95 protein-coding genes and 2 pseudogenes (2 of these 97 only partly in view) are annotated in these 115,343 nt (G+C 70.0%); 45 read left to right on the plus strand and 52 right to left on the minus strand.

Going from position 1 to position 115,343, the window contains the following annotated elements; all coding sequences use genetic code 11:
* A protein-coding gene (locus ACFORO_RS12880) for a putative Ig domain-containing protein (protein WP_377869909.1) crosses the window boundary here: on the minus strand, positions 1-402 show its start. Its footprint begins 1,491 nt before the window's first position; only the first 402 of its 1,893 coding nucleotides appear in the window; it begins with the start codon at positions 400-402; the stop codon falls past the left edge of the window.
* A 168-nt stretch (positions 403-570) separates the two neighbouring features.
* Between ACFORO_RS12880 and ACFORO_RS12885 the strand changes: the two genes are divergently transcribed.
* Positions 571-1,581, plus strand: a complete 1,011-nt coding sequence (locus tag ACFORO_RS12885; protein ID WP_377869908.1) for a helix-turn-helix transcriptional regulator — start codon at positions 571-573, stop codon at positions 1,579-1,581.
* A 336-nt stretch (positions 1,582-1,917) separates the two neighbouring features.
* Here ACFORO_RS12885 and ACFORO_RS12890 read toward each other — a convergent pair whose 3' ends face one another.
* The 3 genes from ACFORO_RS12890 to ACFORO_RS12900 all read right to left on the minus strand — a co-directional run bounded on the left by ACFORO_RS12890 (position 1,918) and on the right by ACFORO_RS12900 (position 14,867).
* Complete coding sequence (locus ACFORO_RS12890; protein ID WP_377869907.1) at positions 1,918-3,033, minus strand: hypothetical protein; 1,116 nt, start codon at positions 3,031-3,033, stop codon at positions 1,918-1,920.
* Positions 3,034-3,367: 334 nt separating this feature from the next.
* Entirely contained in the window at positions 3,368-3,889 is a 522-nt protein-coding gene (locus tag ACFORO_RS12895) for a type VII secretion system-associated protein (RefSeq protein WP_377869906.1), read from the minus strand.
* A 43-nt stretch (positions 3,890-3,932) separates the two neighbouring features.
* On the minus strand, positions 3,933-14,867 hold the full coding sequence (locus ACFORO_RS12900) for a TcdA/TcdB catalytic glycosyltransferase domain-containing protein (protein ID WP_377869905.1): 10,935 nt from the start codon (positions 14,865-14,867) through the stop codon (positions 3,933-3,935).
* Positions 14,868-15,585: 718 nt separating this feature from the next.
* On the opposite strand from ACFORO_RS12900, the gene ACFORO_RS12905 reads away from it, so the two are divergent.
* The 3 genes from ACFORO_RS12905 to ACFORO_RS12915 all read left to right on the plus strand — a co-directional run bounded on the left by ACFORO_RS12905 (position 15,586) and on the right by ACFORO_RS12915 (position 17,235).
* Positions 15,586-15,912 carry a hypothetical protein gene (locus ACFORO_RS12905; RefSeq protein WP_377869904.1) on the plus strand — a complete coding sequence of 109 codons (327 nt, stop codon included), beginning with the start codon at positions 15,586-15,588 and terminating at the stop codon, positions 15,910-15,912.
* Positions 15,913-16,056: 144 nt separating this feature from the next.
* On the plus strand, positions 16,057-16,332 hold the full coding sequence (locus tag ACFORO_RS12910; protein WP_377869903.1) for a hypothetical protein: 276 nt from the start codon (positions 16,057-16,059) through the stop codon (positions 16,330-16,332).
* Positions 16,333-17,235: a hypothetical protein gene (locus ACFORO_RS12915; protein ID WP_377869902.1), complete on the plus strand. Its 903-nt coding sequence runs from the start codon at positions 16,333-16,335 to the stop codon at positions 17,233-17,235.
* Positions 17,236-18,074: 839 nt separating this feature from the next.
* Here the strand turns inward: ACFORO_RS12915 and ACFORO_RS46670 are convergent.
* The 15 genes and pseudogenes from ACFORO_RS46670 to ACFORO_RS12985 all read right to left on the minus strand — a co-directional run.
* Positions 18,075-18,401 (minus strand): annotated as a pseudogene (locus ACFORO_RS46670) (WXG100-like domain-containing protein); the annotation flags it as partial.
* Between the two features lie 32 nt (positions 18,402-18,433).
* On the minus strand, positions 18,434-19,213 hold the full coding sequence (locus ACFORO_RS12920) for a hypothetical protein (RefSeq protein ID WP_377869901.1): 780 nt from the start codon (positions 19,211-19,213) through the stop codon (positions 18,434-18,436).
* Positions 19,210-19,608, minus strand: coding sequence for a YbaB/EbfC family nucleoid-associated protein (locus tag ACFORO_RS12925; RefSeq protein WP_377869900.1), 399 nt, complete (start codon positions 19,606-19,608; stop codon positions 19,210-19,212). Before ACFORO_RS12925 ends, ACFORO_RS12920 begins: the two co-directional genes overlap by 4 nt.
* A 16-nt stretch (positions 19,609-19,624) precedes the next feature.
* The gene (locus ACFORO_RS12930; protein WP_377869899.1) at positions 19,625-22,909 is read right to left on the minus strand and encodes a right-handed parallel beta-helix repeat-containing protein; all 3,285 of its coding nucleotides are present in this window, start codon (positions 22,907-22,909) and stop codon (positions 19,625-19,627) included.
* Between the two features lie 19 nt (positions 22,910-22,928).
* Positions 22,929-25,394 carry a hypothetical protein gene (locus ACFORO_RS12935; RefSeq protein ID WP_377869898.1) on the minus strand — a complete coding sequence of 822 codons (2,466 nt, stop codon included), beginning with the start codon at positions 25,392-25,394 and terminating at the stop codon, positions 22,929-22,931.
* Positions 25,395-25,407: 13 nt separating this feature from the next.
* Positions 25,408-25,638 (minus strand): type VII secretion protein EccB, encoded by a 231-nt coding sequence (locus ACFORO_RS12940; RefSeq protein ID WP_063631965.1) that lies wholly within the window; start codon positions 25,636-25,638, stop codon positions 25,408-25,410.
* A 16-nt stretch (positions 25,639-25,654) separates the two neighbouring features.
* Positions 25,655-27,040 carry a type VII secretion integral membrane protein EccD gene (gene eccD / locus ACFORO_RS12945; RefSeq protein ID WP_377869897.1) on the minus strand — a complete coding sequence of 462 codons (1,386 nt, stop codon included), beginning with the start codon at positions 27,038-27,040 and terminating at the stop codon, positions 25,655-25,657.
* The gene (gene eccCa, locus ACFORO_RS12950) at positions 27,037-31,053 is read right to left on the minus strand and encodes a type VII secretion protein EccCa (RefSeq protein ID WP_377869896.1); all 4,017 of its coding nucleotides are present in this window, start codon (positions 31,051-31,053) and stop codon (positions 27,037-27,039) included. Before eccCa ends, eccD begins: the two co-directional genes overlap by 4 nt.
* Positions 31,050-34,544, minus strand: a complete 3,495-nt coding sequence (locus ACFORO_RS12955) for a WXG100 family type VII secretion target (RefSeq protein ID WP_377869895.1) — start codon at positions 34,542-34,544, stop codon at positions 31,050-31,052. The genes eccCa and ACFORO_RS12955 overlap by 4 nt, the downstream gene beginning before the upstream one ends.
* 66 nt (positions 34,545-34,610) lie before the next feature.
* Positions 34,611-35,165 carry a hypothetical protein gene (locus ACFORO_RS12960; protein ID WP_354737179.1) on the minus strand — a complete coding sequence of 185 codons (555 nt, stop codon included), beginning with the start codon at positions 35,163-35,165 and terminating at the stop codon, positions 34,611-34,613.
* Between the two features lie 46 nt (positions 35,166-35,211).
* Positions 35,212-35,511, minus strand: a complete 300-nt coding sequence (locus ACFORO_RS12965) for a WXG100 family type VII secretion target (protein ID WP_116206728.1) — start codon at positions 35,509-35,511, stop codon at positions 35,212-35,214.
* 31 nt (positions 35,512-35,542) lie between these two features.
* A complete protein-coding gene (locus tag ACFORO_RS12970) occupies positions 35,543-35,881 on the minus strand; it encodes a WXG100 family type VII secretion target (RefSeq protein WP_344284506.1) in 339 nt (112 codons plus the stop codon).
* 416 nt (positions 35,882-36,297) lie between these two features.
* A complete protein-coding gene (locus tag ACFORO_RS12975; protein ID WP_377869894.1) occupies positions 36,298-36,846 on the minus strand; it encodes a DUF1062 domain-containing protein in 549 nt (182 codons plus the stop codon).
* 195 nt (positions 36,847-37,041) lie between these two features.
* Entirely contained in the window at positions 37,042-37,686 is a 645-nt protein-coding gene (locus ACFORO_RS12980) for a response regulator transcription factor (RefSeq protein WP_377869893.1), read from the minus strand.
* A complete protein-coding gene (locus tag ACFORO_RS12985; protein WP_377869892.1) occupies positions 37,674-38,915 on the minus strand; it encodes a sensor histidine kinase in 1,242 nt (413 codons plus the stop codon). The genes ACFORO_RS12980 and ACFORO_RS12985 overlap by 13 nt, the downstream gene beginning before the upstream one ends.
* A gap of 127 nt (positions 38,916-39,042) precedes the next feature.
* Here ACFORO_RS12985 and ACFORO_RS12990 point away from each other — a divergent pair, with 127 nt between their 5' ends.
* Together ACFORO_RS12990 and ACFORO_RS12995 are read left to right on the plus strand one after the other, a co-directional pair.
* A complete protein-coding gene (locus ACFORO_RS12990) occupies positions 39,043-39,822 on the plus strand; it encodes an ABC transporter ATP-binding protein (protein ID WP_377869891.1) in 780 nt (259 codons plus the stop codon).
* 3 nt (positions 39,823-39,825) lie between these two features.
* Positions 39,826-42,327 (plus strand): ABC transporter permease, encoded by a 2,502-nt coding sequence (locus tag ACFORO_RS12995; protein WP_377869890.1) that lies wholly within the window; start codon positions 39,826-39,828, stop codon positions 42,325-42,327.
* A 99-nt stretch (positions 42,328-42,426) separates the two neighbouring features.
* Here ACFORO_RS12995 and ACFORO_RS13000 read toward each other — a convergent pair whose 3' ends face one another.
* Complete coding sequence (locus tag ACFORO_RS13000) at positions 42,427-43,452, minus strand: bile acid:sodium symporter family protein (RefSeq protein WP_377869889.1); 1,026 nt, start codon at positions 43,450-43,452, stop codon at positions 42,427-42,429.
* 100 nt (positions 43,453-43,552) lie between these two features.
* On the opposite strand from ACFORO_RS13000, the gene ACFORO_RS13005 reads away from it, so the two are divergent.
* Positions 43,553-44,419 carry a LysR substrate-binding domain-containing protein gene (locus tag ACFORO_RS13005; protein ID WP_377869888.1) on the plus strand — a complete coding sequence of 289 codons (867 nt, stop codon included), beginning with the start codon at positions 43,553-43,555 and terminating at the stop codon, positions 44,417-44,419.
* On the opposite strand, the gene shbA is transcribed toward ACFORO_RS13005, so the two are convergent.
* Both shbA and ACFORO_RS13015 read right to left on the minus strand, forming a co-directional pair.
* Positions 44,393-45,076 (minus strand): RNA polymerase sigma factor ShbA, encoded by a 684-nt coding sequence (gene shbA / locus ACFORO_RS13010; protein ID WP_354746867.1) that lies wholly within the window; start codon positions 45,074-45,076, stop codon positions 44,393-44,395. The genes ACFORO_RS13005 and shbA overlap by 27 nt on opposite strands.
* A gap of 51 nt (positions 45,077-45,127) precedes the next feature.
* Positions 45,128-45,652, minus strand: a pseudogene (locus tag ACFORO_RS13015) (sigma factor-like helix-turn-helix DNA-binding protein); the annotation flags it as partial.
* Between the two features lie 333 nt (positions 45,653-45,985).
* Between ACFORO_RS13015 and ACFORO_RS13020 the strand changes: the two are divergent.
* A complete protein-coding gene (locus tag ACFORO_RS13020) occupies positions 45,986-46,255 on the plus strand; it encodes a WhiB family transcriptional regulator (RefSeq protein ID WP_037812602.1) in 270 nt (89 codons plus the stop codon).
* Between the two features lie 167 nt (positions 46,256-46,422).
* On the opposite strand, the gene ACFORO_RS13025 is transcribed toward ACFORO_RS13020, so the two are convergent.
* The 6 genes from ACFORO_RS13025 to ACFORO_RS13050 form a co-directional block, all read right to left on the minus strand.
* Positions 46,423-47,727, minus strand: a complete 1,305-nt coding sequence (locus tag ACFORO_RS13025) for an RNA polymerase subunit sigma-70 (RefSeq protein WP_377896554.1) — start codon at positions 47,725-47,727, stop codon at positions 46,423-46,425.
* A 58-nt stretch (positions 47,728-47,785) separates the two neighbouring features.
* On the minus strand, positions 47,786-49,345 hold the full coding sequence (locus tag ACFORO_RS13030; protein ID WP_377869886.1) for an MDR family MFS transporter: 1,560 nt from the start codon (positions 49,343-49,345) through the stop codon (positions 47,786-47,788).
* A gap of 28 nt (positions 49,346-49,373) precedes the next feature.
* Positions 49,374-49,982 (minus strand): TetR/AcrR family transcriptional regulator, encoded by a 609-nt coding sequence (locus tag ACFORO_RS13035; protein WP_354746744.1) that lies wholly within the window; start codon positions 49,980-49,982, stop codon positions 49,374-49,376.
* 72 nt (positions 49,983-50,054) lie between these two features.
* Complete coding sequence (locus ACFORO_RS13040) at positions 50,055-51,239, minus strand: FAD-dependent monooxygenase (RefSeq protein ID WP_377896555.1); 1,185 nt, start codon at positions 51,237-51,239, stop codon at positions 50,055-50,057.
* Between the two features lie 12 nt (positions 51,240-51,251).
* Positions 51,252-52,712 (minus strand): MFS transporter, encoded by a 1,461-nt coding sequence (locus ACFORO_RS13045; protein ID WP_377869884.1) that lies wholly within the window; start codon positions 52,710-52,712, stop codon positions 51,252-51,254.
* A 103-nt stretch (positions 52,713-52,815) separates the two neighbouring features.
* Positions 52,816-53,301, minus strand: a complete 486-nt coding sequence (locus ACFORO_RS13050; RefSeq protein ID WP_377869883.1) for a MarR family winged helix-turn-helix transcriptional regulator — start codon at positions 53,299-53,301, stop codon at positions 52,816-52,818.
* 128 nt (positions 53,302-53,429) lie between these two features.
* On the opposite strand from ACFORO_RS13050, the gene ACFORO_RS13055 reads away from it, so the two are divergent.
* Both ACFORO_RS13055 and ACFORO_RS13060 read left to right on the plus strand, forming a co-directional pair.
* Positions 53,430-54,173 (plus strand): SDR family NAD(P)-dependent oxidoreductase, encoded by a 744-nt coding sequence (locus tag ACFORO_RS13055; protein ID WP_377869882.1) that lies wholly within the window; start codon positions 53,430-53,432, stop codon positions 54,171-54,173.
* 158 nt (positions 54,174-54,331) lie between these two features.
* The gene (locus tag ACFORO_RS13060; RefSeq protein WP_377869881.1) at positions 54,332-55,558 is read left to right on the plus strand and encodes an LCP family protein; all 1,227 of its coding nucleotides are present in this window, start codon (positions 54,332-54,334) and stop codon (positions 55,556-55,558) included.
* On the opposite strand, the gene ACFORO_RS13065 is transcribed toward ACFORO_RS13060, so the two are convergent.
* From ACFORO_RS13065 to ACFORO_RS13080, 4 genes are read right to left on the minus strand one after another with little or no spacing between them, the layout of a single operon-like run.
* Entirely contained in the window at positions 55,555-56,913 is a 1,359-nt protein-coding gene (locus ACFORO_RS13065; protein ID WP_377869880.1) for a sensor histidine kinase, read from the minus strand. The two genes, ACFORO_RS13060 and ACFORO_RS13065, sit on opposite strands and share 4 nt — an antisense overlap.
* Positions 56,910-57,590 (minus strand): winged helix-turn-helix domain-containing protein, encoded by a 681-nt coding sequence (locus ACFORO_RS13070; protein ID WP_377869879.1) that lies wholly within the window; start codon positions 57,588-57,590, stop codon positions 56,910-56,912. Before ACFORO_RS13070 ends, ACFORO_RS13065 begins: the two co-directional genes overlap by 4 nt.
* 50 nt (positions 57,591-57,640) lie before the next feature.
* On the minus strand, positions 57,641-57,814 hold the full coding sequence (locus ACFORO_RS13075; RefSeq protein WP_377869878.1) for a hypothetical protein: 174 nt from the start codon (positions 57,812-57,814) through the stop codon (positions 57,641-57,643).
* A complete protein-coding gene (locus tag ACFORO_RS13080; RefSeq protein ID WP_377869877.1) occupies positions 57,811-58,206 on the minus strand; it encodes a hypothetical protein in 396 nt (131 codons plus the stop codon). The genes ACFORO_RS13075 and ACFORO_RS13080 overlap by 4 nt, the downstream gene beginning before the upstream one ends.
* 142 nt (positions 58,207-58,348) lie before the next feature.
* Here ACFORO_RS13080 and ACFORO_RS13085 point away from each other — a divergent pair, with 142 nt between their 5' ends.
* Positions 58,349-58,720, plus strand: a complete 372-nt coding sequence (locus tag ACFORO_RS13085) for a winged helix-turn-helix transcriptional regulator (RefSeq protein WP_344284560.1) — start codon at positions 58,349-58,351, stop codon at positions 58,718-58,720.
* A 75-nt stretch (positions 58,721-58,795) separates the two neighbouring features.
* Here ACFORO_RS13085 and ACFORO_RS13090 read toward each other — a convergent pair whose 3' ends face one another.
* The gene (locus ACFORO_RS13090; RefSeq protein ID WP_377869876.1) at positions 58,796-60,688 is read right to left on the minus strand and encodes a S9 family peptidase; all 1,893 of its coding nucleotides are present in this window, start codon (positions 60,686-60,688) and stop codon (positions 58,796-58,798) included.
* Between the two features lie 50 nt (positions 60,689-60,738).
* Positions 60,739-61,503 (minus strand): IclR family transcriptional regulator, encoded by a 765-nt coding sequence (locus tag ACFORO_RS13095; RefSeq protein ID WP_377869875.1) that lies wholly within the window; start codon positions 61,501-61,503, stop codon positions 60,739-60,741.
* A gap of 157 nt (positions 61,504-61,660) precedes the next feature.
* Here ACFORO_RS13095 and ACFORO_RS13100 point away from each other — a divergent pair, with 157 nt between their 5' ends.
* Complete coding sequence (locus ACFORO_RS13100; protein ID WP_377869874.1) at positions 61,661-62,371, plus strand: CoA transferase subunit A; 711 nt, start codon at positions 61,661-61,663, stop codon at positions 62,369-62,371.
* Complete coding sequence (locus ACFORO_RS13105) at positions 62,368-62,997, plus strand: CoA transferase subunit B (protein ID WP_354746766.1); 630 nt, start codon at positions 62,368-62,370, stop codon at positions 62,995-62,997. Before ACFORO_RS13100 ends, ACFORO_RS13105 begins: the two co-directional genes overlap by 4 nt.
* A 250-nt stretch (positions 62,998-63,247) precedes the next feature.
* Here the strand turns inward: ACFORO_RS13105 and fahA are convergent, their stop codons facing one another.
* The 9 genes from fahA to ACFORO_RS13150 all read right to left on the minus strand — a co-directional run bounded on the left by fahA (position 63,248) and on the right by ACFORO_RS13150 (position 72,019).
* A complete protein-coding gene (fahA, locus tag ACFORO_RS13110) occupies positions 63,248-64,417 on the minus strand; it encodes a fumarylacetoacetase (RefSeq protein WP_377869873.1) in 1,170 nt (389 codons plus the stop codon).
* Positions 64,414-65,271, minus strand: a complete 858-nt coding sequence (locus ACFORO_RS13115; protein WP_377870050.1) for a hypothetical protein — start codon at positions 65,269-65,271, stop codon at positions 64,414-64,416. The genes fahA and ACFORO_RS13115 overlap by 4 nt, the downstream gene beginning before the upstream one ends.
* The gene (locus tag ACFORO_RS13120) at positions 65,238-66,437 is read right to left on the minus strand and encodes a homogentisate 1,2-dioxygenase (protein WP_377869872.1); all 1,200 of its coding nucleotides are present in this window, start codon (positions 66,435-66,437) and stop codon (positions 65,238-65,240) included. Before ACFORO_RS13120 ends, ACFORO_RS13115 begins: the two co-directional genes overlap by 34 nt.
* Before the next feature lie 160 nt (positions 66,438-66,597).
* Positions 66,598-67,137 (minus strand): MarR family winged helix-turn-helix transcriptional regulator, encoded by a 540-nt coding sequence (locus tag ACFORO_RS13125; RefSeq protein WP_377869871.1) that lies wholly within the window; start codon positions 67,135-67,137, stop codon positions 66,598-66,600.
* A 43-nt stretch (positions 67,138-67,180) separates the two neighbouring features.
* Positions 67,181-68,515, minus strand: a complete 1,335-nt coding sequence (locus tag ACFORO_RS13130) for an MFS transporter (protein WP_377869870.1) — start codon at positions 68,513-68,515, stop codon at positions 67,181-67,183.
* A gap of 37 nt (positions 68,516-68,552) precedes the next feature.
* Complete coding sequence (locus ACFORO_RS13135) at positions 68,553-69,959, minus strand: FAD-dependent oxidoreductase (RefSeq protein WP_377869869.1); 1,407 nt, start codon at positions 69,957-69,959, stop codon at positions 68,553-68,555.
* Positions 69,956-70,750 (minus strand): SDR family NAD(P)-dependent oxidoreductase, encoded by a 795-nt coding sequence (locus tag ACFORO_RS13140; RefSeq protein ID WP_354746778.1) that lies wholly within the window; start codon positions 70,748-70,750, stop codon positions 69,956-69,958. The genes ACFORO_RS13135 and ACFORO_RS13140 overlap by 4 nt, the downstream gene beginning before the upstream one ends.
* Positions 70,743-71,576, minus strand: coding sequence for an SDR family NAD(P)-dependent oxidoreductase (locus tag ACFORO_RS13145; RefSeq protein WP_377869868.1), 834 nt, complete (start codon positions 71,574-71,576; stop codon positions 70,743-70,745). The genes ACFORO_RS13140 and ACFORO_RS13145 overlap by 8 nt, the downstream gene beginning before the upstream one ends.
* A gap of 23 nt (positions 71,577-71,599) precedes the next feature.
* Positions 71,600-72,019 (minus strand): nuclear transport factor 2 family protein, encoded by a 420-nt coding sequence (locus tag ACFORO_RS13150; RefSeq protein ID WP_377869867.1) that lies wholly within the window; start codon positions 72,017-72,019, stop codon positions 71,600-71,602.
* A 117-nt stretch (positions 72,020-72,136) separates the two neighbouring features.
* Between ACFORO_RS13150 and ACFORO_RS13155 the strand changes: the two genes are divergently transcribed.
* Complete coding sequence (locus tag ACFORO_RS13155; protein WP_354746784.1) at positions 72,137-72,814, plus strand: IclR family transcriptional regulator; 678 nt, start codon at positions 72,137-72,139, stop codon at positions 72,812-72,814.
* Here the strand turns inward: ACFORO_RS13155 and ACFORO_RS13160 are convergent, their stop codons facing one another.
* Both ACFORO_RS13160 and ACFORO_RS13165 read right to left on the minus strand, forming a co-directional pair.
* Positions 72,815-73,465 carry a response regulator gene (locus tag ACFORO_RS13160; protein WP_377869866.1) on the minus strand — a complete coding sequence of 217 codons (651 nt, stop codon included), beginning with the start codon at positions 73,463-73,465 and terminating at the stop codon, positions 72,815-72,817.
* A complete protein-coding gene (locus tag ACFORO_RS13165; RefSeq protein WP_377869865.1) occupies positions 73,462-74,673 on the minus strand; it encodes a sensor histidine kinase in 1,212 nt (403 codons plus the stop codon). The genes ACFORO_RS13160 and ACFORO_RS13165 overlap by 4 nt, the downstream gene beginning before the upstream one ends.
* A 168-nt stretch (positions 74,674-74,841) precedes the next feature.
* On the opposite strand from ACFORO_RS13165, the gene ACFORO_RS13170 reads away from it, so the two are divergent.
* The 5 genes from ACFORO_RS13170 to ACFORO_RS13190 all read left to right on the plus strand — a co-directional run bounded on the left by ACFORO_RS13170 (position 74,842) and on the right by ACFORO_RS13190 (position 79,498).
* Positions 74,842-76,281: an ArnT family glycosyltransferase gene (locus ACFORO_RS13170; protein WP_377869864.1), complete on the plus strand. Its 1,440-nt coding sequence runs from the start codon at positions 74,842-74,844 to the stop codon at positions 76,279-76,281.
* Entirely contained in the window at positions 76,278-76,907 is a 630-nt protein-coding gene (locus ACFORO_RS13175) for a GPP34 family phosphoprotein (RefSeq protein ID WP_377869862.1), read from the plus strand. The genes ACFORO_RS13170 and ACFORO_RS13175 overlap by 4 nt, the downstream gene beginning before the upstream one ends.
* 79 nt (positions 76,908-76,986) lie before the next feature.
* Positions 76,987-77,751, plus strand: a complete 765-nt coding sequence (locus ACFORO_RS13180; protein WP_377869861.1) for an isocitrate lyase/PEP mutase family protein — start codon at positions 76,987-76,989, stop codon at positions 77,749-77,751.
* A 10-nt stretch (positions 77,752-77,761) separates the two neighbouring features.
* Positions 77,762-78,772, plus strand: a complete 1,011-nt coding sequence (locus ACFORO_RS13185; protein ID WP_377869860.1) for an aminotransferase class V-fold PLP-dependent enzyme — start codon at positions 77,762-77,764, stop codon at positions 78,770-78,772.
* Positions 78,773-78,817: 45 nt separating this feature from the next.
* Complete coding sequence (locus ACFORO_RS13190; RefSeq protein WP_377869859.1) at positions 78,818-79,498, plus strand: hypothetical protein; 681 nt, start codon at positions 78,818-78,820, stop codon at positions 79,496-79,498.
* Between the two features lie 277 nt (positions 79,499-79,775).
* Here ACFORO_RS13190 and ACFORO_RS13195 read toward each other — a convergent pair whose 3' ends face one another.
* Positions 79,776-80,669 carry a ferritin-like domain-containing protein gene (locus ACFORO_RS13195; protein WP_377870049.1) on the minus strand — a complete coding sequence of 298 codons (894 nt, stop codon included), beginning with the start codon at positions 80,667-80,669 and terminating at the stop codon, positions 79,776-79,778.
* A gap of 161 nt (positions 80,670-80,830) precedes the next feature.
* Here ACFORO_RS13195 and rimP point away from each other — a divergent pair, with 161 nt between their 5' ends.
* The 7 genes from rimP to ACFORO_RS13230 all read left to right on the plus strand — a co-directional run bounded on the left by rimP (position 80,831) and on the right by ACFORO_RS13230 (position 87,574).
* The gene (rimP, locus tag ACFORO_RS13200; RefSeq protein WP_354746798.1) at positions 80,831-81,358 is read left to right on the plus strand and encodes a ribosome maturation factor RimP; all 528 of its coding nucleotides are present in this window, start codon (positions 80,831-80,833) and stop codon (positions 81,356-81,358) included.
* Positions 81,355-82,413: a transcription termination factor NusA gene (gene nusA / locus ACFORO_RS13205; RefSeq protein WP_377869858.1), complete on the plus strand. Its 1,059-nt coding sequence runs from the start codon at positions 81,355-81,357 to the stop codon at positions 82,411-82,413. The genes rimP and nusA overlap by 4 nt, the downstream gene beginning before the upstream one ends.
* A gap of 89 nt (positions 82,414-82,502) precedes the next feature.
* Positions 82,503-82,805, plus strand: coding sequence for a YlxR family protein (locus ACFORO_RS13210; RefSeq protein ID WP_354746799.1), 303 nt, complete (start codon positions 82,503-82,505; stop codon positions 82,803-82,805).
* 88 nt (positions 82,806-82,893) lie between these two features.
* Positions 82,894-85,860, plus strand: coding sequence for a translation initiation factor IF-2 (gene infB / locus ACFORO_RS13215; protein WP_354746873.1), 2,967 nt, complete (start codon positions 82,894-82,896; stop codon positions 85,858-85,860).
* A 65-nt stretch (positions 85,861-85,925) separates the two neighbouring features.
* Positions 85,926-86,219: a DUF503 domain-containing protein gene (locus tag ACFORO_RS13220; protein ID WP_037812533.1), complete on the plus strand. Its 294-nt coding sequence runs from the start codon at positions 85,926-85,928 to the stop codon at positions 86,217-86,219.
* Positions 86,220-86,262: 43 nt separating this feature from the next.
* On the plus strand, positions 86,263-86,736 hold the full coding sequence (gene rbfA / locus ACFORO_RS13225) for a 30S ribosome-binding factor RbfA (RefSeq protein ID WP_354746802.1): 474 nt from the start codon (positions 86,263-86,265) through the stop codon (positions 86,734-86,736).
* Between the two features lie 4 nt (positions 86,737-86,740).
* On the plus strand, positions 86,741-87,574 hold the full coding sequence (locus tag ACFORO_RS13230) for an alpha/beta hydrolase (RefSeq protein ID WP_377870143.1): 834 nt from the start codon (positions 86,741-86,743) through the stop codon (positions 87,572-87,574).
* Positions 87,575-87,669: 95 nt separating this feature from the next.
* Here the strand turns inward: ACFORO_RS13230 and ACFORO_RS13235 are convergent, their stop codons facing one another.
* On the minus strand, positions 87,670-90,648 hold the full coding sequence (locus ACFORO_RS13235) for a hypothetical protein (protein WP_377870142.1): 2,979 nt from the start codon (positions 90,646-90,648) through the stop codon (positions 87,670-87,672).
* A gap of 163 nt (positions 90,649-90,811) precedes the next feature.
* Complete coding sequence (locus ACFORO_RS13240) at positions 90,812-91,846, minus strand: TRM11 family SAM-dependent methyltransferase (protein ID WP_377870141.1); 1,035 nt, start codon at positions 91,844-91,846, stop codon at positions 90,812-90,814.
* 25 nt (positions 91,847-91,871) lie between these two features.
* Between ACFORO_RS13240 and ACFORO_RS13245 the strand changes: the two genes are divergently transcribed.
* The 13 genes from ACFORO_RS13245 (at position 91,872) to ACFORO_RS13305 (ending at position 106,337) form a co-directional block, all read left to right on the plus strand.
* Positions 91,872-92,882 carry a DHH family phosphoesterase gene (locus ACFORO_RS13245; RefSeq protein WP_377870140.1) on the plus strand — a complete coding sequence of 337 codons (1,011 nt, stop codon included), beginning with the start codon at positions 91,872-91,874 and terminating at the stop codon, positions 92,880-92,882.
* 484 nt (positions 92,883-93,366) lie between these two features.
* Positions 93,367-94,704, plus strand: a complete 1,338-nt coding sequence (locus ACFORO_RS13250; RefSeq protein WP_344284655.1) for an MATE family efflux transporter — start codon at positions 93,367-93,369, stop codon at positions 94,702-94,704.
* 57 nt (positions 94,705-94,761) lie between these two features.
* Positions 94,762-95,583, plus strand: coding sequence for a PhzF family phenazine biosynthesis protein (locus ACFORO_RS13255; protein ID WP_377870139.1), 822 nt, complete (start codon positions 94,762-94,764; stop codon positions 95,581-95,583).
* A gap of 112 nt (positions 95,584-95,695) precedes the next feature.
* Positions 95,696-97,015, plus strand: a complete 1,320-nt coding sequence (locus ACFORO_RS13260) for an MFS transporter (RefSeq protein WP_377870138.1) — start codon at positions 95,696-95,698, stop codon at positions 97,013-97,015.
* A gap of 542 nt (positions 97,016-97,557) precedes the next feature.
* On the plus strand, positions 97,558-98,478 hold the full coding sequence (gene truB / locus ACFORO_RS13265; protein WP_354746817.1) for a tRNA pseudouridine(55) synthase TruB: 921 nt from the start codon (positions 97,558-97,560) through the stop codon (positions 98,476-98,478).
* A 41-nt stretch (positions 98,479-98,519) separates the two neighbouring features.
* Positions 98,520-99,485, plus strand: coding sequence for a bifunctional riboflavin kinase/FAD synthetase (locus tag ACFORO_RS13270; protein ID WP_370935882.1), 966 nt, complete (start codon positions 98,520-98,522; stop codon positions 99,483-99,485).
* 159 nt (positions 99,486-99,644) lie between these two features.
* Positions 99,645-100,121, plus strand: a complete 477-nt coding sequence (locus tag ACFORO_RS13275; RefSeq protein ID WP_344284669.1) for a helix-turn-helix transcriptional regulator — start codon at positions 99,645-99,647, stop codon at positions 100,119-100,121.
* Between the two features lie 3 nt (positions 100,122-100,124).
* Positions 100,125-100,601, plus strand: a complete 477-nt coding sequence (thpR, locus tag ACFORO_RS13280) for an RNA 2',3'-cyclic phosphodiesterase (protein ID WP_377870137.1) — start codon at positions 100,125-100,127, stop codon at positions 100,599-100,601.
* Between the two features lie 164 nt (positions 100,602-100,765).
* On the plus strand, positions 100,766-101,035 hold the full coding sequence (gene rpsO, locus ACFORO_RS13285; RefSeq protein WP_037812514.1) for a 30S ribosomal protein S15: 270 nt from the start codon (positions 100,766-100,768) through the stop codon (positions 101,033-101,035).
* A gap of 239 nt (positions 101,036-101,274) precedes the next feature.
* Positions 101,275-103,524: a polyribonucleotide nucleotidyltransferase gene (locus ACFORO_RS13290; RefSeq protein WP_354746823.1), complete on the plus strand. Its 2,250-nt coding sequence runs from the start codon at positions 101,275-101,277 to the stop codon at positions 103,522-103,524.
* A gap of 256 nt (positions 103,525-103,780) precedes the next feature.
* A complete protein-coding gene (locus ACFORO_RS13295; protein WP_377870136.1) occupies positions 103,781-105,145 on the plus strand; it encodes a M16 family metallopeptidase in 1,365 nt (454 codons plus the stop codon).
* On the plus strand, positions 105,142-105,891 hold the full coding sequence (dapB, locus tag ACFORO_RS13300) for a 4-hydroxy-tetrahydrodipicolinate reductase (protein ID WP_377870135.1): 750 nt from the start codon (positions 105,142-105,144) through the stop codon (positions 105,889-105,891). The genes ACFORO_RS13295 and dapB overlap by 4 nt, the downstream gene beginning before the upstream one ends.
* The gene (locus ACFORO_RS13305) at positions 105,888-106,337 is read left to right on the plus strand and encodes a tetratricopeptide repeat protein (protein ID WP_377870134.1); all 450 of its coding nucleotides are present in this window, start codon (positions 105,888-105,890) and stop codon (positions 106,335-106,337) included. Before dapB ends, ACFORO_RS13305 begins: the two co-directional genes overlap by 4 nt.
* 77 nt (positions 106,338-106,414) lie before the next feature.
* On the opposite strand, the gene ACFORO_RS13310 is transcribed toward ACFORO_RS13305, so the two are convergent.
* Complete coding sequence (locus ACFORO_RS13310; RefSeq protein WP_377870133.1) at positions 106,415-106,930, minus strand: hypothetical protein; 516 nt, start codon at positions 106,928-106,930, stop codon at positions 106,415-106,417.
* A gap of 152 nt (positions 106,931-107,082) precedes the next feature.
* On the opposite strand from ACFORO_RS13310, the gene ACFORO_RS13315 reads away from it, so the two are divergent.
* Entirely contained in the window at positions 107,083-107,559 is a 477-nt protein-coding gene (locus tag ACFORO_RS13315; RefSeq protein WP_377870132.1) for a GtrA family protein, read from the plus strand.
* Here ACFORO_RS13315 and ACFORO_RS13320 read toward each other — a convergent pair.
* On the minus strand, positions 107,549-108,103 hold the full coding sequence (locus ACFORO_RS13320; protein ID WP_354746834.1) for a GNAT family N-acetyltransferase: 555 nt from the start codon (positions 108,101-108,103) through the stop codon (positions 107,549-107,551). The genes ACFORO_RS13315 and ACFORO_RS13320 overlap by 11 nt on opposite strands.
* A gap of 50 nt (positions 108,104-108,153) precedes the next feature.
* Here ACFORO_RS13320 and ACFORO_RS13325 point away from each other — a divergent pair, with 50 nt between their 5' ends.
* The gene (locus ACFORO_RS13325; protein WP_354746836.1) at positions 108,154-109,368 is read left to right on the plus strand and encodes a winged helix-turn-helix domain-containing protein; all 1,215 of its coding nucleotides are present in this window, start codon (positions 108,154-108,156) and stop codon (positions 109,366-109,368) included.
* A 560-nt stretch (positions 109,369-109,928) separates the two neighbouring features.
* Here the strand turns inward: ACFORO_RS13325 and ACFORO_RS13330 are convergent.
* Entirely contained in the window at positions 109,929-110,804 is an 876-nt protein-coding gene (locus ACFORO_RS13330) for a DUF4097 family beta strand repeat-containing protein (RefSeq protein ID WP_377870131.1), read from the minus strand.
* 586 nt (positions 110,805-111,390) lie between these two features.
* Positions 111,391-111,915, minus strand: coding sequence for a toxin-antitoxin system HicB family antitoxin (locus tag ACFORO_RS13335; RefSeq protein ID WP_377870130.1), 525 nt, complete (start codon positions 111,913-111,915; stop codon positions 111,391-111,393).
* Positions 111,916-111,999: 84 nt separating this feature from the next.
* On the opposite strand from ACFORO_RS13335, the gene thyX reads away from it, so the two are divergent.
* The 4 genes from thyX to ACFORO_RS13355 all read left to right on the plus strand — a co-directional run.
* The gene (gene thyX / locus ACFORO_RS13340) at positions 112,000-112,758 is read left to right on the plus strand and encodes an FAD-dependent thymidylate synthase (protein ID WP_354746842.1); all 759 of its coding nucleotides are present in this window, start codon (positions 112,000-112,002) and stop codon (positions 112,756-112,758) included.
* Positions 112,759-112,768: 10 nt separating this feature from the next.
* Positions 112,769-113,167 carry an ACT domain-containing protein gene (locus ACFORO_RS13345; protein WP_377870129.1) on the plus strand — a complete coding sequence of 133 codons (399 nt, stop codon included), beginning with the start codon at positions 112,769-112,771 and terminating at the stop codon, positions 113,165-113,167.
* Between the two features lie 155 nt (positions 113,168-113,322).
* On the plus strand, positions 113,323-114,564 hold the full coding sequence (locus tag ACFORO_RS13350) for an Nramp family divalent metal transporter (protein WP_354746845.1): 1,242 nt from the start codon (positions 113,323-113,325) through the stop codon (positions 114,562-114,564).
* 85 nt (positions 114,565-114,649) lie between these two features.
* On the plus strand, positions 114,650-115,343 hold the start of the coding sequence (locus ACFORO_RS13355) for a serine/threonine-protein kinase (protein WP_377870128.1). It continues 809 nt past the right edge of the window; 694 of the gene's 1,503 nt are visible here — the first part of the coding sequence; its start codon is at positions 114,650-114,652; the stop codon falls past the right edge of the window.

Raw genomic sequence — 115,343 nt, forward strand, 5'->3', positions numbered from 1 at the left:
ATCCGCGGTCGGGAGGGGACTGGTTTGCCCGTTTTCGTTCACTTTTTTGAAGCAGCCGTTCGCGGTGGTGCACGCGGGCAGCCCGTAGGTGGAGCGATAGCTCGCGAGGTCCGATTCAGCATTCGGGTCGTCGTTCGAGTCGACGATCGCCACGGTGGCCGACGCGCTGCCCCCGGCGGTGAGGTTGTAGGCGGAACGCAGGTCCGAGGGACCGAACCCGCCGGGCAGCGCGCCCGGCGTGAGGAGCGCGCGCATGGTGTCGGTCTGGCGTTCGGCGAAACAGGTGACCATGCCGGGCTTCGCCTTCTCGGCGCAGACGCGGGCGGTCGGATGCGCCGCGGCGGGCGATGCCACGGCTGGCAGGGCCGGGGCAGTCAAGGCCAAGGCCGCGAAACCGGCCATGGCAAGGATTCTTCGGGCTGAACGGGACACGATCCCTCCCAGGGAATTTCCTGCGAACGGCGTCGGGCCATTCGGTGCCCAGTTGTCTACAGTTCGTTCAGCCCTGGCGGTGACGCGCTGGTGCCAGTGGCGCAATGGTGTCGGCCAGCCCGGTGGAGGTGCCTCCGAATGGTTCCCGAAGCAATCGGCCATCTCCTGACTCTCGGGCTGAAAGCGGACGAAGCAGAAATCTATCTGGACCTACTTTCGTCGGGACCGGTTCCGCCTGATCGGCTAGCGCGCGACACCGGCCGCGACCCCGGCGAGGTGCGCCGCGTGCTGGCGGTGCTGGCCGGAATCGGACTGGCCGGCCCGGTCGACGGCCCCGGCTCGCCGATGTCCGCGCTGCGTCCGGAACCGGTGCTGGAGGTGCTGACCAGGCAACGCGAGGCCGAACTGGCCGGGGCCCGGGCGGCGATGACCCGGCTGTACGAGCGATACCGAAGACACTCGTTCACCTACGACGCCGACCCGATGATCGAGGTAGTCAGCGGAACCACAGCCGCCGAACGGGTGCAGCAACTGGAGCGATCGGCGCGCACCGAGGTCCGCGGACTGGACTCCCCGCCGTACTACGCCGACGCGGACGCCAACGAGATCGAACTGGAGAACCTGGCCCGCGGCGTACGCTACCGAGCCGTCTACGGCAGGCTCGCGCTGGAACGGCCGGAGTACGTCGCGGAAAACATCCTGCCCTGCGGCAAAAGCGGGGAGGAGGCGCGGGTTCTGCCGGAGGTCCCGGTGAAACTCCTGATCGTCGACGACTGCGCGGCCCTGTCCGGCGCGGACCGCACGGTGTTGCTGATCCGCTCGTGCGGCCTGTTCGACGCGCTGGCCGGGCTGTTCGACATGTGCTGGCAGGTCGCGTTGCCGCTAGGCCTCGCCGACGACACTTCAGGCCCCGCGATCCGCCCCAGCGAACGACGGCTGCTCTCGCTTCTCGCCGCCGGACTCACGGACGACCAGGTGGCCCGGGTGCTCGGGGTGAGCAGGCGGACGATGTTCCGGTATTTGGAGAACCTGATGGCCCGCACGGGGGCGGCGAACCGGTTTCAGCTGGCGTTGCATGCGACGCGGAACGACTGGCTTTCGGTGGACAGCCAGCCCGGCGTCTCGCCGGTGCGGTCGGTTCCGCTTTGAGTCTGCATTGTGCTGGGTTGGCCGCGGTTACGCCGCATCGCCCGAGCCAGCGCGGCAAACGGCTCCGGCTGTCACCGCACGCCGCCCGCGAGGACCGGCTTTCGACGGACGCTCAGCCCGGTGTTCCCCTGGTTCGGCCGGTGCTGCTCCGCGCCAGACTCGCTGTGATCGCGCCTAACCGGTTGTGCCCCAACGGCTTCCCGTTTGATCGACCTCCCCTCAACGCGCGCGGCCCAGCGTCTCCGGCACCACCTTTACCGTGACCTCCGTGTGCGGCTCCAGCGTTGCCGCGCCGCCAGCAGCCTCGACTGCCCGCCTTATGTCCGGCCAGCCAGCTCACCCCTCTCCTTCCGCGAGCACCGGAAAGGCTTGCCGGACTTCGGCGAACAGCACCCCGTGCCGTCCATAGCCGAAAGCGACCGCGGCTGACCAGAGCGCGTCGAAGGCAGCGGCCAGCGGGTCCGGTTCCCGAACGGAGAACACCGCCGGAAACGCCATGGCCTGCTGCGAGCAGTTGTCGTGCCGTCCGTCCGGCGAGGTGGCCAGCGTCTGCGGGACTCGTTCGTCAGTGAACAGACGATTCCACGCCCGCTGGTTGTCGTCGAACGGAGGCGGCAGCGCCTCGCCCCGGTCCATCGCCGCGAGTGCCGGGGCTATCCACTCGACCTCGGTCAGCTGAGCCTCGGAGAACGCGCGCCGGACTGTCCACCGGGCGATCTGCCGCTGGGTCACCGGATCCGTCCGCGCGAGAGCGTCGACCAGCGACCGGTCCAGCCTCGCCACGCTCTGTACGGCACCCGGCAGCTGCCGCAGCCGTTCGCTGGGCAGGCTCCCGCCCCACGCGCTTTCCTCCGCCCTCAGGCGCGCTTCCTCAGCGACCCGTTCCTGTTCGAGGCGAGCGAGGCGCTCGGCTTCGGCTTTCTCCTCCGGCGTCGGGGGAGGCGGCTGCTTCCTGGCCACGTCGTGCCAGTAGGCGGCGCTCGCGCTGGTCTGCTTGACCACCCGGTCCGGTTCCGGCGGACCCGGCCAGAACTGGAGCAGATAGCGGTCGGGCTCGAAATACTCGCCCTCCGGAATGCCCAGCCGGTGCGCCTCGTCCATCCGCGTTCCGCTGTAGCGGACCCGATAGTCGATCTCGCGCAGGCCGAGCGGCCAGACGGCGCTGCCGCCCCAGGAGACGAGCGACGTCTCGCCGAGCGGGCGGAACGACACCTCGACGATCTCCTCCCAGGTCTCGTCCAGCGGCGGTTCCTCGTCGTGCGACTCCACGCGGAAGCCGACCTCGCCGGTGTGCAGGCCGGTGATCAGAGTCAGCGCCCCTGGCACCGCGCCGCCGCACAGCCCGTTCCGCTGGCCGCCGAAACACTCCGCGAACTTCGGGGGCCCCGGCTGGCTCTCGACATAGATCTGCCCGTAGCTCACCGGCGCCTCGCCGCTCATCAACACTCGCATCGCCGTTCCTCCCCTTCGGCTGCTGTCCGGGACATCATCGCGCGGGGCACCGACAAAAACCGGAGCCTCAGCCAGCGAAGGCGGAAGCGATCCAGTTGCCGAACCCGGTGCGGTGAGGCGGGAAACTCGACGTGGAGACGCGCGGGGAATCCATCGACCTGGTCGCGGAATTCGTGTCGCACCCCGCCGATCGGCAGCCCGGCACGCTGCGTGCGGCGCCCGAAACTCCGGGTTCCTGGACGTAGCCGCCGAAGCAATGTCGATCAGGAACGGTCGAGACCATGCTGTGTGCGCAGTCGCTCCGGCGAACTCGACCGCCGGTGGCACAGAGGAATCAGGCCATGATTTCGCGGACGCTGTCGGCCAGCAACCGAAGGCACCCCGGCGCACCGGGGTTGAGCAGTAGATCGACGTCGTCGTAACTGTCCAGCAGGCGGACCAGATCCGCGGGTCCAGCCGGACGCCACCCGGCGGCGCGGGCTCGGCGGCGGTGTGCCGGGGCGGTCGTGACGAGCAGGCACGGGATGTTGTCCGGCGAGGGCGCGACAAGCGGAGACTCATCGGTGTCCACGGCCACCGCGAAGGCCGATTCGCGGAAGACCGCGGCCAGCTGGTCGAAATCGGCCTCGCCGCGGGCGGTCAGGCGGAGCACGGCGTCCAGCGGGTCGGTCGGGGAGTCTTCCGCCGCTGGTTCGTAGGACGGGTTGGGCTCGAAACGGCTGACGGACCCGTCCTCGCGTGCGAGCCAGCCGCCCACCACTGCATGCGGCGGCGGGCTCGGAATCTCGGTCCCGTCGGTCGTCGACGCCGGTTGCCACGCCGGGTCGACCAGCAGCACCCACTGGTTCTCGGACATCGCCGGTACCTCCTTCGTGTCCGGTGAATCTACCGGCCTGGGCTCATTCACGGCGGGGAACTCCTTCGGCCAGTTCAGCGGCTTGGCGAGCGGACGCCGCACGTTCCTCCACCTGGTACCGGCGGATGGCGGCGGCGGTGTGCCAACGGTCCAGCCAGCCCAGGCCGACGACGCTCAGCCGGTGCAGGGTCGGCCGCGTCCTCGGGCCGTCGAGGGCATTCCGCAGTGCAGTGCGGAAGGCGTCCGCGGGCAGGTCCTCCGCGGCCAGTTTCTGGATGACGGTGGCCAGATCCCGGGCGTAACCGTCGGGGTTCGGACGGTCGGCGAGCCGGGCGAGCTCTTCGAGCAGCAGGGCCCGGCCGCCGGGGGCGCTCAGGACGGCGTCCAGGGCGCCGTGCCGGTCCAGGACCTCGACAGCCTCGGCGACGCGGGTGACGTCAGCGCCGTCTCGGGTCGCTTTGGCCAGGTCAGAGAGGACTTCGGCGGCGTCCGGCTTGCCCAGCAAGGTGTCGGTCACGCCGTGCAGGTGCAGGACGGCGTGCTGCTCGGCCAGTTCGTGGTGGAGCGTGGCGAGTTCGCGGGCGGCGGTCCAGATCAGGTCGGGTCGTTCGTGCCGGGCGACGGTCTCGGTGATCGAGGCCGTCGATTCGCCGCGGCCGAGTTCCGCGAGGACCCAGCCGAGCAGTTTGGCGGTGCCGTCCTGGTCGCTCAGCGCGATCGGCCCGGCTGGCGGGGTCGGGCGGAACCACCAGCGGTGCGTAGCGGTCCGCACTAGCTCTTGGAGCAGCAGATCTGTTTCAGAGGTGCCGCTAAGCAAGTAGGCCGCGGTCGGGTGTGCGGCGGCCGACGGGCGGACGGTGACTGCGTCGGCTGGACGGTCGGTGCCGTCGGTGCGCAACTGCTCGGTGAAGTTTCGGACGGCTGTCGCGTCGGTGGTCAAGATGGACAGTCCATTAGGGACGGACACATCGGACGGTGAGTAATGCACTCCGACGGTACGGCCGTTGTGCGTCCAGGGCTGGGGCGTTGCGGGTACCGGGCTGTCGTCCAGTCCGAGGAAGACCCTTGGCGCGCCAGTCGACATCTCGACAGCGGGGAGGGAAATCTGGACGCGACCGTCCCCTTCGGACACTCGGATCTTCACCGGGACGCGGTCCAGCACGTCGGCGCCCAGGGCGTCGGCGAGCTGACCGGCCAGTTCGCGGGCCGCGGCGGTGGCGTGTGCCCGGCCGTCCGGTCCGGTTCCGGTGACCTCGATCGGCGGGACTGGGCCGTCCGTCGAACGCAGACGGGAGATCAGGCTTTCCAGCGGGGTATCCGCCACGAGGACGGCGTCGGCGGCGTGCATCGTGGCGGCGCGCTGGACCTCGCCCAGGTGGTAATGCACGCGGCTGTCGTCGATGGTCAGCAGTGCGCGGGCAGCTGGCGGCAGCGGGACGTCGTGCACCTCGCCGGTGTAGCTGCTGCGGTCCGTGACGGTGCGGACGAGGGACGACAGTTTCGGGTCGGCCGCGAGGTAGGACAAAGCCGCGTGCCACACCAGATCTGGCTCGGCGTGCCGACGCACCGCGGGCTCGACAACGGTCAGATGCAGGTCGCCGTCCCGGTTGTGCAGGCCGCGCACCAGCGTCTGGATCACGCGCTGGGTCAACTCCAGGGTCTCGAACCGGTCCGACAGCGGAGCCGGATCGCCTTGCGGCGGCAGGAGCCAGCTGTGGTCGCTGTTCATCCGGATCTCCGTCATGCCCGGCAGTTCGAGCGCGGAGTTCAGGCCGATCCGCCGGGCCGTTTCGGTCATCGCGACCGGGCCCGAGCGGTACATCACCGACTGCCGGTGCACCCGGCCCATCGGCGTCGCGAAGAAGCCCTGGCCGAGGGAGTCGACCTCGCGCGGCAGCAGATTCTCCTGGGTTTTCCCGTAGTTCTCGCGCAGCTGATCCAAATAGGATGCGGCGAACGGATGTCCTTTCGACATGGTGAACGCCGAGTTCGCGATGTTCCCGCCGACCCGGTGCACCGCGTAACCGGCGTCGGACTCGGCGGCGCGGACGACGTCGTCCAGACCGTGCACGACGTTGTCCCCGTCGGTGTAGAGGCCGCCGAACCGGTGCATCAGCTCCAGCCGCAGGATGTCGCTCGCCGCCGCGAAACCCGGGCCGGTCTGCTTAGCCAGTTCGGAAAGGTAGAACTCCTGCGTCCGCATCGGATGCTCGCCAGTGAACACTTCGTCCACATTGATCAGTTGGACGCGGTGTTCCGCCGCCCACCGCAGCAGATCCCGGACGTCGTGCAGCGGATCCGGACCTTCCTCCGGCGCCGCGGTGGTCAGCGCCAATTCGGTTTGCCAGCGCGGCACGTCCGTCCACAGGATCGGGACGACGCCGTCGCCGAGCCGGTCCGCCGCGTCGCCGAAGTTCCGGCGGAAGGTGTGCATGGTGCCAGCGTCCTTCAGCGGGCCGCCGAGCCAGATGGAGTGCATGAGCAGCGGGGTCGAGGTGGTCTTGGCGAGGGGTTCGACGTCTCCGGGCGCCCACGCAGCCAGTTTGTCGTCCGGCCGTTCCTTCTCGAGGGTCCACGCGCGATTGTCTTCCAGGTGCGCGGGGTCCAGGTGTTCGCTGCTCAGCTGGTAGCCCTTGGTGAGGTCCAGCAGGTCCAGGAAGCTGATGCCCTGTCCGGCGGTGAGGGTGCGGAAGTCGTGTCCGCGCAGGAACTCCGGCGGTTCAGGGGCACGGTACAGGCCGAACAGGTCCGGCCCCAGCAGCGGCGCTGGCGGCGGGTTGTCGACTGCGGTCTGGCGCAGGTCGGCGACCAGATCTTCCGGTGCCGAGTAGCGGTGTTCTTCGGCGCGCGGTGCCGTGTCCGTTGTCGACTGTGCCGGAGAATCGCCAAACGTGCGGAACCGGCCGCCATCGGTGACAGCGGTGAAGCCGTGCGTCGCGCCGATGGCCTTGCCGAGCGTCGCCGAATCCCGGCCGAACAAAGCGGGTTTGGTCGGCGCGTGCACTGTGGACGGTCCGCCGAGTCCGCCGAGCGCGCGCTGGAAATCGTGGGCGAGGCCGCCAGGACCGTCGGTCTGGCCGGTGCTGCACGCGATGAGCGTGACTGAGCGGGATTGGGCTAGGGGAGCGGCCTGCGCCACGATCCGGGCGAACGTATCGCCGTCGACTCGCACCGTCCGGCCGCCCAGCAGGGTCACCTTGACTGATTGCTCGCGGCCGTGGGCGAAGACGAAGAGGGAGTCGTCGTCCCAAGGCGCCGTGGTGTGGTCGGCCCATTCGCCGAACCGGCGTCCGGAGAGTTCCGGCGTGGTACCGGTATTGTTGGCCTGCTTCAGCAGCGGGTCGAACTTGTCCGGCGTCGCGCCTTCCGGAAGCGTGCTGACCGTTCTGGAGTTGTTGGCTACCCAGTCTCGCTCGACGCTTTCGGTGTGCTCGTTCGCCGGAAGGAACGAGACCGCGCGAACCCAGCCGGAGCCGTCGGTGATCGTGCGCGTCTGGATCTCGCCCGGATCGAAACTGTAGGGCCGGTCGGTGTCAGTGTCCCAACCGGACACTGTGTCGTTCGCCTCGACAGTGCTCTCGCGGTGTTGTTCGGGAGTGTTCTCCGGCGGACGCGGCCATGCGTGCGCGGTGATCTGGTTGTCCACTTCGGACTTGGCCTGCCACCACTTCCGCAGGGCCTCGTCGGCCTTCTCCCGGGCTTCCTGGATCCGGTTGTTCGCGTCGTCCTGCCGCGCGGTGTGGTCGGTGTGGTTGTTGCGGTACTCGTCCAGCACGGCCAGGATTTCGGCGGCGCGGTCCTGCGCTGCCTGCCGCTGCTGGACCAGTTCGGCTTGCTCATTACGGATCTGCTGGGTCTGCCGTTGCGTGTCCCAGGCACGCGCGACCAGGTCACTTTGCGCGACAGAACCTGGTTCCTCGCCGAGAGCCAGCGAGAGAAGCTGTTCGTCGAGTTCGTTGAGCCGGGCGATTTCGTCGTTGCCCGCCCGCAGTCGTTGGCCCACTTCGCGGGCCTCGTTCTGTGCCGTCCGGACCGCTTGCCGCATCTGCTGCACCGGGTTGTTGTCGACCGGAAGGTTCAGCCCGCGTGCACCGTCGGTCGTAGTGCGCACGTTGTCGTTTTCGGACAGCCAAGCATCGTCGAAGTCGCGCTGTGCCTTTTCGAGTTCCTCTTCCGCAGTACGCCAATCCTCAGCGGCCTTCTTCACCGTGTCTTGCGCTGAAGCGAGCGTTTCGGGCAACGGCTGGCCGAGCGACTGCTCCAGGTCGGTTTCGCTCATCCGCGCCCGCGAAGACTGCGGTACCCGCACCTCGACCGCCGCGGTCTTGCCGTCTACCGTCGCGACGATCCGGTACTCGACGTCCAGCCCGACCAGCCCGGTCCGGCCCTTGTCCTTGCCGACCACGGACCGTTGTGCGGCAGCTGTGCTCGACGTCGGATCGCTCTGTCCGACCGGGCTTCGGACATCAAGCCCGCCCCAGGCATGCGTGTTCCGGCCCGGGTCGGTGATCCCGCCAGTGCCGATATTACCCTGCTGTTCCCCGGTGACCGTTTCCTTGGCCTCGCCGGTGAAAGTGGACCCCGATTGGTCCGAACGCTCCAGTTTCACTGAATCGCTGAGCCCGACCAAATCCGGTTTCACCACGCGGGTGTAGACCTTCACCGAGGCGTGGCTGCTGCCGGTCACCGCGGAGGAATGCAAATCCGGAGTCGCGAACGGTTTGCCGACCATGTTCGGGAGATGCGCTTGCAGCGTTTCATTGGTGATCGAGGACGAGAGGGTGTTGTGCGCACCGGTGCCGGGGCCGGTGAGACCGTTGCCCGCACCGGCCAATCGCAATGCGCGGAGGGCGCCAGCGCGCACGTCCGCGGCACCGCGGAGTCCTTCGACAGTCGAAGACTTCGGCAGGGGGCCGAAACCTTCCTGCTGCCACGCTGCGAGACGGTCCGAAGTGGACTCCGTGGCGTTGAGTTCGGTTGTCCGTGATCCGTATAGCTTGGTGTGGTACTGCTCGTCGGCGGAGATCTTCTGGTCGTCTGCGGACGACCGCGAGGTCACGGTCGCCTCTTGGGAAGCGACGGGGTAAGTGTGCCCGTCCCTGGCGACGACCAATTCGAACTGGAACTGGTGCTGATACCGCGCCGACGGACCGCTCGAGGAGGAGGTCAGCGCCGTGGTCGTGGCCTTGTTCTCGACGGTCTGGTCGCTTTTCGCGCGAGTCCCGGAAGCTCCCAGGTACGCGCCGTCGTAGCCGCTGACCTTGGGCTGGCTGTCCTGGAACAGGCCGCGTCCGGCACCGCGGATCTGCCCGCCGTAGGACGAACCGTGACCGGAATTCTCCTTGTCCGTGACGGTCGAGTTGACGACGTGATCGACCTCGCTGCCGTCGTGTTTCACGTCGAGGAACTGGGTGTCGAGGATCTTCGCTTTGAGCAGCAGCTGGTAGTTGTCCGTCCAGAGCACGCCCGGGTCTTGCGCCACCAAGGACACGCCGCCGTCCAGAGCACCGTCCACAAGAGACGTGACTGCTTCCGGGGAGGCAGTGTCGAGCGTCCGCTGGAGGTTGTTCATCGAATCGTCCAGCACCGATTTCGGCAGCAGTTTGTCGCCGAGTTTGCCGAGCTGCTGCCGGGCGTCCTGCACCAGCTTCGACAGGTTGGGAGCGTCCTCCAGCACCGCCGAGCCGAGCGAGCTGGACTTGCCGCCGACCAGCGGCGGGGCCGAAAGCTTGCCCGGCGCTGGGGTGCGCGGCTCGACCGGCGGCAGCAATCCTTCCGCGCGAGCCTCGTCCTCGGTCATCGCCACGAAGACCGAACCCGGCAGCCGGACGTCCGCGCCCGCCCGCGAAATCGACCCGTTGACCAGGCCTTCCTGGCGGCTTTCCGCGATCAGCCGGACCTTGGTGTCGTACTGGACGAGCACCGTGCGACTGTCCGAAGAGGACCGGTTGGTGTGGTCGACGCTCGCGGTGATCTCATGCGACGATCCGGAGCTGCGCTGCCACGGGCTCCACTTCGCGGTGCCGAAGAACTGGCCTTGGCCGTGGGTGTCGGTGCCGGTCGGTCGCACGGTGAGGCCAAGCTGGACGTTGGCCTCGACGGATTGTTTGTGCGTGCCCTCGTAACTGGCCTTCGAACCGCCGGAGTACGTCCGGTCGCCGCCGCCCGTTTCGGACACCGCGACGAGTTTCGGATTGCTCAGCGAGATGCCCATGCCCAGGCCGCCGACCCGGTCGGCCACCCGGCGTTCGTAGCGGAATCCGTTCGCCGTCCCGCCCTGCTTCAGCAGCTTCGGCGTGAGGCCGCGGAAGTTTTCCGGCGAGAACATCCGGTCCACGCGGGCACGTGCTTCGCTGCCGGGCAGGCCGAGCACCGCGTCACCGCCGGCGGCGCGCTGAAGCTGGCGCAGCGCCTCGTCCCGCAGCGCTTCGGTATTGGCGAACGCCTCCACGTGCAGGAACTTCGGCGTCGTCTGGTTTTGCTGCTGGGTCAGCAGGTCGTCGATGCTCGGGGTTTCGTTCCGGCTCATCGAGACGACACCCGGCTTGCCCGGCTTGAACTCGGACGGGTCCTTGGTCAGCGCTGCGCCGTCGTTGATCCACATATCGACTTTGCCGGAGATCGGCGGCAGGTCCGGGTCGCCGGTCTTGGCCACTGTGGACACTTTCGGCGTGACCCGGAACGGCGACCCTGGCGTCAGCCGCCGCACCCACGGCCGGTTGCGGGTGTAGCTGGTGATCTCGACCTCGAACTCGATGTCGTGGTCGAACACCTGCGAATTCGGGCTGCCGCCCTTGCCGGTCGCCGTGGTCACCGTCGGGCCGCCGGAGTTCTTCCACGTCCGGTTGTCCGAGTATTGCAGCGGGGTGACGGTCGGGCTGATGCCGAGGTTCGCGACCGTCGTGGCGCCGGGAATGATGACCCGGCCTTCGACGCCGACCGACCAGCCTCGTTCGGTGGTGGTCGCGCTGGTGAGCGACGGGCTCGTTTCGTTGCTGTTCTTGATCGACCGGCCGTCCGCCTGTCCGAGATGACGACCAGGCCCGGGTTTCGCCTTGACCGTGACGTTGATGTACTCGTCGGTGAACAGCCCCCGCCGCTTCATGTGCGCGGAAACGCCTTGGGTGAACAGACTGTCCATTTTGCCCCGGAGCGACGCGACCGAGAACGTGGACGTGATCTTGCGCAGATTCGCGAACCGGTCCGCGATGTCCCGGCTTGAGCCTTGTTTGTCGCTCTGGAACTGGTCCCAGCGCGGCAGGAACTTGTCCGCTCCGGGCAGATTCCGCAGCGCGTTTTCGATCTGCGGCTGGACGCGGGTCGCCGGCTCGAACGATCCGGGCCGAGCCGTGCCCGCCGCGACGGCCGCCGCGAGATACGGCGGTTCGTAGCGCGCGCCGACGTCCTTGAATTTCACCGGGGTGTTCTTCGGGACCGGCAGTCCCTGGGCTTTCGCCTCGGGCAAGCCCATCCGCGTGTACGAAGTGGCCTTGACGGTGGTCTTCTCGCCGTTCGAGGTGGTGACATCGAGGTCGACAGTGACCTTGTACAGGCCGATGTCGCCCTTCGCGTTCACTGTGGACTTGTTGGTGAAGCTGGTGCCGCTTGTGGACTGTTGGTTGACCTTCCGGGAGTAGCTGCCGCTGACGCCGCCAACGCCACCGACCGTACCGGGCACATAGGACCCGCCGCCGAAGATCGCGTTGACCTCTCCGCCGGACTTGGAGGAGACGGTAGTGCTGCCGCCGTTCACTGCGGAATCGTTGAACCGCAGTTCGCTGTCGCCGGGAATCGTGCCGAGGTATTCGACGTTCGTCGGCCGCACCGCGAGCTGCACGGCTTCGCGGTGGGCACCATGCGGGCTGAGCAGGTCGTTTGATACCACCGGGTTGCCCTGCATCGCGGTGCCGAGCATGCTGCGCACCCCGCCGCGGCTGAGGAACTCCCGCAGCGAGGTGCGGCCCGGGGCGCCGAATTTCGTCACCGAGGGATGGAGGTTCTTGCTTACCTGATCGAACAGGGCGTTCTCGTCGAAATCGACCGCCTCCGGCGAGAGGAATTCGATCTTCTTGGCCCAGTCGGGTTTTGGCTCGGCGGGCCCGACAGTCTGGTCCTGCTTCAGGTTGGCCAGGTCAGTGGAGAGAACCAGGCCAACGTGGCCGTCCACTGTGGAACCGACCAGGCCGCCGGTTTCGGTGCGCACCGTGATCCGGTAGGTCACCGGGGCGTCGGCGCGTTGCATGTCGCCCGCCGTGCGGATCACGCGTTGCTCGGTGCCGGTCGTGGTGCCGGTGTGCTCCGCGGACGGGCTGGCGAGCTGCGCGGTACCGCCGACGGACGCGTATGGACCGGCCGGGAACATCGCGAAGTACGAGCTGCCGACGACCTTCGCGGTGGTGTCGGTGTTCGGGCTCGCGTGGGTGGTCTTGACCTCGTTCTTGACGTCGCCGATCGTCGGCTGCGGCAGTTTCGTGATCTGGTCGGCGTTGACCGCGCTGAAGTCCGGCTCCGCGGTGACGTGCACCTCGTACCACTTCTCGCCGACTCGGACCATCGACTTGCGGCCATTGTCCATAAAAGACTCGAACTCGGGGCCGGAGAGGGAATCGGTGATCGCGTCGATGCCGTGCGCCTGCGGCGGGTTCTGCTGGTTCGGATTAAAGCGGTGGATCAGGTTCTCGATACTGGTGCCGACGTCCTTCGCGCCGCGGACGTCGACCGGGACCACGGAACCGAGCGCCTTGCCGTTGCGGACGAACTCGGGCAGCCGGTCCGCGAGAGGGCGGGTGTCGGGTGGTTCCTCGGTTTGCTCGTCCGCGACCAGCACGGCTTCGTCCTGCCGCGGCGGCTGATCCGTGCTGGTTTCGTGCGGCGCTTTGATCGGCGTGTGGAGGTTCGGCTTGCCGTCCGGCTCGGGCTCTGTCCGGGGGCTTTCGGAGTGCGGCAGTGGCTTCGGCGCGGGGGCGTCGCCGAGGTGGTGGTCGCGGATGTTCGCGGTGTTCGAGACGCTTTCGAGCTGGTCGAGATTGCCCTGGTTGAGCCGCGAATCGTGCCACGCGTCCGGCCCCATCACGCCGGGCTGGTCGCCGCGGTTGAAGAGCATCTCATCGTTTTTGTAGCCGTCGCCGAGGCCGAGGAAATGCATCAGCTCGTGCGTGACGCCGAAGGCCGAGTCGTGCACGTCCCAGTTGAGCTGGTTCGTCTCCGGGGTGTCCGGGTCCACAGCGGAATCGTGCAGGTTCACCGGGATCCGGCGGCGGGGGTCGGCCTGCCAGCCGGTGTCGTCCGGGTGGATGTCGTCGGCGACGCGGACGTCGAGACGGACGTGCACCTGGTCGCCGCCGGGCAGCCGGGTGCTCTGATTGACCCAGTCGTCGAGGTGGTCTCTCAGCTGCTGGACGAACTGTTCCCGCTGCTCAGGAGAAACCGAGCCCGAATGCGAGGTCAAGTCGATCGGGATGGTGTGCTCGCGTACCCACTGCCCCGGCGCGATCTCGAACCGGCGGACGTCGAACCGGATGTGCGCCATCGCGCCGGCGAGCTGCCCGCCCCTGAGCCCCGCGCGGTTTCCGGTGAACTGCTCGGCGATCTTCTTGATCGGGTCGAACCGCTCCGAGGAAAATCGCGTGACCGGAGCGGTGTCGCGGCGCCCCTTCCAGTCCTTCGGCCCCGGCAGGGTCTTCGGATTCGGCTTCGGTGCTTCCGTCGCCTGCCCATGGTTTTTCGGCGCGGCAGCAGGGGTCTGTGTATTCGCCGGACGGTTGCCACTGAGGTTGTCGACGAGTGCTTGGCGCGTCGCGAGCGTCAGACCGGCGAGCTTCTTGCCGTCCTCGACGTTCTCCTTCATGCCCTTGACCAGCGAAGTGCGCTCGTTCTTGGGCAGATTCGCGACGACGTCGGAGAACACCTCCGGCCTGGTGGGGGTGTGCCCGCTCGGCGTGATCCCGTGGAACGCGGCTTTCGCCGCGATCTTCGCCAGATTCGGGTCGAGAGTCGTGTGATTGCCGAGGTAATGGCCGATCTGGTCGGACCACCTGGTCTCGTTGGCGTGACTCTGGGCCAGCGCGGTGATGCCGTTCGGGTCGGTGCCGACCTTGCCCGCGATGCGCGTCCCGTCGGTCTGAACGGCGAGATTCGCGGAGAATTTCGCGATCGCCGTCGGCTGGTCGCTGTATTGCCAACTCGGGTTGCGCTGCGACAACACCGAATCGCTGAGCCCCTGGCCTTCCTTGGCTCCGTAATCAAAGTTTCCGGTGTTCGGGTTCTTGGTGCCGAACGTGACATCGTTCTCGAGCTTGTTTCCCGGCATCCGGACAAACGTGTTCGGCTCCGGGAAATACACCGCTCGAGAATCGACTCCGGCCAGCGCCTGCCGGACATCAAGATCCAACTGCGCGGCGCGATTGGCGAGATCCCCGTCCTCCGGCCGAACGTGATAACCACCGCTGATCAACTCCGGCGGCCCTTCGGGATTCTGCTGGACCGCAGTGTTGACCGCGTCGAACAGCGGCCCGTTGCGGGTGGTGAGGGAATGGACGTCGGCGTCGCCGGTGTGCAGGTAGACCTCGTTGGTGCCACCGGCTTCGCGGATCTGCTCGGTGAGCTTCTCGGTGATCGGGTTCCGGGCGATCGTCTCGCGGATGCCGCCGTAGGGGATGGTCTTCTGGTCGATGACCGGGTTGCTCGGGTGTTTCCAGGTGAACCCGATGATCGCTACCGGGAAGCGGTTGTCCCAGGTATTCTGGAATTGCTGGATCTTGTGGTTGATCGCTTGTTCTGATCCTGGCGTGCCGTTGATGCCGATGACCAGGCCGAAACGTCCGTCGGCGGAGTTGCCGGTGAACCCGGTGGAGTATTTCTCCGCGACGGCCTGAAGATTGTCGTCCGGAGTCGCGGCGACGGTGGCCACTACGCCGATGCTGTTCTGGTTGTCCTCGGTACGGGTGCCGAGGTCGCCGATGATCCCGGTTTCGTGCACGACGGTGAACTTGAAGTTCTTGTGGTGCTGAGCGAAGTCGCCCTTGCCGCCGGTGACCGGGGGATGCTTGCCGACATTGGGCCCAGGCCCGGTGGTCGCGGCCGGGGTCGGCTTTTTCGGGGCGGCGACTGGCGTGTGGAGGTTGCGGCCCGAAGGGCTCGGCTTCTTGGGCGCGGCAACGGGGGTGTGGAGGTCGCGGTTCGTCGCGGAGGTTGGTTTCTTGGGTGCCGCGACTGGCGTGTCCAGGTTACGGCCCGAGGGATTCGGCTTTGTGGGCGCGGCGACCGGGGTGTGGGGGGCGGTGTTGTCGCGGGAGCGCGGGGCAGGGGTGGGCGTGGTGCTGATCGGCTTCGCCGGAGCGGGGGACGGCCCGTTTTTGGATGGCTTGGGGGTGGTGTCGCCTGAGGTCGGCTCCGCAGTTGGGGCGGGCTTCGCGCTGGTGGCCGGATCCGGCGAGGGGGCAGTGCTTCGACCGGGGTTCGGTGACGGGGCAGGACTTGGGTTGTCCGAGGGATTCGGGTTGGCAGGGCGGTCCGGGCTCGGAGCGGTGCTCGGGTTCGGACCGATGGATTGGTGTGGACTCGGACTGGCCGTCGTCTGGCTGGGATCGGCGGCGGAGGTCCGAATGGGACTCGGGTCGGGGGAGTGCGAGGCGGGCTGCGCTGTGGGGTTCGGGCCGTCGACGGCGGTCTTCGGGCCGGGGCTCGGGGTCGAATCGATGCCTTTGACACTGGTCGACGTCGGCGGCGGGACCGGCTTGGGCTCCGCGGTGGCGGTCGGGTTGGCGGAGGTGTTGGGGTTCGGGCTGGTGGGCCCGATGCTGTTCGAACCTGTGTTGGGGTTCGGGGTGCGGACGGAGTCGGGGGAGGAGTTCGTCCCCGGGGCGTGGTTGGCGGCCGGGCTCGGGGCGGTGACGTTCGGGCCGGGCGACGGGTTCGAAGAGACGTTGATGTTCGTCGCGGGGGCCGGGTTGGTGTGGGTGGACGGGGTTGCGGTGGTCTCCAGACCGGGGCGAGTCGCCGGGGTCGGGGAGTGGTTCGCCTGACTGGGGTCGGTGGTGGAGTGCGGGGCGGTGTCCGCGCTCCGATTGCCGCCGAAGCCGGGGAGGCCGGTGTCGTGCGGTGGGGTGGGCGTGGGGTTGCCGTTGGTGGAGGGGTGGTTGCCAGCGGAAGGAAGGGCCTGGCCGTTCGTGCCGGTGGAGTTGGCTGGGTTTCCGGTTTTGCCGGCGTCCGGCGTCGACGGTGTCGGGGTTCCGGCGGTGTCCGGCGGCGGAGTGGGGGTGCCGGTTTTGATCGAGTCCGGTGTGGACGGGGGCGGGGCGGCGTGGTGGTCGGTGCCGTTTCCGCCGTGGTTGGTCGGGGCGGCTGGGCTGGGGTTCGTGCCGGGAGCTGGGTTGGTGTTGGTTCCGGGGTTGGTGTTCGTCCCCGGGTGGGTGGTAGAGCCGGAGCTCGGGCTGTTGCCCTGATTGCTGTTCGTAGCGCTGGGGCCGGGGCTCTGGGGGCTGTTCGTGCTGGAGTTGCCGCTCGGGCTGGGAGTGGCGGCCGGGGGGTTGGAGTTCTGGTTGCCGCTCGGGCTGGTGGTGCTGCCCTGGTTCTCGGTGCTGGTTCCGGGCGGATTCGAGCTGGTGGCGGGGGTGCTGTGGTTGGAGGTGCCGGGCGAGTCGGTGCCGCCAGCGGGGTTGGCGTTGCTGCTGGGCGAGTGGGGGCTCTGGCCGGGATTGCTGGCTGGGCCGTTCTGGGGAGCGTTGGTGCCAGTGGGGTTGGAGACGTGGGTTGCGTCGTTGCCGCTGGGGGCGTTCGGGTTGTTCGCGGAGTGCGAACCGCTCGCCGGGTCCTGGCTTCCGGTGGAGTTAGGGCCTGGGGAGGTGGCGTTGTCGGCTAAATGCGAGGTGCCCGGGGAGCCGTTCGACGAGCCGGAGTTGCCCGTGGAGCTCGGGTTGCCGGTTGACTGTGAGCCGCTGGGGGAGCTGTTTGCCGAGTTGGGATTGCTCGTTGAAGTCGAGTTGCCGGTGGTGTTGGGGCCAGGGGAGGTGTTGTCACCAGTTGGGTGGGAGTTGCTTGGGGAGGTTGAAGTGTGCGTCGAAGGGGGGTTGCCGCTTGAAGTGCTGTCGCTCGTCGAGTGCGAGCCGTTTGCGGAGTTAGCGACGCCTGAAGGGTTGGGGCCGCTGGACGAGTTCTGGCCGCTCGCAGAGTTGGGGCCGGTGGTGGAGTTGGGGCCGCCGGTTGAAGGGGAGTTGCCGGTGGAGTTGGGGTTGCCGGTGGAGGCATCGCCGGTGGTGGAGTTCGGACCGCCTGTCGAGGTGGGGTTGCCGGTGGAGTTGTTCGGCGGGGTCTGGTTGTTGGCGGTGGAGTTGCTCGCCGGAGGCTGATTCGTTGTGGTGGAGTTGGTGTTCGGCGAGTGGGCGGTGTTCTGGCCTTCGCCGTGGGGGGTGTTGTTGCCGGAACCGCCGGTGCCGTTCGAGCCGCCTGGGCCAGCGCTACCTGAGCCACCGGGACCGCCGGAGCCACCAGATCCGTTGGAGCCACCTGGGCCACCCGGGCCACCCGGGCCACCGAAGCCACCCGAGCCGCCGGAGTTGGCAGGCGGGGTGGGGCCGTTGACCGGGCCCACCTTGATGTTCCCGGTCCCGTCGGCCCCGCCGGGATCGTTCGGGCCCTTCGGCTGGCCGCCGTCCTTGCCGCCGCCGTTGAGTTTGTCGTGCAGGTTCTGTCCGGCGTGGTGGGCGCCGTGGGTGGCGGCGCCGCTGAGCCCGCCGTTGAGGGCTCCCCAGCCCAGGCTGTCCAGGTCTCCGCCGAAGAGTCCGGCGCCGGCCAGGCCGACTACCACCTCGGTGGCCGCTTCTACGCCTGCTGCGCCGAAGACGTTGTGGCCCCACTTGCCGAGGCCGCTGTGGGCGCCGGCGGCGAACGCGCCTCCGATGGCGCCCAGGGCTGCGTTTTGGCCGATTTGTTTCCAGTCGAAGCCATCCCGGTTTCCCTGCGCGATCTGGATGAACTCGGCCAGCATCTCCTCGGCCGCTTCTTCCGCCGCTTCCTGCGCGGCCTCTCGCGCGACCCTCGACAGCAGGCTCATCAACCGCGACATCAGGGAGCGTTCGATCTGCATGACCGCGGTCCGGCCGGCTGCCCAGATTCCTGGGATCAGCGGCGCGGTGAACGGGTTTGTCATCGCCCAGATCAGGTCCGCGGCGGTGACCGCGATCGAAATGAGGATGCCGTATTTGGCGTTTTCGACGTTCAGGGCGTATTCGCGCAGAGCGGCGGCTTGTTGCTGCGCTCGGTAGGAGAAACCGGCGCCCATGGTGCTGAGTTTGTTGGCGTAGTCGGCGAAGTTGGTCGCCACGTCCCCGCCGACGTTGGAGACGACCTGTTCCGCCAGTTGGCTGAAACCGGTTCCCGCGGCGGAGATCTGCTGCGCGACTTGGTCCCATTCGGCGGCCAGTTCGCGTGCTTTGTCCTCGTCGCCCTGCGGCCAGGCGTCGCCCGCGATGATGTAGAACACCCAGTTCAGGCTGGGGTCCACCATGAGGCTCATCGCGGGGGCACCTCCTTACACAGAAAGGCAAATCAGGAAATGGGTTCTTCCGGGGTGATCGCGGGCTGGGCGGGGATCGACTTCGCCGGGGCCCAACCCGTGCCTTCCGCTGCGGGCAGCCAGCGCTTGGCGGGCTCCAAGGGGGTGACTTCGCCCTCGGGGGTTTCCATCTTGTCTTCGACCGCGTGAACTGGCTTTTCCGAGCGAACGAAGACGGTCGACTCGGTCGGCTGCAGCGGGGTCACGACCTTTTCCTGAACCGGGCGTTCAACCGCCAGACGCCTCAACTGCTGAGGTTCCTCGCCTGGTTTCGACGGCAGCGGTTCCTCGCCCCGGTCAGGGATTCGCGCCCGGACGCTCTTTGCCGCGGTCCAGCCCTCTTCCTTGCCGAGCAGTTTGCCTTGGATTCGCACGCCGCGCTGGTACTCAGTCGGCGGTGCCTCGGAGCCAGAGTCAGCTTTGCGGACCTTGTGGTTCAGGTCGGTGAAGTTCTTGAACAGAGCGTTGGAACCGTCATAGGCACCCTGGTCGGCCTCGCGGAACGACGTCGCCATGTCGCCAATCGCGTCGCGCGTCGCTTCCACCGCCAGCGCCCAGGCATTGATGCCGTTGTAGATCTCGCCCGCTGACTGGATGTGCGTCTTCGAGAACTCGTTGCCGTTCTTGTCGTTTCCGGCCGCGTCCTGGATCCGGCTCGGGTTCGCCAGGCTTTGCACCAGCTGGGCGAGCGTGCGCAGTTCGGCGCTCTTGCCGTCGAAGCCGTCGCGGCCGCCGTCCAGGCCGTCGGCGTCGACGAAAAACTGGTCTGTCATGGCAGATTCCCTTCGTCGAATCCCGGCACTCGCGCCGAGAACAGGGCGTTGACGTCCACTTTTCCGCTCATCAGGTCCTGGGCCGAGATGCCTGGCGGAAGCATGGGAGCCATCAATTCCGCGGCCGCGGCGACGGATTTCTGGCGGGCGGCGGAGATGGTGTGCACGATCACTGAAGCGAGTTCCGCGGGTGCCATGCGTTTGTAGGCGCTGGTGGGGAAGGAAAGTTCGGTCAATTCGCCGGTACGGCCGACGGTCGCGGTCACCTCGCGGCGGGCGGAAGTGACGGTGCTGGTGGCGGTTTCGACGTCCTGGCGCGCTTGGTCGAAGTGGTCGCGTTGGTGCTGATAGGCGGCCATCGCGTCTTCGAGCATCTTTTCGTGGTGCGAACTCATCGGTTTCCTCCCGGGGTCAGCCGACCGAGGCCAGGCCGGGGCCGAGGGCCATGGCGCCGGTGTCGGGCGGGCGGATGCCGCGCAGGTCGGCGGCGGCTAGCGTGCGGGACGCGGCGGCGGCCGAGAGGGTGCGGGCGAGTTCGTGCGCGGCGTGCGCGGTGTGGTCGGATGCCGCGGAGAGTTCGTGGGCGAGTGCGTCCCGGACGTCGTCGGGGACCTCGTGGCCGCGTCGGACCAGCAAGCGCACCGCGATTTCGGCCAGTTCGTCCACTGTGTACTCGGCGAGTTGCCAGCCGTACGGGAAGGCGTCGCGCAGGGTGGGCAGTTGGGCGAGCAGTTCGCCGACGCGGTCGCTTTCGCCGGTGAACACCACGACCGGGTCGGCGGGGCGTCGGGAGACCATTTCGGACAGTGCTTCCAGGGCTTCGATGCCGGGGGTGTGCGGCGAGGTGTCCCAGTCGCCGTCCAGGTCGACGACCAGGGTGCCGCCGGACGCGTCTTCCACCGCGGCGCGGACCAGGTGTTCGGCTTGGCCGGGCCATTGCGGTGACAGTTCTTCGGCGAGGTTGCGGTGAACCAGTTGTCCCGTGGGAGTCATGCCGAATTCCGAGAGGATTTGCGCGTATAACTGAGCGTATTCGGAACGTCCGGTGCCGCGTTTGCCGCTGATCACCAGGTTCGCCTGGTGGCCCAGCGGTTGCCGTTCGTGGGTGAGGCGGCCGAGTTTGAGCAGCAGTCGTTCGGCGTTCTCTCGTACCGATTTCTGGCCGACCAGTCCGCTGAGGCGTTTCCAGCCCGCGCTGGTTTTGACCGCGGCGGCGGGGTCGGCGGTGACCGAAACGGAAGACTTCGCCGCGGAAGGCAGTTGCGTCAGCTCGGCTTGCAGGTCGTCGGCGGTGAGGCGGTTCAGCTCGATGTCTTTGGACGGCGGGTACAACGCCAGCCGCGACGCCTGGTTGTTCACCATCGCCTCGAACAGCTTGCGCGCGACGCGGCCGTTGCCGAACGTCGAGTTCTTCGGCACCCGCTCGAAATACTCGCGCAACGCGGCCAGCGCGTCGTCGGTCATTTCGTAGTAGTGCTTGCGGGTCAGGCCGGTCGTGATGGTGACCAGTTCGTCGACGCTGTAGTTCGGGAATTCGATGGTGCGCGTGAACCGCGAAGCGAGACCGGGGTTCGACTGCAGGAACTGCTCCATCTGCTCGGAGTAGCCCGCGACGATCACCACCAGCGAATCGCGCTGGTCCTCCATGATCTTCATCAGCGCGTCGATGGCTTCCTGCCCGAAGTCCGGGCCGGAACCGCCGGTCGGCGCGCTCAGCGTGTACGCCTCGTCGATGAACAGCACGCCGCCGACGGCCTTCTCCACGACCTCGGTGGTCTTGATCGCGGTGGACCCGATGTACTGGCCGACCAGGTCCTGGCGGGCCACCTCGATCATGTGCCCCTTCGACAGGATGCCGAGTTCGGCCAGCACCGTGCCGTACAGCCGGGCGACGGTCGTCTTGCCCGTGCCGGGCGGGCCCGCGAACACCAGGTGCCGCGACATCGGCGGCATCGGCAGGCCCATCCGCTCGCGCATCTGGGACATCTTGATCAGGTTGATCAGGCCGGTGACTTCCTTCTTCACCCCGGCGAGCCCGACCAGTGCTTCCAGGTCGCCCAGCGGGCCTTCGAGCACCTCGCCAGCGGCCTCGCTCACGGTCTGCTCCGCGACGTCGCTGGCCGGACCGGCCAGCACTTCGAGCGGGCGGGCGGAATCGGTGAGCAGGTTGTCGACGTCCGCGTGTTCGCCGCTCACGAGTTCGCCGGAGGCGTCGTTGACCACGCAGTCCCGGATGCTGACCGGTTCGGTGGTTTCCACGTGGAAGCCGTCCTCGCCCGCGCCGAGGACCTCGCATTCGGTGAACGACGCCTGAGCGCCGACGTACACGCCGTTGCCTCGCGCATTGCGCACCCGGCAGCGGGAAGCGGTCAGCGCCGAGCCCGCGGCGACGGTGATCCCGTCCACTGTGGAGTCGATGACCTCGCAGTCCTGCAAGGAGATTTCCGCCGTTCCGGAAATGTGCAGGCCGCCGCCGCGCACCTGCACCGACTTCGCCGAGGACGGCGCGCCGCCAGTGAACGAGACCGCCTTGTCCGCCGTCGAGTCGACCCGAATGTCGGTCACCGTCAGACGGGCGTCCTCGGTGACCTGCACCCCGGCTTCCCGGCCAGTGTCGATGGAGGCGTCGGCAAGGTCCAATGTGGACTGTCCGGAGAGGACGATCCCGACACCGCTGTCCGGCGTCATCCGCAGCCCGCCGACGGTCACGGCGGAATCCGCGCTGACCGACATCGCGGTGTGCGTGGAACCCCGAACGGTGGCGCGTTCGAACCGCGGCCGCGCCTGGTCGTCGACCAGGATCGTGACCGGTGAACCCTCGAAGGTGCAGTCCACGAACTGCGGCGCGGCGGTTCCGGTGGCCTGCACCGCGTTCGTGCCAGCCCCGGCGAACACGCACTCGCGCAGCAGCGGTTCGGCGGACGCGGCGATGTGCGCGGCCTGCATCGGCGCCGACCGGAACTGCGACGACGCGACGGAAACCCGGCCCTTGCTGGTGACGTACAGGTCGACGTTCGCACTGTCCCGCACGGTCAGCCCAGTGATGGTCGCGCGCCCCTGCTGTTCGACCACCATCGCCGGTTTCTGCGCGCCGACGATCTCGCACTGCTCGACAATCGCGACCGCTTCGCCGTTGACGCACACCCCGTTGCCCGCCGCGCCCCGCACCGCGCAACGGCGCAGCAGCACCGAACCGGTCTCGGCCACGACCACGCCGGACGACGCGGCATCGACGATCTCAGTGTCCTCAATGGCCGATTGCACCGGCGAGGCGATCACGACCCCGGCACCGCCGGTGCTGGTCACCGTGCATCCGCGCAGTGCGAGCGAACCCTCCAGGCGGGCCAGCAAAGTCGCCCACGAATTCCCGGACAGCCGGCAGCCGTCCAGCGCCGCCTCGCCGCGGACGACGTCCACAGTGACCAGTTGGTCGTCGGCGCCGGTCAGGATGAATCCGCTCAACTGCACCGCTTCGGCGTTCGCGGCGAGCACGCTTCCGGTGCTCGCCGCGATTTCCACGGTGCCCGCGCCTTGTTCGGCCACCAGCGACACCATCCGGTTCACCACGAGGTTCTCCTCGTACCGTCCCGGGTGGACGCTGATCGTCGCCCCCGGCTGCGCCTGCGCCAGCGCCGCGCCGATGGTTCCGAACGCACCCGGCCGGTCGCCGCCGACCACGAGCAGCTGTCGGTTCATCGTCTCCGCCTCTCCGCACTCACGCCAGGCCCGGGAGCGCCCCGAACCGCTCCGCCGCCTGCTCGTCCATCACGGTCCGGACCAGGTCCTCGCCCGCTTCCGCCCACGTCTCGAGCTTCTGCCGGAGCGAGTTCATCGCCAGCTCGTCCAGCGATGCCCGGTCATTCGCGACCCGGCCGGTCTCGTCGATCTCGCTCGCGGTCAGTTCGCGCAGCAGCACGGCGCCCCGCGCGCCCGCGGCGGGTTTGCGCGTCTCGAGCACCTTGAAGCTGGTTCCCGGCACGAACAGCACCCGGTTTTCGACGCCGCCCTCGCCCGGTTCCAGCAATTTGGTGCGTCGTCCGGTGATCGACCACACCAGCACGTCCGTCTCGCCGTCCACAGTGGACGACGGTTGCGTCAGCGCGTTCAGGAAGCCCCATTCGGTCAGTACTTTCCGCCCGTCCAGCAGCGGCCACACCGGCGGCGGCAGCTCGGTGGCGAAAGTGGCCGGACCGCGGTGCGAGGGCAGGCGGCTCAGCCCGGCCACGACGCATCGGGCGACCGGCACGTGCGGACCGTTCGCGCCGCGCCGCAGCCCGGCGTCGATCGTGGACCCCTTGGGGGACAGGTAAAGCTGCACGGCCACCGCGTCGGTCAGCACCTCGGCCGAGGACGAGGTCGACAGCACGCCTTGGAACCCCGGGTGTTCGGACAGGATCCGGGCGACGGTGTTCGACATCAGGCCGTACTCCGCGCCGAGCGATTTGCGCAGCCACTGGCGTTCCTTGTCCGCGCCGCGTTTGGGCAGCAGGGCGGTCGATTCCGCGCCGGGGGTCTCCTGGAAGCGCAAGTCTGCCGAGAGTTTCGGCGCGGGCTCCGGCTTGTCCGAAGCGGACACTGGGCTGGACGGCGTGGGCACCTTCTCCGCAACCGGGGCCGCGGGCTTGGCGGCCGGCGGTTCGACGGGCTTAGCCGGGGCGACGTCCGCCGGAGCGATGCGGCTGACCGGCACCGCTGCTGGAGGCGCAGCGGAGACCTTGGCCGGGGGAACAGCCGGAGCGGCAGGCACAACCGCAGGCGCAACGACGGGCGCGACCGCAGGGCTAGGAGCAGCGATCGCCCCCGGAACCTCTGTAGGCGCAGCAATCCCCAACGCCGCCGGAGCCGCAGGCAAGTACGCAGCCGGAGGAGCCGCGGCAACAACCGGCGCCGGATGCCCGGACTCGATCGCCTCCAACGCCCGAGTCACCACCCGAGGTCGCGCACGCTCCGCGAGCAACGCGGCAGCAGGCAACACCCGGCTCATCCGGCGAGTCTCCTCATCCAGCCGCGCCAGCAAATCCTCCGCCAGCAACCGCATCCGAGACACCGAGCCCTCGTCAGCCGCGTCAAAGGTCAGGTTGTGCACCGCGGCGTCAAGAGTGATCTCGCGGACCGCGGCCGTCGACGGACCGTCCTGCGGCGGACGCACCAGCAGACCGGACTGCACGACCTCGACCACCGCGTCCGGCGAGTACCAGTACACCGCGGGGGAGACCTGGTCGAGTCCGTGGATCGGCGGACGGTGCGACAGCAGCTCAGGCAAGACTGCGGCCGAGCCTGGTTCGTACCCGAGCTCGGTGGTGAACGGACGCCAGCCGAAGCGCCCGTCGTGCAGCACGGTCCGCAGCGTCGGCAGCTGCGGCGAACCGACCGGCACGCCCGCGTAGAACGCGACCGGCTTGCCGAGCAGGTCCGCCAGCGCCTGTCCGATGGTCGCCTCGCCGGGCACCGACATCGGACCGTACTGCACGAACCGCGCCTTGGCCCGCACCTTCTCCGGCAGCTGGACCCAGAGCCGGGCCGCGTCGTCCAACGTCAGCGGCGGGCAGCCGGGGCAGCCCAGGACGATGGTCATGGTGTCGTGCTGCGCGGGCATCCGGGAGATCAGCGCCGTGCGATGGCGCCGTTGAGGAGCGTCGAAACCGACCGGACGGACCCACAATCCGCCCGGCAGCGGTTCGGCGACCCCGCGCGAACTCGTCGGGGTCAGCTCGGCGGCGATCCCGGAATCCCAAGCCGGACGCGGAAACCGCTTCGCCTCCCAGGACGGCGGACGGCCCGGCCGGAAGCGCACCCAGCCGCCGCCGCGTCCGGCGTGGACGAACAGCGCGCCGCCCGCGCTCGGGATCACCGAACCGTCCGGCGCGAGCACCGGGCGGTTGATCCGCTCGGCCAGCCACTGCCCGGCCAGCGCGGTCGTCTCGCGCGAGCGGCCGCCGATGACCAGCCGCACGCCGCGGCGGCGGCGGGGGAGCGCCTTGGCCACCGATTCCCACATCGCGATCGGCGAATCGACCGGCAGGTCCACGACGACCAGGTCGTGGTCGGGATCGGCCGCGACGCCGAGCGCGAGCGACTGCGCCTCGCCGGTCATCCCCTCCGCGAGGTGCACGACCAGCGCGTTGCCGACGGTCTTCTTCTCCAAAGCGCCGTCGCCGCGCCGGATCAGCGAGAGTTCCATGGCTGCCTCCTTCTCAGACTCGGCGGCCGACGGCCGGAGCCGCGCCCGTGTGGTGCGCGATCAGCCCGTACACGAAGAACCCGACCGCGATCAGCAGCCCGAGGACCAGCCCGACGAGCAGGCCGACCCAGGCCCGCCGGGCGGGCACGTCGAGGTGGCTCGCGTCGCCGAGCACCAGCGCCGAGGTCATCCGCCCGATCAGGAACGAATACGCCTCGACGTGGTCCTTCTGCGTCTGCACCATGTCACCCCTCCCTCGCTCAGGACGTGAGCCCGACGGCCCACGCGTAGACGCCGAACAACTGCAGCAGGATCGGGATCATCGCCACCGCGCTCAGCGTTTCCAGCCAGTTCGCCAGGTGCCCCCAGATCGGCAGCAGCCGCCGCGGCGGCGGGCGCAGCATCGCCAGCAGGAGCAGGAAGAACACCAGGCACAGCCCGGCGAGACAGGCGCCTCGCCACGGCGTCGGCAACGGCTGGATCAGCGACAGCCCGAGCAGTACCAGACCGATCGCCCCAGCGGCGGCGAGCGGAACCCGTTGCCACACGCCGAGCAGTGCCCGCGAACGCATCAGCACGGCCGCGGACACCAGCCCGCCGAGGATGGTCGGGAACAGCCCGTGGCCGACCAGGAACGGGAAGCAGCCGACGAAAACGGCCGTGGCGGCAAGGCAGGCGATGGTGAGGTAGCCGTCGGCGTACCCGGTCTGGTGCACCATCTGCGCGGCAGGCATCGGTTCGATGTCGTACTGCAGTTCCCCGGCCGAACGCGGCAGCTGCGGCCCGCGGATGCGAGCGAACCGGATGCCGATCCGCGGCGCGAACACCATCAGCCCGACCAGCACGAACGACACCAGCCCGGCCGCCTGCTCGGTGGTGAACCCGGCACCGAGGTGCAGCCACAGCGAAAGCGCTCCGGCGAGCCCGGTCGCGACGACCGCGCCGAACGGCACGAACGGGATGGCATGCGACCACGCCGCCCGGCCGCCGAGCACGAGACCACCGGCCAGCGCGAACGTCAGGCAGCCGGTCAAAATCGGTGCGCCCTGCAGGTCGAACGCGGGATCGAGCCCGGCCACCGCGACCGCACCGGCGAGGAACGCGAACGCGCAGCCGCCGAGCCCGAGCAACGTCAGCAGCGCCTTGTCGTCGGAACGCACCCCGGTCGCCACGGCCGCGACGAGCAGCCCGAGCGACACCACGCCGCCGCCGATCGCGGTCAGCCCGGCCGAACCCGGGTAGAGCAGCACCTTGGCGAGCACCAGGAGAGAGAAGATCGCGAACCCGAGGAACAGCCCGCGGTTGAACTCCGGGCGCCAGCGACCAGGGTGCCGGCTCACCGCGGTGGCCATGCCGTCCGCGATGTCGTCGAAATCCAGCTCCGGCAACGGATCCGTGCGAGGGCGAAGGTGGAACTCCTCGCCCTCCTTCCAGTCCAGCGACTCGGGCGTGCCCGACGCATCCAGCGGCTCCTCGCCGAGGCGCTGCAGCACCCAGCCGTCGCCGAGGTCCTCCCGGCTGCCGGTGTGCTCCAGCAGCACCGGCAGCAGGCTGGTCAGCGGGACGGACATCGGCACCGCCAGATCCGCCCGGCCCTGCGGCCCGTACACGGTGATCCGGCACAGTTCGCCGGTCGACGCGGTCATCGCACACCCCTTTCGGTCGTCGCGAGCGGGGACCAGCCCTCGTCGGCCCGGTCCTCTTCCGCGATCGCGGTCTGCACGAGCTTCACGCCGCGGCGGGTGACGAGCTGCGCGCGGCCGGCGGGCAGCTGGCGCGGGGCCGCCTCGCCGAGGAACTTGCCCTCTTCCTTGGGGTAGGAGAACACCACGCCCGGGCTGCCGAGTTCCCAGATCCGGCGGACCACCGAGTCGCTCAGCGCGCGCATCGCGCCGGACGTGCTGCGGCTGAGGACCAGGTGGAACCCGATGTAGGAACCCTGCGACAGCAAGGACAACAGCGGTTCCAGCGGCGAGCCCATGCCGCTGGTCAGCAGCTGGTAGTCGTCCACCACGAAGAACAGCCGGGGGCCGGTCCACCAGTCGCGGCGCTTGAGCCGGTCCGCGGTGATGGTCTGGTCCGGCACGCGCGGGGTGAGCGAAACGCTGGCCTGCTGCGCCAATTCCTGCAACGCCTCGGTGGTGGTCGCGTACCCGACGCGGTATTCCTCGGGCACTTCGACGTCCAGCTGGCGGCTCGGGTCGGCCAGCACGATCTTCGCCTCGCTCGACGAGTAGCGCGCCAGCACCGAACGCAGCACCACCCGCAGCAGGTTGGTCTTGCCGGTTTCGTTGTCGCCGAAGGCAAGCAGGTGCGGAGTGGCCGCGAAGTCGTGCCATACCGGCAGCAGCCGCTGCTCGTCCTGGCCGAGGGCGATCCGCAGGTCGCCGTCCGGCGCGGGAAGCTGCGCCATCGGCAGCTTCGCGGGCAGCAGCCGTACCGACGGAGCCGGTGCGCCCGGCCAGAACAGATGCACCTCTTCGGCGACCGCCTTGGCCGCGGCGGCGAGGTCGTCGGTGTTGCCGCTGCCGTCCATTCGCGGCAGTCCGGCGAGGAAGTGCAGGCCGTCCGGGGTCAGGCCGCGGCCCGGCTGGTTCGGCACCGTTTTCGCTTTGCGCGAGCCGATCTCCGACTCCATCGGATCGCCGAGCCGCAGTTCGAACCGGGTCTGCAGCAGGTCGCGCAGGTACGGCCGGATCTCGGACCAGCGGGTCGCGCCGATCACCACGTGCACGCCGAAGGACAGCCCGCGCGAGGCCAGCTCGCCGATCTTCTGCTCGAGGTCGCTGTAGTCGTTCTTGAGGCTGTACCAGCCGTCGACCACCAGGAACACGTCGCCGAACGGGTCCTCGATCTGGCCGCTGCGGCGCAACGCGCGGTAGGCGTCCATGGATTCGATGCCGTGCTCGGAGAACAGCGTCTCGCGGCCTTCCATGACCTGCGAGATTTCCTCGATGGTCCGGACGACCCGGTCGCGTTCGAGCCGGGTGGCGACCGAGCCGACGTGCGGCAGCCCGGACAGCGACATGATCCCGCCGCCGCCGAAGTCCAGCCCGTAGAACTGGACCTCCTGCGGGGTGTGCGTCATCGCCAGCGCCAGCACGAGGGTGCGCAGCAGCGTCGACTTGCCGGTCTTCGGCCCGCCGACCACCGCGACGTGCCCGGCCGCCGACGACAGGTCCGCCGTCAGCAGTTCGCGGACCTGCTCGAACGGCCGGTCGATCATCCCCATCGGCACCCGGAGCCTGCCCCAGTGCGCCGGGTCGGCCACCGCCATCCCGCGCACCGGGTCCGGCGTGACGCTCGGCAGCAGCGAATCGAGGCTCGGCGATTCGGCCAGCGGCGGCAGCCACACCTGCCGCGCCGCCGGACCCGCGCCGGTCAGCCGGTCGATGAACGCGTCGGCGAGCGTCGGCCCGCCGGGCACGGCGGCTTCCAGAGCGTCCACATCGGACTGCTTCTCGGCCGGTTCCGGTTCGTCGTCGCGGATGATCAGCTTGGCGGGCCGGGCTTCGGTGCGGAACGGGACGACCTCGCGGCTGGCCCGTGCCGCGGCGACTGCGGAGTTCTCGCCGTTGCCCGCGGGGACCGGACCGGAGACGTAAGCGGCCTTGAACCGCACCAGGTTCGTGGTGTCGATCTTCAGATAACCGTTGCCCGGTTCCGGCGGCAGTTCGTATGCGCTGCCTGCGCCGATCACGCTGCGAGACTCCATCGAGGAGAAGGTGCGCAGGGCGATCCGGTACGACAGGTGACCTTCGACGCGGTGGATGCGGCCCTCGTCCAGCCGCTGCGACGCGAGCAGCAGGTGCACGCCGAGGCTGCGGCCCAGCCGTCCGACGGAGACGAACAGCTCCATGAACTCGGGCTTGGCGCTCAGCAGCTCGGAGAACTCGTCGACCACCAGGAACAGCGTCGGCATCGGGGCCAGCTGTTCGCCGGCCGCGCGGGCCTTTTCGTATTCGTACAGCGACGGGTAGCCGCTCGCGCGCAGTTGTTCCTGGCGGCGCACCATCTCGCCGTTGAGCGAGTCCTGCATGCGGTCGACCAGCGGCAGTTCGTCGGCGAGGTTGGTGATCGTCGCCGAGGTGTGCGGCAGCCGGTCCATCCCGAGGAACGTCGCGCCGCCCTTGAAGTCGACGAGCACGAAGTTGAGGATCTCGGACGAATGCGTCGCGGCCAGCCCGAGCACGAGCGTGCGCAGCAGCTCCGACTTGCCGGACCCGGTCGCGCCGATCAGCATCCCGTGCGGGCCCATGCCGCCCTGCGCGGATTCCTTCAGGTCCAGTTCGACGATCTCGCCGTCCTCGGTCACGCCGATCGGCACGGACATCCGGGCCCGTTGTGCCGCGCGCGGCCGCCACTGGCCCGGGATGTCGAAGGTGTGCACGTCCTTGATGCCGAGCAGCGCGGTCAGTCCGAAGTCGCTTTCCAGCGGCTGGTCGGCGATCTCCAGGGTGCCGCTGGTCCGCTTCGGCGCGAGCAGCCGGGCGAGGCCTTCCACCTGGGTCACCGACAGCTCGTCGCGGGTCGCGGAACCCACTCCGCTGCCCGCCGGGAACTCGACCAGACCGTCCTTTGTGGTCAGTCGCAGCACCTTGGGGCCGCCGGGGAGCGCGCCGGTGACGTCCAGCAGGACGACGTTGCGCAGTCCCGCGCCGACCAGCCGCGAGGACTCCGGGATCGCCGCCAGATGCGCGACGACCACCACGAACGGCTCGGTCGTCGTCGGCCCGACGGTCTTGTCGTGGTCGTCCCGGTCGGCCACGTCCGGGCCGAGGAGGTCCATCAGCTCGTCGTGGTCGGCGGCGAGCAGCCGGAGCGGACCGGCGGCGTCGCGGAGCGTCGGGTGGTTGTTGTGCGGCAACCACTTCACCCAGTCCCACTGCGCCTGCGCGGCTTCGGTGGTGAGCACCGCGAGCCGCAGTTCGTCCGGCGAATGGAAGGCGACCAGTTGCGCGAGCATCGCCCGGACCAGCCCGACGGCCGCTTCCGGATCTCCGTCGAACTCGACGCTGGTGAAGCTCCGCAGTCCCACCGCGGTCGGGATGCCGGACAGCGTGCGGTAGGTCTCGGTGAACCGGCGCAGCGAGATCGCCGACAGCGGTTCGAGGTCCTCGATCGGCTTGGTCACCGGCGGCACCAGTTCCAATGCCGACTGCTGCGTGCCCAGCCCGATCCGCACCCGCGCGAAGTCCTCGTGGCTGATCCGGCGTTCCCACAGCCGCGGGCCCATCGCCAGCGACCACAGCGAATCCGGGGACGGGTTGTTCCAGGCCACCGCGTGCCGCTGGTCCTCGGCGGTCGAACGGGCCCGCTCGCGGACCTGGCCGATGTAGCGCAGATAGTCCCGCCGCTCGGCCTGCATCTTGCGCTTGCGCTCGGCGGCGGCGCGGGAGAGCTGTCCGAGGCTCATCGCGATCATGGACACGCCCATGCCGCCGCCGATCACGTAGGTGAACGGCGAACTGCCCGCGACGCCAGAGAACGCCAGCACCATCACCAACGACCCGATGGCCATCGGCAGCATCATCAGCAGCGAGTTGAAATCGCGCGCCGCCGGTTCCGCCATGACGGGCGGTTCTTGCAGTTCTTCCTGGCCCTCGGGCATTTCCGGGCCCGCGGCGCGCGGGCCGCGCTTGACGGTTTCCGTGCTCATTCGAGCACCCCCGGGGAGCTGCGCCGGGCTGGCTTGCCCCAGGCCGCGTCGTCCTGCCGGAGCAGGTCGGCCATGGTGCGTTCCTCTTCTTCCTCGGTCTCTTCTTCGGCGGTGTCCGCTTCGGGCTCCTCGGGTTCCGGCGAGTCGCCGCAGGTGGGCAACTCGTCGGGGACGACCTCGGCCGGACCGCCGCGGACCCTCTGGTAGGTGCCGAGCGCGGGTTCCTCGTCGGCCTGGTTCGGCCGCCACGGTTCGTCGGTGCGCTGCAGGAAATCGGTGGCGATTTCCTCTTGACGCTCGTCTGCTGCTGTGGCGACCGGCAGGAGAGCGGGCAGGAATTCGGCGGTGCCCACGTCCCAGGCCGAGGTGTCCTCGTGGTCGAGGGGTTGCACGACTGCGATGCGGACGAGGTCGTTGTCGTTGCTCGTGGCGGCCCAGCCGGTGTTGGCGGGTGCGTCCACAGTGGACGAAGGAACCCAGGGTTCCTGGACTTCGGTGAGCAGTCCGGCGGACTCCGGCCGTTCGGGTGTGCTCGTCCCGTTGCTGACTGGGGGGACGATCGGGATGCCCGCGCCGGTCGCCCAGCCTGCCGAGGTGCTTGGCGGGGTTTGGCCTTGTGCGCTGGGATTTCCGATGCCTGCCGGTGTGCTTGCTGTCCAGGGTTGCTGGACGTCGCCGAGCAGTCCGGCCGAGTCGGGTCGTTCGGCGGGCGTCCCGTTGCCGGTGTTGCCCGGTGGGACCATCGGCATGCCAGGTGCCGGAGGAGCCCAGCCAGCGGATTCGTTCGGTGGCGTCTCGCCGGACGTGCTCGGGTCGCCGACGCCGCCAGGCAGATCGGCCGTCCACGGCTCCTGGACGTTGCCGAGGAGTCCGGAGGAGTCGGGTCGTTCGGCGGCGGGCGTGTTCATGCCGCTGCCGCCGCCCATGCCGCCCGGCGGGACCATTGGCGGGGTTCCCGAAGCTGGGAGTTGTTGCTGCTCGTGGTTGGCGACGGGGTCGGGCAGCTTCGGCAGGTCGCTTTCTCCGCGACCCTTCATACCCGGGTCGATCGGCTCACTGCCCGGCCCGCCTACGCCGTTGCCGCTCGCGCCGTCGCCGGTCCCGCCGTTCGCGCCGGGTGGCGGGGCCCACTTGGCCGAGTGCAGCGGTGGTGTGTCGCCGTGGGCGTCGGGGTTGCCGATGCCGTCGGGCGGTGCGCTCAGCCATGGCTCCTGGACGTTGCCGAGGAGTCCTGAGGAGTCGGGTCGTTCGGCGGCGGGCGTGTTCATTCCGCTGCCGCCGCCCATGCCGCCCGGCGGGACCATCGGTGGCGTTCCCGAGGCCGGGAGTTGTTGCTGCTCGTGGTTGGCGACAGGGTCGGGAAGCTTGGGCAGGTCGCTCTCGCCGAGCCCCTTGACCCCAGGGCCGACCGGCTCACCTACGCCGTTGCTGCTCGCGCCGTCGCCGGTCCCGCCGCTCGCACCGGGCGGCGGAGCCCACTTGGCCGAGTGCAGCGGTGGCGTGTCTCCGTGGGCGTCGGGGTTGCCGATGCCGTCTGGCGGAGGGCTGATCCACGGCTTTTTGATGCTGCCGAGCAGCCCGGAGGAATCCGGACGCTCCGCGGCGGGCGTGTTCATTCCGCTGCCGCCGCCCATCCCGCCCGGCGGCATCATCGGCGGAGTCCCGCCACCGGGAACCTGCTCGTGGTTCCCGACCGGATTCGGCACCTTCGGCAGCTCGCTTTCGCCGAGGCCCTTGATCGCGCCCGGACCGCTGTCGCCCGGCCCGCCGACGCTGTTGCCGCTCGCGCCGTCGCCGGTCCCGCCGCTCGCACCGGGCGGCGGAGCCCACTTGGCCGAGCTGAGCGGGGGAGTTTCGCCGTGCGAATCGGGGTTGCCGATGCCGTCCGGCGGAGGACTGATCCAGGGCTTTTTGATGTTGCCGAGCAACCCGGACGAATCCGGACGCTCCGCGGACGGCGGGTTCAGCCCGCCACCGCCGCCCATGCCTCCCGGCGGCATCATCGGGATGCCGCTGCCGCCCGGGTTCTGGTTGCCCGGCGGGTTGCTGAGGCCCGGCGGCAGGTGCGCCGGGTTGAGCGCGTTGTTCGCCAGGTTGCCGCCGGAATCTCCCGGGGGCGGCGGGATCGACGCGGGATTCACGTGCCCGGACCCGCCCGAGCTTCCCGGCGGCGCGGGGACGGACGGCGGGTTGACGTGCCCGCCCATGTTGTTGCCGGAAGCCCCGGGCGGGGCCGGGATGGACGGAGACTTGAGGTTGTTCCCTCCCGAAACGTCGCCCGGCGGCGGGGAGACCTTCGGCGGCTTCACGCTGCCGGAATCGCCCGGCGGCGCGGGAATCGACGGCGGGTTGACCTCCGAGCCCGGCGGCTTCTGCGGGTTCGGCGACTTGTTCCCGCCAACCCCGTTAGGCGGCGGCGGAATGGAAGCAGCCGTGATCGGAGGCGGCGTGCCGTTGCCCCCGGGACCCTTGAGGTCGCCCGGCGGCGGTGACACGAGGGCGTTCTTCAACGGCGGCGGCACATTGCTCCCGCCAGGGCCGCCCGGACCGTTGACCCCGTTGGGAGGCGGCGGAATCGTGGCCTTGTTCACCGGCGGAGGAGCACCGTTGCCGCCACCCGGAGGCGGAGACACGGGCGGCGGTTTCGGAGCAGGAGGCGGCTGCGTCACCGGTGGCGGCGGGGGCGAGGTGGGCGGGGGAGGAGGTTGCGTCACCGGCGGCGGAGGCTGCGGCGTCGGCGGAGGCGGGGGAGGAGTCGGCGGGGGCGGAGGAGGCTTGGGCGTGTTGCCGTCGCCGCCACCAGGAGTCGGCGGCGGGGTCGTCTTGCCCGCGTTGACGTGCACGGTGTTGTACTTCTGCGCGAGCTGCCCGCCGACCTTGCGCATGTCGTTGGTCATCATCTCGACGGCCTCGGGGAACTGCGAGATGTACGCGCGCCCGTCGCTGAGGTGGTACTTGCTGCCCTGGGCGAGGACCTGGCTGGCGTAATAGCTGTCGATGTAGCGGATCGTGTCCTGCGCCCACTTGAGGTACGCCGCGGAATTGACGAGGTTGTTCGGCACGTTGTTCGACCCGCCGCCGTCGCCGATCCGGTCCGCCAGATCGGAGAACTTGTTGCCCAGCGCGGTCATCATGTCCTTGAACTTCGTCGCGGCGTCGCCCTTCCACGGACCGTCGGGTCCGGCGAGGGCGGCGGTCTGGTCCTGAATGGACTGAGCGACCATCGCGAGGTTCTGCTGCGTCTCCTGAAACACCCCGGCCGCGTCCTGAAGCGACTGCCAGTTGACGTTGCCGTAGGCCTTGTCCCGGTTGTCCTGGCCGCCCGACAGCGAACCGCCGCCGAGGATCGCCGCTTCGATCTGCTTCCACGTCAGGCCGTCGAAATCCTTCGACGGGTCACCGGTGCTGTTCTGGTTGCCGGTCTGCGTGGTGTCCGGCCAGACCCCGTTGTCGTCCGAGGTGAACCCGTGGGTGTTGTTGTCGTCCGCCATCTTCCCTCGATCGCTTCGAACCTGAGAGACCCCGGCGAGAACCGGGAAAGACCGCCGCCCGTCCGGTCAGGGTTTCTGACCGGCGCCGGTGATGTGGCCGCTGACCGTGTTGAAGTACTGGTTGTAGTCGTCGGCCGACATCTTGTTGACCTCGTCGGCGTTGTCGTACGCCTTCGAGGCCTTGTTCACCGCGTCCGCCACCTCGTCGAGCGCTTTGCAGAGGTCGTGGATCGCGGTGCGGGTGGTGTCCCGCAGCGAGTTCGCGCCCTGGATCGGCGTGAAGATCTTGTTCTGCGCCGTCAGGAACACGCCGGGCTTGAGCTGGACCCCGTCGAGCTTCGTCGGCAGGTCCTTCAGCGGCCCGTCCGCGAGCGACTGCAGGTTCTTCGCGAACGTGCGCATCGCCTCGGTGTTGACCGCGGTGACTCCCTTGCCCGGATGCTCGGAACCGCCCGGCACCGGCGGCGGCTTGCCGACGTCGCCCGGCGGGATCCACTCGTTCTTCACGTCCGGCGGAGCCTGGTCGCCCGGGCTGTGGAACTTGCCGTCGTCCGACGTCGTCTGATGCTTGTTCGACGTGTCGTTGTGCATTCCGTAATCGGTGTCGCCCAACGAAACCATGGCCGGTCACCCTCCTTTCAGGTCAGTTGCGCCCGCGGCGGCGGCGTCAGTTCGAGGCGAACCGCTTGGCGTTGTTGCCCTCGGTGTTCGAGGTGCCCTCGTTGATCTGGCCGAGGGTCTGCGCGGCGGCGTCGAGCGCCTGCGGCAGCGTGAGCGCCGCCTGGTGGCAGTAGTTGTAGGTCTCGTGGAACATGTCCGCCGCGACACCGGTCCAGTTTTCGCGCTGGCCCTCGATGACCGCCTTCATCTGGTCCAGCAGTTCGGTGATCTGGTTCGACTGCTGCTTCGCCTGCCCGACGGTGTCCTGCATGGTCGCGAAGCTGATCTGGAACTGGCCCAAAGCCATGGGAAGCGTCCTTTCGTGGGAAGGAAGGGGATCAGAAGCCCTGCAGGCCGCCGCCGCCGATGACCGTGGCGGCGTTGTTGGCGGTGGAGGTGTTGTCCGAGTCCCGGCTGTCGTACTCGCTCGCCGAGGTCTGCACGTTCTGCGAAAGCTCGTCCAGCTTCTGCACGATCTTGCGGACCGTCTGGTCGAACTGGCCCATGGCCTGGTTGAACACGTTCGCCGAGTCCGAGCGCCAGGTGCCGAACAGCGTCTGCATGGTGCCGTCGACCTTCTGGTTCACCCCGGTGATGTTCTGCCCGGTGTCGCTGATCGTCTGCGCGCCCTTGCGCATGACGCTGGTGTCGACGCGGGCGCCGTCCTGCGAAGCCATGCTTTCTCCTCTGGTCGGGTTCTCCGGATATGACGGACTGGCATGCCAGACCGCCGACGTCGCCGCGGATGCCCTTCGTTCGGCCGATACGACAGAGCACGGGGGAGACTGCGGACTTACGGTAAGCGCCGGTCTACGGGTTGTCGCCGCGTTGTTCCCTTCTGAACACCGGCGCGCGGACGGCGGGGCAAGCGGCTCCTCCACCTGGGGGGCGCTGAGCTGCGGCAACGCCTTCCGCGCGATCCGGTTACGCACGAGTGCCCGTTCAGGCAGCGCTGGTGCCCTGGTTCGCGGTTCGCGCTCATGCGAGCGGAAGTCGGGAATGGACTTGCGGAGTCCGTTGTGGACAGACAGCTGTCCGTGAGGGGAACCCTGCGGGACTCAGAGTCCCGGAGGGTTCCCCGCACGGACTTGGCTCAGTACTTGAGCGTGAAGGCGAAGTCGCCGGAGAGCTTGCCGCTCAGCCGGACTCCCGACACGACCTTCCCGCCGGAGAGCAGCCGTTCGACCTCGGCCCGGGCGAGCCCGCAGCCCTCGGCGATCAGCCGCACCGGCCGGACCGGGATCCGGGCCGCGAAACCGACCGAGACGTCGATCGCGTCCTGGTCCAAGTGGTCCGAACCACCGGTGTCGAGCCGCCAGGCGCCGTCCCAGTCGAGCGAGACGCGGTTGCGCCGCAGCAGGACCGGGTCCTGGAGCAGTTCGGCGGCGAGGCCGGGATCGTTGTGGTGCAAGCGGTCCAGCAATTCCGGCCGGACCGTGCGCACCCTCGCCCGTTCGAACACGGTGAGTTTCGCCGTTTCCCCGCAGCCGGTACAGAGCACGAGGAGCCAGGCGTCGATGAGTTTGTGATGGGCGTTGACCCGGAACTTGCCGCCGGTCCGGAAGCGTCCGGACGCGCACGTGTGGCAGCGCCGCCGGACGAGCGGCAGGCAAGTGGGCAGGACTGTCCAGTTATAGAGCACAGGAGTACACCGATTCCAGTGAGAATTCCGCAGCACGAAGAAGCGCGGCGCATAACGCGGCGCGCGACGGGATCAGAGCTTGGGATGCCTCACGCGAGGTACAACGGCACGTCCTTGCCTGGCCGACACTGGTCGGGCGACAGTAGCCGCGGGCGCGGGCGCGGCTCCACTGGATTTCCGGCTGAGCGCCGCGGGTCAGGCGTCGAGATAGGCGAGCACGGCCCGCACCCGCCGGTGGTCGCCGGTGCCCGCGGACAGCCCCAGCCGGGCGAAGATGTTGCCCACGTGCTTGTTCACCGACGTTTCCGCGATGAACAGCTTCCCGGCGATCGCGCCGTTGCCGTGGCCCTCGGCCATCAGCGCGAGCACCTCGCGCTCGCGGGGGCTGAGCACGTCGAGCGCGTCTGCGGCTCGCCGGCGCGCCATCAGCTGCGAAACGACCTCCGGGTCCATCACCGTGCCGCCGGCGGCCACCCGGTCCATGGCGTCGCGGAATTCCTCGATCCGCCCGACCCGGTCCTTCAGCAGGTAGCCGACCCCGGACGCGCCGCCGGCCAGCAGTTCGGCCGCGTAGGCGTGCTCGACGTACTGCGACAGCATCAGCACCGGCAGGCCCGCAATCTCCGCGCGCGCCGCCGCGGCCGCCCGCAGCCCCTCGTCGGTGAAGCCCGGCGGGAGCCGGACGTCCAGGACGGCGAGGTCGGGCCGGTGCTCCAGCAACGCGGGCAGCACGTCCGGCCCGCGTTCCAGCACGGCGCACACCTCGTGGCCGACCGTGGACAGCATCAACGCCAGGCCTTCCCGGATGAAGGCGTTGTCGTCGGCGATCACGACACGCACGGCAGCTCCGCTCGCAGCACCGTCGGGCCGCCTTCGGGGCTGCTCAGCGCGAAGCTGCCGTCGAAGGCCGCGACCCGGCGCCGGATCCCGGCCAGCCCGGTGCCGAAGTTCTCCGCAGCGCCGCCCTTCCCGTTGTCCCGCACAGTGATCCCGATCCTTTCCCGGTCGAGCGCGAGCGTAATCCACGCCCGGTCGGCCCCGCTGTGCTTGGCGATGTTTGTCAGCGCCTCGGCGACCGCGAAGTAGGCCGCCGCCTCCACCGCGGCCGGGGCCTGCCCGGAGCCGGAGACGTCGACCCCGACCGGGATCGCACTGCTCGACGCAAGCGCTTGCACCGCGCCGACCAGGCCGCGGTCGGTCAGCAGCGGCGGATAGATCCCGCGGACGATCGTGCGCAGCGACGCCAGCGAATGCTCGGTCAGCTCCTGCGCGTCGTCGACCAGCCTGAGCGCGCTGTCCGGCTGATTCTCGAGCGCGTGCTTGATCAACCCGAGCCGGAGCGAGATCGCGACGAGCCCGGCCTGGGTGCCGTCGTGCAGGTCCCGTTCGATCCGCCGCAGCTCGGCCCCGTGCGCTTCGAGGGCTTCGGCCCGGGTGACGGTCAGCTCTTCGATCCGGCGGGTCTGCTTGCTGCCGCGCGGCGGGCGCAGCAACGCCCGGGCGAGCATCGCGTGCCCGCGGGCCAGCAGCGGCACCAGGAGGATCAGCCCGGCGGCGTACCCCAGGCCGATGCCGGTCGCGCCGAAGGCTTCGGCCCAGCTCGTGACCGGTCGGAACGTGAGGTGCGCGGCGGGCGGCAGGAAGGTCCACCAGATCGGCGCGGTGCCCCAGCAGAGCGCGCCGGACAGCAGGCTCAGCCCGACGAAACACAGCGGGGTGCCGACGACGGTGGTGGCCGCGAGGAACGCCAGGTCCTTCCAGACCGCCCGGTCCTTGAGCACGCCGAGCGGCGAACCGGGGACCGCGTACTTCTCGGCGACCGGCGTGCCCAGCAGCCGTTCGACCCGGTTCCGGTGCGTGCGGGCGAACCGGCGCAGCAGCGGGACGAGGAGGACCAGCAACGGGAGCCCGATCCCGGCCAGGCTCAGCAGCAGACTGCCCGCGGCCAGCCAGAAGAGCAGCAGGCCGCCGAGACCGATCGCGGCGCCGACGGCGAGGTAGCGGAAGGACGTGCCGAATCCGGCGAGGTAGTCCCGGACGCTGAACCGGTTCGCGCGCACCGGCTCCATCCGACCCCCTCGGAAGATTCGCGGGTGCAGTTTTCTGCACCTGCGATCTGCAGGATACGTGCTGTCCGGCGGGTTCCCGGATCCGTAGCGTCCGGGAAAAGCAAGATCACCGCACCCGGAGGACGAAGTGGCACGCGAGAAACGGCAACGCCCGGCACCGGCCGAGACCGGGGCCCCGCCGGACGACGTGGTCTCGCTGCGTTCGGTGCGCAAGACCTACGGTTCCGGCGCGGGCGAGGTGACCGCGTTGCGCGACCTGACCGTCCGGTTCGGCCGAGGGTCGTTCACCGCGGTGATGGGCCCGTCCGGCGCGGGCAAGAGCACCTTCCTGCACTGCGCTGCCGGGCTGGACCGGCCGACGAGCGGAACGGTGCTGCTCGGCGGCACTGATCTCGCCGGGCTGGACGAGACCGCGCTGACCGTGCTCCGCCGCGAGCGGGTCGGGTTCGTCTTCCAGGCTTACAACCTGCTGACGTCGCTGACTGTCGCGGACAACATCTCGCTCCCGGCGCGGATGGCCGGGCTGGTTCCCGACCCGGCCTGGCTGGAGGAGATCGTGCGGCGCGTCGGGCTCGCCGACCGGCTGAACCGGCGTCCGGCGCAGCTGTCCGGCGGCCAGCAGCAGCGGGTGGCGATCGCCCGCGCGCTCGCGCCGCGGCCCGAGGTGGTGTTCGCCGACGAACCGACCGGCGCGCTCGACACCCGGACCGGCCGTCAGGTGCTCGAGCTGTTGCGGCAGCTCGTGGACGAGACGGGCCAGACGGTGATCATGGTGACCCACGATCCGGTGGCCGCGTCCTACGCGCACCGGGTGGTCTTCCTCGCCGACGGCGCGCTCGCCGACGAAATGACCGAGCCGGCCCCGGACCGCGTGGCCGAGCGGATGACCACGCTCGGGGAGTGGTGAGCGATGTTCGAACTCGCGGTCAAAACGCTGCGCGGACGCGCTTCCGGTTTCGCGGGAGCGTTCGTCGCTCTTCTCGGCGCGGCCATGCTGGTCACCGCGTTCGGCATTCTCCTGCAGTCCGGGACGGAAGCCGGGGTGGCGCCGCAGCGGTACGCCGGGGTCCCGGTGGTCGTCGGCGGCCCGAAATCGTTCGAGGTGCGGGAAAACGGCAAGACCAAGTCCAAGCCGCTCAAGGAACCGGCCCCGCTGACGCGCGAGACCGTGCGGAAGATCGCCGGTACCGACGGCGTCGGGTCAGTGGTGCCGGACGTGAGTTTTCCCGCGGTGCTGGGCGATACGACTGCAACCGGACATCCGTGGTCGAGCGCCCGGCTCGGTCCGTTCGATCTCGTCGACGGTCGCGAACCGCAACGGCCGGGCGAGGTCGTGCTGGACGCCGGACTGGCCAAGGAACCCGGGGCTGTGGTCCGGATCCAGACGACCAAAGCCGCGGCCGACTACCGCGTCGCAGGCGTGGCGAAACTGTCCGGTGTGGACGGAGAACTCCGCACACCCGTCGTGTTTTTCGCTGATACGGAAGCGGAGAGCTTGGCCGGACGCGGCGACCGGGTGGACGCCGTCGGAGTGTTTCCCCGGCCTGGCGTCGATCCTGACGAGCTGGCCGACCGGCTGACCTCGCGGCTGGGCTCCGGTGCGGAGGTGACGACGGGAGACGACCGGAGCCGGATTGAGAATCCCGACGTCGCCTCGGCGCGCGGCACGCTGCAGGAGATCGCGGGTTCGCTCGGCGGCACTGTGCTGCTGATCGCGATTCTGGTGGTGGCAAGCACTCTCGCGTTGAGCGTCCACCAGCGTCGTCGCGAATTGGCCGTGCTGCGCGCGATCGCGGCGACTCCGCGCCAGATCTGGAAAATGCTGGCGGCGGAAGCGCTGGTGCTGTCGGTCGTGGCGTCGGCGATCGGGTGCCTGCCCGGGATTCTCGCCGCGCAATTGTTGCGCGGCGCGCTCGTCCTGATCGGCGTCGTGCCGAGCGATTTCTCTTTCTCCGTCGGTGTTCTGCCGATGCTGGTCGCGGTGCTGGCCGGGGTGGCGACGGCACAGATCGCGACGTTCGCGGTGGCGTGGAAAGCCTCGTCGGTGCGACCGGTCGAGGCCTTGAGCGACGCCGCAGCCGAGCAGCCAGGAATCAGCGGCGGCCGTCGGACGCTCGGGGTGCTGTTGTTGCTGCTCGGCCTGGCCGCGTCGCTGCTCCCGGTGTTTTTCTCCGGCGTCTTCGCCGTGGCGGGCGCGGGCAGCGGCGGGTTGATCATGATCGTCGCGGTGCTGCTGCTGGCTCCGCCGGTAGCGGCGTTCGCGACGCGATTTCTGGCCAAGCCGATCACCCGGCGGTTCAAGGAATACGGCTACCTCGCCGCCGCCAACACCCGAGCGAACGCGCGTCGGCTGGCGGCTGGGATTGGACCGCTGGTGCTGGCGATCGGGTTCGCCTGCGTGCAGTTGTTCATTCCCGCCACCCTCGGCGCCGCGGCCGCCGACCAGGCCGACGAAGGGATCACCGCGCAGTACACGCTCACCGGCGAGGCGGGTGGCTTGCCAGCCGACGCCGTCCGGGACGCCGCCGCGTTGCCGGGCGTCGAGGCCGCGACCGGCGTGACGCGGGTGCAGGTGTTCGCGTCGACAAAGGTGCTCGATTCGCCGGAGATCTTCGAATTCCCCGCCCAAGGCATCACCGTCGACAACGCTTCCCAGACGATGGATCTTGGTGTCTCGGCAGGAAACCTCGCTGATCTGGCCCCGGGAAAGGTCGCCCTGAGTGCCAGCGCGGCGAGCACTCTCGGCGTCAAAGTCGGCGAGCAGATCAAGCTGAACTTCCCGGACGGCTTCGCCGCGACCCCGGCCGTCGTCGCGATCTACCAGCGGGGCAGGGGATTCGGCGACGTCACCTTGGCGCACGACGACGTCTTCGCACACAGCTCCCGGCAGTTGGACCAGCAGATCCTGGTCCGGGCCCGTCCCGGGACAGATCTGGCGAGCCTGTCCGGGAAATATCCGGGACTGACCGTGTCGGCCAAGGCAGGCCTGTCCGAAGAACAACGCGACGCGGCGACTGCTTCCGTGCTGAGCAGCGCGTTGCCGCTGGTGCTGGTCTTCGCCTACATCGCGCTGGCGGTGGCGAACACGCTGGTGATGACCACGCTGGCCCGGACGCGCGAGTTCGCGCTGCTGCGGCTGGTCGGGATGACGCGGGACCAGGTGCTGAAGGTGCTGCGGATCGAGGCCCTGACGGTGGTGCTGATCGCGGTGGCGGTGGGCTCGGCGGTCCCGCTGATCCCGCTGGCCACTGTCAGCCTCGGTCTCACCGGGTCGCCGATTCCGAGCATTCCGCCGTTGCTGTACCTGGGGATCGTCGCCGCGACCGCGCTGGTGGGCGCCGCGTCGGTGCTGGTGCCCGCGAAGCTCGCGCTGCGTGCCCGGCCGGTGGACGCGATCGGGATGCGCGAGTAACCGCGCTGTCGAGCAGGCGCGTCTGCCCCGGCTGTCCGTGAAGGGCTCCTTGAGGGAATCCAATTCCTTGAAGGAGCCCTTCACGGGCGTGCCCGAGCGTCAGCCGACCGTCGCGAGTTCCCCTGGTTCCTCCGCGGCCGCCTGCCGGGCGTAGCGGCGCGCCATCGCCGCGCACACGATCAGCTGAATCTGGTGGAACAGCATCAGCGGCAGCACGATCAGCCCGACCTCGGCGTGCCCGAACAGCACCGTCGCCATCGGGAGGCCGCTCGCGAGGCTCTTCTTCGAACCGCAGAACATGATCGTGATCCGGTCGGCGCGGTCGAACCCGAGCAGCCTCGCGCCGCCGCTGGTGGCGCCGAGCACGGCCGCCAGCAGGACGCAGCAGACCGCGACGAGCGCGAGCAGCGGGCCGACGTCCAGCTGGTGCCAGATGCCCTCGGTCATGCCCTCGCTGAACGCGGTGTACACCACCAGCAGGATCGAACCGCGGTCGACGATCTTCAGCGGCGCGGAATGCCGCTGCACCCAGCCGCCGATCCAGCGGCGCGCCAGCTGTCCGGCGACGAACGGCACCAGCAGCTGCAGCACGATGTCCAGCACCGCCGAACCGCTCACGCCCGGGCCGTCGGTGGCCAGCAGCAGCGCGACGAGCAGCGGCGTCAGCACGATGCCCAGCAGGTTGGACAGCGACGCGCTGCAGATCGCCGCCGCGACGTTGCCCTTCGCGATCGAGGTGAACGCGATCGACGACTGGACGGTCGACGGCAGCAGGCAGAGGAACAGCACGCCGGTGTACAGCGGCGACGTCAGCAGCCCGGGGGAGAGGAACGACGCGGCGAGCCCCAGCAGCGGGAAAAGCACGAAAGTGGCGCAGAGCACCGTGACGTGCAACCGCCAGTGCCGCATCCCCTCGACCGCTTCCTGACTGGAAAGCCTTGCGCCGTAAAGGAAGAACAACATCCCGACGGCGATCTTGGTCGCCACGCCGAACCCGGTCGCCACCGCGCCGGACGCCGGCAGCAGCGAGGCGATGCCCACGGTGACGAGGATCAGGGCGATGAAGGGGTCGATCCGCAGCTTGGCGAGCAAGGCCGAGACGGGGCGGGCGAACGAAGCGAGCACGGTGGATCTCCTTTCCCGGCCATTCTCTCGTCGCCGTCGGTCATTCGGAACCCCGATGACCGTACTGACTGCCATTGCGAAAGCCGATAAGATGTGACGCATGCTGGATCCGCGGCTGTGCCGTTCTTTCCTTGCCGTGGCGGAAACTCGCAGCTTCACCGCGGCGGCGAGGCGCTTGGGTGTGGGGCAGCCCACAATCAGCCAGCACATCCGGCGGCTCGAGTCCGAGGCCGGCGGATTGCTGTTCGCCCGGGACACGCACGCGGTCGACCTGACCGCGCGCGGACAGGCGATGCTCGGGTTCGCGCAGACCATTGTGGACACCGAGGACCGCGCGGCCCGGCATTTCCGCGGCGCGCAGGTGCGCGGCCGGGTCCGGTTCGGCGTGTCCGAGGACTTCGCGCTCGGCGAGCTGCCGGAAATCCTGCGGCGGCTGCGGGAAAGCCATCCGCTGGTGGACGTGGAACTGCACGTGGAACTGTCCGATGTGCTCGCCCGCCGCATCGCCGACGGCCGCCTCGACCTGGTGCTCGGCAAACGCCGCCCGGGCGCGCCCGGCCCCGGACGGCTGCTGCGGCGGGAACCGCTGGTGTGGATCGGCTCGGCGGCGACGGACCTCACACCCGGCCAGCCGGTGCCGCTGGTGCAGTACCCGATGCCGTCGGTCACCCGGCAGCTGGCAGTGGAAACGCTGGAACGCGCGGGCCTGGAATGGCGGGCGGCCTGCCTGACGTCGAGCCTGACCGGCCTGCGCGCGGCGGCGGCCGCCGGGCTCGGGATCACGGTGCACGCGCGGAGCCTGGTGCCGTCCGATCTGGTCGAATTGCCCGCCGAACTCGGCCTTCCGGACCCCGGTGACGTCGATTTCATCCTGCTGTCGAAAGACGGCGGCGAAGGCCCGGCGGCGGCACTGGCGGAGTTCGTGGTGGCGCGGATCGGGTCAGCGCCGTCGTCGTTCGAGGGCTGACCGAAGCCGCAACAACGCCCGGTGCTGCGCCACGCGGACCGCGCCCGGCGTCGAGCTGACCGCTTCAGCCGCCTCCTCCGCGGAGAGCCCGACGACAACCCGCAGCAACACAATCTCCCGCTGCCGCTCCGGCAACAGCCGCAGCAACCGAGCCAGATGCCGATTCAGCTCAGCCCGCAACGCCCGTTCCTCCGGCCCGTCAGCAAGATCAACCGCCTCCGGCAACTCCGCCATAGCGTCAGTCCGGTTACGCGCGTGCGCCCGATGCGCGTCAGCCACCTTGTGCTGCGCGATCCCGTAAACGAAAGCGAGGAACGGCCGCCCCTGATGCCGATAGCCGGGCAGCGCGGTCAGCAACGCCAGGCAGACTTCCTGCGCCACATCGTCCGCCGACGAATACGCGTCGGCACCGCCTAACCGCGCCCGGCAGTAGCGCACGATCAGCGGCTGCACTGAGGCGAGCAGGTCCTGCGCCGCGTCCGGATCGCCTTCGACCGCGGCTCGCACCGGGCCGTCGAAGCTGAAGCGGCCTGCCGGTACCCGTGGTGCGGCCAAGGCGGTCGCCTCGGTTTTCACTCGGGTCAACGCTTCTTCGACGTCTAGCGCCGAGCGCAGCGCGCCGACCAATGCGGCGTCGGCCTCGCGCAGTGCGGTCATCAGGGCCTCCTCGCGCTCGGCCAGGCCGAGCCGGTGTTTCAGCCGTTCCCGGGCGTGCCGCAGGTTCGAGCGGACTGTGGTGCCCGCCATGCCGAGCGCTGCCGCGATCGCGGCGGGGGAGAACCCGTCGAGCGACCACGTCAGCACCGTGCGCTGGGTTTCCGGCAGCGTCGAGAGCAGTTCGACCCCGCGCGCGTTCCGCTCCACGACCGCGGCCAGCCGGTCGCCCGGCGGCTCCGCGGACGGGGCGCCGCCGTCGAACCACGTCTGCTCGGCGGCGAGCCGGACGGCGGTCAGCCGCACCGCCACGCGCGGGTCGCCCGGCGGCGGCCACGTCCCGGTTTCCTGGACGAACGCCTCCACCGCCACCTCGCGCGCGGTGCCCGGCCCGAGCCCGCCCGCGCACAGGAACGCCACGAGGCGAGGGAAATCGCCCCGGAAAAAGCCGTCGAACCCCGCCACGCGCACCCCCTCCCGAACCCGGACCCTGTCGAACAGGTGCGGTGGCGCGCCCGTGGGATGTAACGATCCGGTCACGGAAATGTGGTTAAGGGCGGGACGGGTGGGTACCTGCATCGAACGGGCAGTTCGCCCGAGACGGCGGCGGAAGGGGGAAACGGTGCGCGGAAAAGGAAATCCCGGACTCTTCGGCGTCGCCGGACGGCGGACGAGGGGGCCGTAGCACGCCCGGCGGCAACCGCGTCCGCGATGTGAGCTGAATCGAAATTTCGCGCGCGGACGGTGATCGGTGGTAACTTGGAAAGCCGGTCGTCCGCCGGGTCCTTCGCGGCCCGGGGCGGTTCGGCCGAAAAGCCCACCGAACACCCTCCGAAGGCATGGCTTGCCCGTGCGCGCGGAGAAGTCGGTTGACCACGGTTCGACAATGAGGACAGGAGGTGAAAAGCAACAATGGAACTCACGGCCACCAGCTGGCTCGCCCGCGCGGCGTGCCAGGACGAGGACCCGGAACTGTTCTTCCCGATTTCCGACATGGGTCCGGGGGCGCAGCAGGTCGCGAAGGCCAAGGCGGTCTGCGCGCGATGCCCGGTCCGCGCGGAATGCCTTTCCTATGCTCTCGACAACGGTCTCGGCAACGGGATCTTCGGGGGAACCACCGAGCTGGAGCGCCGGAAGCTGGTGCGAACCGGCTCCGCCGCCGCACGGCATCGAGTCGCCTGACCGCGAGCCGGTGACCATTTCCCGGCGGCGAGGGCGCTAGCAGTTTCCCCCACCACAACCGGCACGAAGCCCGGAACTCGGTGGTTGCGCCCGGGCGGCGATCGCATCAGCGGTCGCCGCCCGGGCGTTTTTTATTGCCGATCCGGCCGGAAGCAGGTGCGAACCGGTCAGCCGCCGATCCGCCCGAGGCGACCGGTTTCCGCCGTGGCGGTAGCCGGATCGGCAATCGTCGGCACAGTTTCTTCGAACGTTTCGGCGAGTCCGTACGGCGCCAATGCCGCTGTTTCGAACGCGGCCATCGCCGTGACCAGTCCGTTTCGCACGGTGAGCACGCAGACGCCGAAAGCGCGATAAACCGATTCGCCGGGCCGGCGCAGATATCCGGCGACGGCGGGCTGCCGGTTCGCCCGTACCGGCACCATCCGGAAACTGCCCCGGTAGTACGGCGAGGCGGGATCGAAACTCGGCCCGAGCGCGCCGAGAATCCGATCGCGACTGTCGAACCACAACGAGTACGGCGGCATCACCGCACGCGCGTCCTCGCTCAGCACCGCGGCCACGGCCCGCACGTCCGCCGATTCGTAGGCGGCGACGAACTTCCGCAGCAGTGCCGTTTCCTCGGCGGTCGTGCTGTCCGGGGCGGACCATTCGGCGCGCCGGGCGGGCAGCTTGGCGCGCAAGGTCTCCCTGCCCCGCTGCAGCGCGCTGTTCGCCGAGGCCACCGAAGTGCCCAGCAGTTCGGCAGTGTCCTTTGCGGACCAATCGAGCACGTCGCGAAGGATCAGCGCGGCGCGCTGCCGCGGCGGGAGCAACTGGATCGTGGCGAGGAACGCCAGTTCGATGGTTTCCCGTTCGACGACCGCGGCGCCGGTGTCGTCCGGCGCCGCGGGGTCGAGCAGCAGATCGGGAAACGGGCCGAGCCACGGCACGTCGAGCGCGGAGATCTCGCCCGCCGGGTCGGCCGCCGGACCCAGTTCGTCCGGCAGCGCGCGCCGCGGGCGCCGGGCGAGCGCGTCGAGGCAGACGTTCGTGGCGATCCGGTACAGCCACGTCCGCACGCTCGCCCGCCCGGCGAAGCCGCGGCGGCCTTTCCAGGCCCGGAGAAACGCCTCCTGGGTGAGGTCCTCGGCCTCCTCGAACGAACCGCTCATCCGGTAGCAGTGCACGCGGATCTCGCGCCGGTGCCGCATCAGGAGGGCGCTGAACTCCTCGTCGCTGGTCACCCGGGCAACGGTAGCTCGTGAGTGCTGATGCCGGGGAGAACCGGCATCGCGCCACTCGCGAGTCGTTTGGTAGCTGCGGGTTCTCTCCGCTCCCGTTGACTGTCCGTGAGGGGAACCCTGAGGGACTCTGAGTCCCTCAGGGTTCCCCTCACGGACGTGCCCGCAGGGCGGGACGAGGCCAGGCGAGCAGGGGAAGGCGTCGCGTTCCTTGTCATCGCGGCCGCTGCCGAGAAAACCCCGATGCGGCATTCGGGCAGCGGGGTCCGTAGGCAGCCGGAACACTATGCGCCCTAACCGGCAACGCCACTCACGAGACCGCTTCGTCCGCGAGCCGTTCCAGGCCGCTCTTCGTCTTGAGCGGCAAGTGCTTCAGGAACGCGACCGCGACCACCACGAGCAGCGCGATCGGCGCGCTGATCAGGAACAGATCGCTCGTCGCGGCGCCGTAAGCGTCCCGGATCACCGCCACGACCGGAGCGGGCAGCTGCGCCAGGTCAGGCACCTTCCCGCCACTGCCGGACCCGCTGGCCGCGGCGGGCCCGAGCCCGTCGGCGATGAGCGTGCCGACCCGGCTGGCCAGCACCGCGCCGAGCGCGCTCACGCCGATCGACCCGCCGAGGCTGCGGAAGAACGACAGCGTCGAGGTCGCCGCGCCCAGATCGGCGGCGGGCACGTCGTTCTGCGTCACCAGCACGAGGTTCTGGTTGAGCATGCCCACGCCGACGCCGAGCACCAGCATGAACAGGCTCAGTTCCAGCAGCGAGGTGTGCGCGTCGATCAGCCCGAGCAGGCCGAGCCCCGCCGCCATCAGCACCGCGCCGAGCAGCAGGAACGGCTTCCACTTGCCGGTGCGGCTGATCAGCTGGCCGGACACGGTGGACGACACCAGCAGCCCGAAGATCATCGGCAGGCTCATCAGCCCGGCCACCGTCGGCGATTTGCCGAGCGCCAGCTGGAAATACTGGGACAGGAACACGGTGCCGCCGAACATCGCGACGCCGACCAGGAAGCTCGCGACGGTGGCGAGCGTGACCGTGCGGTTGCGGAACAGCGCCAGCGGCACGACCGGCTCGCGCACCTTCGACTCCACCCACACCGCGAGCACCAGCACGAGCACACCGGCGGGCACGAGCACCGCGGTCTGCCAGGAACCCCACTCGAAAGTCGAACCGGCCAGCGACGACCACACCAGCAGCGTCGAAACGCCGAGCATGATCAGGAACGCGCCGAGGTAGTCGACGTGCACTTCCCGGCGCAGCGTCGGCAGGTCCAAAGTGCGCTGCAGCAACAGGATCGCCGCGATCGCGAACGGCACGCCGAGGAAGAAGCACCAGCGCCAGCCGAGCCACGAGGTGTCCACCAGCACGCCGCCGATCAGCGGGCCCGCGACCGTGCCGACGGCGAAGACCGCGCCGAAGACGCCGGAGAACTTGCCCAGCTCGCGCGGCGAAACGATGGCCGCCATGATCACCTGCGCGAGCGCGGTGAGCCCGCCGCCGCCGATGCCCTGGGCGATCCGGCTGAGGATCAGGATGTCGATGTTCTGCGCGAACCCGGCCACTAGCGAGCCGACCACGAACAGCCCGAGCGAGAGCTGGATCAGCAGTTTCTTGTTGTACAGGTCGGAAAGCTTGCCCCAGAGCGGGACGGTCGCGGTCATCGCGAGCAGTTCGGTGGTGACGACCCAGGTGTAGGACGACTGGCTGCCGCCCAGCTCGGACACGATCCGCGGCAGGGCGTTCGCGACCACAGTGGACGCGAGGATGGCGACGAAAATGCCCATCATCAGGCCGGACATCGCCTGCAGCACTTGGCGGTGGCTCATCGCCGGGGAAGCCGCGGGCGGTTCCGCGGTGGACAGGGACATGACAGTCCTTTCCGGACTACGAAGGGTTTCAGCGAGGGTCGGGCAGGCCGGCGGCAGCGGTGGCGGCGGCCTCGTCGAAGATTTCGAGCAGCGGCTGGGCCCCGTCGCGGGCGGCCCAGCGGCTGAGCGAGGTGTTGAGCACTCCGCCGGCCACCGCGAGCAGCAGCGACGGGAACAGGTCGTTCTCCGCGTCGGTGCCGCTGCGCTGGGCGATCGCGGCGATCATCGGATCGCGCGAGCCGGAGTTGAGCACGGTCGCCCGGATGAGCAGCGACGGATCGCCGTGGATGATGCGCAACCGGGTCAGCCATTCGTCGCGGTCCCGCTCGACGTCCGCGAGGTCCTCCCGGACGGTCGCGATGAACGCCGGAAAGGCGTCGATCCCGTCCGGCTGCGCCACGAACCGGGCGATCGTCTGCGCGGCCCGCTCCGCGTGGTCGGCATACGCGAGGAGCACGGCGTCTTCTTTGACCGCGAAGTAGTTGAAGAACGTGCGCGCCGACACGCCTGCTTCGGCGGCGATGTCGTCGACGGTGACCTGGTCCAAACCACGTTCGTCGATCAGCCGAAGCGCCGCGAGAGCGATGGTGCGGTGGGTTTCGAGCTTCTTGCGCTCGCGAAGGCCGGGAGTGGGCACCGGATCAGCGTAGCGAGATCTTGCAGAGTCTGCAAAGTTGCAGTTTGTGAATCAGGGCACCTCGTGCCGGGCTCAGGGGTAGCTGGGAAGGTCGACGGCTTCCGCGGGCGGGCTGGCGAACCGGGCCGTGACGCGGCTGATCCTGGGATGGGCGGCGAGGCCGGCGACGGTGGTGAGGAGCCGGATGCCGGCGCGGGTTTTCGGGGCGGCCACCCGCGGTGCGAACCAGGAGACGCGCTGGGCCTGGGCGACGTAGGGCCGCATGATGGTTTCGTAGCAGCGGAAGGCGTCGTGGTGGGCCGAGTGGCGGCTGAGTTCTCCGGCGAGGACGTAAGCGCCGACGAGGGCGAGGCTGGTGCCCATGCCGCTGAGCGGGGAGGCGCAGTAAGCGGCGTCGCCGACGGCGGCGATCCGGCCGCGCGACCAGTGCTCCAGGCGCAGCTGCCCGACGGATTCGAAGGAGAAGTCCGGGGAATCGCCCATCGCCTCGAGCACGCGCGGGGCTTCCCAGCCGGCGTCGGCGTAGTGGCAGCGCAGAAAATCCTGCTGTGCCGGGGCTTGCAGCCGGTCGAGCCCGGGACGCGGGTGCAGGAAGGACAGCGTGGCGCGGGTGGTGCCCTGGTTGTCGGGGCGCAGGAGGACGACGCGGCGGCCGGGGACGTTGTGCCAGCGGGCCCAGCGGCCGTCGGATTCGGTGCGGGGAATGGTGAAGTACGCGGTGTAGAGGCCGAACGACCGGACGCGGGCGAGGTCCGCGAAGACGAGGTCCCGGGTGCGCGAGCGAAAGCCGTCGGCGAGGACGACGAGGTCGAATCGCTGATCGGGGCCGGTGCGGAAGGTGACGTCCACGCCGTCGCCGGTGTCGGACAGGCCGGTGATCTCGTCGCCGAAGACGTACCGGGTGTCGTCGTGGGTGTGCCGGTAAAGCAGGTCGGCGAGTTCGCCGCGCAGGAGCTCCAGTTCGGTGATGAACCCGTCGCCGTCGAGGGCGTCGCTGCCGAAGGACGCGCGGACCCGGCCGCGGTCGTCGACGAAACGCAGTCCCTCCTCGTGCGTGCCGCGGTCGCGGGCGGCCTGTTCGAGGCCCATGCGTTCGATGACGGTGCGGCCGGCGCCGCGCAGGTCGACGGTCTGCCCGCCGAGCCGGAGTTCCGGCGCGCGCTCGACCACGGTCGCGGTCATGCCGTGCCGGTGGAGCCAGTAGGCCAGTGCGGGTCCGGCGATGCTGGCTCCGGAGATCAAAACGTTGCGGGACAAGGGATCCTCCCCTTAAGAAGTGGTGCGGGCGGCCGGTGCGGCGCTCTCCGGGGTCGTGGGTTCGTCGGGACGGGCGCGACGGGGGAACAGCGGCGAGATGAGCAGGAACAGCGCGATGACGATCGCCTGGACCACGAGGGCGTCGCGGAAGCTTTCGGTGACCTGGCCGGTGAGCGCACCGGCGAAGAACACCGTGCTGAACACCGCGACGCCGACCGAACCGCCGATCGACTGGACCGCGGACAGGACACCGGAGGCGGAGCCGACCTCGTCGTCGGCGACGGCGCCGAGCACGGTGTTGAACACCGCGGCGATCACGATGCCCGCGCCGATGCCGGCGACGGCGCTGCCGGGCACGATCTGCCAGATCGTGAAACCGCTGGTGTCGGCGAGGGAAAGCCACAGCCAGGCGATCCCGGCGAACTGGACGACGGCCCCGGCTTGGAGCACGCGGCGGCCGAGTTTGGCGGCGAGCAGCCCGCCGCTGATGGTGCCGCCGACGGCGGTGCCCAGTGCGACCGGGAGGTTGCCCAGCCCGGCCTGTCCGGCGGTGAAGCCGTGGCCGAGCTGCAGGAAGAACGTGAGTACCAGCTGGGTGCCGATCAGCCCGCCGAAGAACAGCGCGACCGCGACCAGCCCGACGGTGAACGCGGACTTGCCGAACAGGCTCGGGGTGACCAGCGGCGTCCGGCCCTGGCGCACGGTGCGGCGTTGCCACAGCGCGAATCCCGCGTAGCCGATCGCCGCGGCGGACAGCGACAGCCACGTCCACAGGGGCCACCCCGAGGACTGCCCCTCGTTGAGCGGGAGAACCAGCAAGGCCGACGCGGCGGCGACGAGCCCGGCCCCGACAACGTCCACGCGCAACGTCCTGGTTCCGCTGCCGCGAGGCACCAGCCGCCAGGCCAGCGCCCATGCGGCGAGGCCGACCGGGACGTTGACCAGGAACACCAGCCGCCAGCCGAGGCCGAACAGGTCCCAGTCGACCAGTGCGCCGCCCAGCACCGGGCCGAGCACGCCGCCGAGACCGAGCACCGGACCGAACACGGCGAGAGCTTTCGTGAGCTGCCGGGGAGCGAGGTTGTCGCGCAGGATGCCGAGGCCCTGCGGCAGCATCATCGCCCCGGCCACACCATGGACCAGCCGGAAAGCGATCAGCGGGCCGACGCCCGGCGCGGCCGCGCACAGCAGCGACGCGAGCGCGAAAGCGGCGAGTCCGGCCAGGAACACGGGACGGCGGCCGTAGCGGTCGCCGAGCCGCCCGCCCAGCACGAGGCCCGCGCCGAGCGTCAGGGCGTAGCCGCCGATGACCCACTGCAGCCCGACCGGGCTCGTCCCCAGCGACCGCTCCAGCGACGGCCCCGCCACGTTGACGATCGTCGAGTCGAGCAAGTCCATCAACTCGACCACGAGCACGGCGGCCAGCAGCCACCCCATCGCCCGCGGCGCGGCATTCTTCTCGGGTACGGACACGGTTCTCTCCGAATTCTGGTGCTGGCGCTCGTTTTCCGGGCGCGTTCGTACGCCGGGCGGGCATTCGTGCGGAACGAACGCGCCCGGTGGGGGCAGGTGACGGTCAGCCCTGGGGGAAGGAATCCGCGGTGTCGGTGTAGATCCGCACGACCCCGGCCAGGAACGCCTTGACGACGTCCCGGTCGCCGGGGCGCAGCGCCTCGACGAGGCCCTCCACGCCGTGCAGCAGCGGGTGCAGGTGGCCGAAGAGCCGCTCCATCGACTCCGCGACCGGCTCGACCAGCACCTTGCGGCGATCGGTGGTGTGCGGGCGGCGGACGACGTGCCCGGCCTTCTCGAGCCGGTCCACGATGTGCGTGCTCGCCGCGGTCGAGACCCGCAGCCGGTCGGCGAGGTCCTTCGCCGTCAGCGGGCCGTCGGTGGCGAGGTGCTCCAGCGCCGCCAGGTCCGTGGCGTTGATCCCCAGCGCTCCGCTCAGCCGTTGTTCGATCACCCGCGTCAAGGTTCCTACCTCTTGCAGGCGCTCCATCACCGCGTTGCCCACGCCGGGGGATTCGGTTCGCCGCGAGCCGCGGGCTGAGGACGTCATGGAAAGAAGACTACTAGATAAGTAACTAACCAAGTTAGCGAAATGATGTGACGAGCGGCACCGGGCCGTCGAGAGCGGGTTCCGGGTCGGCCGCGGCAGCGACGGCGCGGCTGGCAGACTCACCGGTCGTGAGCGGAACGGTGCTGGTGTTGGGCGGACGCAGCGAAATCGGGACGGCGGTGGCCGTCCGGCTGGCGCGCGGGGGTGCGAAGCGGTTCGTGCTCGCCGCGAGGCCGGGCGCGGACCTCGCGGCGCAGACCGCCGAACTGCGCGAGGCAGGCGCGGAGACCGTCGCGACTGAGGGCTTCGACGCCGACGACCTCTCCGCGCACCGCCCGCTGCTCAATCGCGTCATCAAGGAACACGGCCCGCTCGAGACGGTCGTGCTGGCTTTCGGCATTCTCGGCGACCAAGCCCGCGCGGAAACCGACGCCGCGCACGCCACCGCGATCGTGCACACCGATTACGTCGCCCAGGTCTCGGTGCTCACTCACACGGCGGAACTGTTGCGTACTCAGGGTTCCGGGAACCTGGTCGTCTTCTCGTCGGTCGCCGGGATTCGCGTGCGACGGGCGAATTACGTGTACGGCTCGGCGAAAGCCGGACTCGACGGGTTCGCTTCGGGCCTCTCCGACGCGCTGCACGGCACCGGCGTGCACCTGCTGCTCGTGCGGCCGGGTTTCGTGATCGGCCGGATGACCGAGGGAATGTCGCCCGCGCCGTTCTCCAGTACCGCCGATCAGGTTGCCGACGCGACTGTTTCCGCCTTGCGCCGCCGGCGTGAAGTGGTGTGGGTGCCGGGGCTGTTGCGCTTGGTGTTCGCGGCGATGCGGTTCGTGCCGCGCGCGGTGTGGCGGCGGATGCCGCGCTGAACTCCCTGTGCCCGAAGGGATACCGGCTGTCGCCGCGCGCTCGGCCGAACGGGCAGCATCACATCTTCGCGACAGGTTTCTCAGGCTATTCCCAGCTAACGCGGTGATCCTCGGACGCGGGGGTCGAAATCCGTCCCCGGGGAAGCGAGGAACCGGCCGTGCTGATCACGTCCCGGGGCCGCCGGATCGGCGGCCGGGCAGTACTGGGGGTGGTGTCCACCCTGGTGCTGGGCGCCACCGGATTCGCGTGGTCGCAGTTGCACCGGCTCGACACCAGTCTCGTCACCGCCGACGTCATCCCGCCCTCGGCGCAGGTTCCGGACACTCCGGCCGGGGAACCGCTCACCGTCGCGCAGAACATCTTGTTGGTAGGTCTCGATTCCCGCACCAAACCGGACGGGACGCCGTTGTCGCAGAACGTGCTCGACGCGCTGCACGCGGGCAGCGGGGACGACGGCGGCAACACCACGGACACGATGATCGTGGTGCACGTCCCGGTCGGCGGGGCGGCGGCCACCGCGATTTCGATCCCACGCGATTCCTATGTGGACATTCCGGGTTACGGCAAGCACAAGATCAATTCGGCGTACAGTCGTGCCCGGGCCGATCAGCGGGGAAAGCTTGCCCAGCAAGGAATGAGCGGCCCGCAGCTGGAGGTGGCGGCCGACGCGGCCGGTGCGAAGTCGGCCATCGCCGCGGTGCAAAAGCTCACCGGGCTCACTATCAATCACTACGCCGCGGTCAATCTCTCGGGGTTCGCCGCGCTCAGCCAAGCGGTCGGCGGCGTCCAGGTGTGTCTGAAAGCGCCGGTGAACGATTCCTTCTCCGGTGCGAATTTCCCCGCCGGAGTGCAGACGATCTCGGGTACGCAGGCGCTCGCATTCGTGCGACAGCGGCACGGCCTCCCGAACGGCGACCTGGACCGGATCGCGCGGCAGCAGGCGTTCATGTCGGCGATGGCGAAAACTGTCCTCGGCTCCGGCACCTTCACCGATCCCTCACGGCTTTCGTCCCTTGTGGACGCTTTGGAAGGTTCGGTCACCCTTGACCACGGCTGGAACCTGCTGAGCTTCGCCGAGCAATTGCACGGCCTCAGCTCGGGCGCGATCGCGTTCGGCACGATTCCGGTGCAGAGCCTGTCGCTGGCCACTCCGGCCGACGGGGACGCGGTGAAGGTGGATCCGGCGCAGGTGAAGCAGTTCGTACAGACCCAGATCAGCTCGCCGGACGTCTCGGCCTCCGGGGGAACATCCGACCCGGGCACCGTCCACCCGTCGTCGAGCGGCGGCGCGGTGCGGCCGATCGCGGAGACCACGACGCCCACTCCTCCGGCGGGCACCCCGGCGCAGCCGAAGATGACGACCGCCAGCGGGTGCGTGAACTAGGCCAGCGGCAGCGTGATGGTGAACGCGGCCCCGCCTTCGGGAGCCGGTCCGGCCGTCAGGGTCCCGCCCATCCGCGTCACCAGCCCGTGCGCCAGCGCCAGGCCGATGCCGGAGCCGACCGGGCGGCTGTCGCGGTACCGGGCATTGAGGACGCCGCGTTCGAAAGCCACCGGATAGTCTTCGGCTGAGAGTCCCGGACCGCCGTCCCGGACCGACAGGTGCGCGTGGCCGTCCGCGACCGTCAGCGCGAATACCATCGGCGCACCGGCGGGCGTGACGCGCAAAGCGTTCTCCGCCAAGCCGTCCACGACCTGGTGCAGCCGCCGGGCGTCGGCGGTCACCATGGCGGTTCCCGGGGGAGACTGCACGGTCAGCGGGACGTCCGAGCGGGCACAGCGCAGCTGCCACACCTCCGCGCAGTCCCGGACGAGTGCGGCGAAGTCGAAAACGTCCAGGTCGAGCTGGAATTCGTCGGCCCCGAGGCGGGCGAGTTCGAGCAGATCGGACACGAGCCGTTCCAGGCGTTGCGCCTCGCGGTGGATCGTCTCGCCGGCGCGCCGGGCATCCGGGCCTTCGGCGACTCCGTCGGCGATCGCCTCGGCGAAACCGGTCACGGCGGTCAGCGGGGTGCGAAGTTCGTGTGACACCGACAGCAGGAATTCCCGTTGGCGGGCTTCGCTCCTGGCCAGCGCGTCGGCGAGTTCGTTCAGCGAGCCAGCGACTTGCGCGACTTCGGCAGGGCCTTCGACCGGCACCCGGACGTCGCGTCGACCGGCGCTGAGACTGCCCGCGGCGGCGGCCGCGCGGCGGAGCGGGCGGCCGAGCAATCGTCCGGAGACGTATCCGGCGACGGCGGCGACCAAAAGCCCGATGCCGAGTGCGAGGAGGATGTTGCGCAGCAAAGCATGTTGGGTCGCCTCGGCACTGCGCACGGGCTGCACGAGCGCGAACGCGGCCTGCGGACCGACCGAGCGCACTTCCACGAGGTAATCGACAGCGCCGATCGCGACCCGCGTCGAATGGTCCTTTCCGGACGTCAGCCCGGCCCGTTCCGCCGCGCGCACCGCGATCGCCTGGCCGGAATTCTGGCCGTTGTCCCGGTGCACGACGACCTCGATGCCTTGCCCCCGCACGACCGCGGCCGCCTTGCCGATCGCGAGCCGGTTGCCGATGCCGTTGCCGGTGCTGTCGAGCTGTCCGGCGACGACGTCCGCCTGATCCCGCAACGACTGCTGCAGCACCGAATCGGCGGTGTTGCGGACCAGCCGGGACGCGACCAGTCCAGCCACCAGCACCGCGATTCCGGCGACGGCCAGGCACACCACGGTGATCCGGAGCGCGAGCGTGGTCTTCATCCGCCGTCCGCCGCGTACCCGATGCCCCGGACTGTCCGGATTGGACTGTCCTCGCCGAGTTTCGCCCGCAGCTGCGCGACATGCACGTCGACGGTGCGGGTCCCGGCCGCGGCGGCGTAACCCCAGACCGCGCTGAGCAGCTGATCGCGCGACAGGACCTGGCCGGGATGACGCAGCAGGTAGGCGAGCAGATCGAATTCGGTGGAGGTGAGCGTGACCTCGGCTTCGCCTGCCCAAGCACGACGGCCGGGCACGTCGATGCGCACGCCGCCGCAAGCGAGTGTCGTGGCTGGACTGCCGGACGCACGGCGCAGCACAGTTCGTACGCGGGCAGCGAGTTCGCGAGGGCTGAACGGCTTGGTGAGATAGTCGTCCGCGCCGATCTCGAGGCCCAGCAAACGATCCAGCTCGTCATCGCGGGCGGTCACGAACAGCACCGGCGTCCAGTCGCCCGCCGCGCGCAGTGCCCGGCAGATCTCAATACCGTCCATTCCGGACAGTCCAATGTCGAGCACCACGGCGACCGGCCGCGACCGGCGGATCGCCGCGAGCGCCTTCGCGCCGTCCGGCTCGACCTCCACCCCGAACCCGTCGCGCCGCAGGTAAAGCGCGGCGAGCTCGGCGATCGCGGTCTCGTCCTCCACGACGAGGACGAGACCGCGGCCAGCTGACCCCATGCGGGCTCCCGTTCCTCCGGCCGGCTACGTCGGGGGCAACGGTACGCGGGTCACCGCGACCCGTCGCCCGCCATGTCGGACTGGATCGAGTCCAGCGTGGACTGGATGCCGCTCAGATCGCCGTTCGGCGCCGCCCCCGACGACGGCACCGAACCGTTGTCGCACGCCGCGCAGCCGAGCCCGACGACGACAGCCGCGGCAGCGACCGCGATCAGCCGCTTCACTTGGGCGCCTGGCAATGCGCGGCGGTGAACGCGTCGAGCTGTTTCGTCGCGTTGGTCAGCTCGCCGATCCGGCTCTGCCGCTTGTCCGCCCGCTTCTGCAGCCGGTCGGCCTGCGCGGTGTGCCCCTTGGTGCGGGCGTCGTTCGCGCGCGCCTTGAGATTGGCGACCGACCCGGAGACCTCCGGTCCGCCGTTGATCCGGTTGGTCAGGTTCTGGGCCTGCTTGTGCAGTTTCGGCACCCAGGCCGTGCACATCTGCTGCACTTCTTGCGGGCTCAGCGTGACCGGCGCCGGAGCCGGAGCCTGCGTGTCCGCGCTGGCGATCGGCGCGGCCACGAGCAGCCCGGCCGCGATCCCGCAGCCCGCCAGTGCCAGCCGCCTCGTTCCTCGCATCGTTCTCGTCCTCCTGTGTCGGTGTTCCCGATGCCCACCGTCGCGTGCGGGTGTACGGGGGGTGTGGGACGAATGTTCGGGTTCGGTAAAGCCTGCTGACCCGGGGGAGTGTTACTCTCTTGCGGAGAGTGAGGAGGCCGCCGTGCTGGGAAATCCGTACGACCGCGACTGCCCGACGCGCCAGCTGCTCGACCGGATCGGCGACCAGTGGACGGTGCTGATCGTCGGAGCCCTGGTGGACGGCCCGCTGCGGTTCACCGAGATCGGCAAGCGCGTCGAGGGAATCTCGCAAAAGGTCCTGACGCAGACCCTGCGCAGCCTGGTCCGCGACGGCATCCTGATCCGCACGGCGTACCCGGTGATCCCGCCGAAGGTCGAGTACGAGCTGACCCAGCTGGGCCGCAACCTCGCCGAACCGCTCGAACTGCTGGACCGCTGGGCCCGCCGGAACATGGACCAGGTGACGGCCGCGCGGGCGGCTTACGACGCGGAGAACGCCGCTACTGCCTCATGAGTGGCGATCGCGGTTCTAACTGGCATAGGCACTCAGGAGGGCTGCCGGAGCACGTTCGTAGCTGAGCGCCCCGGATCAAGGGCGGAGCCAGCGGTCGAACCAGGCACGGGTGCGGCGCAGAATGTCGAGTTGGTGGTTGCGTTCCTGGATCGAGTGCCCCTCTCTGGGATAGATCACGAACTCGTGCTCGGCGCCGAAGTGGCGCAGCGCCCGGTGGAAGTACGCGGACTGGCCGAGGGGGACGTTGGTGTCCTCGGCGCCGTGAAGGAGGAGCACCGGGGTCCGGACGTGGCTGGCGAAGGAGACCGGGCTGACCGCGTCGTGCGGGTGCGGGCCGATTCCGTCCCAGCCGGTGCTGCCGCCGAGCGCGGCCTCGAACTGTCCGTTCTCCCCGGTCGCGGCGAGCATCCCCCAGTCGGTGACACCGGCGAGAACCAGCGCGGCGCGGAACCGGTCGGTCTGCCCGATCGCCCAGGCGGCCATGAACCCGCCGTGGCTCCCGCCGGCGATGCCCAGCCGACCGGGGTCGGCGACGCCCTCGGCGACGAGCAAGTCGATGCCGCCCATGATGTCGGTCCATTCCTCTTGGCCGACCCTGCCCGCGACGCTGAGGGCGAACTGGTGGCCGTGACCTTGGCCGCCGCGCGGGTTGGGCAGGAACACCGCGTAGCCGGCGGCGGCCAGCCATTGCGCGCTGGGGAACCAGAACAACTGCAGGCGATCGGCGTATCGGTCGTAGGGGCCGCCGTGCGCGATCGTGACGAGCGGGAACGGGCCGTCCGAGGCGGATTTCCCGACCGGCAGCACGAGCAGGCCGTCCAGATCGAGGCCGTCGGCGGCACGGTAGGCCAGCGGCCGCTGGGCGCCGAACGTGATGCCGTCCAGCTCGGGGCGGGTATTGGTGATCTTCCGCAGTGGTCCGGTCGGTGATCCGACGCGAACGTTCGCGGGCTGGTAACGGGTGCCGGTCAAAGCCGCGATCGTTGTGCCCCCGGGGGTGACGGTGAGGGTGTCGAGGCGGCCGGGATGCTGCGACAAGGTCGTGGGGCCGGTGGGGTCGAGCCGGGCCAGGGTCGTGTTCAGGCCGTCGGCGAACACCACGAGCGGGGCGGCGTCGGTCTGGCACAGTTCGGTGGGGCACCTCGGAAGGCCTGCGGTGCGATTGCGGCGGACGCGGCTGTCCACAGCCAGGTCGAACACAGCGGTGCCGGCCTGCAAGACCGGCGGGGTGAGGGCAACATAACCGAGGTGCCAGCCGTCCTCGCTGTGCCACCAGGCCAGGGAGCGTGCCTCGGCTTCGACCGGTCCGAGGTCCTCCGCTGTTCCCGTTTCGGGGTCGAACAGGTGCAGCCTGCCGGTGCGGGGGCCGTAGTCGTGGTCGCTGCTGGCCTGGGTGAGCACGGCGAGTGGGCCGCCGTCGGGTCGTTGCCGCAGTTCCACGACGTGCCGGTCGCCGAAAACCTCCGGGGTGGTGACGTGACCGGTGCGCAGGTCGAGCAGACGCAACCGGGCTCGAGGTTCGCGCTCGCCGACGACAATGGCGTCGTCGCGGTCCCGGGCGCGGCGCGCGTCCTGCTCGGTGGGCTCGTCCTCGGCGAGCAGAGCGATCACGTGGGGTTCGGCGAGGGGCAGGTGGTCGAGGATGCCGGCGCGCCAGTCGGTCACCGCGGCCGCCGCGCCGTCGGCGAGCCGGTGCACCTGCGAGGTGCCGCGGTCGGCTCGGTCAGACAGGAAAAATAGCGTTTCCGAGTCCGCGGACCAGCGTGGTCGAGACTCGGTCGCGGTGTCGGCGGTTGCCCGGCGCGCTGCGGCGTCGTCGAGGTCTACGAGCCAGAGTTCGGTGTCAAGGTGGTCACCGGTCCGGCTGACGGGAGCGAGGACGTAGCAGAGCAGTCGTCCGTCCGGGGCAAGGGCCGGGGTTTGCGGGGCGCGACCATCAACGACGAGTTCGGCGGTCAGACCAGACATGCGACCAGTCTGCCCACCTCCACCGCGCAGCACACGCAAGTCGGCAGCAGTCACGGTTGCCGGAGCACGTTCGTCAACGTGTGCGCCTCCTTGAGCAGCAACGCCCCCAACTCCGCCCGTCGCTCCTCCCGGAACCGCGATTCCACCCCGGTCAACGTCAACGCCCACGCGGGCTCCCCAGCCGGGGTGAAGACCGCCGCCGCCATCCCCCAGCTCCCCTCGACCACGAGCCCGGGATTGGTCGAGTACCCGTCCTCCCGCGTCCGCGCAACGCGGGCCCGCACGTCCTCCGCCCGGTGCGCCGGACCCCACTCCCCGGTCAGGTCCACAGTGGACAGATACTCCTCGACCTCCCGGTCCGGCAGCATCGACAGCACCACCAGCCCCGCCGACACCACGCCCAGCGGGAACCGCGCGCCCTCGTACAGCACGAACGAGCGGATCGGGAAGTCGCCGTCCTCGCGCAACAGGCAGACCGTCTCGTTGCCGCGGCGGGCGGAGAAGAAAGCGCTTTCCCCGGTAGCCGCGGCCAGCCGGTGGACGCTCGCGCGGGCCTGTTGCGTCACGTCGTAGCGCGGGGCGGCGGCTTCGCCCAGCAGGTACAGCTCCGGGCCCAGGTACCAGCGGCCGCTTTGGCGGTCGCGGTCGACATAGCCCTCGGCGGCCAGCGACGCGAGCAGCCGGTGCACCGTCGGGCGGGCCAGGCCGCACTGGCGCGCCAGCTGCGAGGTCGACGCTCCGTCGCGGTAGGTGGACAATGCGCGCAGGACCGCGGACACCCGTCCGACTACGTGGTCAGGAGGCGAGGTGGGCACGGGTTCGAGGGTACGTCCGCTCAGTGGACGCATCGGGCGCGGGTGTTCGGTGCGCGAGAGGTTTGCCAGGGATCCCGGCGTGTCGGTTGACCCGTTTCGCCTGCGCTGGGTTGTATGCGGGGACTGACCACTCACCGAACGAAGTGGAGAGGATGCCGTGCCGACGAAGTACCGCAGCGCCGCGGAGGCCCTCGACGGGCTGCTCGAGGACGGGCTGACGATCGCGGTCGGGGGCTTCGGCCTCACCGGGAACCCGAACGACCTCATCGAGGCGGTCCGGGACTCGGGCGTGCGCGATCTGACGATCGTCTCGAACAACATGGGAGTCGACGGGGCCGGGCTCGGCATTCTGCTCGAGAACCAGCAGGTGCGGCGGGTGATCGCGTCGTACGTGGGCGAGAACAAGCTGTTCGCGCGGCAGTATCTCGACGGGACCGTCGAGGTCGAGTTCACCCCGCAGGGGACGCTCGCCGAGCGGATGCGGGCCGGCGGCGCGGGGATCCCGGCGTTCTACACCAAGTCCGGGGTCGGCACGCCGATCGCCGAGGGCAAGCCGCACGCCGAGTTCGACGGGGTCGCCTACGTGCAGGAGCGCGGGATCGTCGCCGATCTTTCGCTGGTCCACGCGTATGTCGCGGACCCGGCCGGGAACCTGATCTACCGGTACGCCTCGCGCAACTTCAACCCGCTCGTCGCGACGTGCGGGAAGGTGACGATCGCTGAGGCCGAGCAGGTTTCGGACGAGTACTTGGATCCGGAGCGGATCACCACGCCGGGGATCTACGTGCAGCGGCTGATTCAGGCGGCTGCGCGGGAGAAGCAGATCGAGAAGCGGACTGTGCGCGTGCGTGAGGAGGCGTCGGCGTGAGCTGGAATCGGGACGACATGGCCACGATCGGGGCTCGCGAGCTTCGGGACGGCGACTATGTGAATCTCGGGATCGGGATTCCCACGCAGGTGGCCAATCATATTCCGGACGGTGTGCAGGTTACGTTGCACAGCGAGAACGGGATTCTTGGGTTGGGTCCGTTTCCTTGGGAGGGCGAGGAAGACCCGGATCTGGTGAATGCCGGGAAGCAGACTGTCACGTTGCAGCCCGGGGCCAGTTTGTTCGATTCCGCTGAGTCGTTTTCCATGATTCGCGGCGGGCATATCGACCTGGCGTTGCTCGGGGCGTTGCAGGTCGGGGCCAATGGGGACTTGGCTAACTGGACGGTGCCCGGTGCGCTGGTCAAGGGGATGGGCGGGGCGATGGATCTCGTCGCCGGGGCTCGTCGGGTGGTGATCATCACGGATCACACTGCCAAGGACGGGACGCCTAAGATCGTGGAGAAGTGCACTCTGCCGTTGACAGGGGCCGGGGTGGTGAATCGGATTATCACCAACTTGGCTGTCCTGGATGTCACTGAGGACGGGTTGAAGCTGGTGGAGCTTGCGCCTGGGGTTTCTCTTGCGGAGGTTCGGGAGAAGACCGGGGCGCCGATTGCTGAATAGCTGCGGTCGGGTATTCCAGAGCCCCGGTGGCGGGCATCCCGAAGCCCGATTGTGCTGACGGAAGGCGGGGGTTTGTCAAGGCGGGAAAGATGCCTTGACAAACCCCCGCCTTCCGCAGGGAGGCTTCGTATCGGGATGCAAGGTGGGCTCTGGATGCCCTGGGCGGGCAGGTGCGGCTTGCTGGAAGTCCGTGAAGGGCTCCTTGAGGGAATTGGATTCCCTCAAGGAGCCCTTCACGGACGTTGAGTGGTCACTTCGCGGGGAGGATGCGGCCTCGGACTTCGCCGAAGCCCAGCTTCGCGCCGCTGCTGGCGGTGGTCGCGCCGGTGATCGCGACCTCGTCCCCGTCCTGCAGGAACGTGCGGGATTCGCCGTTGACGGTCAGCGGGTCCCGGCCGCCCCACGAGAGTTCCAGGAACGAGCCCCGTTCCGCTGCTTCCGACCCGGAGATGGTGCCCGAGCCGTAGAGGTCGCCGGTGCGGGCGGAGGCTCCGTTGACGGTCAGGTGGGCCAGCATCTGGGCGGGGGACCAGTACATCTCGCGGTACGGCGGGCGGGCCACTTCCTGGCCGTTCCACTGCACCGTGAGAGTGATGTCCAGGCCCCACGGCGACGTCTCCCGCAGGTAGGGCAGGGGTTCCGGCGACGTCTGGCCGGGCAGCGGCACGCGGGCCTCGGCCAGCGCGAGGATCGGGACCACCCACGGCGAGATCGACGTCGCGAAGCTCTTGCCCAGGTTCGGGCCCAGCGGGACATACTCCCAGGCCTGGATGTCGCGGGCCGACCAGTCGTTCAGCAGGACGGCGCCGAAGACATGGCGGGGGAAGTCGTCGGGCGAGACGGGGGTGTTGGCGGGGGTGCCCGCGCCGACGATGAAGCCCAGTTCCGCCTCGATGTCCAGGCGGGTGCTCGGGCCGAAGACCGGACCGTCCTCGCCCTTGCGCTGGCCGCTCGGGCGGACCACGTCGGTGCCGGACACGTAGACCGTCCCGGAGCGGCCGTGGTAGCCGACCGGGAGGTGTTTCCAGTTGGGCAGCAACGGTTCCGCGTCCGGACGGAACAGGCGGCCGACGTTCGACGCGTGGTGTTCCGAGGCGTAGAAGTCCACGTAATCGGCGACGTCGACGGGCAGGTGCAGGGTGACGTCGCCGATCGCGTGCACGGCTTCGGCGGGCACCTCGCCGGTGACCAGCGTCTGCAGGCGCGTGCGGACCTCGACCCAGCGGTCGTAGCCCTGCGCCATGAAGGCGTTCAGCGTCGGCTCGGCGAAGACCGCGTCGCCCAAGGCGATCGACAGGTCCAGCACGTGCTCGCCCACGCGCACGCCCACTCGGGGACTGCCGCCGCCCGCCGAGAAAACGCCGTACGGCAGGTTTTCGACGCCGAAGAGGGAGCCGGCGGGGATGTCGAGCACGGTCATGCGGTGGCTCCGATCAGGCCTAGGTCTGTCAGTTCGGTGAGCGGGTCGGTGATGCTGCAGGTGCCGAACGAGGTGAACTGCGCGCGGGCCGCGGCCAGGCGTTCCGGGGCCAGCGCGCGGATGCGGTCGGCGACCGCCGCGGCATCGCGTTCGGCAAGCAGCGCAACGACTTCCTCGTCCTCGGCATCGCGACCGACCGCTTCGGCGGCGAGCAAAAGGTTCAAGAATCCGTGCTGCTCGAAGCCGGTCGTGGGATCGGTGTTGCGGATCGCGTGGTGCAGGCCCGCGGTCGCCTTGAACGGGACGCCTGCCTCGGCGGTCGCGCGGATCGCGGCGGCGAGTTCGGCTTCGTCCGGGTAGTACTCGGCTGACGTGCCGCCGGTGCGGAACTTCGCCTTGTGCGGGGTGCCGGAAAGCGCCTGCAGCAACGGGACCCGGCGGTCGTCGCGCGGGATTTCCACGGCGACGGGAACCGGGCAACCGTCCACTGCGGACAGGAACTCGGCGACGCTCATTCCTTGCGGTACCGCGATTTCCAGCGATTCGACCGACACCGGCAGGCCGTCGACGGCCTTGAGCACGTCGGCGATCCCACCTGGCCCGGCGGGCAGCGTCACGGTGAGCGGCAGGGTCGTCGAGCGGCCTGCGACGACTTCGGCCAGTTCCGCCAAACCGGACGCGGCGACCACCAGCGGGCCGACCATCGCGGCGTACCCGGAAGCGGTGTGCCGGTCGTGGGCGGCGACGGCGTCCGGCAGCGGTGCGAGGCCGGGCGGGAAGACGGCCGCGTCGTCGAGCAGGCCCCGGGTCAGCGCGTCGGTCACGACTGCGGTCCCCGTCCTGCCCAGGTCCAGGCGTAACCGGGGTCGTCGCTCGCGTGGCCGCCCTCGCCGATTTCCAGCGGGCGGAACGTGTCGACCATGACGGCCAGCTCGTCGAAGAACTCCGCGCCGATCGAGCGTTCCACCGCTCCGGGCTGCGGGCCGTGGCTGTGCCCGCCGGGGTGCAGGCTGATCGAGCCCTGGCCGATGCCGGAACCCTTGCGCGCCTCGTAGTTTCCGCCGCAGTAGAACATCACCTCGTCGGAGTCCACATTGGAATGGTAGTACGGCACCGGGATCGACAGCGGGTGGTAATCGACCTTGCGCGGGACGAAGTTGCAGATGACGAAGTTGTTGCCCTCGAACACCTGGTGCACGGGCGGCGGCTGGTGCACGCGGCCGGTGATGGGCTCGAAGTCGGAGACGTTGAACGTGTACGGGTAGAGGCAGCCGTCCCAGCCGACCACGTCGAACGGGTGCGTCGGGTACACATAACGCGTGCCGACGACGCCGCGCGAGCCGCGGTGCTTCACCAGCACCTCGACGTCGGTGCCTTCCGCGAGCAGGGGCTCGGCCGGGCCGTGCAGGTCGCGCTCGCAGTACGGCGCGTGCTCCAGCAACTGGCCGTAGCGCGAGAGGTAGCGCTTCGGCGGCGCGATGTGCGAGTTCGCCTCGATCACGTAGGCGCGCAACGGTTCTGTGCCCTTCGGCACCCAGCGGTGCGTGGTGGCGCGGGGAAGGATCACGTAGTCGCCAGCGCGGGCGGGCAATGCGCCGAACACCGTTTCGACGACCGCTTCACCGGACTCGACATAAACGCATTCGTCGCCGATCGCGTTGCGGTACAACGGAGAAGCCTCGCCGGCGGCGACGTAGGAGATGCGCACGTCGCCGTTGCCGAGCACGAGCCGGCGGTTGCTCACGACGTCCGCGCTCTTCCACTCCTGGCCAGGGAACAGCGTGTGCAGCTTGAGGTGCAACGGCTTGAGCGGCCGGTTCTCGGTGAGCGTCTGGTCCGGCAGTTCCCACGGCGTCGCGTCGACGATCGCGGACGGGATGCCGCGGTGATACAGCAGCGACGAGTCGGAGGAGAAGCCCTCCTCGCCCATCAGCTCCTCGGAATAGAGCCCGCCTTCGGGCGTGCGGTGCTGGGTGTGCCGCTTAGGCGGGATGCTGCCCGCGCTGCGGTAGTAGGCCATGGGTCGCCTCCTCGGCGCGAAGTAATCAAAGTATGTACTACTTTCCGTTCAGCCTAGTCCCCCAGCCAAGCCGTGGGAAGGGCTGACGGGTTGTCCGTGAAGGGAACCTTGAAGGAATCTGATTCCCTCAAGGAGCCCTTCACGGACAGTGGCGGCAGGGTCAGCGGCGGGTGGCGAACCCGGCCCGGCCGGAGATGAGCTTGTCCAGCAGCATCACCAGCACGCGCTGCTCGGCCTCGGTGAGCACCTCGACCCACCCGGCCTCGCGTTCGTTCTGCGCCTCGAACACCTCGAGCATTTCGGCGTGCCCGGCCTCGGTGAGCGACAACCGCACTGAGCGGCCGTCCGTCTCGCCCGGCGTCCGCGTCAGCAAATCCTCGCTGACCAGGGACTTCGCCAGATTCGACACCGCCGCCCGGCTCATGCCGGTGAGCCGGGCGGCGGCGGACGGTTCGAGCGGCCCGGCCAGCCACACGACGAACAGCACGCGGAACGCCGACCACGAGCGCCCGCGCGGCCGGTGCACGGCGGATTCGAGGTCGTAGGTCACCAGGTTCGACGCCCGGTTCAGCGTCAGCAGCACCTCGGTCGCCAGCTGGTGGCGGAACCCGAACTCCTGCGACAGCCTGCGGTTGGCCAGCGCGATGAACGACCAGAAGTCGAGCGAGTCCGGGTCCGGCGGCGCGGCGGAGTCCTGCATGGGCAGCACGGTACCCGCGCCGCCGGGATAATCAAACTCGAAACTACTTCACAGGACGGGTCAGGCGGGCGCCCGCGTCGCGCGGCACCTTCAGGAACGCCAGCATCACCGCGGCGACGATCAGGCAGCCGATCGGGAAGTACAGCCCGACCGTCACGTCGGTCTCGGTCGCCGCGAGCCCGATCGCGTACGGCCCGAAGAACCCGCCGAGCGCGGCGATCGAGTTGATCGCGGCCAGCCCGACCGCAGTGTGCTCCTTCGACAGCACCCGCGCGGCCATCGCCCAGTACGGCGCGAGGTAGCCGAGCACGCCGATCGCCGCCAGCGAGAGGCTGATCAGCGACAACGTCGGCACGGTCTTGAACTGGATCGCGCCGAAGAACCCGATCGCCGCCACCAGCACGGTGCCGATCACGTGGCCCTTGCGCTCGCCGGTCCGGTCGGAGTTGCGGGCGAGCAGCAGCATGCCGACCGCGCCGACGACGTACGGGATCGCGCCGAGCAGGCCGATGTTGGTCGAGGAGTACTTCGGGTCGAGCTGTTTCACGATCAGCGGCAGGAAGAACGTCAGCCCGTACAGGCCGCAGGCGATGAAGAGATTGGAAATCGCCAGCAGCATGACCTTGCCGTCGCGCACCGCGCGCAGCTGCCCGAGGAACGTCTCCTTCTCCTCCGGCACGTACTCGCGGTCGATCTCGGCCTGCAGCCAGGTGCGTTCCTCGGCGGTCAGGAACTTCGCGTCGGCGGGCTTGTTCGGCAGGTAGAAGAAGGTCAGCAGGCCGATCAGCACCGCGGGCGCGCCCTGCAGGATGAACACCCACTGCCAGCTGCTCATGCCGGCCCAGTGCACGTGGTCGAGGATCCAGCCGCCGAACAGGCTGCCGAGGATCAGCGCGATCGGCTGCGCGAGCGCGAGCGTCGCGATGGCCCGGCCGCGTTCTTTGCCGCGGAACCAGAAGGTCAAGTACAGCAGCAGACCGGGGAACAGGCCCGCCTCGGCGATGCCGAGCAGGATCCGCGCGATCATCAGGTGCGTCACGCTCGCGACGAACCCGGTCAGCACGGTCACGATGCCCCAGCTGACCGCGATCCGGCTGAGCCACAGCCGGGCCCCGACCTTCTTCATGATCATGTTGCTGGGGACCTCGAACACCACGTAGGCGAGGAAGAAGATCGCCGACGCGACGCCGAAGGTCGCGGCCGTGATGGTGAGTTCTTTGGCCATGCCGAGCTGGGCGTAGCCGATGTTCGCCCGGTCCATGTAGTTGAAGATGTAGAGCAGCAGGACGATCGGCATGACGCGGACGCCGACCTTGCGGACGGTGCGTCTGGCCAGCGGGGAGTCCGCCGTGGTGGCGGCTGCGGCGGGGACGGACATGGGGTTCTCCTCGACAGTGAGCAGTAAGTCTGAAGGGTCAGGCAGCGGCGGAGCGACCGGCGATGCGGCCCATGGTGACGGCGTTGGCGACCGCGTTGCCGCCGCCGACATAGCGGAAGCCGAGCACGCCCGCCCCGGCCTCGCCCGCGGCGAACAGTCCGGGCACCCGGTTCCCGCGAACATCGAGCACGGCGGCGCTGGAGTCGATCTCCAGCCCGGCGTGCGTGCAGACCAGTTCGGCGGGCAGCGTGCGGGCGGCGAAGAACGGACCGGTGGCGATTTTCGCGGGCGGCTCGGTCGCGCCCTTGGCGGACAGCGTTTCGTGCCGCAGGAACTCTGGATCCTCGCCGGTGGGGAGCTGGGCGTTCCATCTGTCCACAGTGGCCCGGAGAGCGTCGGCGGGCACGTTCATCTTGCCCGCCAAGGCCTCCAGCGTGTCGGCGCGCAGGGTGCGGCCAGCGTCCGCTTCGGACAGTACGTGGTCGGCGTTCCAATGCGCGTAGCCCGGCGGGAGGTCGCGGCGCGCCCGCTCGTCGAAGACCATCCACACTGGACCGTCTTGTGCGGAAATGATGCCGCTGGACACCGCGTACGACGCGTCCTCGTCCATGAACCGGCGGCCGTGCGCGTTCACCAGCACGCGCGAGCGCGGCGGGAAACCGGACTGCCAATGGTGCAGGCGCTGGAAATACGCCGTCGGCAGCAGCAATCCCCAGCCCTCGCCGGTGATCGAAGCGGACACCTGCTCGCCGAACGCGAAGTGGTCGCCTCGGGAGCCGGGCGCGGCGACGACGAACAGATCCTCGCCCGCCGCGTCCGCGTCCGGGTAGTACCGCGAGCGCAAGGCCGGGTCCTGAGCGAACCCGCCGCTGGTCACGATCACTGAGTTCGCGCGGACCTCGATGCCGTCGGCGACCACGCCGGCGACCCGGCCGTCCTCCACGAGCAGCCGTTCGACGCGGGTGTTCAGCACCGCTTCGGCACCAGCCTTGCGGCGAGCGCGGTCGAGCACCTGGACGAGGCCGTAGCCCTGGTCCTTCGGCACGTGCCCGCGCCAGACGTCCTCGACGCCCGCGCGGGTCAGCCCCGGCGTGTGCGCGTCGTGCGACACCTTCGCCGGGATCTCCGCGCCGAGCCCGATCAGCCATTCGACAGCAGGACCGGCTTCGCGGCAGAACGTCTTGAGCAGCCCGGGTTTCAGCTGCCACTGGTTGAGGTCGAGGTAGTGCTGGAAGAACCGTTCCGGAGCGTCCTCGATGCCCAGTTCGCGCTGGACGCTCGTGCCCGCCGCGGTGAGCATGCCCGCGGACAGCTGGGTCGAGCCGCCGAGTTCCTTCTCCGACTCGAACAGCATCACCGAGGCACCGTGCTCGGCCGCGGACACGGCGGCGGCCAGACCCGCACCGCCTCCACCGATCACTACTACGTCAGCGTCGACGCTCATCCCAGATCACCTCCGGTTTCGGCGAGAATGCGATGGTAGAGACCGTTCGAGACAAGGCCGCCGTCCACCGTGACCTCGCTCCCGGTCAGATAGGTGGAGCGATCCGACAGCAGGAACAGCACCGTGTCGGTGATTTCCTTGGGGTCGGCCATCCTTCCGGCGGGCACACTGTCCACAGCGGACTTGACGAACGCGTCCGCACCCGCCAGCAGCCCGGTGCCGACCAGTCCGGGATGGACGGAGTTGACCCGGATCCGCCACTTCGCGAAATTGCCCGCGGCGGACTTCGACAGTCCGGTCAATCCCCATTTGCTCGCCGAGTAGGCGGGGGAGAAGTAGCCGATCTGGCCGGAGATCGACGAGATGTTCACGATCGAACCGCCGCCCGAATCGCGCATCAGCGGCGCCGCCGCGCGCATCCCGTGGAACGGCCCGGACAGGTTCACCGCGAGCACCCGGTCCCAGACCTCGGCGGTGGTGTCCTGGAATTCCAGCCGCCGGGAGATGCCGGCGTTGTTCACGAGCCCGCCGAGCGAACCGTGCTCGGAACGGATCTTCTCGAGCACGCGAGTCCACTGTGCTGGTTCGACAACGTCCATTGTGTACGGAGTCGCCGCACCGCCAGCTGCGCGGATCTCGTCCGCGATTTCTTCCGCACCAGCGAAATCCGCGACGCAGACGTGCACGCCGCGTTCGCCGAGCGCGCGGGCGTGTTGCGCGCCCATCCCGTTCGCCGCGCCCGTCACGAGCACGACGTCCGGGTAGCGCACGGCTTCGGTGGCGTCAGACATGCCGAGAGCCGCCGTCGACCGCGAGGCTGTGCCCGGTCACGTACCGCGAGCTGTCCGAAAGCAGGAACAGCAGCACGCCGCACACCTCTTCCGGCGAGCCGATCCGGTGCAGCGGAACCGCGTCCAGCGCCTTCGCCAGCGCGGGCGCGTCGTCCTGGATCCAGCGGGTCATCTCGGTGTCGATGTAGCCCGGGGCAATGGAATTGACGCGGATGTCCTGGTCGCCGAGTTCCACCGCGAGCGATTCGGTGAGGTGCGCGACGGCCGCCTTGGAGCTGCAGTACGCCGCGCGGCCCTTGCGCACGCGGACCGCGGACACCGACGCCATGTTGACGATCGCGCTGCCCGGTTCCATCCGCGCGGCCGCGGCCTGCGCGCCGAACAGCACGCCCTCGACGTTCACCGCGAGCGTCGAGCGGATCTGCTCCGGGGTGATGTCGGGAACCTCGCCGTAGGGGAAGATCCCGGCGTTGTTGACCCAGAAGTCGATGCGGCCGAACTCGTCGATCGCGCGCTGGGCGAGCGCGACGTGGTCCTCGGCGCGGGTGACGTCCACCGCGGCCGCGACGATCCGGCCCGGCTTGTCCTCAATGGACTCGGCGGCGAGCGCGGCGGTCAGCTCGTCGGCGGTGGCGGTCATCGCGGCGGTGTCGAGATCGCCGCCCACCACGTGCACCCCGCGCGTGGCGAGACCGGAGGCGAATCGCGCACCCATTCCGCGAGCGGCGCCGGTGACCACGGCGACCTTGCCCGGCATCTCCGGGTACCGCGCGGTCGCGGGCTGGTGCAGCACCCGGCCGGGGCCGGTGGGCTCGAGAGTGGTCATCTGCGTTTTCTCCTCGTTGTTTCTCAGGGCTCGCGGTGCACGGTGCGACGGCGCACGCGCCAGCCTTCCGCGGTGCGCACGAGTTCGTCGTCCAGCACGGTGAGCCGGTGCAGTCGCGGGGATCCGCCTTCCGGCGTCCCGACGATCTGCAGATAGGCGAGCGCTCGCAAGGCATCCCCGGACTGTCCTAACCGGACCTCCACTGTGGACACGACGTGCCGCAGCCGCTCGCCGGACTCCACGCACCCGGCGTGAAAGCGTTCGGCGAACGCGGTCAATGCGGCCGTGCCGACAGCGGGTTCCGGGTAACTGGGCGAGACGAACTTCCCGTCCGGCGTGAACGTGGCGGCCCAGCGCGCGGCCTGCCCGGAGTCGATGGCGTGACTCTGGCGGCCGTAGAGCTGATGCACCGCCACCACGTCCTCGACGGGGACTTCGCTCATGTCAGGGACCTCGATCCGCGGGGAGTTGCCTCGAGCGGCAAACGTGCTATATTCGCACGCACCGTGCGATATGTAGGAACAGTAGGTCGCCGGACAAGCTGTCGTCAAGGGAGTCGTGTGTCCGAAACGGGGACGTCGAAGACGCTGAGCCACGGGCTTCAAGTGCTGGAGCTGCTGGTGGAGCATCCGCAGGGGCTCACGATGACCGAGATCGCCGAGGGGATCGGCGTGCACCGGACGGTCGCGCACCGCCTCGTGCGCACGCTGGAGGCGCACCACCTCTGCCGGCGCGACCGGTTCAAGCGGATCTCGCTCGGCACCGGCCTCGTGCGCCTGGCCGAACCGGTGGAACAGGACCTGCGCACGCTCGCGCGCCCGGTGCTGGAGGAGCTCTCGGACGCCGGTCGCGCGTCGGCGCACCTGGTCGTCCGGGAAAACGTCGAACAGGTGCGGATGCTGATGATCGTGGAACCGCGGCAGGCGCGGATGCACGTGTCGTTCCGCAGCGGCCAGCTGGACCCGATAGGCCGCGGTTCGGCCGGGCTCGCGCTGCTGTCGGCGGAGCCGCCGGTGGAGGGGGAGCGTGAGGAGATCACGCGCGCCCGGTCCCGGGGTTATGCGGTGTCGGTGGGGGAGATCGCGCCGGGGATCACGGGGATTTCGGCGGTGGTGCCGACTGGTCGTGACGCGCCGGGTACGAGTATCGGGCTGTCGTTGTTCGAGGCTCCGGACCCGGACGAGCTGGGCCGGTTGGTGGTGGCGTCTGCACAGCGCCTGGGCTCGCTGTTGAAATAGCTACCGGCCGACGAGCCCGGCCTCATGCGCCAGCAACCCGGCCTGGGTCCGGTTCGCGCAGTCGAGCTTCACCAGCATCCGCGACACATAGCTCTTCACCGTCGCCTCCGCCAGATGCAGCCGACCGGCGATGTCCGCATTGGACAGTCCTTCTCCCAGGCAGGCCAACACATCCCGCTCGCGGTCGGTCAACCCGGCGGTCCGGCGGCGGGCCTCGTCGTCGCGGCGGTGGCCGTCCGACGACAGCGCCACCAACCGGCGCGCGGCCGATGGCGAAAGCACGGTGTGCCCGTCCGCGGCGACCCGGATCAGGCCGATCAGGTCCTCCGGCGGCGTCGACTTCACCAGGAACCCGGCCGCGCCCGCGCGGAGGGCGCGGATGACGTAGGTGTCCGCGTCGAACGTCGTCAGCGCGACGACCGCGGGCGGCTCCGGCAGCGCGCAGATCCGCTCGATGGCGGCCAGCCCGTCGACGCCGGGCATCCGCAGGTCCATCAGCACCACCGACGGCCGGTGCCGGACCACTTCCTCGACCGCTTCGGCGCCGTCCCGCGCCTGTGCGACTACCTCGATGTCGCCGGCCGAACCGAGGATCGTGCGCAGGTGCGCGCACACCATCGGCTCGTCGTCGGCCACCACGACCGTGATCACCGGGCAGCACCTTCCGTGGTCGGGACGTAGGCGGGAAGTATCGCACCGATCCGGAACCCGCCGCCGGGCACGGGGCCCGCCTCGAAGGTCCCGCCGACCAGTTCGACCCGCTGCCGCAACCCGCTCAGCCCCGCGCCGGAGCCACTGCGCGCGAGCGTCGCGTCCGGCGGCTTGACTGAGCGGGTGTTGGCGACGGCCACGTCCAGCCCGCCCGGGTGATAGCGCAGCGAAACCGTCGCCGAGCAGCCCGGCGCGTGCTTGCGGATGTTGGTGAGCGCCTCCTGCACCACGCGATACGCGGTGCGCGCCACGGTCGGCGACACCGAAGTCCGGTCGCCGGTCACGGAAAGCTCGGTCGCGATGCCGACCGCCACCGATTCGGCGACCAGGTCCGCCACCTCGCCGGGAAGCGGCGGATTCGGCACCGGCGGTTCGATCCCGGTGCCGTTGCGCAGCACGCCGACCAGGTCGCGCAGCTCGTCCAGGGCATGCGCGCCCTCGCGCCGGATGTCCTCGGCAGCCGACTTCACCGACGGATCCGGCGACGTCACGCCGAGCGCGCCCGCGTGCAGCACCATCAGGCTCAGCCGATGGGTCACCACGTCGTGCATCTCGCTCGCCAGCCGCCGCCGCTCCGCCGCCAGCGCCTGTTCGGCGAGCAGATGCTGTTCGCGTTCCGCGCGTTCGGCCCGGTCCCGCAACGAACTCAGCAGCTGCCGGCGCGCCTCGAAGTACAGCGAGACCGCCACCGGAAGCGCGGTGCTCAGCAACCCGAACGGCGTCGTGTTCCAGGCCGGGTTCCACGGCCGCGTCGCCAGCAGCGCCAGGAATCCGGCGATCCACAACAGCCGCCGCCGATCCAGCTGCCGGACGAGCTGCGCCAGCACGATCGGCGTGATCGTGGGAACGGTCATTAGCGTCGGCTGGCGCGTGGGCACGAGCAGGCCGGGGGAGAAGAGGTCGGACGCCAGCATCGCCAGCGAGGCCACGATCAGCAGCCCGGCCACCGCGTTCGGGAAGCGCGCCAGGAGAAGGAGGGACGCGTCGCAAACCAGTTCCAGGACGAGCGTCGCGTACGGCCCCAGGAAACCGGTGGTGGGTCCGGAGGCGAGAAAGAGCCCGAAGTCGAGGCAGGCGAACGCCAGCGCGGCGCCGCCCAGCCAGAGCCAGTCGGTCGACCGCGGCCAGGAACGGCACGTGCTGGTCACCCGGTCACGGTATCCGTTCGCCCGTCCGCCCGCGCCGGATCCGCACCGCCCGGGTGGGCGGCTACCGCCGAAAGTTGCGGCTCGGCCGGAAGTGATCCACTTTCGTCGCTGCGAGTCGCTACCGAGCACGCTTACCCCGCACCCGCCCGGCGCGGTGGACTCGATGCCATGACGAGCGAAGGAATCCCGCGGTTCGCCCGGCTGCCGGTGCTGGCGGTCGCGGCGGCCGCCGTCGCGCTGCTGGTGGCGACGAGCACCCGGTACGCGCACGGGTTCGACGAGCTGTACTTCCTCGTGGCCGGTCGAGATCACCTGGCCTGGGGGTATTTCGACCAGCCGCCGCTCGTCCCGCTGCTGGCCGGGGCACTTGACCAGTGGTTCCCCGGTTCGCTGGTCGCGTTGCGCTTGCCGATGGCGCTCGCGGCCGGCGCCGGGGTCGTGGTGACCGCGTTGACCGCCCGCGAACTGGGCGGCGGGCGCGGGGCGCAAGTGATGGCTGCGGGGGCGTACGCGACGTCGGGGCTGATCATCATCAGCCACTGGGTCGCCACCTACGTGCTGGATCCGTTCTTCTGGACGCTCGTGGTGTTCCTGCTCGTGCGCTGGACCCGGACCCGGCGCGACGGCCTGCTCGTGTGGGCCGGAGCGGTCACCGCGGTGTCGCTGCAGACGAAGTTCCTGATTCCCGCGTTGTGGGGCGCGGTGCTGGTGTCCGCGCTCGTTCTGGGACCGCGAAAGCTGGTTTCCCGGCCGAAACTGTGGCTGGGCGCGCTGATCGCCGTCGTGGCGACCCTGCCGACGTTCTTCTGGCAAGCCACGCACGGCTGGGCTTACACCCAGATGGGCGAAGTCGTCGCGGCCGAATTCCCCGGCTACCTCACCTTCGCACGCGACGGGGTGCTCGGTGCCGGAATGGGAATCGGCGTGCTGGCGCTGCTGTACGGAATGTGGCGGCTGTTCCGTTCGCCGGACCTGGTGCCGTACCGCTACCTCGCGGTGGCGTTGCTGCTGGTGGTGGCGGTGATCATCGCGACGCACGGCCGCTCGTACTATCTGATGAGCCTGTATTCGCTGCCGTTCGCCGCCGGGGCGACGGAGCTTTCCCGGCGGAATCTGGTGCGGTGGTGGAAGATTCCCGTCGGAATCGCGTTCGTGCTTTCGGCGGCGGTCACCGTGGCCGGGCTTCCGGTGTGGCCGGCGTCGATGAAAGCGACGTCGTTCGGCCCGATTTCGCTCGGCACTGTCTTCGCGGCAGGGGAGACCGCGCAACAGCAGGTGGCGGACGGCGTCGGGCAGACCTATCGGTCGCTGCCCGATTCCGTACGGCGAGAAACTGCGGTATACGGGGAAATCTACCCGTTCGCCGCGGCCGTGGAGTATTACGGCCCGCGGTACGGGATCAACAATGTCTACAGCGGACATCGAGGATACTGGTACTTCGACCGGCCGCCGGATTCCGCGAAGAACGTGCTTTTCGCGGGCTTCGACCCGGCGTTGCTGAGACCGTACTTCTCTTCGGTGACTGAAGTGGTGCCCGGACTGATGTGGCTGTACACCGGGCGGAAGCAATCCTGGGAAACGATCTGGCCAGAGGTGAAGAAACAATGAGTGATTCCTTGCCCGCGCGAGCGTATTTTCTCGCCTGCGACCCGGAAGGCGGCCCGGTCTCCCGCCGCTCCAACGCGGCCCTGCTGGTCCGCGCCGCCGCGGTGACCGACCTGGTGCTGCGCGGCAACCTCCGCGACCAGCGCGGCCACGCCGAACCGACCGGTGCCGCCCCCACCGGCGACCTCCTTCTCGACGACCTGCTCGCCGATGTCCGCGCGCACCGCCCCGGATCGTGGCGCGCGTTGCTGCGGCGCGGAAAGAACGACACGCTGCAGTCGCTGGAAACGCAGCTCTCCGCGGCGGGTTTGCTCGAAGAGGGAACAAGCTCGGTCTTGCACCGCAAGGTCTTGGTCCCTTCCGACCCGACGCGAGTACGCGACGCGCATGCGCGGCTCGACCACGCCCTGACCGCCCCACTGTCCGAAGTGGACGCCCCAACCGCGGCGCTGGCCGCCCTGGCCGCTGCCTCCGGGGCCGGGATGTCCCGATCGGACGCGCGGCACCATGCCGATCGGCTGGCGGAGCTGGAGAAGCTTGCCGGACCGGCGGTGCCAGCGCTCCGCAAGGCGGTAGCGGGCCGACGGGCGGCACGGATCGCGGCGTTCTCCGGCGGTTCCGGAGGCTGAGCTGGGACTGTCGGTCAGCCGAGGGGGCTGACCGACGGTTCGGCCGCTGCCGAAGCGTCGAGGTCGTACCGTTGCGGACATGACCTCCTTCGCCGCGTTGCACGTCCCGGGCCGTCCGTTGCTGCTGCCGAACGTCTGGGAGTTCGGTTTCGCCGCCGCCCTCGCCGACGCGGGCCACCCGGCCGTCGGCACCACCAGCCTCGGCGTCTCGGCCGCGGCCGGGCTCGCCGACGGCGCCCCGGAATCCCGCGCCGCGACCGTCGCACTGGCGAAATCGCTGGCACCACTGGACATTCTGGTCAGCGTCGACCTCGCCGACGGCTTCAGCACTGACCCCGCCGAAGCGGCGGATCTCGTCGCGGAACTCGCGGACGCCGGGGTCGTGGGCGTCAACCTGGAAGACGGCCGAGCCGACACCCTCGCCCCGATCGTCGTTCAGGCCGCGCTGCTGGCCAAGGTGCGCGAACGAGTCCCGGACATGTTCCTCAACGCCCGCACCGACACGCACTGGCTCGGCACCGGCCCGGTCGCGGACGCCATCACCCGGGCCCGCGCGTACGCCGACGCTGGCGCCGACTGCGTCTTCGTCCCCGGCCTGCACGATGCCGCGGACGTGACCGAACTGGTCGAAGCGGTCGAAGTCCCGGTGAACCTGCTGTACCTGCCCGGGAAAGCCACTTTCTCGGAATTGGCTTCTTTGGGCGTGGCGAGGGTCAGTCTCGGCTCAACGCCTTACCGCGTAGCACTTTCCGCCGCACTGGCCACAGTGGACTCGGTACGGGAAGAGACGGAACTGCCGATGAATCCGCCGTCGTACGGTGATATCACGGCGCTGCTCCCGTAATCTTCACGGCATGATCTTCGGAGGAAGCACCGACTTCGCTGTCCCCGCCGGCTACCTCAACACGCCCAGCATCGGAATCCCGCCCGCGCCCGTCGCCGAAGCGGTCGACGCCGCGGTCGCCCGGTGGCGCACCGGGCAGGACACCCCGTCGGACTTCGACGAGGCGGTGTCCCGTTCCCGCAACGGATTCGCGCGGCTCGCGGGCGTTCCGGCGGATCGGGTGGCGATCGGCGCGTCGGTGTCGCAGCTGGTGGCGAACGTCGCCGGCGGGCTGGCTCCGGACGCCCGCGTTCTGGTGGCGGAGAACGAATTCACCAGCGTCACGTTCCCGTTCGCGCAGCGGGCGAATGTCACCGAGGCGCCGCTCGCCAAGCTGGCGCAGCACGTCGAAGGCCACGACCTCGTCGCGGTCAGCCTCGCGCAGTCCGCCGACGGCGCGCTCCTCGACACCACCGCGCTGCGGGCCGCCTCCGAAGCCGCGGACGTGCCGGTCCTGATCGACGTCACGCAAGCCGCCGGCTGGCTCCCGCTGGACGTCGCGTGGGCGGACTGGATCGTCTGCGCGGGCTACAAATGGCTGTTCTCGCCGCGCGGCTGCGCCTGGCTCGCGGTGCACCCGCGGGCGCACGAGCGGACCCGCCCGGTCGCCGCGAACTGGTACGCCGGCGACGATCCGTGGTCCTCGGTATACGGAATGCCACTGCGCCTGGCCGGAAACGCCCGCGGGTTCGACCTTTCGCCGGTGTGGCTGTCGCACGTAGGCGCAGCGGAATCGTTCGACTACTTCGCGTCACTGGACCTCGCCGCGGTGCGCGAACACAACACCGGTCTGGCCGATTCCCTGCGCGCCGCAGCGGGTCTGGAGCCGCAGGGGAGCGCGATCGTGGCACTGGAAGCCGATCCGGCGCGGCTCGCCGAAGCCGGGGTCGTCGCGAGCGTCCGCAACGGGCGGGTACGGGTCGGTTTCCACCTCTACAACGGCCCTGACGACGTCGAACGCGTTCTGGGCGCCCTGGGCTGAGCGTCTGGGCTCACCGCCGGGGAAGCGGTGAACTACGGTGGTCGCGTGTCGCACCCGCAGTTCACCCCCGGTACCCCCGGCCTTTCGGACACGGCCCCGATCCCGGCCGTGCCCGCGCAACCGGGCCCGCCGCCGTCCGGCCCGCCGCGCAACAACCGCACTCTGCTGCTGCGCGGCGCCGGACTCGTGGCGATCGCCGTCGTGGCCGGACTCGTCTGGTACCTGATCCGGCACGAAAGCACGCCGGACACGCCCGTCGCCGAACCCCCGGCGACCACGACGAAGCCCGCGTTCGACTACAAGCTGGCCGAAGGCCCGGTCAAGGCCACCGACTGCGCCGCCAACGCCTACACGGACGCCAAGAAGTTCTTCCAGGACAACCCGTGCAAGTCCCTGGCGCGGGCGCTGTACACGGTGCAGTCCGGCGACGCGAAGGCGCTGGTCTCGGTCGTGCTGGTGACGATGCCCGACGCGGCGAAGGCGACCGAGCTGAAACAGCTCACCGACCGCGACGGCACGGGCAACGTGAGCGACCTGGTCCGCGACGGCACCTTCCACGACACCGACGCCCCGAAGCTGAGCGGCGACCAGGCCGCGTACGAGTCGAAGGCCAGCGGCGCCGAGGTGACGATCGTGCTGACCGATTTCTACTACGGCCACCACGACAAGCAGCTGCTGGCCCGGATCGCGAAGAACGCGGTGAAACTGTCCGGGAAGCTCCGCTGAGGTCTCGTGCGTGCTCGTACCGGTGAGAACCGGACACGTGCTGGCTGCCTACGGTGGCGAGCGCCCCAATGCCACATTGGGTGCATCTGACGCACCCAATGTGGCGTTCGATGCGTTGAGCGCACCCAATGTGGCATTGGGGCGCGCAAGGCCGCGCACCACCCGAACCCGTAGAGCGCCACAGTCTCGTGCGTGCTTACGCCGGTGAGAACCGGCATGAGCACGCACGACCTCCGCCATGAACCCTCACGACATCCGCCCGGCCTGCGCGCTTTTTCTAGGAAGGCTGCCCGGGGAGTGCCACGGCAGCGGGCTTCTGACCCGCTTCCTGCCGCCAAGGCATCCCGCGCCGCGAAGCAGCCACCAGCGCCTGCAACGCCATCCCGCGCAACCCCGCGTCATCGGTATGCGTAAGCACGGCAAGCCAAGCCGCCGCCGTGTCCGCCTCCGCGCTCGCCACGAGCGCAGCAGCCGAAGCAGTGTCCGTAACCGGCTTAGGCGGCACGTACGCGGCTTCAGGCGCAACCGGCGTAGCCGAAGCCGAAGTGATCATCTGCGTCACCACATCGCGTCGCGCGGTGTGTTCCGCGCGACCGGCCTTCACCGCGTCCCCGAAATCGCCCGGCAGGAACGCCGTCACCAGCCCGTACACCCACAGCGACGCGTGCTCGGCCGCCAGCGCCTTCTGCAGCGGATCCACCGCTTCCTTCGGCACCGACGACGGCGCGGCCGCGGCCTTGGCGTCGGCCCCCGGCCCGAGTTCCGGCGCGATCCGCTGCAGCCCGGCGCATCCGGCGGCCACCGAGGCGACCAGCCCGGCCCGGTACGCGGGCAGTGCCGCCACCAGGTCCTCGGCCTGCTTGCGCGCGGCGGCGAGCCGGTCCTTGAACCCGCCCAGATCCGCGGGCGCGGGCGGGACGTTCGCCGCCTTCTTGGGCCGGTTCAGCCGGTCCACCTCGGCCTTCAGCGCGGCCGCCTGCGCGGCTCTGGCGTCGGCCACCTGGCCGGCCGCGTCGCCGCCGGACGGCAGCTTCTTTGCCGCGGCGGCGTCCGCCTCGGCCATCGCCAGCAGCGGGGCCAGCGGATCGGGGGCGTCGTCGTAGCCGCCCGAGCAGGCGGCGAGCGGCACAGCCGCGGCGACAGTGGCGCTCAGTGCGCCCAGACGCAGCACGGCGCGCCGGGAGAGGTCTGCGGTCACGTCGGCCCATCCTGCCAGGCCGCCCGGGTGCGCCGCCGCTCGCGCGTCTTCGCGGGGGCGCAGGATAAGCTTGACCTTCACCGACCACAGCCGTGACCAGCCCGCGTCACGACGGCCGAACAGGAGTGCTCCACGTGCCCAACGAACTCGCCAGCCGGCTGGAGCCGATCGTGGCCGAAGCCGTCACGACCGCGGGCTTCGACCTCGACTCGCTCGAGGTGCAGCAAGCCGGACGGCGACAGCTGGTGAAGGTGGTCGTCGACTCCGACGACGGCGTCGGGCTGGACGAGGTCGCCGAGGTCAGCCGCACCGTCTCGGCCGCACTCGACGAGAACGAGCACGTGCTGGCGAGCGCCTACACGCTCGAGGTCACCTCGCCCGGCCTCGACCGGCCGCTCACCGAGCGGCGGCACTGGCGGCGCGCCCGGTTCCGCCTCGTCAAGATCACGCCCGTCGAGGGCGCGGCCTACCTCGCCCGCGTCGGGCACGCCGGCGAGAAGAGCGTGCGCGCGCTCGTGGACGGCCGGATCAAGGACGTGCACTACCAGTCCGTCGCGAAGGCAGTGGTGGAAGTCGAGTTCAAGCAACCGCCCGCCGAAGACCTCAAAGCCCTGACCGAAGACGGCCCTGCCGAAAACGAGAAGAAGGAGGAGTCGAAGTGAACGTGGACATCGCCGCGCTGCGGGCGATCGAACGGGACAAGGACATCCCCTTCGACACGGTCATCGAGGCCATCGAGACCGCATTGCTCACCGCGTACAAGCACACCGAGGGCCACCAGTCGCACGCCCGCATCGACATCGACCGCAAGACCGGCCTCGTCCGCGTCCTCGCGCACACCCTCACCTCCGAGGGCGAGGTCGACGAGGAGTGGGACGACACCCCCGAGGGCTTCGGCCGGATCGCCGCGACCACCGCGCGCCAGGTCATCCTGCAGCGGCTGCGCGACGCCGAGCACGAGAAGACCTACGGCGAGTTCTCCGCCAAGGAGGGCGAGATCGTGGCCGGCGTGGTGCAGCGCGACGCGCGCGCCAACGCCCGCGGCATGGTCGTGATCCAGGTCGGCGACACCGAGGGCGTGCTGCCGCAGGCCGAACAGGTCGCGGGGGAGTCCTACGAGCACGGCACCCGGATCAAGGCGTTCGTGTTCGGCGTGTCGCGCAGCAACCGCGGCCCGCAGATCATGCTGTCGCGCTCGCACCCGAACCTGGTGCGCAAGCTGTTCGCGCTGGAGGTCCCGGAGATCGCCGACGGCACCGTCGAAATCGCCGCGGTCGCCCGCGAACCGGGACACCGGTCGAAGATCGCCGTGCGCTCCACCATCCCCGGCGTGAACGCCAAGGGCGCCTGCATCGGCCCGATGGGCGCGCGCGTGCGCAACGTGATGAGCGAGCTCGCCGGCGAGAAGATCGACATCATCGACTGGTCCGACGACCCGGCCAAGTTCGTCGGGAATGCATTGTCGCCCGCGAAGGTTGTCTCGGTACGTGTCGTGGACGAGCGGGCCAAGACGGCGAGGGTCGTCGTGCCGGACTTCCAGCTGTCGCTCGCGATCGGCAAGGAAGGCCAGAACGCCCGGCTGGCGGCCCGGCTCACCGGCTGGCGGATCGACATCCGGAGCGACGCGGCGCCCGCCGAACCGGCCGATCCGACCGAGGGTGAGCAAGACCACGCCGGCCAGGCGCGGCCCGCCGCGGCAACCGGTTCGGCCGACTGAAGGTGCAGGCGCTAGACTCGACAACGGTTCAAGACCCGCGAAGGGCTACTGGGGACACCCCCGACCTCCAGCGTCACCGGCAGTCGCCGGTGCGCACGTGTGTCGGCTGCCGGAAACGGGACTTGACCGGTGAACTGCTGCGCGTGGTCGCGGCGGACGGGCGGCTGGTCGTCGACGAACGTCGGCGGCTGCCGGGCCGGGGAGCGTGGCTGCACCCCGGAACGGACTGCCTGGCCAAAGCCGAGCGGAAGCGGGCGTTCCCCCGGGCTCTTCGAGTCCAGGGCGCGCTCGAGGCCGAAGGGCTGCACGACCACGCGGCGTTCGCCGCGGACGACGACTCCGGGACCAACCCGGGATCGCGAGAAACAAGGAAGCAGGTCGACCCGTCATGAGTCAGCCGTGAAGCTGAAGCCATGAACGCGCGACGATAAGGACGAGGTCAGCGGGTCCCCGCCTGGCCTCCCCTAGATGAGGAGAGCTGTGCCAGGCAAGGCCCGTGTACACGAGCTCGCTAAGGAGCTCGGGATCACCAGCAAAGAAGTTCTCGCCAAGCTCAAGGAGCAGGGCGAGTTCGTGAAGTCCGCGTCGTCCACCGTCGAGGCGCCCGTCGCCCGCCGGCTCCGCGACGCGTACCCCGCCAAGGGCGGGAAGAAGCCCGGCCCCACTCCGGGACCGCGGCCCGCTCCGGCGGCCCCGAAGCCGCCCGCCCAGCAGCAGAGCGCTGCCCCGCAGGCCCCGGCCCAGCCGGCTCCCGCGCCGCAGCAGCAGGCCCCGGCCGTGAAGCCGGGTCCGCAGGCCGTGAAGCCGGCCGCCGCCGCGGGCCCGAAGCCCGGCGGTCCGCGTCCCGGTCCGCGCCCGCCCGCGCCGGCCCAGCCGGCCCCGGCTCCGGAGGTCCCGGCCGCCAAGGCCGAGCCCGCCGCGCCGAAGCCGGCCCCGAAGCAGCAGGACTCGTCGTCCGCCGGTTCGGTCGTGCCGCCCAAGCCGCAGGGCCCCAAGCCCAGCGGCCCGCGTCCCGGCCCGCGGCCTCCGCGGGTCGGCAACAACCCGTTCGGCGTCGGCTCCGGTTCCCCGGCTCCGCGTCCGCCCGCTCCGCGTCCCGGCCCCGGCCAGGGCGGCGGCGACCGTCCCCCGCGTCCGGGCGGCGGCCAGGGCGGCGGAGAGCGTCCGCCGCGTCCCGGCGGGCAGGGCGGCGGCAACCGGCCGAGCCCGGGCAACATGCCCCCGCGCCCGAACCCCGGCATGATGCCGGGCCGCGCCCGTCCTGCCGGACCGGCAGGCGGCCGAGGCGGTCCCGGCGGCGGTGGCGGTCGTCCCGGTGGCGGTGGCGGCGGTCGTCCCGGCGGCGGTGGCGGCGGCTTCCGCGGCGGCCCCGGTGGCGGCGGCGGTGGCGGCGGTTTCCGTCCCGGCGGTGGCGGCGGCGGTGGCGGCGGCTTCCGTCCGGGCGGCGGCGGTGGCGCCCCGGCCGGCGGCGGCGGTTTCCGCGGTGGCGGCGGCGGTCGTGGCGGCCCCGGCGGCCGCGGCGGCACGGCCGGTGCCTTCGGCCGTCCCGGTGGACCCTCGCGCAAGGGCCGCAAGTCGAAGCGGCAGAAGCGCCAGGAGTACATGGACAACATGCAGGCGCCCAGCGTCGGCGGCGTCCGCCTGCCCAAGGGGCAGGGCGAGACGATCCGGCTGCCGCGCGGCGCTTCGCTGACCGACTTCGCCGAGAAGATCGACGCCAACCCGGCTTCGCTGGTGCAGGTGCTCTTCCACCTCGGCGAGATGGTCACCGCGACGCAGTCCGTGTCGGACGACATCCTCGAACTGCTCGGCGGCGAGATGAACTACGTCGTCCAGGTCGTCTCCCCCGAGGAGGAGGACCGCGAGCTGCTCGAGACCTTCGACATCACCTACGGCGACGACGCCGGCGGCGAGGAGGACCTGCAGGTCCGGCCGCCGGTCGTCACCATCATGGGTCACGTCGACCACGGTAAGACGCGACTGCTGGACACGATCCGCAAGACGAAGGTCCGCGAAAGCGAGGCCGGCGGGATCACCCAGCACATCGGCGCCTACCAGATCGAGACCGAGCTCGAAGGCGTCGAGCGGCTGATCACCTTCATCGACACCCCGGGTCACGAGGCGTTCACCGCCATGCGTGCCCGAGGCGCGAACTCGACCGACATCGCGGTGATCGTGGTGGCGGCCGACGACGGCGTCATGCCGCAGACGGTGGAGGCGATCAACCACGCGCAGGCCGCGAAGGCCCCGATCGTGGTCGCGATCAACAAGATCGACAAGGAGGGCGCGAACCCGGACAAGATCCGGCAGCAGCTCACCGAGTACAACCTCATCGCCGAGGAATACGGCGGCGACACGATGTTCGTCGAGATCTCCGCACGGGAGAACATCAACATCGACGGGCTTCTCGAGGCGATCCTGCTGACCGCGGACGCGGCCCTGGACCTCCGGGCCAACCCGGACATGGAGGCACAGGGCGTCGCGATCGAGGCACACCTCGACCGCGGCCGCGGCCCGGTGGCCACCGTCCTGGTCCAGCGCGGCACGCTGCGCGTGGGCGACTCGGTCGTGGCGGGCGACGCCTACGGCCGCGTCCGCCGGATGGTCGACGAGCACAACGAGGACGTCACCGAGGCGCTGCCCTCGCGTCCGGTCCAGGTCATCGGGTTCACCTCGGTGCCGGGAGCGGGCGACACCTTCCTGGTGGTCGACGAGGACCGCGTCGCCCGGCAGATCGCCGAGCGCCGCTCCGCCCGCACCCGCAACGCGCTCAACGCGTCGCGCCGCAAGCGGGTCAGCCTCGAGGACCTCGACTCCGCCTTGAAGGAGACGAGCAGCCTCAACCTGATCATCAAGGGCGACAACTCGGGTACCGTCGAGGCGCTCGAGGCGGCGCTGCTGCAGCTGGACGTCGGCGAAGACGTCGAACTGCACGTCGTGCACCGCGGCGTCGGCGGCGTGACCGAATCGGACATCGACCTGGCGACCGCGTCCGACGCGATCGTCCTCGGGTTCAACGTCCGGGCGCAGGGCAAGGCGACCGAGCGGGCCACCCGCGAGGGCGTCGACGTGCGCTACTACACGGTCATCTACCAGGCGATCGAGGAGATCGAGCAGGCCCTGAAGGGCATGCTCAAGCCGGAGTACGAAGAGGTCGAACTGGGCCGCGCCGAGGTCCGGGACGTCTTCAAGTCCTCCAAGATCGGCACGATCGCGGGTTGCCTGGTCATGTCCGGCGAGATCCGGCGCAACGCCAAGGCCCGCCTCCTGCGCGACGGCAACGTCGTGGCGCAGAACCTGCCGATCAACTCGCTGCGCCGCTTCAAGGACGACGTGGTCGAGGTCCGGGAAGGGTACGAGTGCGGTCTCACGCTGGGCTCGTACAGCGACATCAAGGTCGACGACGTGATCGAGACCTACGAACAGCGGGAGAAGCCCCGTGCGTGAGTGACCGGTCCGGGGTGCGCCAGGCGCGCACCCCGGACCGCCCTCGCGGCATAACTTCGCTGCCTATGTTTGTCGGAGCCTTAGAGCTCGACCTGCTGCTCGACGACGTGCATTCGTTGAAGCAGAAGCGATCCGTGGTGCGGCCGGTGGTGGCCGAACTGCGGAAGCGGTTTTCCGTCTCGGTCGCCGAGGCGGGACATCTGGACCTGCACCGGCGCGCGCTCATCGGCGTCGCCGCGGTCGCCCCCGACGGCGAGCACATCCGGGACGTGCTCGACGCGTGCGAGCGGTTCGCGGCCGGACGCCCTGAGTTCGAACTGCTCTCCGCGCGCCGCCGGCTGCTCGGCCCGGACGACTAGAACACCCGGACACCCCGGAACCCCGGAGAAGGAGACCTCAGCCATGGCCGATCCCGCTCGGGCACGCAAGCTCGCCAAGCGGATCTCGCAGATCGTGGCCTCGGCGATCGAACACGACGTCAAGGACCCGCGACTGGGCTCGGTGACCATCACCGACGCCCGCGTCACTGCGGACCTGCACGACGCCACGGTGTACTACACGGTGCTCGGCGAAAGCCTCGACGCGGAGCCGGACTTCGCGAGCGCCGCGGCGGCGCTGGAAGCCGCGCGCGGCGTCCTGCGCACCAAGGTGGGACAGGGCACCGGCGTCCGCTACACCCCGACGCTCGCCTTCGTCGCGGACAGCGTCCCCGACGACGCCCGCCGCATCGAAGAACTGCTCGCGAAGGCCCGCGAGTCGGACGCGGAGGTGGCGCGCCGGGCGACCGGGGCCCAGCCCGCGGGCGAAGCGGACCCTTACAAGGCTCCTCGTGCCGAAGAGGACGAGGAGCAAGCAGAAGAGGAGACGCGCGGCTGAAGCGATGCGGTCAAAGCCCGGTGTCACGCGACGCGGCCTCCTGCTCGGCAGTGCCGCGGCGCTCGTCTCCGCCTGCACCGGGCGCTCCGCCCCGGTGGCTGCGCCGACCTCGGCTGCCCCGGCCTCCAGCCCGTCGCCCCTGAGGGCGTCGATCACGATCCACCGCAGGCACTCGGCGGCCCGCGGCCGGGACGTCGACGTGGTGCTCATGACGCCCGACGGCGTCCCCAGCCTCGGCCTGCCGGTCTGCGTCGCGCTGCACGGCCGCGGCTCGAACGCCCGCACGTTCCTGGACCTGGACCTGCCCGCGGCCCTCACCGCCGGGGTGCGGTCCGGCGTCCCGCCGTTCGCGGTCGTCGCGGTCGACGGCAGCCACTACTGGGTCCCCGACGGCAGCGACGACCCGCGCCGCATGCTCGCCGACGAACTCCCCGGCTGGCTCTCCGAAGCCGGTCTCCGCCCGATGACCGGCGTCCTCGGCATCTCCATGGGCGGCTTCGGCGCCCTGAACCTCGCCCGGCGCCGCCGCGACGTGCGGACCGTGGCCACCTGCAGCGCGGCCCTGTTCCGCACCTGGCCCGAAGCCCGCACCCGGCACATCTTCCCGTCCCAGGACGACTGGACGGCCGCCGAACCGCTGCAGCACGTGGACGAACTCCCGACCCGAGGCCTCGGCGTGTGGTGCGGCGACGGCGACCCGTTCCTGGCGGCCAACCGGAAGCTGATCAGCAGCGCCAAACCGGAGGTCTCGCGGATCACGGCGGGGGAGCACACGGAGGAGTACTGGCGGGGTGTGCTGCCGGAGGTGCTGCGCTTCCTCGGATCGCGGCTGGCGTAGCGGGATCACCGGTTCGGGTAGCCGGGGTTGTGTAGGCAATTGGTAACACCGAGCTTTCCCTGGTGACCAGTGAACGAGCGCGGGACGGTGCGGCTTCATCCGTCGTCCTCGCCCGGCACCGAAATCTCCCAGTCCGGCGCGATCTCCCCGCGCGGATCGAGGCCGTGCTTCCGCAACTGCGTGTGCTCCCAGGCGCGGCCGTCCGCCGCGTCGAGGAGATGGTTGATCCGGAGGCGCGCGCCAGGATGGCCGTGGGCCAGCGCGAGGCAGTAGAGATCGAGCACCCTGGTCTGATCGCCCGCGCCCCGGCGAAGATCGCCCAGCAGCACCAAGGATTCGACGTCCCCGCCGCGCGCCCCGCGCTCGGCGATGTCCTGCGCTTTGACGTACTCCTCGTGCAGGTTGAAGCCCCGGGCGACCCCGGCGGCCGCGCTGAAGTCGTCCTCGTCGAGCAGTTCTTCGAGCAGTTGCTCGGCGTCCTTCAGCGCGCCGTGTCCGGCGAGGGCTTCCGCCAGCAGCGCCCGCAGCCGCCGCGGCACAGTCTCGTGGCCCGAGCGGATCAGGTGCATCGCCTCGACGAAGTTGCGCGCGTCCATCAGCAGGCGGACGGCACGTTCCTCGACCCGCGGGGTCCCCGACTTGGCGGCCTCCTTGTACAGCCGGCCCGCCAGCACCAGCCGCGAGGAGGTCGCGTGGTGCGGGCCATTTCCGCTCACCGTCGTCCGGCCGGTTCCGCTGTATGGGGCTCCGAGGAGTTCGTCGGCCACCCAGGCGAGCGCCCGCCACTGCGGAAGGTTTTTGCGGGACCGGACAGCCTCGGCCACCGTCATCGCTACAGGGAAATCCTTGATATGCCGGGCGACCGGAGCGATCGACCCCGGAACCGTGGCGACGTACCATTCCAACGCCTCAGTGACCTTCCCAGCAGCGCAGAGCAACCGGACGATCTCGGCCGGATCCGGTGCGCAGCCAGCCAAGTTCGCCCGCCGGTAGTAACCGAAGGCTTTGTCGAGCATGCCGTGCCGGGCCGCGGCGAGCGCGGCGGCGCTGAAGGCGGCGGGTGCGTCGCCAGGCACCGCGTCGTCGTAGCACTTGAGCGCTCGGTCCGGAAGCGGGGGATCGGATTTGGCGAAGGCGTAACCGACCTCGATCAGCGGAGCCGCGTCTCCCTCCGCCGCGGATTCGAGCGCGCACTGCTGGGCCGCGTCGAGCAGGCGAGCGCGCAGATTCACCCGCGCTGCGACAGCGGCGCTGCCGGGGACGCCGTGCCGCCGAGCCGACTCCACCCACGTCAGTGCTTCTTCGGCCCGCCCGACCGCAGACAGTGCTTCGGCACCAATCAGATACGCGCCGGGCAGGTCGTAGTCGGTCGCCTCCTCGGAAAGCATCTCCAGCACCGCGTCGATCCCCAAGGCGTCCATCGTCAGGTCAGTGATCAGGGGAAGCAGATCGCACTCGAGGCGCCCAGCCAGTCCGGTCAGCCAGCGCACCGCTTTGTCGAGTTCTTTCCGACGGCGGATCCGCTGTTTCTCTCGGTCCTCGGCAGACAGCGGACCACGGGAATCGACCAGGATCTCGGGCGAGACCATGCTCGCCGCCACGTAAGCCGCCGATCGCAGGTCGCCGTTTTCCGCACGTCGGCGGTGCACGGCCAGCGCCCGTTCCGGCTGGCTACACCGGATATGGGCGACCTCGACGCGCAACGCGGCCGAACGGTTTCCCGTTTCGGCGAGCGGGCCCAGCCAGTCCAGGACGTCCTTTTCGCGCTCGGCCTCGAAGAGAATATGCGCCCCCTGGCTGATCGCTTCCTCGACTTCGGCACCGATCCGCGTGAGCATCCGGCACAGGGCGACCGCCTCGTCGATTCGCTCAGCCTTCGCCAGCATCGCGGCGAGTTCAAGATGCGCTCGCGGCGTGCCGTTCTGCAGGTAGAACTGAGCGCTCAGTTCCAGGAGATGGCGTCGTCGGCATTCCCGGGCGATGTCGAGACTGTCGTGCCCCGCAACGGTTTCCAGCAGTACGGGCCACAGGCTCGCGCGCGGAAGGATCGGCTTCGGCGCCTCGGTCGCGTACAGTCGGTCGAGACACGGGGCAAGCCGATAGCCGTCCGTTTTCGTCTCTTTGGTCAGTACTGCGACACCGCCGCGTACTGGCGTCGTCAGTTCTTTCAGCGCCTTGTCGAACGACTCGTCGGTGTCCGGTCCGTCGGGGAAGGCGTGCGCACCCTTGCGGAGGAGCGTCCAGGACATCGCTGGGCCGTGGCCTGCGTGCCGGGCCTCGATCACGAAATCCAGGATCGCCCGAGCGAACGGGCTGATCCGCTGGCAGCGCGTGCGCAGTGCCGGTCCGGCGACAAGAGTCTGGATCACCTGGCCGTTCGGTGCGTTCGCCGCTGCTTCGGAGACTCGCGGGTCAGGGGAGGCGAGTGCCCGGGTGACCTCGGTTTCGGTGAAGGTGTCGGGCACCGTGATGCTGGTGCCCTGCAGCAGCAGGTGGACGTGCGACCGGTCGACGCCCCCTTCCGGCGGTGCGGTGAGGTCTTGCCAGTACTCCGGGGTCAGGCTCGCGAGAATCAGAATCGGCGCACGCTTGGCGTCGAGCAGCAGATTCCGCAGGCTGTCGGCAACTTCATTGCCTTTTTCGTGGCCGCACACGAAAAAGTCACGCTCTGCGGAAGGAAGCCACACGACGGTATTTCTCTGAAATCCCTTCGCGCTCGCCAGCAGTTCCTCCGGGTTGCGCGGACTGAGACCGGGCCAGATTTTCCAGCCGTAGAGCAGCAATTGCCCATCGGAACCCTTGGTGTACGCGGCTTCCAGCAGCGCGCGTTTCTTCCCCGTTGCCGGTCCGCCAACGACGGTGACGATTCCGCTTGTCCCGCATGCGGCGGCCTCGACGATGGACGCCAGTCTGCGATCGTGGGCACGACGACGATAGGAAGTCAGGTAGGGCAGAGACTCGTCGGGCTGACCGGCCTCGCTCAACGGGGCAATTTCCAGCTGGCGCGGATGGCAGGTCACCAATTCGACTGCCTCGGTCGCCAAGGGCGGGATTCGCTCTGGTGTCGTGTCCATTTCAAGGCCGACCCTGCCGTACGAAATGCGCCACAGGAGGCTTGATGCGATGAACGGTCAACTCTGAGCGGTAAAAGCACGATAGTGATCCGCCCGTGCTATCTGGCTTTCACTCAATCCAGTGAATGTAGTCTGCGCGCTGTAACAATAATGCCCAGCGAGTTCAGCCGGGCTTTCCCGCCACTACAAGATCCCGCACGATCGCCTGGTCCACCCGGTGCGCCAGTTCCTCATAAGGCCCGCCGGATCGCACCGCCAGCCCCGCGCGTTCCAGGATCGCCACCAGTTCCTCGCGCGGCAGCACGTGCGTGTTCCACGAGATCCCCATCGCCCCGCCCGGCCGCAGCACCCGGTTCCACACCGGGACCGCCGCCGCGAGGAGGTCGCGCGGGCTGCGGGCCAGGCCGGTGTCGCGGTGGCTGCCGTGCTGCACGCCGTACGGCGCGTCGGTCACGATGAGGTCCACCGAGGCCGGGCGAAGGACCTCGTCGGTGGTCAGGGTGTCCGTGTTGAGATAGCTGAGCCGTCGGACGCGGCCGGCCTTGTAGTCGTCCTTGTCGAACGCGTACTCGATGTCCAGCCGACGGCCAAGCCGGACCTTGTTGCGGCGCAGCTGCCCGGCCTCTGCGGTGTGCTTCACGCGCTTCGTGCGCAGCCACGTCTTCACGAACTGCTCGTACGCTTCGAAATCGCGCTCGTCGACGTCCAGACCGGTGGCGTCGAAGCCGTACATGACGGCCTGGTTGAGCGTCGTTCCGCGGCCGCACAGCGGGTCGAGCAGGTGCAGTTCACGGTCCAGCCAGTCCGCGGGCCGCGCGGTCGCCAGCAGAGTGAGGTTGAGCAGCAGTTTGGTGAACTGCTCGTTGGTCTTGCCCGGGTACTTCTGGATGGTCAGCAGGTCCGAGTCGGCCTTCGCCAGCGGATGCACGGCGACCGGCCGCAGCACCCCGTCGCCCAGTTCGAACAGGGCGTACAGCGAGGACAGGTTCGACAGCAGCGCCAAGTCTCGCTCACCGAGAGGCGCCGCGCAGGCGAATTTCACGTACCCGACGCCGCCGAGTTCGATCTCTTCGATCGCCGACACTTCGGCGGAAAGACCAGCGCCGAAGGCCGCCAGCTCGGCGCGCAGCAGCGCCGGCGACGACGCGGCGTACACGCGGTTGGCGGAAGGAAGAACGAGGATCACGTACTCAGGCATCCCGCAGAGCGTAGCGTGACACTTTGTGACAGCTTCCCTGGTACAGGACATCGAGGCCGCCGCCGCACTGCTGGCCGAGGCCACCGACGTGACGCTGCTCGGACACGTGCGCCCCGACGCGGACGCCCTCGGCAGCGCGCTGGCCCTAGGCCACGTGCTGCATCGCGGCGGCGCTCGCGTGCGGGTCGCCTTCGGAGAGCCGGACGAGGCCCCGGAAACACTGGCCTGGCTGGACGTCGACGGCCTGATCACCCCGGTCGACGCCCTCCCTCCGGCCGACAGCCTGCTGGTCGCACTGGACACTCCGACCCTGGCCCGCCTGGGCAGGCTCGCCCCGCGCGTGGCCGCAGTCCGCGATGCGGGCGCTCCGGTCCTGGTCGTCGACCACCACGCGACGAACGCCCGCTACGGCACTCACCACGTCGTAGACGAGACCGCCGAAGCGACAGCGATCCTGGTCACCCGCATCATCGAGGCAATGGGCGTCGAACTGGACGCAGCCGCCGCACGCTGCCTGTACGCCGGGGTGGTCACCGACACGAGCGGCTTCCGCCGGGCAAGCCCCGAAACGCACCGAATCGCCGCGCGCCTCCTGGAAGCCGGGGCGGACCCGGGCGAGGTGGCCCGCCGAATCGTCGACGACCACCCGTTCGCGTGGCTGCCGATGCTGTCGACGGTCCTCTCTGAAGCGAGGCTGGAACCCGAAGCGGCACAAGGATTCGGCTTCGTCCACACGGTAGTCCGCGCGGCGGCTGCGGCGACGGTACGACTGGAAGAGATCGAGTCGGTGATCGACGTGGTGCGCGCCACTCGGGAGGCCGGGGTCGCGGCCGTGCTGAAGGAGGCCGGACCTGGTCCAGTGTGGACAGTCTCGCTTCGCTCGGCCGGTGACATCGACGTGTCAGCCGCCGCCGCGGAGTTCGGCGGAGGAGGCCACCGGATGGCAGCCGGGTGCACGGCGGAGGGCCCGGCAGAGGAGGTATTGGACCGGCTGCGGGATGCGCTGGGGAGGGCGCCGCTGCTGCGAGCTTCCTGACCCGGGCGGGGGTTCTGGCACAGGTTCGCCAGCGCCCCTGGGGACGGTCTCCCGGCACGCATCTGCACCCCCGCGGCCTTGCGATAGCCGACCGCGGGAGATGCGGGCACTGTCCGCCGACTGGCTACCCGCTCCGCGACGTGGTCGGTTAGCGGTGTTCGCGGGTATGTCTGTCTGGCACGTCTGCGGTCGAAGCCGAGTCAGCCGAACGTTCGCCTTGCGGAGAGGCGGTCCGGTGACCGTGCTTCTGGGCGTGCCAGTCCGGTATGCCCGCAGCTGGAGCTGAGCCCAGCCACGCCCCTCCGGCATGTCCGCAACCGAACCCGAACCACCCGAGCAAACCTCCCACATCTCAGGAATCCGCCGCTAACGCAGCCGAATTCCCTTGCCCCACAACCAATTCTCCCACCCCCGTCACCCACTTCAGCGAACCTCCGCCCTCCGCCCCGCCGGAATTGTCGGACCCGGTAGCTACTCTCGTCTCGTGTCCGAAAACGCCACGACCACCGCCGTAAGCGGTGACCGCATCCCGCCCCGCCGAGTGTTCGGGCTCGCCGTGCCCGCGCTCGGCGTGCTCGCCGCCGAGCCGCTCTACGTGCTGGTCGACACCGCCGTCGTCGGCCATCTCGGGGCGTTGCCGCTCGCCGGCCTCGCGCTGGGCGGCGTGGTGTTGTCGCAGGTCTCCACGCAGCTCACCTTCCTGTCCTACGGCACCACCTCGCGCACCGCGCGGCTGCACGGCGCGGGCAGGCGCGCCGACGCGGTCCGCGAGGGCGTGCAGGCCACCTGGCTCGGCGTGCTGGTCGGGCTGGTGCTGCTCGTCGCGGGACAACTGCTGGCGGAGCCGATCGCCCGCGCGCTGTCGGGCAGCGACGAGATCGCCGCGGCGGCCGTCTCCTGGCTGCGGATCGCGTTGTTCGGCGCGCCGCTGATCCTCATCACCATGGCGGGCAACGGCTGGATGCGCGGCGTGCAGGACGCCACTCGGCCGCTGCGCTATGTCTTGGCGGGCAACGGAATCTCGGCCGTGCTGTGTCCGGTGCTGGTGTACGTCGCGGGTCTCGGGCTGGAGGGATCGGCGATCGCGAACGTCGTCGCGCAGGTCGTGTCCGCGTCGATGTTCGTCGCCGCGCTGGTGCGCGAAAAGGTGCCGTTGCGCCCGGATTTCGCGGTGATGCGGGCGCAACTGGGGCTCGGCCGGGACCTGGTGTTGCGCAGTTTCGCGTTCCAGGCGTGCTTCGTGTCCGCCGCCGCGGTGGCCGCGCGCACCTCGACCGAGGCGGTCGGGGCGCACCAGGTGGTCCTGCAGCTCTGGACGTTCCTGTCCCTGGTGCTCGATTCGGTGGCGATCGCCGCGCAATCGCTCGTCGGCGCGGCGCTCGGCGCGGGAGCGGCGCGGCAGGCGCGCGGGGTGGCCAACCAGATCACCGGATACGGCCTCGTCCTGGGCTGTTTCCTGTGCGTGCTGTTCGCCGCGTTGTGGAGCGTCCTGCCGCACGCGTTCACGTCCGATCCGGGAGTGCTCGGCGAAATCCCGCACGCGTGGTGGTTCTTCGTGGCGCTGCAACCGATCGCGGGCGTGGTGTTCGCGCTCGACGGCGTCCTCCTCGGTGCGGGCGACGCCGCCTTCCTCCGCACCGCGACGCTCGTCAGCGCCGGTCTCGGATTCCTGCCGCTGATCTGGCTGTCGCTGGCGCTGGGCTGGGGATTGAGCGGGATCTGGACCGGGCTGTCGCTGTTCATGGTGTTCCGGCTGGCGGCGGTCGTAGCGCGGTGGCGGTCCGGGCGGTGGGCCGTGGTCGGCGCGGTGCGGGAGGCCTGATGGCATAACGGCGAAACCCGCTCGTCGCCGTCGCCCGGCGGATGCGAGGGTGGGCGCATGCCGAAGTTCACCCAGGTCGACGTCTTCACCGACGAGCTCACCCGCGGCAACCCGCTCGCTGTCGTGCACGGCGCGGACGGGCTGTCCGACGAGCGGATGGCCGCGTTCGCCAGCTGGACGAACCTCAGCGAGACCACGTTCCTGCTGGAGCCGTCCGACCCGGCCGCCGACTATCGCGTGCGGATCTTCACCCCGCACGGCGAGCTGCCGTTCGCCGGGCATCCGACGCTCGGGTCGGCGCGGGCGTGGCTGGCCGCCGGGGGAGTGCCGAAAGCCGGGCACCTCGTGCAGGAATGCGGGGCCGGGCTGGTCCGGGTGCGTCGCGACGGCGACCGGCTGGCGTTCGCCGCGCCTCCGCTGCGCCGTGGCGGCCCGGTGGACGACGCCGACCTCGCCGCGGTGAAACGCGGTCTGCACCTCGGCGACGCCGACGTCCTCGACGCGCGCTGGGCGGACAACGGCCCCGGCTGGGTCGCGTTGCTGCTGCGCGACGCGGCGACCGTCCTCGCGATCGAGCCGGACTTCGGTGCGCTCGGCTCGTTCAAGGTGGGCGTCGCCGGTGCGCAGCCCACTGGGTCCGACACAGCGTTCGAGGTCCGCGCGTTCAGCGACGTCGTCGAGGACCCGGTCACCGGCAGCCTCAACGCGGCGCTCGGCCAGTGGCTGATCGGCGACGGCATCGCGCCCGAGTCGTACGTCGCGGCGCAGGGCACGCGGCTCGGCAGGCGCGGGCGGGTGCACGTCGAACGGGACGGCGACGACGTCTGGGTCGGCGGCGAAACGGTCGTCGGAATCCGGGGCGAAGTGGATCTGTGGTGAAACACACCCCGGTCACGGCTATGTCTCGAGGTTGCTGAGGCGATACAACTATCGAGGCGGCAGCGTCGTCGTCCTCCTCTGTCCGACGCTCGCCTGCTCTCTGGAGGAACCCTTGACGCCCGCCGGCCGCGCCCCTGTCCGGTCCTGGCTCATCTGGCTCACCGCGGTCACGGTGTACCTGCTCGCCGTCTTCCACCGCACCTCGTTCGGCGTCGCCGGGCTGAAAGCGGCCGAACGCTTCGGCGTCGGATCCGCCGCGCTCGGCATCTTCACCGTCCTGCAGGTCGGCGTCTACGCGGCCATGCAGATCCCGACCGGCGTACTGGTCGACCGCTACGGCCCGCGCCGCGTGCTCACCGCCGCCGTCCTGATCCTCGGCTCCGGGCAGCTGCTGCTCGGACTCGCCGACACCTACGCGCTCGGCCTGGTGGCCCGCGGCGTCCTCGGCCTCGGCGACGCGCTCACCTTCGTCAGCGTCCTCCGCCTCGTCGCGGCGCACTTCCCAGCCCACCGCTACGCGCTGCTCGCGTCCTTCACCTCGTGCGTCGGCTACATCGGCAACCTCGCCGCGACGGTCCCGCTCACGCTGCTCCTCGACGGTCCAGGATGGACAGTCACCTTCCTCGCCGTCGGCGCGGTGACGGTCCTGTTCTCGGTGCCGGTCGCGCTGCGCGTCCGCGACACCCCGGAAGGCGTGCCGGAACGCAAACGCGAACCCGTGCGCCCGGCGGAACTGGCCATGCAGGTCAAGCTGGCTTGGCGAACCCCCGGCACCCGGCTGGGTTTCTGGGTGCACTTCTCGACGATGTTCGCGCCGAACGTGCTGACCCTGTTGTGGGGCATGCCATTCCTGGTGCAAGGCGAGGGTTTGCCCGCCGCGACCGCGAGCGCGCTGCTGACCGTGTTCGTATTCGGCTCGATGGCGGGCGGCCCGCTGCTGGGCGCGCTGATCGGCCGCTCCCCGGCACTGCGAGTGCCGCTGGTCGTCGGCTACCTCAGCGGCGCGGCGATCGTATGGGCGGTGCTGCTCGGCTGGAACGGCCACGTCCCGGTGGGCGTCCTCGTCCCGGCATTCGCGTTCCTCACCCTGGGCGGCCCGGCGTCGATGATCGGCTTCGCCATCGCCCGCGACTACAACCCGCTGTCCCGCGTCGGAACCGCGACCGGAGTGGTGAACGTCGGCGGCTTCCTGGCGACCACCGTGACCGCCCTGCTGATCGGCATCCTCCTTCAGGTCACCGGCGGCAACTTCCGGATCGCCCTGCTGGTCGTCGTGGCCGTGCTGGCGTTCGGCGCCACCAAGATGCTGATGTGGTGGCGACGGGCCCGCGCCCACGTGTTCGCCGCGGCGGCACGCGGGGAGGAAGTCCCGGTCCAGATCCGGCGGCACCGCTGGGACCACGCACCGGAAGAGGTCGTGGCCGCCGCCTGATCGAACTGCCCGAATCCTTCCCGGCGACAGCCACCCGCCCGCGTCGTCCGGCCTGCTCTCTCCGGGCACTCGTGAGTGGCGATGCCGGGTTCTAACCGGCATCGCCGCTCACGACAACCCAGCCCCTCACCGCTCGCGCCGAACTCCAGCCCGTTTCCGCCGCCCCGGCCGCTAAAGCCATTCGCCCGAGCCCCGTCCTCCGCCCCAGCCAGGCCGCTCGGACCGGTCGCCGTAGCTCTTCCGTCGCCTAGCGCGCCCGGGAGTTCCTTCGTCCGTTCGGCTCCGGCCGTTCGCGCCGGATTCCAACTGGCCTCCGCGCCCCAAGCTCGGCCGCTCGGGCCGGTCGCCCGCAGCTCTTCCGTCGCCTAGCGCGCCCGGGAATCCCTTCCTCTGTCCCGCTCCGGCCGTTCGCGCCGGACTCCAACTGGCCTCCGCTCCCCAGCCCGGCCGCTCAGGCCAGCCGCCCCAGCCCTTCCGCCGCCCAGCGCGCCCGCCCGAACCACCCGCCACCCGCGAAACCCCGGCTAGGTAGGGTTTCCGCCGTGTCTCGCCCGAAAGAACCGCGTCGTCCCGCTCCTCCGCCCGGACTGCTCATCGTCGACAAACCGGCGGGAATGACGTCGCACGACGTGGTCGCGCGGGCGCGGCGGATCATGGGCACCCGCAAGGTCGGCCACGCCGGCACGCTCGACCCGATGGCGACCGGCGTTCTCGTACTCGGCATCGAACGCGCCACCAAACTGCTCGGCCACCTCGCGCTCGACCGCAAGACTTACCTCGCCACCCTGTCGCTCGGCCGGTCCACCACCACCGACGACGCCGAGGGCGAACCGCTGGCCGAAACCGATGCCGCGCCGGAAATCCTCGCCGCGGTCACCGATGAGCAGATCGCCGACGGCATCGCCGCGCTGACCGGCGACATCCAGCAGGTGCCCAGCGCCGTGTCCGCCGTCAAGATCGACGGCAAGCGCGCCTACGCCCGGGTCCGCGCGGGCGAAGACGTCGTCCTCCCGCCGCGGCCGGTGACTGTGCACCGGTTCGACGTTCTGGGGCTCCGCCGCGAGGACGACCGGATCGAGATCGACGCGATCGTCGAATGCTCGTCCGGCACCTACGTCCGCGCGCTCGCCCGGGATCTCGGCGCCGGGCTCGGCGTCGGCGGGCACCTGAAAGCCTTGCGCCGCACCACAGTCGGGCCGTTCACGCTCGCCCGCGCGCGCACGCTCGACCAGCTCGAAGAAAAGCCGGAACTGTCCCTGGACCTGGACGCCGCCGTCGCCGCCGCGTTCCCGCGCCGGGATCTCGACGCGGCCACGGCCAAAGCGGTCCAGTACGGCAGGCGCATCCCGGCGGGCGGAATCGAGGGCACCTACGGCCTGTTCGCGCCGGACGGCCACGTGCTCGCGCTGGCGTCCGACACCGAGGGAGTGACCCGCTCGGTGGTGGTCCTCCTGCCCGCATAGGGTGGGGGCAAAGGCACCTCGCTCGGGGAGAGTTGACAACAGTGCAGCGGTGGCGTGGGCTCGGGGACCTCCCGGGCGGCTGGGGACGGTGCGTGGTCACCATCGGCGTGTTCGACGGCGTGCACCGCGGGCACCAGGAACTGATCAAGCGCACCGTGGCGACGGCGGCCGAACGGGGCGTGCCCAGCGTGGTGCTCACCTTCGACCCGCATCCGTCCGAGGTGCTGCGCCCGGGGAGCCATCCCGCGCAGCTGACCACGTTGCGGCGCAAGGCCCAGCTGGTCGAGGGGCTCGGCGTGGACGTGTTCTGCGTGCTGCCCTTCACCCTGGAGCTGTCCCGGCTCAGCCCGCACGAGTTCGTGCACGAGGTGCTGGTCGACCGGCTGCACGCGGGCGCGGTGCTGGTCGGCGACAACTTCACGTTCGGGGCCAAGGCCGCGGGCAACGTCGCGCTGCTGCGCGAACTCGGCCGCCGCTTCGGGTTCGTCGCCTACGGCGCGGAGCTGCAGGGCCGTTCGCTCGACGACGACCGCGGCGCCAACGACATCACCTTCTCCTCCACCTACGTGCGCTCGTGCATCGACGCCGGCGACGTCGTGGCCGCCTCCGACGCGCTCGGCAGGCCGCACCGGCTGGAGGGCATCGTCGTCCGCGGCGACGGCCGGGGCCACGACCTCGGCTACCCGACGGCCAACCTGTCCACCGCGAGATTCGCCGCCGTGCCCGCGGACGGCGTCTACACGGCCTGGTTCAGCAGGCTGTCCGACCCGGACCGGCGGCTGCGCGCGGCGGTGTCGGTGGGCACGAACCCGACGTTCTCCGGCCGCGAACGCACCGTCGAGGCGTTCGTGCTGGACGTCGACGAGGACTTCTACGGCCAGCACGTCGCACTGGACTTCGTCACCCGGTTGCGGGATCAGGCGCGGTTCGGCGCGTCGGCCGATCTCGTGAAGAAGATCGACGAGGACGTGGCCCGGACCAGGGAAGCGCTCGGCTCCGACAGCTGAGCGGACCTCGTCCCGGGGCGGGCCGGACCCGGGGCGAATCGGGCGTTCCGGCCCGCCGGGGGCGTCCGGAGTGGCAAGATGGGCCGGCGGCGCCGGGCCGGGGGAGCAAGTCCCCCGGCTGGCGGCCGCGGGACGACAGCGCTAGGGGAGCGGAGCTAGGTGGAGGACCACAAGATCGTCCAGCGGAACATCGCGCTGCAGCGGGAGTGGTACGGGGAGCCGCTGGGCGATCGGGTGCGCAGGCTGGTCGTGGCCTTCGACGTGTCGCAGGCGTTCCTGGCCGAGGTGCTGGGGATCAGCGCGCCGATGCTGAGCCAGGTGATGAGCGGGCGGCGGGCGAAGATCGGCAATCCGGTCGTGCTGGCGCGGATGATCATGCTCGAACGCAAGATCCTGGTGCCCGAGGTCGCCGCGGGCGACCGCGACGCGATGCAGGCCGCGCTCGAGGACGTGCGCGATTCGCGGCCCACCGTCGGCCGCGACAACATCCCGGTCAACTCGGACGAGAAGATCCTGCTCGCGGGCATCCGCGACGTCGCCGAGGACGAGAACCTCGCCGAGGCGGCGAAGCTGCTCGACGACGACTACCCGGCGATCGCCGACCTGCTCCGCCGCGCGGGAGCCTCGGGCCAGTAGCCGATGCGGTTGTTCTCCGCGCTGCGCCCGCCCGCCGACGTCGCGGCGGAAATCGACGGCGCGCTCGGCTCCCGGGACCGGCTGCTGCGCTGGTCCGACCCGGCCGGCTGGCACATCACGCTGGCCTTTTACGGCGAGGTCGACCCCGCCGAACGCGGCTCCTTCCTCGACCGGGCGCTGGACGGCCGAAAATCCGTTGACGTCCGGCTTTGGGGTTCGGGAACATTTCCGGGAGTGCTGTGGTTGGGAGTGGCGGGGGAGGACCTGGCCGACCTGGCCGCGGCCGCGGGCTCCGGCGAGGAACGCCCGTACCGGCCGCACCTGACGCTGGCGCGGTGCTCGCGCACGCAGCCGCCCACCGAGTGGACGGAACGGCTCGCGGGCTTCCGCAGCCGCGTCTGGACCGCGGACCGGGTCGAGCTGATGGGCGGCGGCAGCCCGTACCGCACGCTGCGGACTTGGCCGCTGCGGCGCGGGTGAGGCTGTGCTGCCCAGCTAGCCGTACGCGCCTGAAGCCGCAGTTCAACCGGCTGGTAACCTCGGCAACCGGGTCCGGCTGCAGTCCGTGGCGGCCGTGACCGTCTCACCCGGCCGCGTGGCGCGGTGCGGGCCTCACGGCACTAGATGCACAAGGAGCACCACCAGTGGCGCTGTCCACCGATGAGAAGAAGACGATCCTCGCCGAGTACGGGCTGCACGACTCGGACACCGGATCCCCCGAGGCCCAGGTCGCGCTGCTGACCAAGCGGATCATCGGCCTCACCGAACACCTGAAGACCCACAAGCACGACCACCACTCCCGTCGCGGTCTCCTGCTGCTGGTCGGCCGTCGCCGCCGGCTGCTGAACTACACGGAAAAGGTGGACGTGGCGCGGTACCGCGACCTGATCAAGCGTCTCGGCCTGCGCCGATAGCGTGCTGACGAGGGGGAGCGGCTTCGGCCGCTCCCCCTCGCCGCAAGCACACCCCCCCCACACGGCGCGAGCGCGCTGGAGGAACGATCTCGCCGGTCCTCGGTAGTGGTTCCCGGGCAACGGACCCGGGGGCTTCGATCGAAGACCGGCCTCACACCTCCTCGAGCGTCCTCGGGCGAACCGGGTCCCACAGTGGGAGACTCGCGTCGTACGAAGGAACCAAAGAGGAGATTGACCATATGACCGACTCCACCGGAGTCACCGTGTTCGAGACCGAAGCCGTTCTGGACAACGGCCGGTTCGGCACCCGCACCGTCCGGTTCGAGACCGGCCGGATCGCCAAGCAGGCCGCCGGCGCCGTCGTCGCGTACCTGGACGAAGAGACCATGCTGCTGTCGGCGACCACGGCGTCGAAGCACCCGAAGGAGCACTTCGACTTCTTCCCGCTGACCGTGGACGTCGAGGAGCGGATGTACGCCGCCGGCCGCATCCCGGGCGCGTTCTTCCGCCGCGAGGGCCGCCCGTCGACCGACGCGATCCTCACCGCCCGCCTGATCGACCGCCCGCTGCGCCCGTCCTTCGCCGACGGCCTCCGCAACGAGATCCAGGTCGTCATCACCGTCCAGAGCCTCAACCCGGACGACCCGTACGACGTGCTGGCGATCAACGCCGCGTCGGCCTCCACCCAGATCGCCGGCCTGCCGTTCTCCGGCCCGGTCGGCGGCGTGCGCGTCGCGCTGATCGAGGGCCAGTGGGTCGCGTTCCCGACCTGGCCGCAGCTCGAGAAGGCCACCTTCAACATGGTGGTCGCGGGCCGCATCGTCGGCGACGACGTCGCGATCATGATGGTCGAGGCCGAGGGCACCGAGCACACGCTCGACCTGATCGCCGACGGCGGCACCGCGCCGGACGAGACCACCGTCGCGCAGGGCCTCGAGGCCGCGAAGCCGTTCATCCGCGTGCTGTGCGAGGCGCAGCAGCGCCTGGCCGCCGACGCCGCCAAGCCGACCGGCGACTTCCCGGTGTACCCGGCCTACCAGCCGGACATCTACGAGGCCGTCGCCGCGATCGCGTCCGACGAACTCGCCAAGGCGCTGCAGATCGCCGGCAAGCAGGAGCGCGACGCCGCGACCGACGAGGTCAAGGCCGCCGTCCTGGAGAAGCTCGGCCTCGGCGAGGGCGAGGCCTTCGAGGGCCGCGACAAGGAGGTCGGCGGTGCGTTCAAGGCGCTGACCAAGAAGATCATGCGCACCCGCGTCCTCACCGAGAAGATCCGGATGGACGGCCGCGGCCTGACCGACATCCGCCAGCTCTCGGCCGAGGTCGCCGTGATCCCGCGGGCGCACGGTTCGGCGCTGTTCGAGCGCGGCGAGACCCAGATCCTGGGCGTCACCACGCTGAACATGCTCCGCATGGAGCAGCAGATCGACTCGCTCTCCCCGGAGACGACGAAGCGCTACCTGCACCACTACAACTTCCCGCCGTTCTCCACCGGCGAGACCGGCCGCGTCGGTTCGCCGAAGCGGCGCGAGATCGGCCACGGCATGCTCGCCGAGCGCGCCCTGGTCCCGGTGCTGCCGAAGCGGGACGAGTTCCCGTACGCGATCCGCCAGGTCTCCGAGGCGCTGGGCTCCAACGGCTCCACCTCGATGGGCTCGGTCTGCGCGTCCACCATGGGCCTGTTCAACGCCGGCGTGCCGCTGAAGGCCCCGGTCGCGGGCATCGCCATGGGCCTGGTGTCGGACGAGATCGACGGCGAGACCCGCTACGTGGCGCTCACCGACATCCTGGGCGCCGAGGACGCGCTGGGCGACATGGACTTCAAGGTCGCCGGCACGAAGGACATCATCACCGCGCTGCAGCTGGACACCAAGCTCGACGGCATCCCGTCGGCCGTGCTGGCCGCCGCGCTGAAGCAGGCGAAGGACGCTCGCCTCACCATCCTGGAAGTCATCGCCGAGGCGATCGACGGCCCGGACGAGATGAGCCCGTACGCCCCGCGCGTCACGTCGGTGAAGATCCCGGTCGACAAGATCGGCGAGGTCATCGGGCCGAAGGGCAAGATGATCAACTCGATCACCGAGGAGACCGGCGCCGACATCTCGATCGAGGACGACGGCACGATCTACGTGGGCGCGGCCGACGGCCCGTCGGCGGAGGCGGCGATCGGCAAGATCAACGCCATCGCCAACCCGCAGCTGCCGAAGGTCGGCGAGCGCTTCCTGGGCACCGTGGTGAAGACGGCCGCGTTCGGCGCGTTCGTCTCGCTGCTGCCGGGCAAGGACGGCCTCGTGCACATCTCGAAGCTGGGCAACGGCAAGCGGATCGCGAAGGTCGAGGACGTGGTGAACGTCGGCGACAAGATCCGCGTCGAGATCGCCGACATCGACAACCGCGGCAAGATCAGCCTGATCGTGGTCAAGGAAGAAGACGCCGCGAAGCCCGCCGAAGGCGACGCCGCTCCGGCCGAGACCGCCGAAGCCAAGTAACACCGGCACACCGCGAGGGCCTCCTGACCCGACCCCGGGGCAGGAGGCCCTCTGCGCATCCCGCCCCGGCGCTCGCTTCGCCCCTCACCTGACCCCACCGCGGGATCGCGTCGGCGTCTGGAGGGGCAGTGCGCACGGCCCCCCGGGCCGGGTGCACTGCTCCTCCAGACGCCGACTTAAAGGCGATCCCGCCGCGACGGCGGAGCCGGCGCCAAAAACACAGTTTGGCGACCCTCCAACCCCGAAGGACCCCGATTTGGCACGGCAGGTTTCCGGGCACGAGCAGCCCGTAGGCACCACCCGTACGCTCGAGTCCACTTCGGACGGTGCGGTAGTCAAGCGAAGCGTCCTCCCCGGCGGCCTGCGGGTCATCACCGAGCACGTCCCGGCCTCCCGGTCGGCGACAGTCGGCCTGTGGGTAGGAGTCGGCTCCCGCGACGAACCACTCGCCGTCGCAGGCGCCGCGCATTACCTGGAACACCTGCTGTTCAAGGGAACCACCAACCGCGACGCCACCCAGATCGCGGAAGAGATCGACGCGGTAGGCGGTGAATTCAACGCCTTCACCGCGAAAGAGCACACCTGCTACTACGCCCAGGTCCTGGACGCGGACCTGCCCCTGGCGCTCGACCTCGTCACCGACGTGGTCTTCGAAGCCCAGTGCACGGACCGCGACATGGACATGGAACGCAGCGTCGTCCTCGAAGAGATCGCGATGCGCGACGACGATCCCGAAGACCTGCTGCACGAAACCTTCGTGGGCGCGATCATCGGCGACCACCCGCTGGGCCGTCCGGTGCTGGGCACGGAAAAGTCCATCACCGAAATGTCGCCGTCCGCGCTGCGCGGCTTCTACCGCCGCCGCTACACCCTGCCGCGGATGGTGCTCGCGGTCGCCGGAAACGTCGAGCACGGCCAGGTCCTGCGCCTGGTCAAGCGCGCGCTGAAAGAACGGCTGGCCGGCACCTCGACCCCGGTCGCGCCCCGCTCCGGCCGCGCGCGGCTGAAGACCGTGCCGAAGCTGGCCCTCCACCCGGACGACACCGAGCAAGCCCACGTGATGCTCGGGTTCCGCGCACTCCCGCGGCACGACGAGCGCCGGTTCACCCTGTCCGTGCTCAACGCGGCACTCGGCGGCGGCATGAGTTCCCGCCTGTTCCAGGAGATCCGCGAACGCCGGGGCCTGGCGTACCAGGTGTATTCGTCGGTGGCGAGCTACGCCGACCTCGGGCACATGTCGGTGTACGCGGGCTGTCAGCCGGAGCGGCTGGGCCAGGTCGCGGGCGTGATCCGCGAGGTGCTCGACTCGGTCGCCGCGGACGGGCTGTCCGACGCCGAGGTCGCGCGCGCCAAGGGGCAGTTGCGCGGTGGGCTCGTGCTGGGCCTGGAGGACACGTCGTCGCGGATGTCCCGGATCGGCAAGAACGAGCTGAACTACGCCCGGTACCTGGGCGTCGACGACACGATCGCGCGGATCGACGCGGTCACGACCGAAGAGGTGTGTGCGCTCGCTCGCACTCTGCTGCGGCGCCCCGGCGGGGTGTCGTCCGCGGCGGTGGTGGGGCCGTACGCTCACGCCGACGACCTGCCCGACGATCTGCACGAGGTGATCGCGTCATGACCGAGTCCCCGATCCGCGTCGGCGTGCTGGGCGCACGCGGCCGCATGGGCGCGACCGTGGTGAAAGCCGTGGAAGGCGCCGCGGACCAGGAACTGGTGGCCGCGCTGGACGCGGGCGACGATTTCGCCCCGCTGGGCAGCGCCCAGGTGGTCGTGGACTTCACGCACCCGGACGCGGTGATGGACAACCTGCGCTGGCTGATCGCGCACGACCTGCACGCGGTCGTCGGCACCACCGGCTTCAGCGAGGAGCGGCTGACCGCACTGCGCGGGCTGCTGGCGGACAAGCCGCGGCTGGGCGTCCTCATCGCGCCGAACTTCGCGCTGGGCGCGGTGCTGGCGATGCGGTTCGCGGCGCAGGCGGCGAAGTTCTACGCCTCGGCGGAGATCATCGAACTGCACCACAACCGCAAGGCCGACGCCCCGTCCGGCACCGCCGCGCACACCGCGCGGATGATCGCCGCCGCTCGGGCCGAGGCCGGGATCGCTCCCGGCCCGGACGCCACCACGTCCGAAGTGGACGGTGCCCGCGGCGCTTCCGTCGAGGACGTCCACGTGCACTCGGTCCGCCTGCCGGGTTTGGTGGCGCACGAGGAAATCCTGTTCGGCGGCGAGGGCGAAACCCTGACCATCCGGCACGATTCGCTGGACCGGACGTCGTTCATGCCGGGCGTGCTGCTCGGCGTGCGCTCGGTGGTTTCGCGTCCCGGCCTGACGGTCGGCCTGGAGAACGTGCTCGACCTGTGAAAGCCCGCAATGTCGCGCTGCTGATGACGGCGGCGCTGGTGGTGTACCTGGTCCTGCTGGCGGACCGGGCCGTGGCGCTGCTCGCGACCGGGACGCCCGCCGGGATCGCGCTCGGCATCGGCGTGTTCCTGCTGCCGCTGCTGGGCGTGTGGATCGTCGTGGTGACGTGGCGGTCCGGCATGCAGATCCAGCGGCTGTCGCGGCGACTGGACGCCGAGGGCGGCCTGCCGGACGTGTCGGACCTGCCGCGCCGCCCGTCCGGCCGTGTGGACCGCGACGCCGCGGACGCGTGGTTCGACGAGCGCCGCGCGGAAGTCGAAGCGAGCCAAGAGGATTGGCGAGCCTGGTACCGGCTGGCATACGCGTACGACATCGCGGGCGACCGGCGGCGGGCCCGGGCGACGATGCGCAAGGCGATCGAGTTGGAAGGCGCGGAGCGCAAGTAGCGCTGGACAAAGGTCCGTGAAGGGAACCCTGAGGGAATCAGAGTCCCTCAGGGTTCCCCTCACGTACTTCTAGCCGGTTACTGCAGCCAGCCGGCGAACATCGCGGGCGAAGCCGCCAGCAAACTGAACCGCACCCATCGCCCGGCCAGCCCCGCCGCGAGGAACGTCGACAGCCGCATCCGGACCATCCCGGCGAGCACGCTCGTCGCCATGAACGGCGGCAGTCCGACGAGCGAGCTGATCCCGTAGGTGCCGGTCATCCAGTGCGGATGGCGCTGGCAACGCTCGCGCAGCGCCTCGACCTTGCTGCGGATCACCTTGGTGCGCAGCTGCCAGCGGACCCGTCGCGGAGTCAGCGGGCGTTCGCGGTGCAGCCGGTCGTGCAGGAACTTCGGGAGCCGGATCGAGCCGCGAGCGGCCAGGTAGTACAGCAGTTTCCCGGCGATCTGCCCGACCGCGACCGCGCCGCCCAGCCACAGCCAGTGCACGTTGTGCTGGCTCGCGCAGAGGCCGATGACGAAGAGTTCGGCGTTGACCAGCGGCACGATCGCCGAGCCGAAGGCGACGCCGAGGGTCAGGAGCACCCAGCCCATCGTGTCACCCCCTCCGGGTCGTCGCTCACTCCAAGCTATCAGCCATCACGAAAAGATCACGGGGGCTAACCCCACTCTTTGCCCTGGCGCCAACCCCAGAAGATCACCTGGCCGACCGGTCTCGGACACCTTCCGCTGCCAGGATCGGACAGGTGCCTGAGGTGCCGATCGCCGACCGTTTCGCCGGGCTGTGCGCCGCCGTCGCGCGCGTCTTGCCGTTCGGGTTGTCGCGGATCGTCGCGCCGAGTTTCCTCGGTTTCGCGGTGATCAACGGCTTCACGTTCGGCGTCGACCTGTTGCTGCTGACGCTGTTCCACGGCGGGCTCAAGTGGCCGGTGTGGCTGTCGATCAGCGTCGCGTACGTGGTCGCGTTCGGGCTGAGTTTCGTGCTGAATCGCGCGCTGAACTTCCGTTCGCACGCGCCGGTGGGCCGCCAAGCGGTGCTGTACGTGGTGGCGATCGCGGTGAACTACGCCGCGTTCCTGCTCGGGCTGGGCGCGGGATTGACGGCGCTGGGCGTCGAATACCACTTGTCGCGGCTGATCGCCGGGGCGTGCGAGGGCGTGTTCATGTACTCGGTGATGCGCTGGGTGGTTTTCGTCAAGCGCGAAGAACCGGTCAGTGTGTGAGTTCTAGTTCCAGCGTGCCGGTGAGCCGGACTTCGCGCAGCGTTCCGCGGCCGGTGTCGAGGGTGCGGACGGTGCCGTCAGGGGACCAGCCGGCGCGACGATAGAACCCGAGCGTCGCATGGTCGGACTGCGCGACCCAGGTGATGCCGCGGTTCAGTCCATTCGCACGGAGTTCAGCGGCAGCGGTCGCGAGCAATCGTCCGGCGTGCCCCCGACGGCCCCAGCGCGGTTCGACCACCAGCGACGCGATCAGCCCGGGCGCGTCGTCGGCCGGCGACCCGTCGGCCGCGGCGGCTTCGTCTTGCGGGGCCGGGCCCGCGACGCAGTAGCCGACCGTGAACGAGCCTTCGGTGGCCAGGTAGACGCGGGAATCGGGGTACTCGATCGTCTCCGCCCAGGTGCCTTCGAGATCGGCCTTCTCGAACTCGTCGATGGCCTCGGCGCCCAGGAGGTCGGCGTAAGCCGCCCGCCAGGTAAGCCGCTGGATGCGGGCGATCTCCGCGGCGTCGGACGGGTTCGCGGGACGGACTTCGGCGGCACTCACGCGGGCAATGTACCGAAACTGTCGGGGGTGGCTGGCACCATGGCGGAATCATGCAGACGATCAGCCTTTCCGCAGCCCGCCGCACCGCTCTGGCCGCGCAGGGGTTCGCCGACCCCCGGCCCGCTTCGCCCCCGACCCGGCGGCACCTCGCCAAGGTGCTGTCGCGGGTCCAGTTGCTGCAGCTGGACTCGGTCAACGTCGCCGTGCGCGCGCACTACATGCCGCTGTTCTCGCGCCTGGGCGGGTACGACCCGGCGCTGGTCGACGACGCCGCGTGGAGCCACCGCGCGAAACGGCCGCGGCTGCTGGTCGAATCGTGGGCGCACGAGGCGAGCCTGCTGCCGATCGAAGACTGGCCGCTGCTGAAGTCCGGCGCGAAACGGGACGGCTGGTGGCGGAACTACACCCGGGTGGTCGACAAGGTGCCCGGCCTGCTCGACGACGTGCTGGCCGTCGTCAAGGAGCAGGGCCCGATCGGCGCCGGGGCGATCGAAAAGGCGCTGGAGACCGAGGCGGTCCGCCGTGGGCCGGGGGCGTGGTGGGAACGCTCGGTGGTGAAGAAGGCGTGCGAGTACCTGTTCGGCGTCGGCCAGCTGAGCACCGGCACGCGGCGGTCGTTCGAGCGGCTGTACGACCTGACTGAGCGGGTGGTGCCGCCGGAAATCTTGTCCCGCAAGGTTTCCTTGGAGGAGGGCGCCCGCGGCCTGATCGACCGTTCGGCGCGGGCTCTTGGCGTGGCAACGGAAACCGATCTGCGCGACTATTACCGCCTCGGCCCGGACGTCTCGCGGCAGGCCGTCCAGGAGCTGGTCGAGGAAGGCGTCCTGGAACCAGTCCAGGTGGACGACTGGCGCGCGGTCGCCTACCGGCACGTCGACGCGCGCACGCCGAGGGCAGTGTCCGGACGGGCGTTGCTGTGCCCGTTCGACCCGCTGATCTGGGAGCGCGCGCGGACGGAGCGGTTGTTCGGATTCCGGTACCGCATCGAGATTTATGTGCCGGAACCCAAGCGGGTGCACGGGTATTACGTGTTCCCGTTCCTCTTGGACGGCGCGCTTTCGGGCCGGGTGGACCTGAAATCCGACCGGACGGCCGGGGTGCTGCGGGTGCAGGGCGCGTTCGCCGAGCCCGGCGTCGACCAGGCGCGGGTGGCGGCGGAACTGGCCGGGGAACTGCGGACGATGGCGGAATGGCAGGGCCTGGACGGCGTCGTGGTGGGGGAGCGGGGTGATCTGGCCCGGGCGTTGCGGCGCGCGGTTAAGTGAGCGGGAGGCGTTCGCGCTGAGGAGTCCGCCGGGGAGGAGCACTGGCGGCTTGGTGCGGTCCGGCCTGGGAAACGCGCTCGGAGGCGGGAAAGGTTCGCGGACGGCGGCAGGGGGCGCGTTCGGTGGGCGGGGAAGTCTCGCGGGCGGTGACGGGGGAGCGCCGCCGGGAGGCGGGGAAGTCTCGCGGGCGGTGACTGGGGAGCGCGTTCGGTGGGGCGGAAAGACTCGCAGGCAGTTGCCGGGATCAGCGCGCTCAGGTTGGCCCGGTTGAACGGGGATCGGCAGACCTCGCGCTCGCAGCCCTTGCACCCGCAGGGCCTCGCACCCGCAAGGGAATTCCGGCGCACTCAGCTCGAACTGCCTGCCGCATCACGAGTTCGGCTCTCCAACGGCGGAAAAGCCTTGGCGTGCCGGAAAAAAACCTGCGCATACGAAGCGGCGGGCCACCCGGAATTTCTCCGGTGCGGCCCGCCGCCTCCCCCTTGCATCCGTCTGCTCGGCGCACCCGGGGTGTGAGGTATCGGGTGTGTCGGCCAGAAGCAGACGGGATGATCCCGCTGTCAGCCGGCCGCGCGAGTGACCACCGCGTTGCCCGTTCCGGTGCGGGCGCGGACTTTCAGCGCGACCGCGCCCTCCGGCGGCGTGTCCGAGACGTCCAGCTCGCTCGAAACCCGTCCGGCCGCCGACGCCAGTTCGACTTCCGCTCGGACTCCGTTCCGGATGCCGACTCGCACCTCTCCCGAGCCGGTGATCAGTTCGAGCGATCCGGACGCCGCGTCGGCCACCGAGAGGTCGCCGCTGCCGGTGCGGGCCATCACGTCGCCCTCGACCGCGCCCAGCCAGACGTTTCCGGTGCCGGTGCCGAGCGTCGCCGATCCGGCGATCGACGCCGCCTCGACCGAACCGCTGCCGCTTCGCAGTTGCAGCCCGGCGAGGGTCGGGCCGAGTCTCACGGCTCCCGTTCCGGTCCGGATGGTGGTCGCGCCGTCCGCGCGTTCCAGCGACACTTCGCCGGACCCGGTGAGGATGTCCGCGCGGCCCGCGGCGCCGGTCACCTTGACGTCCGCCGATCCCGCGCGCACTTCGAGATGCGACCCGGCCGGTGCGTGGACTGTCACCGACACCGGCACATTCCGCAGCTGCCACGCCTTCGCGGCCCGCACGACGACCCGGTTGCCGGTCTTCTCGATCCGCGCCTGCCGCACCGCGTCGGCGACCGAGAACTCCGGCATGCCGCCGAACTGGTCCCCGAACTTCTCGCCGACCCACGACAGCAGGCTGCTGACGCCGTTCACCCACGACGGCTGCTCGCCCGCGTCGTGCTGCAGTTGCACGGTCACCCCGGACTCCCGCCCGAGCACGACCTCGACCCGCCCGATCGTGACGCCCAGGTCCAGCTCGACCGGACCGTCCGCCTCGAAGTCCTGCAGCCGCACGTACGGACCCGGTTCCGCGGAATCCGAGCCGCCGCCTTCCGAAGCGGACTCAGAGCTGGCAGACGCAGCCCCGGCCGCGCGCGAAGCGGTTCCAGCAGCCTCGGAAACAGACTCGGACCGGCTGCCCGCATCGCTCGCCGCGGCTTCCCCCGCCGCCGTTCCCGCGGACTCTGCCCCTACAGAGGTTCCGCTTGCCGCGGTTCCCGCTGCGGCTCCGCTCGGTGCGGCCCCAGTCCTCGCATCCGCGGACGTTCCGTCTGCCGCGGTTCCCGCCGCAGCCCCGGTTCCGCTCGACGCGGACTCGGCTCCGCCCGCTGCCGCAGCCCCGGCCCCCGAGACGGTCCCGCTTGCCGCGGACTCAGCTCCGCCCGCTGCCGCCCCCGCAGAGGTCCCACTCGCTGCGGACTCGGCTCCGCCCGCTGCCGCAGCCCCCGCAGAGGTTCCGCTCGCCGAAGTCCCGCCTGCCGCAGCCCCAGCATCGCCCCCGACGCCGGACCCAGCCGCGCTTCCGAAGCCAGGTTCCCCAACCTGGCCTTCGATGTTCTTCCCCTGGTCTTCCCGGTTTTCGCCCATGGTGGTGCCCCTTCTAGCCTTCGACCCAGCCGTGCAGCTTGGTCTCGGTGCGGCCCCCGCCGCTGCCGCTGTCCTGCCAGCGCTGGTGCCGTTGCTGGTGCTGCTGCGCCTGGCCGAGCGCCCCCTGCACGGCCTGCGCCACGAACGTGTTCAGCGAAACTCCCTGCGCGGCCGCCGCCTGTTCGGCCTGGCCCTTGATCTGCTCGACCAGCCGCAGGGTGATCCGCGAGATGTCGCCGCCGTCGATCGGAGGCGCGGGAGGCGGCGGCGGGGGAGGTGCGGAAGAAGAACGCTCCTCGCCGCCGGTCACGACCACGCGCACGTCCCGGCCGTCGAGGCGGACGTCCACGACCTGGCCGGGCAGGGCAGCGGTCACCTCGGCCGCGAGGTCGGCCAGCGCGTTCATCAGCGTGAGCCGGACAGCCGGCTCCAGAGCAGACGACAGCAGTGCGGCCGCCCGCCGGGTCTGCTCGTCCCCGGCGGAGGCCGTGTTCGCGAGGTCTTCGCGAAGGTTCGCGATATACGGCGTCAAGTCCATGACACCACTATGGCGTCACTGGTGACGTCACGTCAAGGCGCAGTGATGTCACCCGTGCCGCGGGGTTAGGCTGGCGAAGCCGACATGAGGGGAGCGAGACCGGTGCCGCCCAAGGTGCAGCTGATCGCGAAAACCGAGTTCTTCCCGCCCGAGGACGTGCCCTGGTCCACCGACGCCGACGGAGGCGAAGCGCTCGCCGAGTTCGCCGGTCGCGCCTGCTACCAATCCTGGGAGAAGCCGAATCCGGCGACCGCGACCAACGCGGGTTACCTCGAGCACGTCATCGACGTCGGCCATCTGGCCGTGCTGGAGCACGGGTCGGTCACCTTCTACCTGTCCGGGATCTCCCGCTCGCTCACTCACGAGCTGATCCGGCACCGGCATTTCTCCTACTCCCAGCTGTCGCGGCGCTACGTTCCCGAGAGCGACGCCGAGTTCGTCGAGCCGGACGTCATCGCCGAAGACCCGGTGCTGCACGAGAAATTCGTCAAGGCCACCCAGGCCAGCGCCGCCGCGTACGACGAGTTGCTCGCCGGGCTGGAGGAGAAGTTCGCGGACACGCCGAGTGCCACTTTGCGTCGCAAGCAGGCGCGTCAGGCGGCCCGCGCCGTGTTGCCGAACGCCACCGAAACCCGCATCGTCGTCACCGGCAACTACCGCGCCTGGCGGCACTTCATCGCGATGCGCGCCACCGAACACGCGGACGTCGAGATCCGTTCGCTGGCCATCGAATGCCTGCGGCAGCTGCACAAGGCGGCGGCCAACGTGTTCGCCGATTTCACGATTTCGACCCTGCCCGACGGCACCGAGATCGCCTCGAGCCCGAAAGTGCTGGAAGGCTGACAACGCACTGATGAAACACCTGACGATCGACCTCCGCCCCGGCTCCTACTCGGTCGTGCGGCTGCCCGCCGACGCCTCCGTGCCCGCCGAGCTGCTGGAACCCGGCGAGCCCGCGCTCGTGTCGGTGACCCGCACGCCCGACGAGCTGTCGGTGATCTGCCCGACCGGCCGCGAACCCGAGGGCGGCACCGTCGAGGACGGCTGGCGGCTGTTCACCGTCCGCGGCCCGCTGGCCTTCACTCTCACCGGCATCATCTCCGCGCTCGCGTCCGAGCTGGCGGCGGCGGGCGTCGCGCTGTTCTCGCTGTCCACTTTCGACACCGACCACATCCTGGTGCGCTCGGACGACCTCGACCGCGCTGTGGCCGCCTTCCGGGAGGCTGGCCACGAAGTGCTCCTGCCTGCCTGACAAAGGTCCGTGAAGGGCTCCTTGAGGGAATCAGATTCCCCCAAGGAGCCCTTCACGGACCGTCGGCGCGGCGTGGCGCAGCACACCCTTGCCCCGCAAAGTTCGGCGTGCCTAAACTTTGAGTTGGGGCGACCGATATCAGGGAGTGGGCGCACATGGCGGTGGCGGAAGCGGCACGTCCGCGCGGCGTGGCACGGCTGCGGGCCGGCTGGGCGCTGCTCGGGCCCGCGTTCGTCGCCGCGATCGCCTACGTCGACCCGGGCAACGTCGCGGCCAACGTCAGCGCCGGTGCGCGCTACGGCTACCTGCTGGTGTGGGTGATCGTCGCGGCGAACCTGATGGCCGTCCTCGTGCAGTACCTGTCGGCGAAGTTCGGTCTCGTCACCGGCCAGTCGCTGCCCGAAGCACTGCGCGACCGGCTGTCCAGCCGCGCGCGGATCGCGTACTGGGCGCAGGCCGAGATCGTCGCGATCGCCACTGACCTGGCCGAGGTCGTCGGTGGCGCGATCGCGCTCAACCTCCTTTTCGGACTCCCGCTGGTCGCGGGCGGGCTGATCACCGGGCTCGTGTCGCTGGTGCTGCTCGCGGTGCAGGACCGCGGCGGCCAGCGTCCGTTCGAACGCGTCGTGACCGGCCTGCTGGTGGTGATCGCGGTCGGGTTCCTGGCGAGCCTGTTCATCGAACCGCCGTCCGCCGCCGGGATCGCGCACGGCCTGGTGCCGAGGTTCAGCGGCGGCGACAGCGTCCTGATCGCGGCCGCGATGCTCGGCGCGACGGTCATGCCGCACGCGGTGTACCTCCACTCCGGACTGGTCCGCGACCGGCACGGCAAACCGGAACCCGCGCGTCGCCGGCGGCTGCTGCGAGCCACCCGCTACGACGTCGGGTTCGCGATGCTGCTCGCCGGCGCGGTGAACCTCGGCATGCTGCTCGTCGCGGCGACGAATCTCCAAGGCCAGCAAGGCGTCGACACCATCGAAGGCGCGCACGGGGCAGTCGCCGCGGCGCTCGGACCGGGCGTCGCGCTGCTGTTCGCGATCGGGCTGCTCGCGTCCGGGCTGGCGTCGACCTCGGTGGGTGCGTACGCGGGCGCGATGATCATGCAAGGCTTGCTGCGCAAGAGGATTCCGATCGTGGCGCGCCGGCTCGCCACGCTCACTCCGGCGATCGTCGTGCTGGCGCTGGGCGCCGATCCGAGCGCGGCGCTGGTCGTGTCGCAGGTGGTGCTGTCGTTCGGCATCCCGTTCGCGCTCGTGCCGCTGATCCGGCTCACCGCCGACCGCGGGCTGATGGGCGCGGACGCCAACCGCCGGACGACCACGGTGCTCGCCTCGGTCGTCGCCGCGGTGATCATCCTGCTCAACGTCGTGCTGATCGTGCTCACCTTCGGCGGCTGAAGACAGTCCTAACCGGACGGAACCGGCAGGGCTGCCGGACGGTCCGACTAGCATCTGCGCGAAGCCGACCGAGGAGCCCGACCCCGTGACCGACGAACAGACCCGCCCGCACGACCCGAACCGCACGGCCCCCGCCGGCCGCGTGGTGGCCGGCCGCTACTTGCTGCTCGGCGAACTGGGCCGCGGCGGCATGGGCATCGTGTGGCGCGCGCAGGACCAGGTGATCGGTCGGCAGGTCGCGATCAAGGAACTGCGGCTCCCTGAAGCGGAGGGCTCCGCGGTGTTCTCCGAACGGATCCTGCGCGAGGTGCGGGCAGGCGGACGGCTCAACGACCCGGCCGTCGTCACGGTGTACGACGTGGTCACCGACCAGGGCACCACCTGGATCGTGATGGAGCTGGTCGAAGCGCCCACGCTCGCCGACCTCGTGCGCGCGCACGGCCCGATGCCCGAGCAGCAGGCCGCGATGATCGGGGAGCGGGTGCTGTCCGCGCTGCAGGCCGCGCACGCCGCCGGGATCGTGCACCGCGACGTCAAACCGGCCAACATCATGGTCGCGCCGGACGGCCGGGTGAAGCTCACCGACTTCGGCATCGCGCACGCCATCGACGACCCGCGGCTCACCACGAGCGGGATGATCGTCGGCTCGCCCGCGTTCATGGCCCCGGAGCGGGTCGAGGGCCGCGAGGCGATGGCCGAATCGGACCTGTGGTCGCTCGGCGCGACGCTGTACTTCGCGGTCGAGGGCATCGTCGCGTTCGAACGGCCCACCACGGCCG

This window comes from Amycolatopsis halotolerans, assembly GCF_042647905.1.
GTDB lineage: Bacteria > Actinomycetota > Actinomycetes > Mycobacteriales > Pseudonocardiaceae > Amycolatopsis > Amycolatopsis halotolerans.

Bases quoted from the DNA above. Each gene is read 5' to 3' on its own strand.
- ACFORO_RS13020 (WP_037812602.1), top strand. From the start codon at position 45,986: ATGGAACTCACGGCCACCAGCTGGCTCGCCCGCGCGGCGTGCCAGGAC.
- fahA (WP_377869873.1), bottom strand. From the start codon at position 64,417: ATGACCGTGCTCGACATCCCCGCCGGCTCCCTCTTCGGCGTCGAAAAC.
- shbA (WP_354746867.1), bottom strand. From the start codon at position 45,076: ATGACCGCACTGCGCGAGGCCGACGCCGCATTGGTCGGCGCGCTGCGC.
- rbfA (WP_354746802.1), top strand. From the start codon at position 86,263: ATGGCCGATCCCGCTCGGGCACGCAAGCTCGCCAAGCGGATCTCGCAG.
- ACFORO_RS12920 (WP_377869901.1), bottom strand. From the start codon at position 19,213: ATGACAGACCAGTTTTTCGTCGACGCCGACGGCCTGGACGGCGGCCGC.
- eccCa (WP_377869896.1), bottom strand. From the start codon at position 31,053: ATGAGCACGGAAACCGTCAAGCGCGGCCCGCGCGCCGCGGGCCCGGAA.
- ACFORO_RS13235 (WP_377870142.1), bottom strand. From the start codon at position 90,648: ATGGACACGACACCAGAGCGAATCCCGCCCTTGGCGACCGAGGCAGTC.
- ACFORO_RS13170 (WP_377869864.1), top strand. From the start codon at position 74,842: ATGACGAGCGAAGGAATCCCGCGGTTCGCCCGGCTGCCGGTGCTGGCG.
- ACFORO_RS13030 (WP_377869886.1), bottom strand. From the start codon at position 49,345: ATGTCCCTGTCCACCGCGGAACCGCCCGCGGCTTCCCCGGCGATGAGC.
- ACFORO_RS13230 (WP_377870143.1), top strand. From the start codon at position 86,741: ATGCGGTCAAAGCCCGGTGTCACGCGACGCGGCCTCCTGCTCGGCAGT.
- ACFORO_RS12985 (WP_377869892.1), bottom strand. From the start codon at position 38,915: ATGGAGCCGGTGCGCGCGAACCGGTTCAGCGTCCGGGACTACCTCGCC.
- ACFORO_RS13240 (WP_377870141.1), bottom strand. From the start codon at position 91,846: ATGCCTGAGTACGTGATCCTCGTTCTTCCTTCCGCCAACCGCGTGTAC.
- ACFORO_RS13350 (WP_354746845.1), top strand. From the start codon at position 113,323: ATGGCGGTGGCGGAAGCGGCACGTCCGCGCGGCGTGGCACGGCTGCGG.
- ACFORO_RS13070 (WP_377869879.1), bottom strand. From the start codon at position 57,590: ATGGGGTCAGCTGGCCGCGGTCTCGTCCTCGTCGTGGAGGACGAGACC.
- ACFORO_RS12970 (WP_344284506.1), bottom strand. From the start codon at position 35,881: ATGGCTTCGCAGGACGGCGCCCGCGTCGACACCAGCGTCATGCGCAAG.
- ACFORO_RS13050 (WP_377869883.1), bottom strand. From the start codon at position 53,301: ATGACGTCCTCAGCCCGCGGCTCGCGGCGAACCGAATCCCCCGGCGTG.
- ACFORO_RS12995 (WP_377869890.1), top strand. From the start codon at position 39,826: ATGTTCGAACTCGCGGTCAAAACGCTGCGCGGACGCGCTTCCGGTTTC.
- ACFORO_RS13345 (WP_377870129.1), top strand. From the start codon at position 112,769: ATGAAACACCTGACGATCGACCTCCGCCCCGGCTCCTACTCGGTCGTG.
- ACFORO_RS12925 (WP_377869900.1), bottom strand. From the start codon at position 19,608: ATGAGTTCGCACCACGAAAAGATGCTCGAAGACGCGATGGCCGCCTAT.
- ACFORO_RS13005 (WP_377869888.1), top strand. From the start codon at position 43,553: ATGCTGGATCCGCGGCTGTGCCGTTCTTTCCTTGCCGTGGCGGAAACT.
- ACFORO_RS12905 (WP_377869904.1), top strand. From the start codon at position 15,586: ATGCCTTTGACACTGGTCGACGTCGGCGGCGGGACCGGCTTGGGCTCC.
- ACFORO_RS13255 (WP_377870139.1), top strand. From the start codon at position 94,762: ATGCCGAAGTTCACCCAGGTCGACGTCTTCACCGACGAGCTCACCCGC.
- ACFORO_RS13310 (WP_377870133.1), bottom strand. From the start codon at position 106,930: ATGGGCTGGGTGCTCCTGACCCTCGGCGTCGCCTTCGGCTCGGCGATC.
- ACFORO_RS13220 (WP_037812533.1), top strand. From the start codon at position 85,926: ATGTTTGTCGGAGCCTTAGAGCTCGACCTGCTGCTCGACGACGTGCAT.
- ACFORO_RS12955 (WP_377869895.1), bottom strand. From the start codon at position 34,544: ATGGCGGACGACAACAACACCCACGGGTTCACCTCGGACGACAACGGG.
- ACFORO_RS13130 (WP_377869870.1), bottom strand. From the start codon at position 68,515: ATGTCCGTCCCCGCCGCAGCCGCCACCACGGCGGACTCCCCGCTGGCC.
- ACFORO_RS13175 (WP_377869862.1), top strand. From the start codon at position 76,278: ATGAGTGATTCCTTGCCCGCGCGAGCGTATTTTCTCGCCTGCGACCCG.
- ACFORO_RS13335 (WP_377870130.1), bottom strand. From the start codon at position 111,915: ATGGACTTGACGCCGTATATCGCGAACCTTCGCGAAGACCTCGCGAAC.
- ACFORO_RS13090 (WP_377869876.1), bottom strand. From the start codon at position 60,688: ATGTCTGGTCTGACCGCCGAACTCGTCGTTGATGGTCGCGCCCCGCAA.
- ACFORO_RS13145 (WP_377869868.1), bottom strand. From the start codon at position 71,576: ATGACCACTCTCGAGCCCACCGGCCCCGGCCGGGTGCTGCACCAGCCC.
- ACFORO_RS12960 (WP_354737179.1), bottom strand. From the start codon at position 35,165: ATGGTTTCGTTGGGCGACACCGATTACGGAATGCACAACGACACGTCG.
- ACFORO_RS12930 (WP_377869899.1), bottom strand. From the start codon at position 22,909: ATGAACCGACAGCTGCTCGTGGTCGGCGGCGACCGGCCGGGTGCGTTC.
- ACFORO_RS13125 (WP_377869871.1), bottom strand. From the start codon at position 67,137: ATGCAGGACTCCGCCGCGCCGCCGGACCCGGACTCGCTCGACTTCTGG.
- ACFORO_RS12965 (WP_116206728.1), bottom strand. From the start codon at position 35,511: ATGGCTTTGGGCCAGTTCCAGATCAGCTTCGCGACCATGCAGGACACC.
- ACFORO_RS13290 (WP_354746823.1), top strand. From the start codon at position 101,275: ATGACCGACTCCACCGGAGTCACCGTGTTCGAGACCGAAGCCGTTCTG.
- ACFORO_RS12940 (WP_063631965.1), bottom strand. From the start codon at position 25,638: ATGGTGCAGACGCAGAAGGACCACGTCGAGGCGTATTCGTTCCTGATC.
- ACFORO_RS13120 (WP_377869872.1), bottom strand. From the start codon at position 66,437: ATGGCCTACTACCGCAGCGCGGGCAGCATCCCGCCTAAGCGGCACACC.
- ACFORO_RS13150 (WP_377869867.1), bottom strand. From the start codon at position 72,019: ATGAGCGAAGTCCCCGTCGAGGACGTGGTGGCGGTGCATCAGCTCTAC.
- ACFORO_RS12885 (WP_377869908.1), top strand. From the start codon at position 571: ATGGTTCCCGAAGCAATCGGCCATCTCCTGACTCTCGGGCTGAAAGCG.
- ACFORO_RS12895 (WP_377869906.1), bottom strand. From the start codon at position 3,889: ATGTCCGAGAACCAGTGGGTGCTGCTGGTCGACCCGGCGTGGCAACCG.
- ACFORO_RS12890 (WP_377869907.1), bottom strand. From the start codon at position 3,033: ATGCGAGTGTTGATGAGCGGCGAGGCGCCGGTGAGCTACGGGCAGATC.
- ACFORO_RS13080 (WP_377869877.1), bottom strand. From the start codon at position 58,206: ATGCGAGGAACGAGGCGGCTGGCACTGGCGGGCTGCGGGATCGCGGCC.
- dapB (WP_377870135.1), top strand. From the start codon at position 105,142: ATGACCGAGTCCCCGATCCGCGTCGGCGTGCTGGGCGCACGCGGCCGC.
- ACFORO_RS13180 (WP_377869861.1), top strand. From the start codon at position 76,987: ATGACCTCCTTCGCCGCGTTGCACGTCCCGGGCCGTCCGTTGCTGCTG.
- ACFORO_RS13140 (WP_354746778.1), bottom strand. From the start codon at position 70,750: ATGTCTGACGCCACCGAAGCCGTGCGCTACCCGGACGTCGTGCTCGTG.
- ACFORO_RS13325 (WP_354746836.1), top strand. From the start codon at position 108,154: ATGCAGACGATCAGCCTTTCCGCAGCCCGCCGCACCGCTCTGGCCGCG.
- thpR (WP_377870137.1), top strand. From the start codon at position 100,125: ATGCGGTTGTTCTCCGCGCTGCGCCCGCCCGCCGACGTCGCGGCGGAA.
- eccD (WP_377869897.1), bottom strand. From the start codon at position 27,040: ATGACCGCGTCGACCGGCGAACTGTGCCGGATCACCGTGTACGGGCCG.
- ACFORO_RS13135 (WP_377869869.1), bottom strand. From the start codon at position 69,959: ATGAGCGTCGACGCTGACGTAGTAGTGATCGGTGGAGGCGGTGCGGGT.
- ACFORO_RS13065 (WP_377869880.1), bottom strand. From the start codon at position 56,913: ATGAAGACCACGCTCGCGCTCCGGATCACCGTGGTGTGCCTGGCCGTC.
- ACFORO_RS13185 (WP_377869860.1), top strand. From the start codon at position 77,762: ATGATCTTCGGAGGAAGCACCGACTTCGCTGTCCCCGCCGGCTACCTC.
- thyX (WP_354746842.1), top strand. From the start codon at position 112,000: ATGAGGGGAGCGAGACCGGTGCCGCCCAAGGTGCAGCTGATCGCGAAA.
- ACFORO_RS12935 (WP_377869898.1), bottom strand. From the start codon at position 25,394: ATGGAACTCTCGCTGATCCGGCGCGGCGACGGCGCTTTGGAGAAGAAG.
- ACFORO_RS13025 (WP_377896554.1), bottom strand. From the start codon at position 47,727: ATGCCGCATCGGGGTTTTCTCGGCAGCGGCCGCGATGACAAGGAACGC.